We start from the raw sequence: 114491 nt of genomic DNA, 5'->3' as shown, positions 1-114491 counted from the left end.
ACGGCCGCGCCGAACGCCTCGGCATCAGTTGGGCGGCAGGCACCACCCAGGCCGCCATCGACGCGGCGGTCGCCCTGCTCGCCCGCGCCGGCATCGCCGCCAGCCCGCTGGCCGACGTCCCCGGCCTCGCCGTGCTGCGCACCGTGGCCATGCTCGCCAACGAAGGCGCCGACGCCCTGCTCCACGGGGTCGCCAGCGCCGCCGACATCGACCTGGCCATGTGCGCCGGGGTCAATTACCCGCGCGGCCCGCTGGCCTGGGCCGACGCCATCGGCCTGCCGCAGGTGCTGCGCACCCTGGACAACCTGCAGGCCGCCTATGGCGAGCCGCGCTACCGCCCCTCGCTGGCCCTGCGCCGCCGGGTGGCCGAAGGGAGGACGCTGCATGACCAACCGTGAAGCCCTGTCGCTGGCCGAAGCCTGCGCCAGCACCCTGTACGAACGCGACGCCGCCAGCCAGGCCATGGGCATGCGCCTGCTCTCGGTGGCGCCCGGCGCCGCGCGGGTCGGCATGAGCGTGCGCGCCGACATGCTGCAGGGCGTCGGCACCTGCCACGGCGGCCATCTGTTCGCCCTGGCCGACTCGGCCTTCGCCTTCGCCTGCAACACCTACAACGAAGTCACCGTGGCCATCGGCTGCAGCATCGACTACGTGGCCCCGGCGCACCTGGGGGACACCCTCACCGCCCAGGCCACCGAACAGAGCCGCAGCGGCCGCACCGGCAACTACGACGTGCGCATCGAGAACCAGAACGGGCAGCTGATCGCCCTGTTCCACGGCAAGTCCTACAAGGTGCGCGGCACCCTGCTCGACGAGGAATCCCTGCATGAATGACGCCCTGATCATCGACGCCGTACGCACGCCCATCGGGCGCTACGCCGGCGCCCTGTCCTCCGTTCGCGCCGACGACCTCGGCGCGGTGCCGATCCGCGCCCTGATGCAGCGTCACCCCGAGCTGGACTGGGGCGCCATCGACGACGTGATCTACGGCTGCGCCAACCAGGCCGGCGAAGACAACCGCAACGTCGCGCGCATGGCCGCCCTGCTCGCCGGCCTGCCGGTCACCGTGCCCGGCACCACCCTCAACCGCCTGTGCGGCTCGGGGCTGGACGCCATCGGCAGCGCCGCCCGCGCCCTGCGCTGCGGCGAGGCCGGGTTGATGCTGGCCGGCGGCGTGGAATCCATGTCCCGTGCGCCCTTCGTGATGGGCAAGTCCGAGCAGGCCTTCGGCCGCAGCGCGGAACTGTTCGACACCACCATCGGCTGGCGCTTCGTCAACGGTCTGATGAAGCGCCAGTACGGCATCGACTCCATGCCCGAGACGGCGGAGAACGTCGCCGAGCAGTTCGGCATCAGCCGCGCCGACCAGGACGCCTTCGCCCTGCGCAGCCAGCTCAAGGCCGTCGCCGCCCAGGCCAATGGCCGCCTGGCGAAGGAAATCGTTCCGGTGGAGATTGCCCAGCGCAAGGGGCCGTCGAAGTGGGTCGAACAGGACGAGCACCCGCGCGGCGACACCACCCTGGAGCAGCTGGCGCGCCTCGGCACGCCCTTCCGCGAGGGCGGCAGCGTCACCGCCGGCAACGCCTCCGGGGTCAACGACGGCGCCTGCGCCCTGCTGCTGGCCAGCACCGATGCCGCCCGCCGCTTCGGCCTGAAACCCCGCGCCCGCGTGGTCGCCATGGCCTGCGCCGGCGTCGAGCCGCGCATCATGGGCATCGGCCCGGTGCCGGCCACGCGCAAGGTGCTGGCGCTCGCCGGCCTGTCGCTCGCCGACATGGACGTGATCGAACTCAACGAGGCCTTCGCCGCCCAGGGCCTGGCCGTGCTCCGCGAGCTGGAGCTGGCCGACGACGACCCGCGGGTCAACCCCAATGGCGGCGCCATCGCCCTGGGCCACCCGCTGGGCATGAGCGGCGCGCGCCTGGTCACCACCGCGCTGCACGAACTGGAAGCCCGCGCCGGCCGCTACGCCCTCTGCACCATGTGCATCGGCGTCGGCCAGGGCATCGCCCTGATCATCGAAAAACTGTAACCGCCACACCGGACCGGGAAGGCCGGGAGTATCCTGCCTTCCTGCACTCAGGCGCCCAGCGCCACGCACAAGAACAATACGAGTGATGAAATGAACATGATCGCCAATGCCGCCTTGCTCGACCCGATGGAAACCGCCAGCGTCGACCAGCTCCGCCGCCACCAGCTGGAGCGCCTGCGCTGGAGCCTCGACCACGCCTACCGCAACGTGCCGCTGTACCGTCAGCGCTTCGACGAACTGGGCGTGCACCCCGAAGACCTGAAAAGCCACGACGACCTCGCCCGCTTCCCCTTCACCGGCAAGTCCGACCTGCGCGACAACTACCCCTACGGCATGTTCGCCGTGCCCCAGGAAGAGGTGGTGCGCATCCACGCCTCCAGCGGCACCACCGGCAAGCCCACCGTGGTCGGCTACACCCAGAACGACATCGACACCTGGGCCAACGTGGTGGCGCGCTCGATCCGCGCCGCCGGTGGCCGCAAGGGCGACAAGGTGCACGTCTCCTACGGCTACGGCCTGTTCACTGGCGGCCTCGGCGCGCACTACGGCGCCGAGCGCCTGGGCTGCACCGTGATCCCCATGTCCGGCGGCCAGACCGAGAAGCAGGTCCAGCTGATCCGCGACTTCCAGCCGGACATCATCATGGTCACCCCCTCCTACATGCTGAACCTGGCCGACGAGATCGAGCGCCAGGGCCTGGACCCGCACAAGCTGGCCCTGCGCCTGGGCATCTTCGGCGCCGAGCCCTGGACCGCCGAGCTGCGCCGCGCCATCGAGGAGCGCCTGGGCATCACCGCCCTGGACATCTACGGCCTCTCGGAAATCATGGGCCCGGGCGTGGCCATGGAATGCGCCGAAACCAAGGACGGCCCGACCATCTGGGAAGACCACTTCTACCCCGAGATCATCGACCCGGTGACCGGCCAGGTGCTGCCGGACGGGCAGATGGGAGAGCTGGTGTTCACCTCCCTGTCCAAGGAAGCGCTGCCGATGATCCGCTACCGCACCCGCGACCTCACCCGCCTGCTGCCGGGCACCGCGCGGCCCATGCGGCGCATCGACAAGATCACCGGGCGCAGCGACGACATGCTGATCATCCGGGGCGTCAACGTCTTCCCCACGCAGATCGAGGAGCAGGTGCTCAAAGTCCGCCAGCTGGCCGAAACCTACGAGATCCACCTCTCGCGCAACGGCAACCTCGACAGCATGGAAGTCCACGTCGAACCCCGCCACGGCCTGGAGCCCCTGGACGAGACCCAGGAACTGGCGCTGTGCAGCGAGCTGGGTCGCCACATCAAGACCTACATCGGCATCAGCTCGCGCATCGTGCTGCGCCCGGCGTACTCCCTGAAACGCTCCGAGGGCAAGGCCTGCCACGTCTACGACAACCGCGCCAAGGCGTGAGCCGCCCACGCTTTTAGAATGTGGAGGGGCACAGACAGTCCTCGGAGTTTGCGGCCGCCGCTCACTCCGGACGTAGGGTGTGCTGCGCGCACCTGGGCTCGCCGGAAGCACCCTGCGGCGGTGCGCACGGCACACCCTACGGCTCGAGCTCATCCTGTCGTGCCCTCAGTTCGAGTCGTCACAGGCAAAGCCGATGACACATGACCACGCCCTAAGGGCGTGACTGCTCACGTTCAAATGAAAAGCCCCGCCGAAGCGGGGCTTTTTGCCGTGCTGGAACCACTCAGACGGCGGTCGGCGGCTTGATCAGGCTTTCTGCGGGAATGCCGAACACCTCGTGCAGCTTCCAGATCATCGGCAAGGTGAGGGAGCGCTTGCCATTGAGCACTTCGTAGACCCGGTTCGGGCGCCCGATGGCGGGCACCAGGTCGGCGACGGTCAACCCCGACTGCTCCATGCGGAACTTGATGGCCTCCACCGGCCCGGGCAGGTCGACCGGGAAGTGACGCGCCTCGTACGCCTCGATCAAGGTGAGCATCACCTCGAAGAAGTCGCCTTCGGGCGTGTCCGGCTCAGGCTCGTTCTCGAACAGCGGCGCCACCAGCTCGAGCGCCGCGCGGTAGTCATCGTCAGTGCGAATCGGGCGGATGTTCATGATCCCGGGCCCATCTCCACAGTGTTGGCATCGATGGCGTCGTACTCCCTGTGAGTACCGACGAACTTGATATAGAGCGCACCGAAGCGGTAGGCAACCGCCACCACCAGCCGATAGTCATTGCCCTTGATACTGCCTCACAACCTGCAGCCGCCGCGCCGCTCGTCGGAACAGCCCGGGCATTCGCCCAGGAATTGTCTCAATCGCCAATCCTGAATCGACTACCGGATGAGACCGGCACGTGGACCGCCACGCGCCACCGACCAGGAGATCGCTCATGAGCTATGTAGATGGATTCGTCGTTCCCGTGCCCACCGCCAAGCGCGAGGCCTATATCGCCATCGCCCGCATCGCCGCCCAGGTGTTCAAGGACCATGGCGCCCTCAGCGTCGTCGAGTGCTGGGGCGATGACGTGCCGGAGGGCAAGGTGACCTCCTTCCCCATGGCGGTGAAACGCAAGGACGACGAGACGGTGGTGTTCTCGTGGATCACCTGGCCGTCCCGCCAGGCCCGCGACGAGGGCATGAAGAAATCCATGGAGGACCCGCGCCTGCACCCCGATCCCGAGAAGATGCCCTTCGACGGGCAGCGCATGATCTTCGGCGGTTTCGACGTGATAGTCGACGCCTGATGCCAGGTAGCCCGGGCTTCAGCCCGGGGACTTCTTCGCGAATGAATTCGCTCCCACAGGGAGTCGATGCGCAGCATCCACTGGACGAAGAAGTCGGAGCATCTAGAACGGTGGGCTGAAGCCCACCCTACGCCTGTAGCCCACCGGATCAGGGCTACGGCGCCGGGGATTGCAGCGCCACCAGCACGCCGTCGGCCCAGCGCAGGCGCGAGGCGAGGCGGCCGGAGTCCTCGCGGGCGGGCGCGGCCAGTTCAGTGGCGCCTTCCGCCAGGGCCTGGGCGTGCAGTTCTGCGACGCGCGGGGTGACCAGCAGCACCTCGATGGCTTCTAGACCCGCGCCCATCAGCCCTTCGCCTTCGTGGTCATTTCGAACATCCCCTGAATGATGGGTTCGAGTGGAATGTGAGGGCGCTCAGCCCCGCACAAGCCCGCGCAGCGAGCTCACCAGCCAGGCGACGGCCATCAGCTCCAGCGCCACCAGCACGCCCACCAGCTCACCGAGCTCGGCCGAGAACAGGGGCAGGCACAGCCCGCCATCGGCGCAGGCGAGGAACGGACGCAGCGCAGCCACCAGCGCCACCACACCCACCCCGCAAGCCAGCAACGCCAGAGCCAAGTGCCCGAACGCCTCCGACGAAGGCGCCGAGAACGACCACGGCCTCGGCCCACGCCAAGCCACCAACGCCGCGCCGGAACCCGGATTGAAACAGAAGGATGAACACCCGCGCCTGAACATGAAGGCCTCCAATGCCAATGGCAGGCCGGCAGTATGCAAAGGCGCGCAGCGCCGGTCTTTTAAGCTTTGGGGGGCAATTGTTAAAAAGAGTAAAGGGAACGAAACAACGTAGTCATTACCGAAATTTTGAATCTCTTTCCCCTTAGCTGGAAGCTTGAAGCCTGAAGCTGGAAGAAAAAGCCAACAAGCGCCCCAGCCCACGACTCTGGCTCTGGCTCTGGCTCTGGCTCTGGCTCTGGCTCTCAGCTTCCAGCTTCCAGCTTCCAGCTTCCAGCTCCTAGCTTGCCACTTGAAGCTTGCCACTTGCCGCTTTTCCAATCCGACACTTATTTTTTAATTTGATATTTGTTTTTGTATCATTTAAAACTAGCGCCATGGCCAAGCCACCCCACGAACCCGCATGGCTGGAGAACGGCATGTACGCACAATTGGTTGAGACCGGCGTGAAGCGCGTGAAGGCGCTGGAGGAGATGTCCCCGGAAGAGCGCGCCTTCCAGGAAAAGATCGATGCGGAAATCAAGATCGAGCCGAAGAACTGGATGCCGGACGCCTACCGGCAGACGCTGATCCGGCAGATTTCCCAACACGCGCATTCCGAGATCGTCGGCATGCTGCCGGAAGGCAACTGGGTGACCCGCGCGCCCACCCTGAAGCGCAAGCTGCAGCTGATGGCGAAGATCCAGGACGAGGCCGGCCACGGCCTGTACCTCTACAGCGCCATGGAAACCCTCGGCGCCTGCCGCGACGAGGAAGTCGCCAAGCTGCACAGCGGCCGCGCCAAGTACTCGAGCATCTTCAACTACCCGACCCTGAGCTGGGCCGACATGGGCGCGGTGGGCTGGCTGGTGGATGGCGCCGCCATCGTCAACCAGGTGGTGCTGCAGCGCACCTCCTACGGCCCCTACTCCCGCGCCATGATCCGTATCTGCAAGGAGGAGTCCTTCCACCAGCGCCAGGGCTACGAAATCCTCCTGCACATGATGCGCAACGGCACCCAGGCGCAGAAGGACATGGTCCAGGACGCCATCAACCGCCTGTGGTGGCCTTCGCTGATGATGTTCGGCCCCAGCGACGAACACTCCCCCAACAGCGCCCAGTCCATGGCCTGGAAGATCAAGCGCCAGGGCAACGACGAACTGCGCCAGCGCTTCATCGACCAGACCGTGCCGCAACTGGAGCTGCTCGGCTGCACCGCGCCGGACCCGCACCTGAAGTGGAACGAGGAACGCGGCCACTACGACTTCGGCGACATCCAGTGGGACGAGTTCTACGAGGTGCTCAAGGGCAACGGCCCCTGCAACCAGGAGCGCGTCGCCACCCGCCGCAAGGCCATCGAAGACGGTGCCTGGGTCCGCGAAGCCGCGGTGGCCCATGCCCGCAAACAACAACAGAAGCGCGACGCCGCCTGACCAAAACCCGATTCCGCCGCTGAGCTAGCGAGCTAGAGCAGAACGAGGCGGAAGCAGACGCGGGCGCGGAGTTTACGACTGTAAATGAGCAAGTCCGGGTCTGTTTCCAACGACGTTATGCCGACGCGCAGCAGCTCATACCTGATGAGCAGGAGAACACAATGAGTGAATGGACCCTTTACGAAGTCTTCGTGCGCAGCAAGCACGGCCTCAACCACAAGCATGTCGGCAGCGTGCACGCCGCCGACGCCGCCATGGCCATCGAGAACGCCCGTGAGCTGTACACCCGCCGCAACGAGGGCGTGAGCCTCTGGGTGGTGCCATCGGCGCTGATCACCGCTTCCTCCCCCGATGAGAAGGAACCGCTGTTCGACCCGGCCGAAGACAAGGTCTATCGCCACGCCAGCTTCTACGAGCTGCCGGCCGAAGTCGGCCACATGTGAGGCCGCTCGCCATGAATACCAAACACGACCTGATCGAATACCTGCTGCGCCTCGGCGACAGCGCCCTGGTGCAGGGCCAGCGCCTTTGCGAATGGTGCGGCAAGGCCCCGGCCCTGGAAGAGGAGCTGGCGTTGATGAACGTCGGCCTCGATCTGGTGGGCCAGGCCCGCAACTGGCTGGAATACGCCGCCGAGCTGCTGGACGACGGCCGCGACGCCGACCACCTGGCCTACCGCCGCGACGAACGTGCCTACCGCAACCTGCTGCTGGTGGAGCAACCCAACGGCGACTACGCGGTGACCATCACCAAGCAGTTCCTCTATGACGCCTGGCACTTCCAGGTGCTGCACGGCCTCAGCAGCTCCAGCGACGAACGCATCGCCGGCATCGCCGCCAAGGCACTGAAGGAAGTCACCTACCACCTGCGCCGCTCCACCGAATGGGTGCAGCGCCTGGGCGACGGCACCGAGGAAAGCCATCGGCGCATGCTGGCGGCCATCCGCGACACCTGGCGCTTCACCGTCGAACTGGTGAACGGCGACGAGGTGGAGCAACGCCTGGCCGCCGCTGGCATCGCTCCGGCGCCGGACGACGTCGCCGCTGCCTGGAAGGCCAAGGTCACCGACACCTTCGCCAGCGCCACCCTGCCGCTGCCGGAGCCGGCCAGCTACTTCTACCTTTCCGGCCGCCGTGGCCTGCACACCGAGCACCTCGGCCTGCTGCTGGCCGAGATGCAGTTCCTGCAAAGGGCCCATCCCGATGCGTCCTGGTGAGCTGATCGCCAGCGACCGTGGCGCCCGCCCCGGCGCACCCGCCGACCTGGCCCGCGCCTGGTCGGTGCTCGGCGAGGTGATGGACCCGGAAGTGCCGGTGGTCAGCGTGGTCGACCTCGGCATCGTCCGGGCCCTCGACTGGCGAGGCGGCCACCTTCACGTGGTGGTCACCCCCACCTATTCGGGTTGCCCGGCCACCGAGGTGATCGAGCGTGACATCGAGCAGGCGCTGGAAGGCGCCGGTTTCGCCGCGCCGAACCTGGAACGCCGCCTGGCGCCGGCCTGGACCACCGACTGGATCAGTGACGACGGCCGCGAGCGCCTGCGCGCCTATGGCATCGCCCCGCCCAGCGGCAGCACCAGCAAGCGCGCCCTGCTGGGCGAAGCCCCGGAAATCCGCTGCCCGCAGTGCGGCAGCGTGCATACCGAACAGTTGAGCGAATTCGGCTCCACGGCCTGCAAGGCCTTGCACCGTTGCAAGGAGTGCCTGGAGCCCTTCGATTACTTCAAGTGCATATAGGAGAGCGAACACAGGCCGTTGCCACTGGCGCCGGTTGTATTCGTCCTCCATGCGGTAAAGCCGAAGGAGAACAACAATGAGCAAATTCCATAGCCTGACCATCAAGGAAGTGCGCCCGGAAACCCGCGACGCGGTGTCCATCGCCTTCGACATCCCCGCGAGTCTCAGCGACAACTTCCGCTTCACCCAGGGCCAGCACCTGGTGGTGCGCACCCAGCTGGACGGCGAGGAAGTGCGCCGCTCCTACTCCATCTGCACCGGCGTCAATGACGGCGAGCTGCGCGTCGCGGTCAAGCGCGTGGCGGGCGGGCGCTTCTCCAGCTGGGCCAACGAACAGCTGAAGGCCGGCCACAGCCTCGACGTGATGCCGCCCTCCGGCCACTTCAACGTGCCGCTGGACCCGGTGCGCCACGGCCACTACCTGGCGGTCGCCGCCGGCAGCGGCATCACGCCGATCCTCTCCATCGTCAAGACCACCCTGGAGACCGAGCCCAACAGCCGCGTCACCCTGCTCTACGGCAACCGTTCCAGCGCCTCGGCACTGTTCCGCGAACAGCTGGAAGACCTGAAGAACCGCTACCTGCAGCGCCTCAACCTGATCTTCCTGTTCAGCCGCGAGCAGCAGGACGTGGACCTCTACAACGGTCGCATCGATGCCGACAAATGCGGCCAGCTGTTCCAGCGCTGGATCGACGTGCGCGCCCTGGACGCCGCCTTCATCTGCGGCCCCCAGGCGATGACCGAGACCGTGCGCGACCAGCTCCGCGCCAACGGCATGCCGGCCGAGCGCATCCACTTCGAGCTGTTCGCCGCCGCCGGCAGCGAGCACAAGCGCGAAGCCCGCGAGGCTGCCCACGAAACGAACGCTGCGCAAAGCCGGGTGACGGTGATCAGCGACGGCCGCGAAGTGAGCTTCGAGCTGGCCCGCAACAGCCAGAGCCTGCTCGACGCCGGCAACGCCCAGGGCCTGGAACTCCCCTACTCCTGCAAGGCCGGCGTCTGCTCCACCTGCAAGTGCCGGGTGGTCGAGGGGGAAGTGGAGATGGACAGCAACTTCGCCCTGGAGGACTACGAGGTGGCCGCCGGTTACGTGCTCTCGTGCCAGTCCTATCCGCTGACGGACAAAGTCGTCCTCGACTTCGACCAGCTCTGAGGATGGCCGTCATAGCGTCCCTGGCGTTGTTGGGCGGGCTCGCCGTACAGAAACGTACTGTCTTCGCCCACCCGCCTAGCCAGGAACGCTCTGCCAACCACCCTGGGTAGAAAGCTTCACTCGCTTCACCTGCGTGCCGCACCGTCTCGACAACCACAACAAGAGAGAGCAGCCATGACCCCGCAAGACCTCGATCGCATCCGGCAGCACCCGGATTTCATCCAGCTGGTCAAGCGCAAGCAGCGCCTGACCTGGTCCCTCACCGCCGCCATGCTGGTGATCTACTACGGCTTCGTGCTGCTGGTGGCCTTCGCCCCGGGCCTGCTGGGTCGTTCCCTCAGTGGCGGGGTCACCAGCGTCGGCATGCTGGTGGGCGTAGTCATCATCCTCCTGGCCTTCGGCCTCACCGGTATCTACGTGACGCGCACCAACCGCGTGCTCGACCCGCTGAACGACAAGCTCAAGCAGGAGTGCGCACCATGAAGGCCCTCCTCGCTCTCACCGCCTGCGCCACCCTGCTGGCCTCCGGCAGCGCCCTGGCCGCCGATGCCGGCGCGCGGCCGCTGAACTTGCCCGCCATCTACATGTTCCTGGCGTTCGTCGTGTTCACCCTCGGCATCACCCGCTGGGCCGCCCTGCGCACCCGCTCCACTGCCGACTTCTATACCGCCGGTGGCGGCCTCACCGGCTTTCAGAACGGCCTGGCGATCGCCGGCGACATGATCAGCGCGGCGTCCTTCCTCGGCATCTCGGCGATGATGTTCATGAACGGCTACGACGGCCTGCTCTACGCCCTGGGCGTGCTCGCCGGCTGGCCGATCATCCTCTTCCTGATCGCCGAGCGCCTGCGCAACCTGGGCCGCTTCACCTTCGCCGACGTGGTGTCCTACCGCCTCGACCAGAGCCCGATCCGCATCACCGCCGCCTTCGGCACCCTCACCGTGGCGCTGCTCTACCTGGTGGCGCAGATGGTCGGCGCCGGCAAGCTGATCGAGCTGCTGTTCGGCCTCAGCTACCTGCAGGCGGTGTTGCTGGTGGGCGTGCTGATGGTCTGCTACGTCACCTTCGGCGGCATGCTCGCCACCACCTGGGTGCAGATCATCAAGGCCGTGCTGCTGCTCTCGGGCACCAGCTTCATGGCCTTCATGGTGCTGCGCCACTTCGGCTTCAGCACCGAGGCGATGTTCGCCGCCGCGGCCTCGGTGCACGCCAAGGGCGCCGCGATCATGGCGCCGGGCGGGTTGCTGTCGAACCCCGTCGATGCCATCTCCCTCGGGCTCGGCATGATGTTCGGCACCGCCGGCCTGCCGCACATCCTCATGCGCTTCTTCACCGTCAGCGACGCCAAGGAAGCGCGCAAGAGCGTGTTCTACGCCACCGGCTTCATCGGCTATTTCTACCTGCTGCTGATAGTGGTGGGCTTCGGCTCCATCGTCATGGTTGGCACCAACCCGGAGTTCCGCGACGCCGCCGGCGCCATCATCGGCGGCGGCAACATGGTCGCCGTGCACCTGTCCCATGCGGTGGGCGGCAGCCTGTTCCTCGGCTTCATCTCCGCCGTGGCCTTCGCCACCATCCTTGCGGTGGTCGCCGGCCTGGCGCTCTCCGGTGCCTCGGCGGTGTCCCACGACCTGTACGCCTGCGTGATCCGCAAGGGCCAGGCCAGCGAGCGCGAGGAGATGCGCGTATCACGCCTCGCCACCCTGGGCATCGGCGTGCTGGCGGTGATCCTCGGCATCCTCTTCGAGTCGCAGAACATCGCCTTCCTTTCCGGTCTGGTGCTGGCCATCGCCGCCTCGGTCAACTTCCCGGTGCTGTTCCTCTCCATGTTCTGGAAGGGCCTGACCACCCGGGGCGCCGTCGCCGGCAGCCTGGCCGGCCTGGCGTCGGCCATCGCCCTGCTGGTGGCCAGCCCGGCGGTGTGGGTCAACGTGCTGCACCACGAGCAGGCGCTGTTCCCCTACGCCAACCCGGCGCTGTTCTCCATGACCCTGGCCTTCTCCAGCGCCTGGCTGTTCTCGGTCACCGACCGTTCCGAGCGCGCCACCCGGGAACGCGGCCGCTACCTGGCCCAGTTCATCCGCTCCATGACCGGCATCGGCGCGGCCGCCGCCAGCCGCCACTGACTCCTCGGCCGCCCCCAGCTCCCGAGCGGGGGCGGCCCCACCCCCTCGAACACCGCCTCAAGGAGAACCACCATGAGCAACGTCACCACCCTGCAGAGCCTTATCGCCGGCCGCTGGATCGGCCAGCACGGCGCCCAGACCCTGCGCAGCGCCATCGACGGCAGCGCGCTGTTCCGCACCCATGAAGAGCACCTGGATTTCGCCGAAGCCGTCGAGTTCGGCCGCCGTCGCGGCATTCCCGCGCTGATGGCGCTGGACTTCCAGCAGCGCGCCGCGCGCCTCAAGGCCCTGGGCCTCTACCTCAACGAGCGCAAGGAGCAGCTCTACGCCCTGTCGCGCCACAGCGGCGCCACCCGCGCCGACAGCTGGATCGACATCGAGGGCGGCAGCGGCACCCTGTTCGCCTATGCCGGCGTCGGCGCCCGTGAGCTGCCTTCCGGCAACGTGGTGCACGAAGGCCCGGCCATGCAACTGGGCAAGCAGGGCCTGTTCGCCGGTAGCCATATCCTGGTGCCGCGCGGCGGCGTCGCCGTGCACATCAACGCCTTCAACTTCCCCATCTGGGGGATGCTGGAGAAGTTCGCGCCGAGCTTCCTCGCCGGCATGCCCTGCATCGTCAAGCCGGCCACCGCCACCAGTTACCTCACCGAGGCCGCCGTGCGCCTGATGCACGAATCCGGCCTGCTCCCCGAGGGCAGCCTGCAACTGGTGATCGGCGGCACGGGCGATCTGCTCGACCGCCTCCAGGGCCAGGACGTGGTGACCTTCACCGGCTCCGCCGACACCGCCGCCAAGCTGCGGGTGAACGCCAACCTGGTGCGCAATTCCATCCCCTTCAACGCCGAGGCGGACTCGCTGAACTGCGCCATCCTCGCCCCGGAAATCACCCCGGACGACCCGGAGTTCGACCTCTTCGTCAAGGAAGTGGCCCGGGAGATGACGGTGAAGGCCGGGCAGAAGTGCACCGCCATCCGCCGCGCCATCGTGCCGGCAAAACACATCGATGCCGTGGCCGAGCGCCTGCGCGAGCGCCTGGCCAAGGTGGTGGTCGGCGACCCGGCCGTGGAAGGCGTGAAGATGGGCGCCCTGGCCTCCCATGCCCAGCAGGCAGACGTCGCCGCGCGGGTGGAAACTCTGCTGGCCGGCAGCGAGCTGCTGTTCGGTGCCCGCGACGGCTTCGCCCCGCAAGGTGAAGGCGTGGCCGAAGGGGCTTTCTTCGCCCCCACCCTGCTGCGCGCCCGCGACCCGCACGCCGAAGGCGGCGCCCACGACATCGAGGCCTTCGGCCCGGTGAGTACGCTGATGGCCTATGACGACATCGACGAAGCCATCGCCCTCGCCGCCCGTGGCAAGGGCAGCCTGGTGGCCAGCCTGGTGACCCGCGACCCGGCCGTCGCCGCTTACGTGGTACCGCGCGCCGCCGCCCTGCACGGCCGCCTGCACATTCTCGACCGCGAGTCCGCCGCCGAATCCACCGGCCACGGCTCGCCGCTGCCGGTGCTCAAGCACGGCGGCCCCGGCCGCGCCGGCGGTGGCGAGGAACTGGGCGGCCTGCGCGCCGTGAAGCACTACCTGCAACGCGCCGCCGTGCAGGGCTCGCCCACCATGCTCGCCGCCGTCACCGGCGAATACGTGCGCGGTGCCAAGGTGATCGAAACCGAGGTGCATCCGTTCCGCCGCTGGTTCGACGAGCTGCAGATCGGCGAATCCCTGCTCACCCACCGCCGCACCGTCACCGAAGCCGATATCGTCAACTTCGGCTGCCTCTCGGGCGACCACTTCTACATGCACTTCGACGAGCTGGCGGCCAAGGAATCCCAGTTCGGCAAGCGCATCGCCCACGGCTACTTCGTGCTCTCCGCTGCCGCCGGCCTGTTCGTCTCCCCGGCCCCCGGCCCGGTGCTGGCCAACTACGGCCTCGACACGCTGCGCTTCGTCAACCCGGTGGGCATCGGCGACACCATCCAGGCGCGCCTGACCTGCAAGCGCAAGATCGACCAGGGCAAGAAGAGCGCCAAGGGCGAGCCCCAGGGCGTGGTGGCCTGGGACGTGGAAGTCACCAACCAGGACGGCGAGCTGGTGGCCAGCTACGACATCCTCACCCTGGTGCTCAAGCGTCCTACCTGAGCCAGGTATCGCGCAGCACCTCCCCGCAACTCCAGGTAGCCCGGGCTTCAGCCCGGGCTCACCCCTCTGCCCTACACCCGAACGATTCCCACGCAATCTGGCATGCACAGCCAAACGGTTGGCAAGCAGGCACAAGGCTGGCGCGAGGGCGATCCGTACCATCGCCCCATGGGCCGATCCGCGTAGAGCCCCCACGCCAACACCAACAACAACGGGAATCCCACGCATGCAAACTCTCACCCGCGTCACGCCGCTGTTCCGGCTGTCCACCCTCGCTTTATTGGTGGCCTGCGCCTCCCAGGCCGGGGCCTACGAGCTCTACGCCGACGAAGACACCCATCTCAATGCCGACCTGGAAGCCGTGTTCGGCGTCTTCCACAGCCAGGAGAACTACGCCACCACCGGCACCAAGTCGAAAGGGTCCTCCAGCTGGCGCGAGGGCTACATCAAGTACGGCATCAGCGGCGACCAGGGCCTGGGCGGCGCCGGTACCGGCTATGGCGCATTCAACCTGCTCAGCTCCGCCACCTGGGGAGATGGCGACGCGGCGGGCTTCACCGATGGTGACGAGCGCACCACCAAGATCGAGGACGCCTATCTGGGCTGGCGCTCCGGCACCCTGTTCGAGGCCTTGGGCGAGGACGGCATCGACTTCTCCTTCGGCCGCCAGAACATCTCGGTGGGCGACGGCTTCCTGATCAACGGCGACGCCCTGAACCTGGGCAACGGCCTGGCCGACGGCGAGTTCGACCGTGGCGGCGCCTACTGGCTGGCGGCGCGCAAGGCCTTCGACCAGACCGCCGTGCTGCGCATCGGCGGCAAGGACGGCTGGCGCGGCGACCTGATGTGGCTGAAGTCCGACAACCGTTCCCAGGCCAAGCCCGAGCTGTTCGTCGGCACCCTGGAGCACGTGGCCGAGCAAGGCACCGTCGGCCTGACCTGGATCGACATCCGCGACGTCGACGAGGAATACGCCTCCCCCATCCAGCTCGACCGCGACGGCATGAAGACCTACAGCCTGCGCGCCCAGGGCAATGCCGGCGTAGAGAACCTGTTCCTCTCCGGTGAATACGCCTGGCAGGACAAGAAGACCGCCGACAACGAGGACGCCTGGTACCTGGAAGCCGGCTGGACCTTCGCCGATGCGCCCTGGAGCCCCAGCGTCAGCTACCGCTACAGCCGCTTCTCCGAGGCCTTCGACCCGCTGTTCTTCGGCTTCAACCGGGGCTACGGCACCTGGTTCCAGGGCGAGGTGGCGGCCAACTACGCCGGCCCCTTCAACAGCAACACCCGCGTCCACCACGTGGCGCTCAAGGCCACTCCGCTGGAGAACCTGAGCATCGGCGCGCTGTACTTCGACTTCGACACCCTCGACCGCGACCTGGGCAACTTCGACGGCCGCGAGCTGGACCTCTACGCCGAGTGGGCGGTCAACGACAACCTGGTGATCATGCCGGTGGTGGGTGTGTACGAGCCCAGCCGCAGCGCCGACAACGGCGGCACCCAGATCGGCAGCAACGACCGCAACCTCTACACCCAGCTGGTGTTCGCCAGCCACTTCTGAGCCTCCGGCGGCGGGCCTCCCGCCGCCCTTCCCCCGAGCACGCCATGCGTACACCTTCCCTGAGCATCCAGAGCCGGATCACCCTGCTCGCCAGCGCCTGCCTGATCCTGGTAGTAGCGTTGCTGGTGGGGCTTTCGCTGTACCAGACCCGGCTCAGCACCGAACGCGTCAAGGCCTCCAGCGGCCGCATGCTGGCTAGCGCCGCCGAAGCCCACATGCAGGCCCAGGCCCGCGTGCAGGCCCTGCAACTCCAGCGCACCTTCCTGCAGACCTACGAGTACGGCCAGGGCCTGTCGCGCTTCCTCCTCTACCTGCGGGCGCGGGGCGCCAGCGGTGAATTGCCGGCCGCCGAATTGCGCCAGCGCGTCGCCGAGCAGATGCGCACCAGCCTCCTCGCCAAGCCCGACCTGCTCGGGCTTTTCGTCATCTTCGAGCGCGACGCGCTGGACGGCGCCGACAGCCAGTTCGTCGGCCAGGACCAGGCCTTCGGCAACGACGCCGGGCGCTTCTCCCTGTACTGGGTGCAGGGCAAGCCGGGCGAGCTGCAACCGGTGGTGGGCCCGGAGCAGATCCTCACCGACACCTCCCCCGGCCCCAGCGGCAGCCCCTACAACGCCTTCTACACCTGCCCCCGCGACAGCCGCCGCGCCTGTGTGCTGGAGCCCTACTTCGACGAGGCCTCGGGCACCCGCCGGCTGGTCACCAGCATCGCCTTCCCGCTGATCGTGGACGGCAAGCTGATCGCCGTGGTCGGCCTCGACATCAGCCTCGATGCCCTGCAGCAGAGCAGCCTGGACAGCAGCCGCGAGCTGTTCGACGGCGCCGGCCGGGTCAGCATCATCAGCCAGGGCGGCGTGGTCGCCGGGCACAGCGCCGATGCCGCGCAACTGGGCAAGCGCCTCGACCAGGTGCTGCCCAACGGTGCCGAGCCGCTGCTCGCCACCCTGCGCCAGGGGCAGCCCATCACCCAGGCGGACGCCGAACGCATCCGCGTGCTGGAGCCGCTACCGCCGATCACCGGCGCCGCGCCCTGGGGCGTGCTGGTGGACGTGCCGCAGCAGGTGCTGCTGGCCCCGGCCGAAGCCTTGCAGAAGGAACTCGATGCCGAGCGTCTGGCCAGCTCCGCGCTGGAGTTCAGCCTCGGCAGCGGCGCCGCCCTGCTCGGCGTGCTGCTGATCTGGTTCGCCGCCTTCCGCATCACCCGCCCGCTGCAGAGCCTGACGCGCATGCTGGAAGACATCGCCGAGGGCGAAGGCGACCTCACCCGGCGCCTGGCCGTGCACTCCCGTGATGAACTGGGCAAGCTCGCCGCCGCCTTCAACCGCTTCGTCGAACGCATCCACGCCTCCCTGGGCGAGGTGGCCTCGGCCACGGGGCAGGTCAACGAAGTGGCCCGCCAGGTGCTGCACAGCTCCAACGCCTCACTGCGCAACTCCGACGAACAGGCCCAGCGCACCAGCAGCGTGGCAGCGGCCATCAACCAGTTGGGCGCGGCCGCCCAGGAGATCGCCCGCAACGCCGCCGACGCTTCGCAGCAGGCCTCCGACGCCCGGCTGCAGAGCGAGGACGGCCGCCAGGTGGTGGGCAAGACCCTGGATGCGATGAACGCGTTGTCGACCCGCATCCAGGCCTCCTGCGGCAACATCGAAAGCCTCAGCGGCAAGACGGTGGACATCGGCCAGATCCTCGACGTGATCAAGGGCATCTCCGAACAGACCAACCTGCTGGCGCTCAACGCCGCCATCGAGGCCGCCCGGGCTGGCGAGGCAGGCCGTGGCTTCGCAGTGGTCGCCGACGAGGTGCGCAGCCTGGCCCACCGCACCCAGGTGTCGGCGCAGGAAATCCAGCGCATGATCGAAGAGCTGCAAGCCGGCGCCCGCGAGGCGGTGGGCACCATGACCGAGAGCCAGCGCTACAGCCAGCAGAGCGTGGAGATTGCCCAGCGCGCCGGCGACAGCCTCTCCGGCGTCACCCGGCGCATCGGCGAGATCGACGGCATGAACCAGTCCGTGGCCACCGCCACCGAGGAACAGACCGCCGTGGTCGAAGCCCTGAACATGGACATCACCGAGATCAACACCCTCAACCAGCAAGGCGTGGAAAACCTCCAGAGCACCCTGCGCGCCTGCTCCGACCTGGAGCAGCAGGCCGAACGCCTGCGGCAGCTGGTGGGCAGCTTCCGCCTCTGAGCCGTCGGGTTGCACCCGACCTACAGGGCCTGCTTTTCGTGAGCGAATTCATTCGCGATGCGGCGTATCCCGGTGAAGCCAGCGCATCGGCTTCACGCCGCCCCGCACAACCCCGCAGGGCGGGTGAAACCCGCTTCGCCGGCACTACACTTTCCCCTGCCCGCTGTGCCTGTACGCAAGCCCCTGGCACGGCGGCACAATGGCTGGCACAGGCAGACAACGGGTTGGCAGACAGAGCAATTTCCCTGGCGCAGCCACGAGGCAGACTGGGACTGCAGAAATCTGTCAACGCACCGCGATCCGCCAGACCAATAATTCAGGGAGCCCCCCTAATGCGAATAAACAGGATCCTCGTCCACTCAGCGCTGAGCCTCGGCTTGTCGCTGGCGGGGCTGAACGCCCATGCGGACCTTCCCGCCGACACCATCGGCCAGGTGACCTTGCCCTTCCCGCCGGAGCCGCACCGCGCCTACATCGTCGACGTCGAGTTCGAGAACTTCGTCGCCGGTCGCGTGACGGTGGTGGACCCGGAGAAGAAGAAGATGCTCGGCATGGTCAGCACTGGCTTCGCCGCGCCCTCGACCCTGAGCCGTGACGGCAAGCGCCTGTACACCGCCGACCTGTTCTATTCGCGCGGCACCCGTGGCACCCGCACCGACGTGCTGACCGCCTGGGACACCTCCACCCTGTCGCCGTCCTGGGAAGTGCTGATCCCCACCAAGCGCGCCGAGATGCTCACCCAGCGCTACTCCCTGGGCACCAGCAGCGACGACCGTTTCGTCTACGTCTACAACTTCACTCCGTCCACCTCGGTCACCGTGGTCGACACCCAGGCCAAGGCGGTGACCGCCGAGATCGCCATCCCCGGGTGCGTGCTCAACTACCCGGTGGGCAAGCGCGCCTTCGCCTCGCTGTGCGGCGACGGCAAGCTGCAGGTGATCAAGCTCGACGACAACGGCAAGGAAGTGGCGCGCACCCAGACCGCCTTCTTCGACCCCAACGCCGAGAAGCTGGTGGAGCGCGGCATCGCCCTGGGCGACACCTACTACTTCACCACCACCACCGGCACCGTGCGCGGCGTGGACGTTTCCGGCGACAAGCCGAAATTCCTCGAGCCCTGGTCGCTGACCACCGAGGCCGAGCGCAAGGCCGGCTGGGCACCGGGTGGCTGGCAGCTGCTGGCCGTGGCGCCCAAGCTCAACCGCCTGTACGTGCTGATGCACGACGCCCACGAGCCGATGAAATGGGAAGACCCGAGCCCCTTCGTCTGGGTCTACGACCTGAAGACCGGCAAGAAGGTCGCCACCCTGGAAGCGCCCAACCCGATCTGGAGCCTGGCCGCCACCAACGACGACAAGCCGTTGCTGCTGGGCACCAACATCACCGGCGGGCTGGAAGTCTTCGACCTGGCCAGCGGCAAGCACACCGGCACCATGGAAAAGATCGCCAAGACGCCGATCCAGATCCTCAGCCACTAGGAGGTCCGCCATGTACAGCGACCCGATCTTCGTCATCGCCAGCGCCCTCGCCGTCGCGGTGATCCTGGCCAGCGCCGCGACCCACAAGTTGCGCGCGCCGGCCCGGTTCCGCGACCAGGTGGAGGCCTACCAGCTGTTGCCGAAGGTGCTGCTCAAGCCCTTCGCCCGGCTGCTGCCGCTGCTGGAGGTAGCCCTGGCCTTCGCCCTGCTGGTGCCCGCCAGCCGCAGCCTCGCCGCCCTCGGCGCGGCCCTGCTGCTGGCCGCCTATGCCGGCGCCATCGGCCTGAACCTGTGGCGCGGCCGTCGCGACATCGATTGCGGCTGCTCCGGCCCGGACCAGTCCCAGCCCATCCGCCCGCAGCTGCTGCTGCGCAACGCGGTGCTGGTGGCCCTGGCGCTGGTCGCCACCCTCACCCCCGGCGCCCGTGAACTGGGCGCCTTCGACGGCTTCGTGGTGATCGCCGCGGCCGCCGTCGCCCTGCTCATCTATGCCGCGGCCGATGGCCTGCTGGCCAACAGCCCCCGTCTGCTCAAACTCATTGGAAGGTGAAATATGGAAGGCCTGATCGTTTCCAACATCCTGCTCTGGTGCCTGCTGCTCGCCCTGGCCTTCGCCGTGATGGGCCTGGTGCGCCAGATCGGCGTGCTCCATGCCCGCCTGGCCCCGGCCGGCGCGCTGATGATGGACAAGGGCGTCGCCGTCGGTGACGCCGCACCCAAGGTGACCGCCGCCGACCGCAGCGGCCGCCCGGTGAACTTCGGCTACGCCGGCGAGAAGAGCCAGCTGCTGTTCTTCCTCTCACCCACCTGCCCCATCTGCAAATCGCTGCTGCCGGCCATCCGCTCCATCGCCAAGGAACAGGCCGACCGCCTGGAGGTGATCTACGTCAGCGATGGCGACATGGATGCCCAGGCCGCGCTGATCCGCGAGTTCAAGCTGGAAGACGCCACCTACGTGGTCGGCCCGGAAGTGGGCATGACCTACCAGATCGGCAAGCTCCCCTACGCCGCGCTGATCGACAAGGCCGGCACCCTGCGCGCCAAGGGCCTGGTCAATTCCCGCGAGCACCTGGACAGCCTGTTCGAGACCGAGCACCTGGGCAGCGCGACCCTGCAGCAGTACCTGCACGCTGGCCATGCCCATGGCCACTCGCACTCCGCACAACAATAAGGAAGGGAGACTTCCATGAAACTGCTCGATCTCCTGTTCGAACGCTCCGCCCGGCACGTTGCCGACACCACCTCGCGGCGCAAGCTGCTGGCCCGCTTCGGCTCGCTGATGGTGGCCGGCGCCGCGCTGCCGGTGCTGCTGCCCATCGACCGCACCGCCAAGGCCCTGGCCGCCGAGGCGCCCCAGGCCGGCGACCCGGGCGACCCCACCAGCTGCGACTACTGGCGCTACTGCTCCATCGACGGCTTTCTGTGCAGTTGCTGCGGCGGCACCGTCACCTCCTGCCCGCCGGGCACCGAGGTGTCCCAGGTGACCTGGATCGGCACCTGCCGCAACCCGGCGGACGGCAAGGACTACATCATTTCCTACAACGACTGCTGCGGTAAGCACAGCTGCGCCCAGTGCGCCTGTACCCGCAACGACAGCGAGGAGCCGGCCTACCGTCCCTTCAACAACAACGACGTGAACTGGTGCCTGGCCGCCAAGTCGCACATCTACCACTGCACCATCTCGGTGATCCGCGGCGTGGCGATATGAACGGAGGGGTTGTCATGCGAGCACTGTTCATCGCCGCGCTGGCCTGCGCCATGGCAGCCCCGCCGGCTTTCGCCCGGGCGATCCCCGACCCGCACCAGCGGGCCGCGCCCGGCAACGAGGCCGAGCAGAAGCCCATCTCCCAGGCGGGCTACAGCACCCCGGTGAACTACCAGCTGCAATGCGCCGGCTGCCACCTGGGCGACGGCACCGGTTCCAAGGCCAACGACACGCCCCGGATGAAGGGCTTCGTCGGCAACTTCCTCAAGGTCGAGGGTGGCCGCGAGTTCCTCGTGCGCGTGCCGGGCATGTCCCAGTCCGCGCTCAACGACGCGCAACTGGCCGACCTGCTCAACTGGCTGATGCGCGAGGACGGCATGGCCGGCAAGAGCATGCCCGCCCGCTACGAGCCCTACAGCACCGAGGAAGTCAGCCGCCTGCGCAAAGTCAGCATGCTCAACCTGCCCGGCACCCGCGCCGAGCTGATCGAGCGGATGCGCCAGCAGGGCATCCCCATCGAGGACGGCATGGACTACTGAGCGCCCCGCCCCCTTTCGAGCCCGCCTTCATGGCGGGCTTTTTATTGGGCTGCGGTGGCCCATTGTGGGAGCCGATGGAGTGCCTGCTCACTCGCAGCAAGGTGCCGGCGGGGAGTCTTTCGCGGCTGAAGCCGCTCCCACAGGGAAAGCCCGCAGCGAGGCCGGACATCGCTGTGTTGGGCCTCGCTGCGCTCAGCGCCAACCTACATGCCCTGCCTGATCGACGGAGCCGACCGTTGTGTAGGGTGGATGGCGCTCTTTCATCCACCAAGCGACCTTCCAGCCCACACGCATGCCACGCCTCGTGGGAGCGAATTCATTCGCGATGGATCATCCGGCCATTCGAAGCCAGGTGCCGGCTGAGAGTATTTCGCGGCTGAAGCCGCTCCCACAAGGGAAGCCCGCAGCGAGGCCGATGGGCGAATGAATTCGCCCCTACAAGGGTTTGTGCCTCATACCACCAGGCTGAGCCAGGCGGAGGCCAGGAGCAGCAGGGCCATGGCCTGGTTGAAGCGCTGCTGCGCGGCGGCGCTGCGCCACAGGCGGGCGCTGCCGAAGCCGAGCAGTGCCCAGACGCCCATGCAGGGGATGGAGACCAGCAGGAAGGCCAGGGACAGCGTCACCACCCGCGCGGCCTTGTCGGCGCCCTCCCCGGCGAATACGCCGACCACCGCCAGGGCCATCATCCACACCTTGGGGTTGACCAGTTGCAGGCCGATGGCGCCGGCCAGGCCGAGGCGCGCGCCGGGGTCGGCCGGGTCGTCCAGCGAGCGCGCCTCGCTGCGGAAGATCTGCCAGGCCAGCCAGCTCAGCCAGGCGATGCCGGCCCAGGCCATGGCCCGTTGCAGCACGGGGTGGCTGGCCAGCGCCTCGCCCAGGCCGAGCCCCACCAGCAGCACGATGGCTGCGGCGGCGAAACAGGCGCCGAGGACGATGGGCAGCGCGGCGCCCAGGCCGAAGCGCGAGGCGTTGCTGAGCACCAGGATATTGGTGGGCCCGGGGGTGATGGAGGCGACGAAGGCGAACAGCAGGAAAGGCAGCAACTGTTCCATGGTCAGCCCACGCAACGAGGGTGAAGAGAAAGGGAAACGGACATCGGCAAGGGCTCCTGTGAAGACGAGCCCCATGGTCACCGCCGCGCCCGGCTCAGTCTGGAAGCTTTGAGCAGCGCTTGCGGTAGTCCGCCGGGGTCAGCCGGTAGGCACGGCGGAACCAGCGCCCGAGGTGGCTCTGGTCGGCGAAGCCGAGGGCGCTGGCGACCTGCGCCGGCGTATCGCCCCGGGCCAGCAGGGTGCGGGCGCGGGCCAGGCGCAGCTGGATCAGGTAGGCGTGGGGCGCCAGGCCAAAGGCGGCCTTGAAGGCGCGGGTGAGGCGGAAGCGGTCGACACCGGTGGCGCGGGCCAGGTCGTCCAGGCCGATCTCCTCGTCCAGGTGCGCGTGCAGGTAATCCCGCGCGCGCAGCGCCACCTGGGGCAGACGTGGGTCCTGTTGCTGGCGCAGGCGCCAGTGCAGGTGCCCGGTCATCTTCGCCAGCAGGTGGTCGATGCCGGCCTGGCGCAGCATGCGCACCTCGTTGCCATGCAGGGCGTGGAAGGCCTGCAGGGTGGCATGGGCCAGCGTCGGGTCGTGGGCCAGGGTGTCGGCGAAGCTCGGCTGGCAGCCGGCCGGCGCGTCCTCGAACAGCGCGTGCATCTCGCGCGCCACCCACTGCGGGTCGAGGTAGAGCATGGAATAGGTGAAACCGTCTGCGGTGGGCGCGTGGCCGTCGTGGATCTCGCCCGGCTCCAGCAGGAACACCTGCCCCGGTGTGCTGACGTTGCGCCGGCGCCGGCAGTTGAACTGCTGCACGCCCTGCTCGGTGACGCCCACCAGGTAGCTGTCGTGCCAATGGGGGTCGTAGGCGTGGCCCTGGAAATGGGCGCGGATGGTCTCGATGCCCGTGTCACCGTCCTGCGCGAGATCGATCCAGTTGCGGTTTTCCAAGGGGCTCTCCAAAGGCCAGGGTGCAAGCCTGCACCGGGCGTGGGTGAAAGGCCATTATCCGTCGTCGGAAAAACGCGTCTGGAAGATTTGTGCAGAAACGGCCCCTGGCGGGGCCGCCCGTGGATCAGGACTTCTGGCTGTAGCTCTGGATCAGGTTGGCATAGGCCGGCAGGTGGCCGCCGAGGATGCCGCCGAAGCCTTCGATGTCATTGCGCCAGTCACGGTGCAGCTCGCAGCCGACGCTGAACCAGTTCATCAGCTGGGCGCCGGCCTGGCTCATGCGGTCCAGGGCGGCGTCGCGCACCACCGGGTTGAAGGTGCCGGAGGCGTCGGTGACGACGAACACATCGAAGCCCTCCTCCAGCGCCGACAGGGTGGGGAACGCCACGCAGACGTCGGTCACCACGCCGGCGATGATCAGTTGCTTGCGGCCGGTGGCCTTCACCGCGTCGACGAAGTCGGCGTTGTCCCAGGCGTTGATCTGGCCGGGGCGCGGGATGTAGGGCGCATCCGGGAACAGGGCCTTGAGCTCCGGCACGATGGGGCCGTTGGGGCCGTTCTCGAAGCTGGTGGTGAGGATGGTCGGCAGGTTGAAGAACTTGGCGATGTCGGCCAGGGCCAGCACGTTGTTCTTGAACTCGTCGGGGGTGAAGTCGCGCACCAGCGACAGCAGGCCGGCCTGGTGGTCGACCAGCAGAACGACGGCGTTGTCCTTGTCGAGGCGGTTATAGCGGTAAGCCATGGCATTGCTCCTTGCTTCGGTTGGGCGCCGGCCTGGTGGGCCGACGGAAAGGATTCGAGATGGTCAGAAGGCGAAACAGGAGCAGCCGAAGGCGCCCCAGAAGCCCTGGAAGTCGCTCACCGGCACGCTGGAAAGGCGCGCCCGCTCATGGCTGTGGGCATGCACGCCGCACGGGCCGACGCACTGGTGCACCTGGGCCACCAGCGGCGCGCTGGGGCGCCAGTGGCCGGGCACCTTGGCCACCGGCGACCAGTCCGGCAGCACCGGCACGGTCGGCGGCGCCAGGTCGTCGAACTCGGCGGCGGCGTGCACCACCTTGCCGTCCACCACCGTGAGCACGGATTCGATCCACTTGATGGCCTCTTCCTCGACGCTGAAGAAGTCCGCCGAGAGCGCCACCAGGTCGGCCAGCTGGCCCACCTTGATCTGGCCCTTCTTGCCCTGCTCCGAGGAGAACCAGGCGCTGCCGTGGGTGAACAGCTCCAGCGCGGTGGCGCGGCTCAGGCCCTGGGGGTACAGCTCCAGGCCGCCGACGGTGCGGCCGCTGACCAGCCAGTAGAGCGAGGTCCAGGGGTTGTAGCTGGACACGCGGGTGGCGTCGGTGCCGGCGCCCACCGGCACGCCCTCGGCGAGCATGCGCTGAATCGGCGGGGTCTTCTCGGCGGCCTTGGAGCCGTAGCGCTCGACGAAGTACTCGCCCTGGAAGGCCATGCGGTCCTGGATGGCGATGCCGCCGCCCAGGGCGCGCACGCGCTCGATGTTCTTAGGCGTGATGGTCTCGGCGTGGTCGAAGAACCAGGGCAGACCGTTGAAGGGGATGTCGCGGTTGACCTTCTCGAACACGTCGAGCATGCGCGAGATGGATTCGTCGTAGGTGGCGTGCAGGCGGAAGGGCCAGCGCTGCTCCACCAGGTGGCGCACCACCGGCTCCAGCTCCTGCTCCATGGTCTGCGGCAGGTCCGGGCGCGGTTCGAGGAAGTCCTCGAAGTCGGCGGCGGAGAACACCAGCATCTCGCCGGCGCCGTTGTGCCGCAGGAAGTCGTTGCCCTGGCCGTATTTCACCGAGCCGGTCCAGCGCTTGAAGTCTTCCAGCTCTTCCTTGGGCTTCTGGGTGAACAGGTTGTAGGCGATGCGCACGGTGAGCTGGTCGGCCTTGGCCAGCTGCTCGATCACCTGGTAGTCCTCGGGGTAGTTCTGGTAGCCGCCGCCGGCGTCGATGGCGCTGGTGATGCCCAGGCGGTTGAGCTCGCGCATGAACTGGCGGGTGGAGTTGACCTGGTAGTCCAGCGGCAGCTTCGGCCCCTTGCTCAGGGTCGAGTAGAGGATCATCGCGTTGGGGCGGGCCACCAGCATGCCGGTGGGCTCGCCACGGCTGTCGCGGACGATCTCGCCGCCCGGCGGGTTGGGCGTGTCCTTGGTGTAGCCGACCACCTTGAGCGCGGCGCGGTTGAGCAGCGCGCGGTCGTAGAGGTGGAGCAAGAACACCGGGGTGTCCGGCGCGGCCTTGTTCAGCTCCTCGAGGGTCGGCATGCGCTTCTCGGCGAACTGGAATTCGTTCCAGCCGCCGACCACGCGCACCCATTGCGGCGTAGGCGTGCGGTCGGCCTGCTCCTTGAGCATGCGCAGGGCATCGGCCAGGGACGGCACGCCCTCCCAGCGCAGCTCCAGGTTGTAGTTGAGGCCGCCACGGATGAGGTGCAGGTGCGAGTCGTTGAGGCCGGGGATGACGCTGCGCTTCTTCAGGTCGACGACGCGGGTGGCGTCGCCGCGGAGGGCCATGGCCTCGGCGTCGCTGCCGACGGCGATGAAGCGGCCGTCCTTGATGGCTACGGCGGTGGCGCTGGGGTTGTCACGGTCCACCGTGTGCAGGCGGCCGTTGAAGAGGATGAGGTCGGCTTTCATGTCGGTTCCCGAAGTGGCGGCGAAAGAGGCGCCGGGCATGCCGGCGAAAGGCAGGGCGGACCAGAGCGCGCCCGCTGCGCCCAGCAGGGAGCTGTTGGCGAGGAAGCGGCGGCGGCCCTGGTTGGTGTCGTCGTTGTCCATGGGGTTCTCCGGTCAGCGGGCGTTGAGCCAGCCGGCGAACAGCCGGGTGGCACGGGGCATGAAGAGGTACACCACCAGCAGCACGATGCTGGCGGTGATCACCAGGTTGCTGCCCAGGTAGCTGCCCAGCCAGGGCAGGCGCGCGAAGGCCGGCTGCCAGAGCAGCGGCACCAGCAGGCTCAGCGGCAGGATCACCAGGAAGGTGACGCAAGCCTGCTTCCAGCGCGGCGGCTGGGGCGCATCCGGTGCCTGCGGGGTGAACCAGAACTCGCGTTCGTCCTGCACCTCGATGCGGTCGCCATCGGCCAGCAGCGGCTCGGCTTCGGCGATCAGCGCGCGGCGCTCGGTGGAATCCAGCCAGTCCTGCAGCTGCCCGGTGCTGGCGAAGCGCAGCACGCAGGTGAACAGCGCCAGGCCGGCCTCGTGGCCGCGCATCACATCGATGCCCAGGTGGCCCGGGTAGCCCCGTGCAGTGGTGATGGTGCGGCGCAGCCAGGCTTCGTAAGCGGCCTCGCTGCCCGCGCGGATACGGTGGCGTACCAGCAGGGTGACGACTTCCCGCGTGAGTTCATCGGGCATGTCCAGCTCCTGTCCAGGGGTTGAGCGCCGGCGGGCGGCGCCGGGAAATTCAGCGTAGCAGCGCGGTTGCGCCGTACCCGTCGAAGCGCGACACGGGTCCTGTGAATGGGCCGGCGCCGGCGAGCCATTGCGGGTGCCAACAGCGAGTCCCGCAGCGTTGATCGACGACCATGGTGCCGCGCCGGGCCAGGGGTTACTTGTATGCATGTGCTGGCTTGGCGCCGATGTGCCCTTGCGATGGCCAAAGCGTCAATTCCGGCCCCTCCAGGGGCTTTCGAACGGCGCGTGCTGGGCCAGAATGCACCGCCGTGATCGCCCCTCTTGCGCCGGGCGCGTGCCAGCGAGATGCTTGCGCGCCCCGCCACCGCCACCGCCACCGCCACCGCCCCGAGGCCCCGCGAATGCCCGACCTGCTGCAGAACTACCCGCTGATCTTCGGCGTCGCCCTGGTGCTCCTCGACCTGGTCCTCTGGCGCCTGCTGCCGGCCAATCCGCCGGCCTGGCGGGTGCTGGCACGCCTGGGGCTGTTCCTCGCCTACAGCGCGCTGATCATCGGTGCCGGGCTCAGCCCGCTGCTGCCACCGCCCGGTGCCGACACCGCCCAGGCGCTCACTGCCACGGTGCTGGAGATCGTCTGGTGGCTGTACTGCGCACGCACACTCACCGTGGTGCTGGGCCTGCTGCTGATCTCGCGCAACGGCCACACCGGGCGCCTGCTGCAGGACGTGATGGGCGCGGTGATCTTCCTCGTGGCCATCGTCGCCGCCGCCGGCTATGTGATGCAGCTGCCGGTCAAGGGCCTGCTGGCCACCTCCGGCGCCATGGCGATCATCGTCGGCCTGGCGTTGCAGAGCACCCTGGCGGACGTGTTCTCCGGGATCATCCTCAACACCACCAAGCCCTACCAGCTGGATGACTGGATCTCCATCGACGGCACCGAGGGCAAGGTCATCGAGATCGACTGGCGCGCCACCCACCTGCTCACCGGCCAGGGCAGCACGGCGGTGATCCCCAACTCGGTGGCGGCCAAGGCGAAGATCATCAACAGCAGCCGCCCCAACGACGCCCACGGGGTGGCCATCAGCCTGGAAGTGCCGGCCAGCGTGCGCCCGCGCCGGGTGCTGGACGCCCTGGAGAAGACCCTGCAGGGCTGCAGCGCCCTGCTCAGCTCCCCTGCGCCGAAAGTCTCGATCAAGAGCGCCGGCGCTTCGGTCAATGTCTACGAGGCCAGCGGCTTCATCGGCCCGAAGACCAGCAAGGTGGAGGTGCGCAACCTGATGTTCGACCTCGCCCACCGCCACCTGGAAGCCAGCGGCGTGGTGTGGAAGGCCGACGCCCTGCCCCAGCCGCGCCAGCGCCTGCTGCTGGACGAGGTGAAGATCTTCCGTGCCCTGGGCAACGAGGAGAAGGACCTGATCGCCCAGGCCATGGAGGCCCGCGACTACCTGGCCGGCCAGGTGGTGCTCAACGTCGGCGAGGTGGCCGAACACCTGCTGGTGATCGGCACCGGCGTGGTCTCGGCGGCGGTGCCCGACGGCGACGCCTGGGTCGAGGCCGGGCGCATGGGCCCGGGCGAGATCATGGGCGAGGAAGGCATCATCGATGACACGCCCTCCCGGGCCCGCTTCACCGCCCTCACCTCCTGCCGCCTGTACCGCATCGACCGCGACAACATCCGCACCTGCCTGGAGCAGCGCAGCGAAATCCGCACCGCGCTCAACCGCCTGCATGCCTTCCGCGAGCAGGCCAGCCACTCCCTGCTGCTGCAAAAGCCCGCCGCCCTGCGCAAGGGTGGCTTCCTGCAGTGGTTGCGCAAGCCGTAGACCGGGCGCCTGGCATTCCCGGGCTGAAGCCCGGGCTACAAACTGAACCGCGAAATACCCACGTCGCCCGTAGGATGGGTAGAGCACAGCGAAACCCATCACGCGAAGTTGCAGGACGCCCCGCAAATCGCAACACGAATACCGGCCACGCGGGTTTCACCCGCCCTACGTTCTGCAGTGGTTGCGCAAGCCCTAGAGCGGATGCCTGGCATTCCCGGGCTGAAGCCCGGGCTACAAGCTGAACCGCGAAATGCCCACGTCGCCCGTAGGATGGGTAGAGCACAGCGAAACCCATCACGCGAAGTTGCAGGACGCCCTGCAAATCGCAACACGAATACCGGCCACGCGGGTTTCACCCGCCCTACGTTCCGCCCCTGTCGGCGCCGCGAATCACCTATGGATTCGCGCTCACCGTGCAAATTGATGGGTTTCGCGTAGCTCTACCCATCCTACGAATTAGCCAAGCTTTTCTACACTCCAGACAGGAACCCTTCCGACTGGAGGAGATGGCCATGCGCATCGGCGTGCCCAGGGAGATCAAGAACCACGAATACCGTGTGGGGCTGACCCCGCAATCGGTCGCGGAGCTGCACCGGCTCGGCCACGAGGTGTGGATCGAGACCCACGCCGGTGCCGGCATCGGCTTCAGCGACGCCGATTACCAGGAGGCCGGCGCGCATATCGCCGCCAGCGCCGACGAGCTCTTCTACACCGCGCAGTTGCTGGTGAAGGTCAAGGAGCCCCTGGCCACCGAACGTTCGCGCCTGCGCTCGGACCAGACGCTGTTCACCTACCTGCACCTGGCCCCCGACCGGCCGCAGACCGAGGAACTGATGGCCTCGGGCGCCACCTGTATCGCCTATGAAACGGTCACCGACCACCTCGGCCGCCTGCCCCTGCTGGCGCCGATGTCCGAAGTGGCCGGGCGCATGTCCATCCAGGCCGGCGCCAGCTGCCTGGAGAAGGCGCGTGGCGGGCGCGGCGTGCTGCTTGGCGGGGTGCCCGGAGTGGCCCCGGGCAAGGTGGTGGTGCTGGGCGCCGGGGTGGTCGGCAGCCATGCGGTGGCCATGGCCGTGGGGATGGGCGCCGACGTTACCGTGCTGGACCGCAGCGTCGATGCCCTGCGCCGCCTGGACACCCTCTACGGCAACCGCATCGTCACCCTCTGTTCCACCCACGCGGCCCTGCGCGAGCAGGTGCTGGGCGCCGACCTGGTGATAGGCGGCGTACTGGTGCCCGGTGCCGCCGCGCCGAAACTGATCACCGCCGAGATGGTGGCGCTGATGGCCGAAGGCGCGGTGCTGGTGGATGTCGCCATCGACCAGGGCGGCTGCGCGGAAACCTCCCACGCCACCACCCACGCGGCGCCCACCTACAAGATCGACGGCGTGGTGCACTACTGCGTGGCCAACATGCCCGGCGCCGTGGCGCGCACCGCCACCCTGGCACTGAACAACGCCACCCTGCCCTTCGTCATCGCCCTGGCCAACAAGGGCACGTACAAGGCCCTGGCGGACGACGCGCACCTGCGCAACGGCCTCAACGTCGCCCATGGCCGCCTGGCCATTGCCGGCGTCGCCGAAGCCCACAACCTGCCCTGGACGGCGCCGGCGGAGCTGCTGAAGGACCTGGCGAAGCACGCCTAGGCCGCGGACGGGTAGCACCCGGTTGCACCCGTCCGTCCGCGTTGTGCTGTAAATATGACCGAGGGGGATTCACCCGTCACAACCAAAATGACATCATGCGCGCCGCCCGGCGCCATGCCTTCCCGTGTCGGGCCGATCGGCGATGGAATGCCCGCAGATACAACGCCCGCAACCCGGGCTCATGTCCCTTAGCGCCACGGCGCCCGGACCCTTCTCCGCGTCCTGCGGAACCCTCACAGCGTCCAGCCAAGGCCCGCTTCGTGCGTCGGCCCGGCCCTGGCTGTGTTCGCGGCCAGACGGCGACCCCGTACTCCGCGCTGTAACGACTATCCCGCAGCCTGGCAAAACCCGGCTGTCGATAACAGGCACACCCGCTGCCAGAACACGTGGATACCCTTGCGATGCCCAAAAACCTGAAGTTCAGCCACAAGATCCTCCTGGCAGCGTCCCTGGTGATGATCACCGCCTTCGCCTGCTTCGTGCTGTTCAACGATTACCGCCAGCGCCAGACCCTGCGCACCGACGTGCACAACTCCCTGCAGGACCTCGGCGCCCTCACCACCAGCAACATCAAGAGCTGGCTCGAAGGCCGCATCCAGTTGCTCGAATCCCTCGGCCAGCAGGTCGCTGCCAATGGCACCGAGAAGGAACAACTGGCCCGCTCCATCGGCCTGCCGGTGTATGGCCAGCGCTTCCAGCTCAGCTACTTCGGGGGTGAAGACGGCCTGATGTTCTCGGTGCCGGCGGGCAATCGCCCGTCCGACTACGACCCGCGCCAGCGTGGCTGGTACAAGGCTGCCAGCGCCGCCCAGGGCACCATCCTCACCGAGCCCTATATCGCCGCCTCCTCGGGCAAGCTGGTGATCACCATCGCCACCCCGGTGCGCGTCGATGGCCGCTTCGTCGGCGTCGCCGGTGCCGACATGGACCTGGACAGCATCACCCGCCTGATCAACTCGCTGAACTTCAAGGGCAATGGCCATGCCTTCCTGGTCAGCGCCCAGGGCAAGGTGCTGCTGCACCCGCAGAACCAGTACATCCTCAAGAACCTCAGCGACCTCTACCCCGGCGCCGTCCCGGTGATCCGCCCGGGCGTTTCCGAAATCGACGTGGACGGCCGCACCCAGTTCATCTCCTTCACCCCCATCGAGGGCGTGCCGTCCACCGACTGGTACATCGCCCTGGTGCTGGACCAGGACGCCGCCTTCTCCATGCTCGGCGAGTTCCGCACCTCGGCCGTCATCGCCACCCTCATCGCGGTGGTCGTGACCTTCTTCCTGCTGGGCATGCTGATCCGCGTGCTGATGCAGCCGCTGCTGGTGATGGGCCGCGCCATGGGTGATATCGCCGAGGGCGAAGGCGACCTGACCCGCCGCCTGGACGTGCATTCCCAGGACGAGTTCGGCGAACTGGCCCAGGCCTTCAACCGCTTCGTGTCACGCATTCACGCGTCGATCCGCGAGGTGTCCTCGGCCACCATCCAGGTCAACGAAGTGGCCAAGCTGGTGGTCAACGCCTCCAACTCCTCGATGCACAACTCCGACGAGCAGGCCCAGCGCACCAACAGCGTCGCCGCCGCGATCAACGAGCTGGGCGCCGCCGCCCAGGAGATCGCCCGCAACGCCGCCGATGCCTCGCACCAGGCCTCCGACGCCCGCGAGCTGGCCGAGGAAGGCAAGCAGGTGGTGGGCAAGACGCTGACCGCCATGCACGAGCTGTCCACCAAGATCAGCGCGTCCAGCAACCAGATCGAAACCCTGGCCGGCAAGACGGTGAACATCGGCCAGATCCTCGACGTGATCAAAGGCATCTCCGAGCAGACCAACCTGCTGGCGCTCAACGCCGCCATCGAAGCCGCCCGTGCCGGTGAAGCCGGTCGTGGCTTCGCCGTAGTCGCCGACGAGGTGCGCAACCTGGCCCACCGTACCCAGGAGTCGGCGCAGGAAATCCACAAGATGATCGAAGAGCTGCAGGTCGGCTCCCGTGAAGCGGTGGGCACCATGACCGAGAGCCAGCGCTACAGCCAGCAGAGCGTGGAAATCGCCAACCTGGCCGGCGAGCGCCTCTCCAGCGTGACCCAGCGCATCGGCGAGATCGACGGCATGAACCAGTCCGTCGCCACCGCCACCGAGGAGCAGACCTCGGTGGTCGAAGCCCTGAACATGGACATCACCGAGATCAACACCCTCAACCAGGAAGGCGTGGAAAACCTCCAGGCCACCCTGCGCGCCTGCGCCGACCTGGAGCAACAGGCCGAACGCCTGAAGCACCTGGTAGGCAGCTTCCGCATCTGACACAGACGACGGATGAACGACGGCCCCGCACATGCGGGGCCGTTTGCATTCAGGGGTAACCACGTCGGGTTGCACCCGACCTACATCCGACGCTCAACCTGTGGGAGCGAATTCATTCGCGATGGGAGTAGCCGGCAGTACCGTCGGTGCAGTCCTGCAACCTCGCCTGGTGGAGGTAAAAAACGACCTCCACATCCCGGGATGCGTCTGTGCTGACTGGGAGTGACGGTTCGGTAGGGTGGACGACGCTTCACCCGTCCACCATTCGCAGCACGGCGCGGCACCGCTGGTGGAGGTAAAAAGCGACCTCCACCCGGCAAAGCTCCGTGGAGTGGGTGAAGCCCGCGCTTCCGGCAAGCGTGTCGGGTTGCACCCGACCTACATCCAATGCCCAACCCCGACCGGCGCCGCTCCGTGGGGCGGGTGAAACCCGCGTGCCGCTACTCGTCCCCCATCACCCGGGGCGGCATGCCGATCTGGCCGCCGTGGCGCTGGCCCCAGTCGTCGAGCACCTTCAGCGCGTCCACCAGCGAGGCGCCCAACGGGGTGATGCGGTATTCCACCCGGGGCGGCACCTGCTGGTAGTCGCGGCGCAGCACCAGGCCTTCCAGCTCCAGCTCGCGCAGCTGCAGCACCAGCATCTTCTCGCTGATGCCGCCGATCTGCCGACGCAGCTCGCCGAAGCGACGCGTCTGGTCGCCGAGGCTGTAGAGGATCTGCGCCTTCCATTTGCCGCCGATCACCTTCATGACGGCATCCAGGCCCGGATTGCCGTGTTTCTCGTAACTGCTCATAGGCTCAGCATCCTGCTGTCGAGGCCGTTTACTGCGCTGCGGGCATCAAGTGCGCCCGAATGCGGCACTGGGTGGGTGTCTGAGGACATCTTCTGATTCCTCCGCAAGAGTCTTCTGAAATCCTTTCTATTGGGCACTCTGCGTCGAAGGCCCACCCTGACCTTGATCAAGTCGCACGCACAAAAACACCGGTACTTACATTTCGGGTGGTAGGCGGGTGATGCCGTCAGTGGGAGCGAACTCATTGCGATCAAGGCCCGCACTCCGTAGGGCGGGTGAAACCCGCGTACTTGATCGGCACCGCCGTCGGGTTGCACCCGACCTACATTAAGACGATCACCGCAACGCGCTGTGAAACGGCCTCACCCCGCCAGCCGCTCCGCGAGGAAGTCGACGAACACCCGCACCTTCTGCTGCAGGTGGCGGTTGCTGGCGTAGAGGGCGTAGATGCTGCGCCGGGCCAGCTGCTGGTGCGGCAGCACCTGTTGCAGCTGGCCGCTGGCCAGGAGCGGCGCGGCGATGAAGGACGGCAGCGCACCGATGCCGGCACCGGCCACCAGCAGGTCGCCGAGCATCAGGCTGTTGTCCACCGAGAGCCGCGTGCGCAGCTCGACGCCGCGCCCCTTGGGGCCGTCCAGGCGCCAGCCGCCGGGGCTGTCGGCCAGGCGGTAGGCGAGGCAGTCGTGGCTGCAGAGGTCTTCGAGCCGCTGCGGCGTGCCGCGCGCGGCGAGGTAGCCCGGGGAGGCGCAGATCACCTGCTCCACCTCCCCCAGGCGCCGGGCGATCAGCGTGGAATCGGTCAGGCTGGAGCGGATGCGCAAGGAGACGTCGAAGCCTTCGGAGACCGGGTCCAGCAGGTGGTCGTCGAGGGTCAGCTCCACGTTCAGTTGCGGGTAGAGCGCCATGAAGTCCGCCAGCAGCGGCGACAGCACCTTGAGGCTGAACGACAGCGGCGCGTTCACCCGCAGGCGCCCGCTGACCTCGCCCGCACCCTGGGCGGTGGCGCTTTCCAGGGACTCCAGCTCGTCCAGCAGGCGGCAACATTCGGCGAAGTAGGCGCGCCCGGTGTCGGTGAGGCTCATGCGCCGCGTGGTGCGCAGCAGCAACAGGTTGCCCAGGCGCGCCTCCAGTTGGCGCACCTGCTTGCTCACCGCCGCGGTGGACTGGCCCAGGTCGAGGGCGGCCTTGCTGAAGCCGTCGAGCTCGACGACGCGGCGGAAGGTGCGCATGGCAACGAGCAGGTCCATATTTTCCCTTTGGTTGAATGTCTTTCAGCGGATGCGCAGATTATCTCGCCAGACTCAACAAATACCATCGCGGCACTCATCACCACCCAGGAGTTCCGCCATGCACCTGCCCCGCCCCCTTTCCCGCTTCGCCGCCCTGCCCCTGCTGCTGGCCCTGGCCCAGGGCGCCCTCGCCGCCGAGGAAGTCGGCAAGAGCCCCTGGGGCGAAAAGGACGAGATCGGCCGCCTCAACCTGATCACCCCCGAATCCCGCGCCGCCATCCTCGGCCGCCTAGCCGGCGGCAAGGCCTACGACCTGGCCGTGGAGTACTTCATCGGCATGCCCAGCTGGCAGGCCGCCGGCGACCCGCCCTACCAGATGTGGATGACCCACACGCCCCACGGCAACCTGCTGGCCGACCCGATGGGCGTGGGCGAGGCGATGAACCGCCACGTCAGCTACACCGGCTCGGCGGTGTCCATGTACGCCCACATGGGCACCCATATCGACGCGCTCAACCACTTCGGCCTGGAGGGCAAGATCTGGAACGGCTATGCCGCCGCCGACCACCTGGGCGACCGGGGCTGGAACGTGACCGGCGCCGAGAAGCTGCCCCCCATCGTCGCCCGTGGCGTGTTGATCGACGTGCCCGCCGCCAAGGGCGTGGAGATGCTGCCGGACAGCTACCGCGTCACCCGCCTGGACCTGCGCCAAGCCCTGAACAAGCAGGGCGTGCGCCTGGAGAAAGGCGACGTGGTGCTGATCCGCACCGGGCGCATGCGCGACTACGAGAACGCCCAGCGCTACATGACCAACCCGCCGGGCCTGAGCCTGGACGCGGCGAAGTTCCTCATCGAGGAAGGCGGCGCCATGGTGGTGGGCGCGGACAACCTGAGCTTCGAGACCTTCCCCACCGAGGTGCCGGAGAACTACATCCCGGTGCACACCTACCTGCTGGCCCAGCAGGGCGCACCCATCATGGAGCTGGTGGACCTGGAAGGCCTCTCGCGGGACAAGGTCTACGAGTTCGCCTTCATCGGCGCCTCGTTGAAGCTCCGCGGTGCCGATGCCGCGCCGATCCGCCCGGTGGCGCTGCCGATCAACTGAGGCTCTCGGCGAGCTTCCCGGGCTGAAGCCCGGGCTACGAAGAAGGATACGGCGGTTTCACAGCGAGCAAGAGGCTGTGTCACTATCGCGCCTCCTTCGCGGCGCCCCTCGTGGGCGCCGTCGCTCCGTCGGTACAAGGAACCTCGCGCGTGGAAACCTCGGTCTTTCTGGTGGTAATGGCGGCGGCCGCCCTGCATGCGGGCTGGAACGCGCTGCTGAAGATCGGCCTCGACCGCTTGCTCACCGCCACCCTGATCCAGATGGCCGCGGGCCTGGTCTCCCTCTGCGCCCTGCCCTTCGTGGCCTTCCCGGTGGCCGCCGCCTGGCCCTGGATCATCCTCTCCGCCGTGCTGCACATCGGCTACAACCACTTCCTCGCCCGCGCCTACCAGTACGGCGACCTCGGGCAGGTCTACCCCATCTCCCGGGGCAGCTCGCCGCTGATGGTGGCGCTGCTGTCCCTGGCCTTCCTCCACGACGGGCTCGGCCACGCCGAACTAGCCGGCCTGCTGACCCTGGTCACCGGCATCTGGCTGATGGCCTGGCGCGGCGGGCGTGCCGGGGTCGGGATCAATCGTTCGATGCTGTTCTGCTCGCTGATGACGGCGGCCTTCATCGCCGGCTACACCCTCTCCGACGCGGTGGGCGCACGCAGCAACGGCGATGCGCTGTCCTATGCCGCCTGGCTGTTCGCGGTGAATGGCTGGGTGATGACCGGGGTAATCGCGGTGCAGCGCGGGCCGCGGGTGTTCCTGCAACTGGGCCCGTACTGGAAGAGCGGCCTGGCGGGCGGCGCCATGTCGCTGCTGGCCTACAGCATCGTCATCTGGGCGATGACGCGGGCGCCGGTGGCGCTGGTCTCTGCCTTGCGCGAGACCAGCGTGGTGTTCGCGTTGCTGATCGGCTGGCTGTTCCTCAAGGAGCCCATGAAGCCGATCCGCTTGCTGGCGTGCGCAGTGATCGCCCTCGGCGTGGTGGTGATGAAGCTGGGCTGAGCCCCTCATGCGAGGGGCTTGACCCGGTAGCTGTGACGCAGGCTGCGCCCCAGGACGGGGTCGTGCAGTTCGACGCTGAACCCTTCTCCCGGCAGCGGCTCGCCAATGAAAGGCAAGGTGCCGCAGAACATTGCCGTGCCGGCCGGCAGGCTGGCATCGCCGGTGCGCCGGGCGATGAGCTCGCGGGGGTCCAGCAACGTCGCCACCAGCCCGGTCTGGGACAGCTCGTCCCGCCCCTCCACATGGCGCCAGCAACGCAGCAGCAACTGGTCCCAATGCCCCGCCACCTCGTGGAAGCGCCACAGCTCGCGCCCCACCGGCTTGAGGCAGAGCTGGCGGGAGACGGCTACGTCGTAGCCCTCCACGCGGCGGTCCGCATGGTCGGAACCGATGCCGACGTAGAGCGCGGTGCCGGTGGAGAACAGCACGCACTCCACCTCGGCGGAAGAGTCGTTGCCCGGCACCTGGAAGTCCTCATCGGTGCTCAGCAGGTCGGCAGACAGCTCGAAGAAGCGGGGCAACTCCTGCGGCGGCGGTGCACTCAGGGTACGGGCCTGGGCGCTGGCCTGGTCGGCGTCGCGCCCGGTCCAGCCGGCGACCACCAGGCTGCGCACGTCGAACGCGAGGGACTCCCCACCGGCCACGGTGAAGTGCAGTGTCATGGCTAACTCCTGTCGATTGCGGTGATGCGGTGTTTCCCGCGCGGGGTGATGCCGAATCGTCAGGGGTGCGATCCAGGCGGGCGGGAAGCGATGAAGCTCAGATGCTAGGGGCGGGACGTTGCGGGCACAGAGGGCGAAGTCCGTAACCCTTGAAGGATGGCACCACCACAGGTGTGGACGGAGCCTTATGGCAGCAGCGGGAGGGACAGGACCCGGCGACGCGGGCCCTGGAGGTGGCTCAGCTCAACCGCAGCTGACGCCCTTGATCAGGTTGGTGTCGTCGGTGTCGATGTTGAGGCGGCGGGAGTTGTATTCCAGGGTCATCACGCTGCCCGGCTTGAGTACGCGCACGTCGCTGGCACCGGCGGCGTTCTTGGCCTGCTCCACCAATTCGGGGGTGGCGGCCTTGCCGATCAGCGAGCGCACCGGGCCGGACGAGCAGCGGCCGTCTTCCGAAGGAGCGGCGGCCGGCAGGCTCTCGGTGGCAGCGGCGGCAGGTTTCTCCGCCGGCGCATCGGTGGAGCTGCAACCGGCCAGCAGAGCGCCTACGAGCGCCAGGCCAAGGGTGATGGAAGTGCGAGACATACTGCGATCCTCATACAAAGTGAAAACGAAGCTGAAATCGGTGGCTGGGAAGGCCCGGGCCGCGTGCATGGGACACGCACCGCCGGCTCGCCGTTCCCGACGCAGGCGCGCATTGTAGCGCGGCTCCGGCCCGCTGCCCGTTGCGCTGAACGGTGAAATCCTTGCGGCATGTCACTGCGCCGGCCTTATGCAGGCTTAGCACATCCGTGGCGGGGTACACGCGTCAGCCGAGCAGCGCGATGTTGTCGTCGATGCGCGCCTGGATCGTGCGCACGGTGTCACGGGTGATGCCCTGAGGGAACTGACCCTCGGCGCAGGCGGTGAAACCACTGGCCACGTCGCAGATCCGCGCGATGACATCGGCGGCGTCCCGCGCCGAGAGGTCCGCCTCGTCCACGGCGAGCTTGAGCAGGTGCTGGCGGGTGATGCGCAGCGCTTCGCCCATCACATCCATCTGGTGGTAGCCGCCCGGCCCTTCGCAGAAGGTCACGTCGTAGGCCGGGGCCAGGGTCCACTGGCCGCTGGAAGCCATGCGGTAGGCGAAGTTCTTCGGGTGGTCGTCGCGGTTGTTGAACACCACGTTGAACACCATCCGCTCGAAGGCGCGCGCCTTCTCCCGCACGTCGTTGCAGCAGAACTGGGTCGCCCGCAGGAAGCTGGTGTAATCCAATGCGCCGGCTGCGCGGAAGTCCGCGCCGGTGAAGGCGGCCAGGCTCTGCATGGGGACGCGCATGCCCTGCTGCCGATCGAATCGTCGGCTGGCGAACGCAGCCCGCCCATTGGGTAGCTGGAAGTATTCGGTGTCCGGGGTGTCGATCGCGCATTCGCGCAGGCAGTGCGCGTAGACCGCCTCGGTGGCGCACACCTCGGGGTGCTCCCAGGCCGCCGGGAACTTGATCAGCCAGGCATCCAGGCCAGGTGCCGTCGCGGTGCTGAAGCGGCCGGACGCAGGGTCGCGATAGAGCAGGACCTTGGGCCGTGCGCCGTGCGGCGAGCCGCCCATGAGCATCAACTGCTGCAGGAACTCCCCGCCCTCGCCGTCGAGCACCTCCTGGACCTCCGCCGCCAGCTGCTCGAGGGGAATCTCTTCGGCGGGCAGCGGCGGTTCCGCTGCCGCCGGCTCGAACGACATCGCCCCCATGGCATGCGCGCCTATGTAGGTCAGGCGCTCCAGGGGGCCGACATGGGCGGGGTTGAGCCCACGGCGCTTGAACAGGCGGTCCATCAGCAACATGCCCCAACCATCGGGCAGCGAGTCGTAGACCGGCCCCGGCAGCGACAGCTGGTGATCGGGGAAATCCCTGCGCAGCCGTGGGCCTTTCAAGGGCAGACGCAGGGACGACAGCTCCAGCCCCGAGTCCAGCGCCTCTTCGCTGTACTCGAAGGCAATCAACGGGCGGCCGGTGAGCGCGGTCGAGGAAACCAGCGAACCCCAGCGCCAATGCGCGCCCCAGCCGTCGTAGTAGACGTCGACCCGCTTAGACATCGCCGGCTTTCCTTTTCACCCGCTGACGCTGGGCGCCTTGTTCATAGCGGAGGATGTCATCCAGGCTTTCCAGTTGCGGCATGAACAACAGCTCCAGCTCCTCGAGACGCCCCAGGACCATGGCCACGCGAACCACGCTGTCGAACGCGACGCTGCGCCCGGCCTCCAGATTGGACAGGGTGCCAACGCCGATACCGGCACGGGCGGCCACCTCGGCCTGGGTCATCCCCTGGATCAGGCGCTCCTGGCGCAGACGCACGCAGAGCAGTTCGACCACTTCCGCCGGTTTAACCAGACCTAAATTCATCATATCGAGTGTTAAACCCAGAAATCGCCTTTAATACGCATAATTATAGAGTTATATGAAAATTCAGAAAGCCCTATAACTTCATAAAAACACGTCTTATTGAAAAATAGCGCCAATAATCTTCGAAATACTGAATTTAGCAATTAGCGCCTAGCGCATGCTGGGCGAGCACAGCGTGTGGCGGCCTGCCGCTCGGCCCTGGGTAACCAGCACGCCCTCCCATGCAAGGGCCTAGCCGTGCCGCGTCTTGCGGATGAACACCACCACCAGCAACGCCGCCAGCAGCTCCAGCCCGGCCACCCCATAGAGCCCGCCGGCCAGTGCGCCGGTGCGGTCCTTCACCCAGCCGATGAGGTAGGGCGCGGCGAAGCCGGCGAGGTTGCCGACCGAGTTGATCACCGCGATGCCGCCGGCCGCCGCGGTGCCGGTGAGGAACAGCGTGGGCAGCGACCAGAACACCGGGAAGGCAGCGAGGATGCCCACCGCTGCCAGGGCCAGCGCCAGCATCGCCGCCACGCCATGCCCCATGGATGCGGCGCAGGCCGCCAGCCCGACTGCAGCCAGGGCGGCGGCACCGGCGCAGTGCAGGCGCCGTTCGCCGCTGCGGTCGGAATGGATGCCGTTGAGCACCATCGCCACCGTGCCCACGGCGAAGGGCAAGGCGGCCAGCAGGCCGATATCCAGGCTGCGCTGCACGCCCAGGTCGCGGATCAGCGTCGGCACCCAGAAGGCGATGGTGGCATTGCCGCTCACCAGGCAGAAGTAGATGGCCGCGCACAGCCACACGTGGGGGTTGCAGAAGGCGTCGCGCAGGCTCGAAGCCTTGCCCGGCGCGGCGGCGTCCGCGGCCACCTCGGCGCTCACCAGGGCGCGCTGCGCGGCGCTCAGCCAGCGCACGTCCGCCGGGCGCTCGGGCAGGTAGCGCAACACCAGCAGGCCGGCGAGCACCGAGGGCACGCCTTCGACGATGAACAGCCATTGCCAGCCGGCCAGCCCGCCGACATCGGCCATGCCCGTCATGATCAGCCCCGCCAGCGGCCCACCTATCACCCCGGCCAGGGCGAAGCTGGTCATGAACAGGCCATTGACCCGGGCACGCCGTGCGGTGGGGAACCAGTAGGTGAGGTAAAGCACCACGCCGGGGAAGAAGCCCGCCTCGAACACCCCGAGCAAAAAGCGCAGCGCATAGAACTGCATCGGCGTGGTCACCAGGAACATGGCGGTGGAGATCAGCCCCAGCAAATGGTGATGCGCGCCAAGGTGCGCCGCGCGCCGATGCGTTCCAGCAGCAGGTTGCTCGGCACCTCGAAGAGGAAATAGCCGATGAAGAAGATGCCCGCGCCCAGGCCGTAGACGGCTTCACTGAAGCCCAGGTCGTCGAGCATGTGCAGCTTGGCGAAGCCGACGTTGACCCGGTCCAGCCAGGCGAGGATGAACAGCGCCACCAGGAAGGGCACCAGGCGCCAGGTGATGCTGCGGTAGGCCCGCTCGCGCAGGAGTGAACGGGCCGGATCGGAAATGGACATGCGATCGCTCCCGGGGCGGCCAGGCCGCCCGCAGAGGTGAAGGGTCAGCCCAGGCAGCGCTCCACCGCGGCCCCCAGTTGCAGGATGTTGGCGTCCTGCCCGCCGAGCCCGCACAGGCTCAGGGCGATGCCGGGGCGTTCCGGCAATGGGATGGACAGCGCGCAGCCGTCGAGGAAATTGATGACGGCGGGGTTGGCCAGCACCCGCGCGTTGATGCGCTGGAAGGCGTCGTCATCGGTGATCTCCGCCAGGCGCGGCGGCGCGATGGAAACCGTGGGCATCAGCCAGGCATCCGCGCCCAGCAGCACCTCCGCCGCGCGGGCCTTCAGCTCGGCGCGCTCCAGCAGCAGCTCCAGGTAGTCGCAGGCGCTCTGCCGGCTGCCGCGCTCGATGCGTACCGCTACGCGCGGGTCGTAGCGGGCGCTTTCGGCCAGCAGGCGCTCGCGGTGCCAATGCCAGGACTCGGCCGCCGCAAAGCCGCCACCGGCATTGATCTCCGGCAGGCGCAGCAGCTCGGGGAAGCGGAACTCGACGATCTCCGCGCCCTGCTCCGCCAGGCGCGCGATGGCCCAGTCGAAGGCCTGCGCCACCTCCGGCGCGAGGTCTTCCAAAACGTAGTCGGGGGTGACGAAGAAGCGCTGCCCCTGCAGCGGCAGGCCGGCATCGCGCCAGGGCTGCGCGCCGGTCAGCAGCGCGTCCACCTGGGCGCAGCAGGCCACCGTGGGCGCCAGCGGGCCGATGGAATCCAGGCTCTGCGACAGGGGCACCATGCCCTCGCCGGGCACCCGCCGCGCCGTGGGCTTGAAGCCGGTGATGCCGCAGAACGCCGCCGGGATGCGCACCGAGCCGCCGGTATCGGTGCCCAGCGCCACCACCGACATGCCCAGCGCCACGCTGACGGCGGCCCCGGAGCTGGAGCCCCCGGCGATCAGCCCCTCGCCCACGGGCGACAGGGGCGTGCCGAAGTGCGGGTTGAGGCCAAGGCCGGAATAGGCGAACTCGGTCATGTTGGTGCGCCCGAGCAGCACGGCGCCGGCCTCGCGCAGGCGCGCCACGGCGGGCGCATCCACCGTGGCCGGGGCCTGCCATTCCAGCACCCGCGAACCGGCGCGGGTCACCTGGCCGGCGATGTCGAACAGGTCCTTGATCGACACCGGCAGGCCATCGAGCGGCGACACCCGCCGCCCCAGGGCCAGGCGCTGGTCGGCAAACGCGGCGGCGGCACGGGCACCCTCCTCGTCCAGTTCCATGAAGGCATGGCCGCCGCCGGCGAAGTGCTCCTGGGCGCGCGCCAGCATGGTTTCGGTCAGCTCGCGGCTGCTGGTGTGCCCGTTGGACAGGCGCGCGGACCATTCCGCCAGGGTGACGAGGCCGTTCATGCCTCCACCTCCAGCACTTCCACTGTGTAGCGGTGGCTGAGGGTGCGCTCCAGCACCGGGTCGTGCAGTTCGACGCAGAAGGCCTCGCCCGGGGCGATGGGCAAGAGCGCCTCGAGGGTGCCGCAGAACATCACGCTGCCCTGGGGCAGGGTCATGCCGCCGTTGCGCCGCTCGATCAGGTCCAGTGGGTCGAGCATGCTGCCGGCCTCGCCCTCCTGGTACAGCTCGCGCTGGCCCTCGCGCTCGCGCCAGCAGCGCATCACCAGGCTGTCCCAATGCCCGGCCACTTCGTCGAAGGACCACAGCTGGCGGCTCACCGGCTTGGCGCAGAGCTGCTTGGACAGGGTGATGTCCACCGCCTCCACCTGGCGGTCGGTGTGGTCGGAACCGACGCCGACGTAGAGGCCGTCCCAGGCGGCGATCAGCACGCACTCCACCTCACCGGTGGAATGGTCGCGGGGCAGCTGGATGCTCTCGGCGGTGGTCAGCAGCGAAGCCGCCACCTGGTAGAAGCACGGCACCTCGGTGGGCGGGCGGATGCCCAGCGTCTCCAGCTCGGCGATGTGCCGGTCGACGGCCACCCGGTTGCGCCCGGTCCAGCCGGCGATCACCAGTTCCCGGGGTTCGAAGGCGAGGCGACGCTCGCCCGCGACGATGAAATCCAGTGCCATGGTCATTCTCCTTGCGTGCATGAAAAGGCGCCGGGGCCCGTTGCCCCGGTTTCAGATGCTCCTGCCGATGGTGCTGCGGAAGGCTTCGATGTGATCGCGCATGGCCCGCTGCCCTGCCGCCACATCCCGCGTGCGGAAGGCCTCGAGGATGCGACGGTGCTCCTGGTGCACCGCTTCCTGGTGCCCGGCCGTGGCCAGCGAGAGGAACCAGAAGCGCGCCTGGCGCTCGTGCAGGCTGCGCAGCAGATCGGCCAGCACGCGGTTGCGCGCGGCCGCCGAAATGGCCAGGTGGAATTGCAGGTCCAGGGCGGACAGCGCCGCCACGTCCCGCTCGACGATCAGCGCCGGCACGCGGGCCAGCAGCTCGTCCATGGCGGCGATTTCCGTCTGGCTGGCGCGCTCGATGGCCAGGCCCACGCAGAGCACCTCGTTGCACAGGCGCACCTCGATCATCTCCAGCACCTCGTCGATGGACAGCGGCGTCACCAGCACGCCCTTGCGCGGGATGATCGACACCAGCCCCTCGGCCTCCAGGCGTTGCAGCGCCTGGTGCACCGGCGTACGGCCCAGCCCCAGGCCGCTGGCCAGCGCGGCCTCGTTGAGCACCTCCCCGGGACGAAACTCGCAGCGGATGATCCGCGCCTTGATGGCCCCGTAGGCGGCGTCGCGCAGCGAGAGCGAGGCAGCTGGCGTCGGGGCGGAAGGGGCGATGTCGAAGGCGGTCATGGCGGGGCCCGGTGGCTTGAAGTGGCCGTGATCCTAGGCTGAAGTTTCAAAGGCTCGACAGGTGAGGCCGTCCGCTTCTGCTGCCGGCCGAAGCCCCACCGGGCAATGGGAAAACGAGCACGCCGGGGTTTGACCGCCCGCCCCCGCTACGGCCTAATGCGCGCCCCGCCAGGCTTTGCCGGAGATGGCCATGAGCACCGAACCCAATGTGCGCCCCAGCACGCTGCACCTGCCCCAGGGCCCCTGGATCACGGTGCTCGACTGCCTGTGCGCGCATTTCCCGGCCATCGACCGCGCCACCTGGCTCGACCGCATGGCCCGTGGCCGGGTCACCGATGGCGAAGGCCAGCCGGTGGACGCCACGCGCCCCTACCAGCAGGGACTGTGCATCCGCTACTACCGCGAAGTGGCGCAGGAGCGGGAGATCCCCTTCGAAGAACGCGTGCTCTACCAGGACGAGCGCCTGGTGGTGGCCGACAAGCCGCACTTCCTGCCGGTGATGCCCGCCGGCGAATACGTCGAGCAGACGCTGCAGGCGCGCCTCACCCGCCGCCTGGGCATCCCCGGGCTGGTGCCCTTGCATCGCATCGACCGACACACCGCCGGCCTGGTGCTGTTCTCCCGCGACCCGGGCAGCCGTGGCGCCTACCAGGCGCTGTTCCGCGAACGCCGTGTGCACAAGCGCTATGAGGCGGTGGCCGCGCCGCTGCCGCAGCTGGAGTTTCCCTGCACCCTGCGCACCCGCCTGGAAGCGGGCGAGCCCTTCTTCCGCATGCAGCAGGTGGCCGGCGAGCCCAACACCGAAACCCGCCTGGAGGTGATCGAGCGCGGCCCGCAGCTGTGGCGCTACGCCCTGCACCCGGTAACCGGCCGCAAGCACCAGCTGCGCGTGCACATGGCCGCCCTCGGCGCCGGCATCCTCAACGACGGCTTCTACCCCGACCTGCACGACACCAGCGCCCCCGACGACCACGCCCGCCCCCTGCAACTGCTGGCCCGCGAACTGGCCTTCATCGACCCCATCAGCGGCGAGGCGCTGCGCTTCGAAAGCCAGCTGCGCCTTATGGATATCGCTTAACCCCGACGGGCTCCGCTGCGTTGGGCGTTGGGCTTCGTACCTCAGCCCAACCTACCCCGTGGGAGCGAATTCATTCGCGAAAGACCCAGCGCCCCACCCACGCCACCGGCTTGCACCCTGTAGGGGCGAATTCATTCGCCCAGCGGTGCACCGCGCCGCCGTCCGGAGCCCCGACCGGGCTCCGATCGCGAATGAATTCGCTCCCACAATCCAGAGCGCTCCCCGCCCCTACCCCCCTGACCAACACGATCTTTTCTTGACCGATCATTCAGGCGCGAGGATATTGCGGCCGTCATCCAAAGCCGATGGACGCGCCGTGAAGCTCCACTACGCTTGCTGGGTTGATAGCCATCAATCGAGACAGAAGGAAATTTCATGAGCCAATACGACGTGGTTGTGATCGGCGGTGGCCCAGGCGGCTACAACGCTGCCATCCGGGCGGGCCAGCTGGGCCTGAAGGTGGCCTGTGTGGAGGGCCGCGAGACCCTGGGCGGCACCTGCCTCAACGTCGGCTGCATGCCGTCCAAGGCGTTACTGCACGCCTCCGAACTCTATGAAGCGGCCAGCGGCAAGGAATTCGAACTGCTCGGCATCGAGGTCAAACCCACGCTCAACCTCGGCCAGATGATGAAACAGAAGGCCGACAGCGTGAGCGCCCTGACCAAGGGCATCGAGTTCCTCTTCCGCAAGCACAAGGCCGAGTGGATCAAGGGCTGGGGGCGTATCGACGGCCCGGGTCGCGTCGCCGTGAAAGGCGCCGACGGCAAGGAGCAGGTGCTGGAGACCAAGCACATCGTCATCGCCACCGGCTCCGAGCCCACCCCGCTGCCGGGCGTGGAGATCGACAACAAGCGCATCCTCGACTCCACCGGCGCCCTGTCCCTGCCCGAGGTGCCCAAGCACCTGGTGGTGATCGGTGCCGGCGTGATCGGCCTGGAGCTGGGCTCCGTCTGGCGCCGCCTGGGTGCCGAGGTCACGGTGGTGGAATACCTCGACCGCATCTGCCCTGGGCTGGACGTGGAAACCGGCAAGACCCTGCAACGCGCCCTGGCCAAGCAGGGCATGAAGTTCAAGCTCGCCTCCAAGGTCACCAGCGCCAAGAGCGGCAAGAACGGCGTCGAACTCAGCGTCGAGCCGGCTGCCGGCGGCGCGGCGGAAAGCATCCAGGCCGACTACGTGCTGGTGGCCATCGGCCGTCGCCCCTACACCCAGGGCCTGGGCCTGGAAACCGTGGGCCTGAGCGTCGACAAGCGCGGCATGCTCGCCAACGAAAAGCACCAGAGCACCACGCCCAATGTCTGGGTGATCGGCGACGTCACCTCCGGCCCGATGCTCGCGCACAAGGCCGAAGACGAAGCCATCGTCTGCATCGAGCGCATCGCCGGGCACAAGGCCGAGGTGAATTACGAGGTGATCCCCAACGTCATCTACACCCGCCCGGAAGTGGCCACCGTGGGCAAGACCGAGGAGCAGCTGAAGGCCGAGGGCCGCGCCTACAAGGTGGGCAAGTTCCCCTTCACCGCCAACAGCCGCGCCAAGATCAACCACGAGACCGAAGGCTTCGCCAAGGTATTGGCGGACGAGCGCACCGACGAAGTGCTGGGCGTGCACCTGGTCGGCCCCAGCGTCAGCGAGATGATCGCCGAGTACTGCGTGGCGATGGAGTTCTCCGCCTCCAGTGAAGACATCGCGCTGATCTGCCACCCGCACCCGACGCGCTCCGAAGCGCTGCGCCAGGCGGCCATGGATGTCAGCGGCTGGGCGATGCAAAGCTGACGGCGTGATGCCCATGAAAAAGGCGCCTACCCGGCGCCTTTTTCGTTTGCTTGAGACCTGGCCAGGAGTCATTGCTCCTCAGAGCCCGGCAGGACGAACTCGTGTCGCAGGGTGTGCCGTGCGCACCTCCGCACGGTGCCTCCGGTAGGCTCCCAGGTGCGCGCAGCACACCCTACTTCCACACCCCGAAGTCTGGCCAAGCCCCCTTGCCAAGAGGAAAGGTCGTGACCATTCGAATTGAAGCCCCAGAGGATGAACGCGTGCCGTAGGGTGTGCGCGCCTCAAAGGTCGGATCGGCACGGAGCATTTCGGCGCTCGCCGGACAGGCCGAGCGCGGGATCGGTGCGCGCAGCACACCCTACAAGAGCCCATCGGCGCGCGGGCTCGGCTCCCTGCACGGAGCCCGGCTGTTTATAGAAGCTGATGCTTGTGCAGCAGCCGGTAGAAGGTCGGCCGCGAGATGCCCAGCACCCGCGCCGCCAGGCTGAGGTTGTTGCCGTAGCGCGCCAGCGCATCGCACAGCGCCTGGTATTCCGCCCGCCGCTTGTAGTCGTCCAGGGTGCCGATCAGCACGCTGTCCATCGGCACGCTGTGCAGGCCCAGTTCCCCTGCCTCGATCTGCTCCCCCTCCGCCAGCGCATAGCCGCGCCGCACCCGGCTGGCCAGCTCGCGCACATTGCCCGGCCAGTGGTGGCGGACCATCGCCGTCAGCGCCTCTTCGCTGAACTGCCGCGGCTTGTGCCCGGACTCCAGGCTGTAGAGGTCGGCGAAGTAATTGGCCAGCAGCGCGATGTCGCCCTGGCGCCGGCGCAGGGGCGTGAGGCGCACCTGATGCGCCGCCAGCAGTTGGTAAAGCTCGGGGAGGAAGCGCCCCTGCTCGGCCATCAGCTCGATGTCGCGGTCGGAAGCCACCAGCAGGCGCACGTCCAGGCTTCGCGCCGGCCCTTGGGGCTGAGGCAGCTTGCGGGTGCGCAGGCAGTGCATCAGCGTGCGCTGCACCTCCAGGGGCAACTCGCCCACTGCATCGAGGAACAGGCTGCCACCGTTCGCCGCCTGCAGGCGCCCATTGGGGCCGAACAGCGCGGCGCTGCAACCGGCCTCGTCCAGCAGCCCGCAATTGAAGGCCACGAAGGGGCCGCCCACGCGCCGCGAGTAACGGTGCAGCGTGCGCGCCACCAGCTCCTTGCCGGTGCCGCTCTCACCGAGGATCAGCACCGGCTTGTCCAGCGGGCCGAACTTGGTCAGTTGCTTGCGCAAGTCACGCAGCGGCCGGCTCTGCCCCAGCAGCTCGTGCTCGGCGCCCTGGCGGCTGCCCAACCCGCGCAACCGGGCGATGCCGAACGCGCGGCCGAGCAGCCCCTGCAGCCGGGTGGAATCCACCGGGATTTCCAGGGTGTCGAAGAACCACTCGCCGGCGAAATCCTCCACCCGCTCCTGGGGCGCGATATCGGGCCCCAGCAGGCCGATCCACTCGGTGCCGCTGCTGCTGATCAGGGTCTTGATGCGTTCGGGGTTATCCAGGTGCTCATGGCGCAGGCATAAAAGGCCTACGTCATAACCGCCCGCCTGGGCCTGTCGTGATTCGCGGCTTTCCACAGTCCAACCGCTCGCCTGCAAGCGCGGCAATAGCTGTCGGCACTCCTCACAAGGGTCGATCATCAGCACGCGGCGGGTACTAGGAGTGATGGTGTCCAACATGTCCCATCCTTGGCGCCAATTTTTTGAATAATTCTTTAAAAACAAGGGTTTGGCGCGCCTGACTGTAACGCTAGCAATATCTTTGACGGGGTATGGAACCATTTCTTATAGGAAAGATCGCGAAAAGTTCTTAAAGCCGCGGCGCCGTCAGATGGCGCGGGTCTATGCCGAAAAGGCCGTGGGAAATGGGATTGCAAAAACATGACGCAACCGACAAAACACCCCAATCTGAGGACATTGGTAATAGCACCTTGCCAATATTCCTATTGATTGGCATAACGTAGGATTTTCCACACTGGTTACAAGGATGTATCTGATGCGAATCCTGCGTCGCACCCTGGTGCTTCTGCTCGTGCTCGTCCTCGTGGGCCTGGCGGTCGTCCTCTATTACGTCGCCAACCCCAACCTGCCCACCTACAAAGCCCCCGAGCAGCTGCACTACCTCGACCAGTGGGACGAACAGGCGCGTCAGACCTACTACTACACCCCCAGGGCACCACGGTTAAGGGCCTGCGCTACGACTGGTTCACCGCCCTCGAGCTGCCCTTCTCCAGCGACAAGTTCGCCCGCCCGGAATACCTCGGCCGCTTCGGCTTCCTCGTCGACCCCAAGCAGAAACCCACCGAGCTGAACCCCGGCAACCTGCCCGTGGGTTTCGCCAGGCATGAGGACGACGACACCGGCCAGCAGTACCTCGACATCAGCTGCGCCGCCTGCCACACCGGCGAGCTGCACTACAAGGGCCAGGCCGTGCGCATCGACGGCGGCGCCGCCCTGCACTCCCTCGCTTCCACCGTGCCCACCCTCAAGGGCGGCGGCTTCGGCCAGGCGCTGGGCATGAGCATGGCCTTCACCTACTACAACCCGCTCAAGTTCAACCGCTTCGCCAAGACGGTACTCGGCGAGGAATACCCCAAGGGCAAGGACGAACTGCGCAGCGACTTCAAGGATGTGCTCGACCGCCTGCTCGGCACCGCCTGGAACGACACCCACCGCGGCCTCTACCCCACCGAGGAAGGCTTTGGCCGTACCGACGCCTTCGGCCGCATCGCCAACAGCGTGTTCGGCGACGCCATCGACCCGGCCAACTACCGCATCGCCAACGCCCCGGTGAGCTACCCGCAGCTGTGGGACATCTGGAAGTTCGACTGGGTGCAGTGGAACGGCTCCGCCATGCAGCCCATGGCACGCAACATCGGCGAATCCCTCGGCGTGGGCGCCAGCCTCACCCTGCACCAGGAAAACGGCCAGCCGGTGCCGCTGGACCAGCGCTACGCCTCCAGCGTGCGCGTGCGCGACCTGCACACCCTGGAAGAAACCCTCAAGACCCTGAAGCCGCCGACCTGGCCGGAAGAGGTCTTCGGCAAGATCGACCTGCCCCGCGCCAGCCAGGGCCGCGCCCTGTTCGCCGAGAACTGCGCCTACTGCCACGCCCCCAACCCGCAACCGGTGGACAAGCGCCTCGCTCCCGACCGCGACCCGGAATGGAAGATGCGCATGGTCGCCACCGACAAGATCGGCACCGACCCCACCACCGCCGACAACATCGCCGACCACCGCTTCGACATCACCAAGCTCAGCTGGACCAAGGAACAGCTCTCCAAGCTCGACGTCGAACTGTTCAGCAAACCGCCGCTGAAAGACCTCGACTTCAGCAAGATCTCCAGCGCCAAGGGCCTGGCCTACCTCACCGCCTTCGTCGAAGACCGCGCCTACCAGGAAGCCGGCATCAGCGGCGAGGAACGCAAGCAGATGGACGGCTACGGCCTGAAGATCGGCGTGCGCGAACTGCGCGCCTACAAGGCCCGCCCGCTGGACGGCATCTGGGCCACCCCGCCCTTCCTGCACAACGGCTCGGTGCCTACGATCTTCCAGCTGCTCTCCCCCGTGCCCGAACGCGCCAAGGAGTTCTACGTCGGCAACTTCGAGTACGACCCGCAGTTCGCCGGCTTCCAGCACGACAAGTTCCCGGGCGGCTTCCTGTTCAAGACCTCGGTCACCGGCAACGGCAACCAGGGCCATGAATTCCGCGACGGCTGCCGCCAGAACGGCGTGATCGGCCGCGCCCTCTCGCCGGACGAACGCCTCGCGCTGATCGAATACCTCAAAGTCATGGGCAACCAGCCCCTGGAGGAAAAGCTCAGCCCCGTCGCGCCCAAACCCTGGACGCCCGGCCCCGCCTGCGAAGGCTGATAGACCGCTGTAAAACCCCTCCCCGCCACGGGAGGGCCTGGGAACGAACAACAAGGACTCAAGCTCCCATGCTCAAGCGCTTCTGGCTCTGGCTCGGCCGCCTCCTCGGCAAGCTCCTCCTCATCCTCCTGGTCGTCGGCCTGCTCGGCTGGGGCATCGGCTCGCTCTACTACGGCTGGAAGTTCTCCGGCCCCGTCTCCGCCGACGAACAGATCCCGCCGAACGAAGCCAGCGACGCCAAGGCGATCATGGAATCAGCCGTGCGCGTGGTCGAACAGCACCGCGACAACACCCGCGTCATGCGCGACGCCCACGCCAAGGCCCACGGCTGCGTGAAGGCCGAAGTCACGGTCGCCCAGGACCTGGCCAGCGACCTGCGCGCCGGCGTGCTCGCCGAACCGGGCAAGACCTGGCAAGCCTGGATGCGCCTCTCCAACGGCAACGCCTACCCGCAGTTCGACAGCGCCCGCGACGCCCGCGGCATGGCCATCAAGCTGCTCGACGTGCCCGGCCAGAAGCTCATGAACGCCCCGGACCACGCCACCGAGCAGGACTTCGTGATGTTCAACCACGACGTCTTCTTCATCCGCGACGTGGCCGAATACCGCAGCAACTTCGAAGCCCAGGCCAACGGCCAGAAGGTCGGCGCCTTCTTCCCCAGCCTCGACCCGCGCACCTGGGAAATCCGCCACATGCTGATCGCCCTGCAAACCCTCGCGCCGGCGCCGGCCAGCCCCACCGACACCGTCTACAGCTCCGTCTCGCCGTACAAGCTCGGCCAGGCCAACATCAAGTACCGCGTCATCCCCGACCCGCAATCCTGCCCCCAGTACACGCTGCCCAAGCAGAACACCGACCTGCCCAACTTCCTGCGCAACGCCCTGTACCAGCAACTCTCGCTGGACCGCGTACCGGCCTGCTTCGCCCTCCAGGTGCAGGTGCAGAACCCGCAGTACTACATGCCCATCGAAGACACCAGCGTGGCCTGGAGCGAGAAGGTCTCCCCCTTCAAGACCGTCGCCACCATCAAGGTGCCCGCGCAGGACTTCGATAGCCGCGAGCAGAACGAATTCTGCGACAACCTCTCCTTCAACCCCTGGCACGCCCTCCCCGAACACCGCCCCATCGGCGGCATCAACCGCCTGCGCAAGGTGGTGTACGAAACGGTGAGCGTGTACCGGCATGAACGGAATGGCGTGCCGCAGCCGCAGGCAACCTCATCTGGTGAATAAAAATCTACGCTCAGTCGTTGATAGTCATTAGTGCCGACAACGGTTAAAAATCCAAATATATAAGACGCATATATGCCCGACAACAACACCTGGCATCAATATAATGAACACTGTGATACTGGAGTAATTTTCGTACACGGTTTCTTTTCAAGCACCAATAGCTGCTGGATGAACCCTAAGAATAAAATCTTTTGGCCTGACATATTAAAAACAGACAGCCGCATACCTGAAATATCCATCTTTCTAGGCGGATACTTCACAGATGTCGACTCAGGAAGCTACGGAATAAGAGAGTGCGCCAACGAATTATTTGACTCTTTGCGCCGCAAATCATCATGCGGGAAGCGCGCACCAATAGAGCTAGATAAAATTATATTTGTATGCCATAGCCTTGGCGGCATTGTCGTACGGTACATGTTAGAAAGCTATAGAGAGTATTTTGCAGGCCACAAAATAGGATTAGCGCTATTAGCATCACCTTCAATCGGCTCCGATTATGCTGACCGACTTTCAAAGCTAGCTTCTTTTTACAAAAACCGAACAGGCAAACAATTAAAAAAGAATAGTGAGATATTGAGCGATCTCGATGGGCGCTTTAAAAGCTTCTTAGAAAAGCGAGAACTTAATAGCTTTTTTGGAGCCGAGGCCGTTGAGCACGTTGGATTCTTTCATATGCGCTGGCTGCCCGGATTCGAACCAATTGTTCTGCACAGCTCTGCCTCTAGATACTTCCCAAACACAAAAATCATACCAAAGACGAATCACTCAACAATCGTCAAGCCAACCAGCATAAATCACGGCAGCCATATATTTCTCGTAGACTTTCTGAATAACATTTTCTTCCCCAAAGCCGGCTTTCCTGAACACTCAACACCTCCCACTCCTAAAAACGACGAGCTGACGAAACACGGCCCATTATTCGATATTTACGACATAAACTGCGAGCCGTTCTATTTGACTCGCGACATAGACAATGAAATATCTCTCAACCTCTCACTGACTAGCTTTTGGTTATTTGGCCCCTCGGGATCTGGCAAAACATCGATGATCAAACGCCTACTTGCCAAAGACGCAGGAGAGTCGATTGAGATGTGTTTTTCCCAATGTTTGACAGGGGATTTCAGACAAGCTTTCCTGACAGAAATGATTGAAACAATACACATTTCCAACAATGATTACGAGAAAATTCCGGAACGAACATTTAACAACTTAGTTCGAATGATCTCGGAATCCATAAACGCACAGAAATCCCTTTACATTTATATTGATGAAGTTCCAAGCACTTCAAACGAAGCATCAGCAGAAACCCAACTTTCGCTATTAATCGAAGATCTTCTTACCTCTGTAAAACAGTTATCACAAGCAAATAATTTTCGATTCATTATCTCATCCCTAGGAAAGCCAGACTTCAAAAACTGCCGAAATTTATCAAAACTCAACAACTACCTCAGGGTTATTGAGTGCCGCACTTGGTCCGAAAGCGAACTTCAAAGTCTTACAAGACTAATTACTGACAATCTTGAATCGCTACACCCGGAAGACCTCCCCGAAAACCTTGCTCAACTAGCACATGGCTCACCACGCTTCTTGAAAACCTTTTTAAGAACAAAGCTACTGAAACCAAATATGAGCAATGAAGATCTGCTAACGATGTCAGCACATGGCCTCCAGCTCTAAGGGCGCACAATAATGCAAAAAAAAATCAAACCATATGCAATTGTGCCAAAAGAGCTCTACGTCACTCGAGAAGCAGATAGGCAACTGCGGCAGATAGTTGAAGACATGGGGCGCCCAGGATATGTTCTTGTATCTAGGCAAATGGGAAAAACAAACCTTCTACTTAACGCAAAGAGAGATTTTGACTCGAACGATAACTGCTTTTGCTATTTAGACGTCTCAAACTCTTTCTCAGACCTCCGCTCCTTTTTCCGCAACATCATCGACATAATACTAATAAGCAAAACACCACTACTAAATAGCACTAAAGAGCGAATCCAAGCATCAAGATCGAAATCCGAAGATCTACAGCCACACAAAGAACACGAGCTAGAGCTAAGAGAAGTATTAAACACTCTACCTGGAAAACTAATTATTTGCCTGGACGAAATTGACGCCTTAACCAAAGTCAACTACTCAGACAATGTATTCTCCCTAATTAGAAGCATCTATTTTTCCGGGAGAACTAATTTCCCACAATTCGAAAGACTAACTTATATTCTTTCTGGCGTAGCAGACCCGGCAGACCTAATAAAAAACAAGGCTATATCCCCCTTCAATATAGGGGAAAAAATTTACCTCAACGACTTCACTCTACTAGAGACCAAGCGCTTTCTTGATCAATGCTCCCTCCCTCTAAATGACGACATAATTGAAAGGGTTTACCACTGGACTTCTGGAAGCCCTAGAGCAACGTGGGATATATGTTCTGCAATTGAAAGTGACTTAGCTGACAACCCGCGCCCGAATATAGATTCTATAGATTCGCACGTACGAACTCTGTACCTTACTAATTTTGACCTACCCCCTTTCGACCATATAAGAGCAAGAGTCGAAATTGATCGAGAAATTAGAAGTGCCGTCATGACCATACATTACGGGAAAAGCGCTTCACTATCTGACAAAATAAAAGACAAACTCTATCTCGCGGGCATTAGCACCCCCAAGAAGAAAGATGGCTCCGTTGCTTTCAAAAACAAAATAATGAGTGAGTCTCTATCTGAGAAATGGATAACGGATATAGAACGCCAAACCTTAACCTTGGAAGAACGGGCGGCCAATAAACTCCACTCCAATGAGTACCAAGAAGCCATCTCTCTTTATCAAGAGTTATTAGCTGAATCTGAAAAACCCGATAGCATCATCACTGCAAAACTCAACATTGGCTTTTGCTTCACTCAACTCGAAGACTTTAAATCTGCACTTGAGGTATTTGAAAGCTGCGAGCTAGGAGACAATCCAAACCAATCGTTGATAGACTTCAAATCTTACTGGAGCGGCATATGCCTCCTATTTTCAGACAGAGTTAATGAGTCGATTGCTCAGTTTAGAAAAATCGCCTATCCAGTAGACGAGAAATATCACAGCAGTTTTTATTCCGAAGCCTGCATCAACCTTGCCAGCGCCTTAATGTCAACGAAGGAAAGGCTCTCCGATCTTGAGGATCACTCGGAAATTCCAGAGCTAATTCTGAAAGCAATTAGCGCAGAGGACGAACTTCAAAAGAGTGGAAAACCCACTCTCGCAAGAAACATTCTCTATACAGCCAACTACCAACTAAGTAGATATTACGGCGAACTCGGAAACATCGACCTCGGCATAGCCCACATTGAGGAAGCGCTCGCAATAGCATCAGAAAATGTAAAATGCACACTAACCCTAGCCAGAGCGAATCTAGAACCAAACCTAGAAGCCAAAAACGAACTATATAAGAAGTGCAGCAGTTTATATATATCGTCTCGCCTAGCACTATCAAAAAACGAACTACTGAATTCATTATATTTCAGCGAAAATGAATGCGCCGACCTTATAGCAAATCTAGTGCTCGCAAATGAAAGCACAGAGGCGAGCCGGCTTTTGTCGTATATTGACAGCGGAGAGCCAAGACAGCCTGTTAATGCCTGGAACCTAATACTAAAAGTCTTGCTCGAATTAATATCAAGAGAGCAATTTATATTTATCCCATTGATCACAAAACTCGCCCTCCCGTATACAAACCAAGCACCAGAAGAAGAACTAAAAAATCTTTTATCACTAAGTTTGCTACTCGAAGTAGACGAAGAACCAAACTCAGTAACAGCGGCTTACCAAGAGCTCTTAAGCCAAGACAGCTATGTACTTTCGGGCGTAGATTTCAGGCCAATATTTCAAATAATCTCAATCCCCTTGGCCGGAGAAGACTATGAAAAATGTCACAGCATCTTAGATCACGCAGATCGCGCATTTAAGCGCTCACTACAAAACAACATCCTAGACGAAGACACCGCTAAATTTGGCGCTCTTGTTTTAATCTACCTGCGAGTTAGATCCGGGGCTTTTTACGAGAAAAATTATCCGATAGACGAAAGTCTTATAAAATTCCTCCCAGTCATCTTAGAGGCAAATAAATTCTCCCTCCCTTACTTCCCTGATGACTTCGGTGACTTTTTTGATAGCGAACTGAGAAAACTTGTTCATGAGGACTTCTATCGCAGATACGAAACTCCACCCTCAACTCAATTAATTGCATCAAAGAAGATTGGTAGAAACGCCATAGTTAGAGTCAAGTACGCAGATGGGAAAATTGAATCCGGTAAATTTAAAAAATTCCTAGCGCAAATTGAAAGTGGTGAATGTGAGCTGATACCAGACTAACAAACATCCTCTTGCCCTCTCCGCCCCACCTCCCTATCCTTCGCCGGTCGCGGTAAATCCCGCGACCGGGTTTGACAGCCCGTTCCGATAGGCGCGATTGCGCCGCTAGGTGCATGCGAAAAACGGCGGACGTTTTTTGCAGGCACGTGCTCGCATGCAGTTTTAACTGCACTGCTTTATGGCAGATCGCGTGGGGAGACCCTCGGGTCTGCCGGGTCCTATCGCCGGTCTGTCAACCCTGCGCGGTCTGCCACCCTTCGTTTGACAGCGGATGGCGGCAGCTCCTGAACCAACTGATAGGAGCTACACCATGCACGAAGCACTCACCCCGCTCTTCTTCCACCGCAACACCTATCCCCTGCGCGCCGTGATGATCGACAACCAACCCTGGTTCGTCGCCGTGGATTTCGCGCGGATGATCGGTGCGCTGCGCCCCTATCGCCTGCCCCAGCGCATGGACCCGAACCAGAAGCGCTGGGTGCTGCTGGAGTACGCCACCGGGTTGCGCGAGGAGGTGGAGGTGATCAGCGATGCCGGGGCCTACAAGGCGCTGTACCGCTTCCGCCACCCGGAGCACCGCTGCATCGGCCAGTGGCTGAGCGAGGTGGTGCTGCCCACCCTGCACGACCGCCACCGCAACGCCGAGGCGGCGCCGCAACGGGCCCTGATGCATTGGGCCAACCAGCAAGTGGGCGTGCTCAAGTGGCAAGGCGATATCTGGATCGCGCGTCGCGACCTGCCGGTGTTTCTGGCCATCCATGACGAGCCGGAACTGCGCGACCTGCCGAGCTGGAAGGGCTTGCAGCTCCTGTAGGTTGGGCTGAGGAACGAAGCCCAACGTGGCGGGGGTCGTGGGTTGCGCCCTGCCCCCGCCTGTCGTGAATGAATTAGGGTCTGCGCAAGCGCGATGCTGCGCATCGCCGGGCGACTGAAGTGGCCCCTACATCCCGCATACGCAGCCTGGGCTTCAGCTTCACCGGAAGCACCGAGTGGAGGTGCGCGCGGCACACCCTACGGCACGTGGCCATCCTGTCGGGATCAAGTGAACTACCCTCGTGATAACCCGCACCGCAGCAAACGGCACAAGGTGATCGGATAGGCACAAACGAGGACGACGGAATGGAATCCATCAACAACTGGCAGAAACTCGACTACATCAGCAAAGCCATCGCCGCCGTGTTCATTCCTATTGCGATCGCAGTCCTGGCTAATGTCGTTGCCAACGCGAACAAGCAGCGGGACGCGGAAGTGAAGTTCGTGGAGCTGGCCGTCACCATCCTGAACGAGGACCCACGCGACAAAACAGACCCAGAGGCGAACAAGAAGATTAGAGGCTGGGCGGTGAAGATACTCGACGCGTATTCGGGGGTCACCATGTCGCAGGATGCAGCGGAGGCGTTCATTACGACCGCCCTTCCCACCACTTCCTCCAGCCCGGCGGATACCTGGGGAGTGATCCTGGGCGGAGATACGTCCCTGGATAACGCGCAGAAAACCGTCGGGACAATCAAACAGCGTGTCGGGCTGGATGCCCAGATATTTCGCCGGGCCGGCTCGTTCCGCAGCGTGAAGGTCTACCTCGACAACAACGAGGCCAAGCAGGCGTTGGCTCAAGCCAAGACGCTCAATCCCACTGCTTACCTGGTCAACATGGCGAAGTGGTGCCCTACGAGCACGCTCCAAGGTGCTTATTACGAGTGCCAGCTTCCCTGAGGCATGGTCTTGGAGGTTGGGCTGAGGGACAAAGCCCAACGTGGCGGGGGGCGTGGTTGCACCCTGCCCCCGCCTATCGCGAATGAATTCGCTCCCACGAAGGCGCGATGCCGGGCATCGATGGGCGGCTGAAGTCGCCCCTACACCCTGCGTGCGATCACGTGCGTAGCCCGGGCTCCAGCTTCGCCGGGAGCACCGAGCGGAGGTGCGCACGGCACACCCCACGGCAGGTGTTTGTCCTGTCAGCGCTCGGTTCGAACCCTGACGGCCTATCGCGAATAGGTGCGATGCAGGCGGGCAATCAGATCCAGACGTCGTTCTGCGCGGTGCGTTCGCCGCCTTCCTCGCCGGTGTTGAGCACACCACGGGGCTCGATGAGCATCATCTTCACCTCGCCTTCGGCGTAGGGCTTGTGCTCGACGCCCTTGGGCACGACATAGAGTTCGCCCGGCCCGAGCAGGACGGCACCGTCGCGCAAATCGATGCGCAGCTGGCCTTCGAGCACCAGGAAGGCTTCGTCTGTGTCGGCGTGGGAATGCCAGATGAAGTCGTCCTCGATGCGCACGACCTTGAATTGGTAGTCGTTCATTTCGGCGACGACCTTGGGGTTCCACTGCTCGCTGAACAGCGAGGTCTTCTGCAACAGGTTGATGCTCTGGTGGTTGGGCTGAACGGCCATGGTGCGGCTCCGGGTTGGGGGTTGAGCCGCGAGAGTAGCGAGGCCCGCCGTAGCGCTCTTGTACGATCCTGCAAGCTTCAGCGGCCGTGCATGCGCAGCCAGCGCGCCGGGGGCAGGCCGTAGCACTGGGTGAAGTGGCGGGTCATGTGGCTCTGGTCGAAGAAGCCGGCGGCCAGGGCCGCATCGGCCAGGCTGAAGCCGTCCAGCAGCATGCGCCGGCAGCGGTCGAGGCGGCGCAGGGTGAGGTAGCGGTAGGGGCTGGTGCCGTAGAGCGCGCGGAAATCGCGGGACAGGCTCCAGCGTTCGCGGCCGCTGGCGCGCTCCAGTTCGTCGAGGGTGACGTTGCTGCCGAGGTGGCTGTGGATGTAGTCCCGGGCGCGCTCGACCGAGGCGAAGTCGAAGGCCCGCCGCCCTCGCCGCCTGCCACCTACCGCCTGCAGCGCCTGGGCCAGGTCGAAAATGGCGTCCTGTTCCTCCAATGCCTGCAGCGGGCGGTCCATGGCCTGCATGAAGGTTTCGGTGGCGCGGTGCAGACGCAGGTCATCGGAGAGGCCGCCCGGCACGAAGGGCAGCGGCCGGCCTCCAAGCACCTGCTGGATCAGCACCGGCTCGACGTAGATCATCCGGTAGTGGAAGCCGGCCTCGGTGCCGGCCATGCCGTCGTGGAGCTCGTCGGGGTGCAGCACCAGGGTGCCGCCGGGCAGGCTGTGGCGCAGGCTCTTCTGGTAGCTGAAGCTCTGCACCCCGGACAGGGTGCGGCCGATGGCGTAGGTGTCGTGGCGGTGTGGGTCGTAACCGTGGCCGCCGAAGTAGGCCTCGATGCGTTCGATCCGCGCCGGGTGGTCGCTGCGCCGCACCCAGTCGCGCGTGCCGGGCTCGGTCATCAGGCGCGCTTCCTGGCCTTGGCGGGGCGCGAGGCGTTGAGCGCGACGATCAGGCGGGGGACGTCGTCGGCGCCCTCTTCCACCTTGCGGCGGTCATTGCTCATGGGGTTGTCTCCATTGGGTCGCGGGTTTGTGCCAGGGGCTGATTGAATACTAGCCAACCTCAGCGCGCCATAGGTTGCAGCAGGCATGCCCTCACCTCCTGGCCTCGGTGTGGGCCCACGGAGGGCGATCGACTGGGGTGGATCGCGCTTCATCGGTCCACCATTCGGGCTCGCCGGACACGTCGCTGGTGGATGAAAAAAGCGCCATCCACCCTACGCGGCCGTGAGTGCGAACTCGCCTGGAGGCGGCCGTGTTGCTGGTTCGGAGGCCTCGCGTTCGTGGGGGTTCCGGTGCATGGGGGCGATTGGCGAGCGTAGGGTGGACCGCGCTTAATCGGTCCACCATTCGGGCTCGCCGGACACGTCGCTGGTGGATGAAAAAAGCGCCATCCACCCTACGCGGCCGTGAGTGCGAACTCGCCTGGAGGCGGCCGTGTTGCTGGTTCGGAGGCCTCGCGTTCGTGGGGGTTCCGGTGCATGAGGGCAATGGGCGGGCGTGGGGTGGGCCACGCTTCATCGGTCCACCCTCTCGGCTCGTCGGTCACTTCGCTGGTGGATGAAAAGAGCGTCATCCACCCTACGCGGCCATAAGTTCGAGCTCGCCAGGGGGCGGCCGTGTTGCCGGTTCGGAGGCCTCGCGTTCGCGGGGGGTCCGGTGCATGGGGGCGATTGACCAGGCGTAGGGTGGAGCGCGCTTCATCGGTCCACCTTCCGGGCTCGCCGGTCACTCCGCTGGTGGATGAGAAGAGCATCATCCACGCAGCGCCAATGGAAGCGCCCTGTCCACCCAGGTGCGAGGGTGTCGCCGGGCCGGACCTTCGGGCGGGCCAGGCGCTGCCGGCTATTGAGCGAAAGCCGGCGATTGGCCATTATCCCGCCATGCCCGAAACCCGCTTGCTCTGCCGCGTCGCGAGGCGGCTCCGATAGGGAAATCCCATGAACAGAACCTTATGCCTCAGCGTCCTGGCACTTCTGCTGGCCGGCTGCGAGAGCACCGACAACGCCGCCCTGCGCCAACAGCAGCAGGACTACGAAGCCGCCCGCACCTACAAGGCCGCCATCGCACCGACGGTGGCCAGGCTGTCGCAGGCGTATGCAAGCCGCTACCCGAAGCTGATCCTCAAGGCCTATGACGACATCGTGCTGGTGGCCGGCGAAGTCGACAGCGCCCAGGCCCAGCAGGCGGTGTTCGCCGAGGTGTCGGCGATCCCCCATGCGGAGGTCTACACCTTCACCCTGGTCCGGCAGGACGGCTCCAGCGCCCAGCTGGCCAAGGATGCCGGGCTCAAGCAGCAGGTCAGCCAACTGCTCGCCGCCAGCTACCTCGATGTCTATGTGGTGGACGGCCGCCTGGGCGTGGTCGGCCAGGTGCCGGCTTCCAGTTACGAAACCCTGCGGGCCTCGCTGGCCGCCATCCCTTCCCGGGTGCCCGGCATCCAGCCCGACCCGCACCTGGTCATCAGCCTGAAGGGCGACCTGAGCACCTTCACCGCCGAGTCCTACAAGGACATGGGCGACTGGGCTCCCGCCAATGCCAAGGTGGCGCCTCGGGTCAGGCCCACCAGCCTCTCCGGTGCGGTCACCAGCACCGCCCTGGCGCCCATCATGCCCGCCGTCACAGCGAGCGCCGCACCTGCAGCCCCTAGCTACGCCTCGACGCCTGCTGCAGCGCCCGCCACCTCGCAAGGCAGTGAGTCGGGCATGGACACGGTGAAGATGGTCGGCGCCCTCGCCGGCGTCGCCCTGGGCAGCAAGGTGGCCTACGACACCGGCAACGCCGCGCAGGGCCAGCAGGTGATGCAGGCCGCCTTCAATGCAGCGGGCATCGACACCAGCAGTGCTTCTGGCAGCGCAGGCGCCTACTCGGGCGGCTCGATGGCGGGCGCCGGCACCCAGGGCGGCCCCAGCCCGCGCGTGGTGGCGGCCCAGCAGAAGACCTTCAGCTTCGCTGGCAACTGCCCCGCCGATGCGAGCGGCGTGCTGCCGGAGCTGAGCCACCCGGAGATACGAGGCAATGCTGGCGAACTGCAGAAACCCATCGTCGACATGGCCAGGTCAGCGGGTGGTTTCGACCAGGCGATCAGCCTGACCAGCGCCCAGAAGGACGAATACATCCGCGCCGCCACCGAAGCAGCCCAACAGGCATCGGACACCTGGGGCGGCGACAGCCCGCTGTATGACGTGAAGACCTGCCCGCAATCGGAAGGTATCTATTGCAGCGGCGTACAGGCCATGTGGCTGTACAGCGACATGGCCATTTACACGCAGTACGTGAAGGACGCGCTGGTGTGCCACAAGGCGCGCGGAACCAAGCTCTAGGGCTGGGAGCTCCGCGGGGCCAGGCTTACGGGGTCAACGACAGCGGTACGCCCCAGAGCGGGTCTTCCTTGCCCTGCTGGCGCAGCGGGGTGAGCTGCAGGGGCACGAGCCGGGACAGCATCTCCTGGTGCCTGTCGCTCAGGTAGCGCGGGGAGATGACGGAGGTGGCGAAATCCATGGGTGCCGGCCAGGTGTAGACGGTGAAGTTCTGCAGCGGGCACTCGATCTTCGTCGGGTCGGTCGCCCGGCACTTGGCCCGCTGGTACTGGGCGCTGGGGCTCTTCAGGTGCATGCGCGGAGCCAGCACCAGCTGCCCGCCCTGGACGGTGAAGCTGGCGAGGGCCTTGTCCGCCGGCAGGCGCGCCTGGACCTTGATCGACGGGACGTCGCGGGAGTCGGTCTGCTGGTAGTAGCCGGCCCCGCGCCCTGGGTGGTCTGGCTGTACTGCTGCTCGCCCCAGGCCACGCAGGCGCCGCTGGCCACGTGCACGGCGGTGCAGACCTTCTCGCTCTTCAGCTCGCTGCCGTAGGTGGCGTCCTTCCACACCTCTTCGCGGTAGTACTCGCGGTACATCTCGGTGGACAGGTACGCGGTGCCGTTGGGGCCTTTACCCGAGCCGACCGAGCCGACCGGGCCGCTGCGGGCGCCGACCTCGTCGAGCACCCCGCGGATCTGGTAGTCGTCGCCCCCGGTGAGCAGGTACTTGCCGGGCGGCAGGATGTGCACCTCGAAGGCCGTGAACAGGTTGCTGGGCTTGGGGTCGCGCTGCAGCTCGTTGGTCTTGAAGCGGCGGCCGAAGGTGATGTTCGGGTCGCTCTCGTTCTGCCAGATCACCGTGGGCGTCCACTGGGTCATGGTCAGCGCGTCGTTCAGCGTCTTGTGCGGCATCACGTCGGCCACCAGCACCACGGCCATGTTCGCCTTGAGCGCCGCGTCCACCTTGTCCAGCAGGGGCCCGTTGCTCGGGTCGTCCATGCCGTAGCCGCTGGTGTAGGGCTCGGGCACGCAACCGGCGAGGGAGAAGGCAAGCAGCAAGACGGAAGGCAGGGCAAGAAGCGGGCGAGGCAGTCGCATGCATCGATCCTTGATAGAGGCTGGAGCGGGTCCTGGACCGGTCATTTTCCATCGACACGGTATGGGGGCGAAATAGTGCAGATGAGCTAGATCAGCGCCCGCGAGGGGCTTAGAACATCTCGTCCAGCTGTTCGAAGAACAGGCGCCTGGCCGGCTGGTCGGGGATGCCCAGTTGGCGGATGAAGCGCTCGGCCGCATCCGGCGACAGCTCCTCGGCGAGGTTGCGGTGGGCGAAGGCGATATCCAGCCAGCGGTCGGCCAGGCCACCGCGCCCCAGGTCGATGAAGTGCAGGCGCTCCCGGGCATCGAGGAAGAGGTTGGCGTCGCACAGGTCGCCGTGGCTGAAGGCAAGGTCTTCGACCGGCACGCTGGCGTGGAGGTGGGCGATCAACGCCTCGGGCGTCGGCAGGTCGGGCCAGGTTTCCGGGTCCCAGTCGTCGGCGATCAGCCCCTGGCCCACCAGGTACTCCAGCTCGCGCAGGCGCACGGAGGCTGACGAGTCGAAGGGGCAGCCCTCCACCGGCACCGCCTGCAACTGGCGCAGGGCCTCACCGAAGGCCTGGTGCACGGTGGGCGCCTCCGCCATCAGCTCGGAGAGCGGCTGGCCGGGCACGGCGCGGGTGATCATGAACTCGTGCCCGTCGCCGGCGGCGCAGGCCACCACTTCGGGCACATGGAGCTTGCCGTCGAGCCACTGCAGGACGCTGGCCTCGCGCAGCACGCTGTAGGTGGTGGGCGCATAGACGGCGGCGCTCAGCTTGAGGAAGAAACGGTCGTTGCCCCGGCTGAAGGCGTGGACTTCGCACGGGGACTCACCGACGCAATCCCGCGTCAGGGGCGCGCCGTCGATGAAGCGCGCGATGGAAGAAGGAAGCACGAATGGCATGGAGCCCGCCTGTCGTTGATGGAAAGCGCGCAACGATAGCGCAGCCGCCGGGCACAGGAGGCGCGGAAATTGTGACAGGCCTTGAATGCGCAGCCCCGGCCCAGAGCCGGCGCGCCGCACTCAGTGCCCCACTGCGGCGGGCTCGCTGCCCTCCTCCTTGCCCAGCGAGAGGAACACCACCACCGCCAGGCCGGCCAGCAGCGTGGCGGCGGAGAGCAGCACCGCGCCGTGGGCTGCACTGAAGGCTTCGCGGCCGGCCTGGGCCAGCGGCGCGGCCAGGGTGGCGTCGAGGCGCTCGGCGGCGACCAGGGTGTCCGACAGCGAGCGGATCGCCTGGTCCTTCACCGCCTCGGGCACGCCGCCCGGCAGGTGGATGGCGGCGCCATAGACGCTGGAGAGCAGTACGCCGAAGGCGGTGATGCCCAGCCCGGTGCCCATCTCGTAGCCGGTGGCCTCCAGCGCACCGGCGGCGCCCGCCTTGCTGACCGGCGCGGCGCCCATGATGGCGATGGAGGATGCGGTGAGGCCGATGCTCAGGGCCAGGCCCAGTAACACCAGCAGGCCGATCACGACCAGCCCGGCCTCGCGGAAGTCGCTGAACCCCAGCCCGGCGAGGCTGATGGCCGAGCACAGCAAGGCGGTGGTCGCCACCCGGCGCAGGCCGACCAGGGACGCCAGGTAGCCCGCCAGCGGCCCGCCGACGCCGGCGGCGATCATCAGCGGCAGCAGGAACAGCCCGGCTTGCAGTGGCGTGCGGCCAAGCACCAGTTGCAGTTCCTGGGCGATGGTGAGTTCGGTGCCGGCCAGGGCGCCGGACACCACCAGCGCCATGATCAGCCCGGAGCGGATGGCCGGCCGCGCGAACAGGCTCAGGTCGAGCATGGGTTCGGCGCTGGTGAGCTGGCGGCGCACGAAGTCGGCCAGCAACAGGACACCCACCAGCAACGTGACGCCGCTGACCCAGGACGGCCCACCCGGCTTGAGGCCGGATTTGAGCGCATGGACGCTGGCGATGATGCCGGCGATCAACAGCAGCGCCTGGCCGATCTTCCAGCCACCGCTGCCACTGCCGGAATCACGAGGCACCAGTACATAGGCCAGGGGCCAGATAAGCAGCATCACCGGCAGGTTGATGAGGAACACCGAGCCCCACCAGTAATGCTCCAGCAGCGCGCCACCCACCAGCGGGCCGAGCGCCGCGCCGGCGGAGGCCACCGTGCCCCACAGGCCCAGGGCGATGCCGCGTTCCTTGGGCGACTCGAAGGCGCGGCGGATGATCGCCAGGGTGCAGGGCAAGGCCATGGCGGCGCCCACCGCCATGCCCGCGCGGGCGGCGATCAGGGCGCCGGCCGTGGGCGCATAGGCCGCCACGCAGGACATGCCGACGAACACCAGCAGGCCGGTGAGCAGCATGGGCCGGCTGCCGATGCGATCCGCCAGGGTGCCCATGGGCACCAGCAGGCCGGCCATGATCAGCGGGTAGATATCGATGATCCACAGCACCTGCTCGCCGCTGGCCCCCAGGGACAGGGTCAGCGACGGCACGGCGATGTGCAGCACCGTCATGTCGATGACGATGGGCAGGTACGCCAGGACCACCACCAGCAGGATCAGCCAGCGGTTGCCCGGAGGGTGGCTCGAACTCATCGACTCTCCACGCTGGGGTCGGCACCGCTCCAGCCGCCACCCAGGGCGCGGAACAGGTCGACCAGGGCGAGCTGCCGCTGGGTGCTGGTTTCGATCAGCGTGGAGTCGTTGACGAAGCTGCTGCGCTGGGCATCCAGGTAGCGCAGGTGGCTGTCGACACCGCCTTCGTAGCGGGCCTTGGCCAGCTTGAGGGTCTCGTTGCTGGTGTTGGCCAGGGCGCGGCGGGCCGCTTCCTCGCGGCGCAGCGTGTCGGTGGCGGCCAGGGCGTCGGCCACTTCGCGGAAGGCCGTCTGGATGCTGCCTTCATAGGCGGCCACGGCGGCGTCCTTGCGCACTTCGGCGAGGTCGAGGTTGGCGCTGTTGCGGCCGGCATCGAAGATCGGCAGCGACAGGGTCGGCATGAAGCTCCAGGAGCGCGAGCCGCCATCGAACAGGCCGGACACTTCGGCGCTGGAACTGCCGTAGCTGCCGGTGAGGCTGATGCGCGGGAAGAACGCCGCGCGCGCCGCACCGATATCGGCGTTGCGCGATTTCAGCCGATGCTCGGCGGCGAGGATGTCCGGGCGCCGTTCCAGCAACGCCGAGGGCGCACCGGGGGCGATGTCCTGGATCAGCAGCAGCTCGTCACGCGGGGCCTCGGGCAGTGCCTTGGCGGCGTCCGGCGTGCCGATCAGCAGCACCAGGGCGTTGAGCGCCTGCTGCTTCTGCCGCTGGTTGGCTTCCAGCTCGGCACGGGCTTGCTCCACCAGGCCGAGGGCTTCCTGGTGATCCAGCGCGGTGGCGGCACCGGCGGCGCGGCGCTGGGCGGTCAGGTCGAGGGAGTCCTCGCGGCTTTCCAGGGTCTGCCGGGTCAGGGCCAGGCGGCGCTGGGCGCCGTCATAGGTGAGGTAAGCCTGGGTGACTTCGGCGACCAGGGCGATGCGTGCGCTGCGGCCCGCTTCCTCGGTGGCCAGGTACTGCTCCAGGGCGGAGTCGGTGAGGCTTTTGACCCGGCCGAACAGGTCGAGCTCGTACTCCGGCAGGCTCACGCCCACCTGGTAGCTGCTGGTGACGGTGGAGGTGCCGGTGCTGGAGAGGCCCCCGGCACTCGCTGGCGATTACCCGAGGCACTGGCGGAAAGCCCCGGCACCCGGTCGGCGCGCTGGATGCGGTACTGGGCGCGGGCCTGCTCGATGTCGAGCAGGGTCTGGCGCAGGGAGCGGTTGTTGGCCAGCGCCTCCCCCACCAGCCGACGCAGGTCGGCGTCGACGATGAAGGTGCGCCAGTCCAGCTCGCTGGCGGCCTGGTCCTGTTTGGCGGCTGGGCCGCTCCAGTGCGCGGCCACCGGCGCTTCGGGGCGCTCGTAGGTGGGGGCCATGGAGCAGCCGCCCAGGGTCAGGGCGATCAGCAGGGCCGATGCGGTCAAGGCGTGTCTGTGCATGGTGCTCAGGCCTCCGTGGATTGTTGAGCAGGTGCGGAGCGACGCTTCAGCAGCGACAGCACCCAGACGAAGCAGATGGGCACGAAGATCACCCCCAGTACGGTGGCGCTGAGCATGCCGCCGATCACGCCGGTGCCGAGGGCGCGCTGGCTGGCCGCACCGGCGCCGCTGGCCAGGGCCAGGGGCACCACGCCGAGGATGAAGGCCATGGAGGTCATGATGATCGGGCGGAAGCGCAGGCGCGCGGCTTCGATGGCCGCCTCGCGCAGGCCGCGACCCTGCTCCATCAGCTCCTTGGCGAACTCGACGATGAGGATGGCGTTCTTCGCCGCCAGGCCGATGATGGTGATCAGCCCAACCTTGAAGTAGACGTCGTTGGGCATGCCGACCGAGGTCACCGCGAGCACCGCGCCGAGGGCGCCGATGGGCACGATGAGCATCACCGACAGCGGGATCGCCCAGCTCTCGTAGAGCGCCACCAGCAGCAGGAACACGACCAGGATGGCCAGGGCGAACAGTTGCACCGCCTGGCCGCTGGCGACCTTCTCCTGGTAGGAGAGGCCCGTCCACTCGTAACCGATGCCGGCCGGGGACTGGCTCACCAGGCGCTGGATCTCGGCCATGGCTTCACCGGTGCTGACGCCAGGTGCGGCGTCGCCGGCGATGCGGATGGTCGGGTAGCCGTTGTAGCGCACCAGTTGCACCGGGCCTTCTTCCCAGTGGGTGGTGACGAAGGCGGAGAGCGGCACCTGCTCGCCCTTGGCGTTGCTGACGTAGAGCTTGAGCACGCTTTCCGGCGTCATCCGCTCGCCCTGCTCGGCCTGCACCACCACGCGTTGCTGGCGGCCGGCGTTGGAGAAGTCGTTGATCACCGAGGAGCCGAACGCGGTGGACAGCGCGCTGCCGATGGTTTCGAAGCTCACGCCCAGGGTGCGGGCCTTCTCGCGGTCGATCTCCAGGCGCAGCTGGGGCGCTTCGGCCAGGCCTTCCATCATCGCGTAGAGGATCTTCGGGTTGCCGTTGGCCTGGCCCAGCAACTGGTCGCGGGCGGCCAGCAGGGCTTCACGGCCGAGGCCGCCACGGTCCTGCAGGCGCAGGGAGAAGCCACCGGAGTTGCCGAGCCCGTCGATGGGCGGCGGAGTGACCGCCATGATCGTGCCGTCGCTGACACCGGCGAGGCTCTGGTTGGTCAGCATGGCTTCGGCACCGGCCGATTGCTCGTCGCTGCGCACGGACCAGTCCTTCAGGGTCGGGAAGGCCAGCGCGGCGTTCTCGCCCATGCCGGAGAAGCTGAAGCCCATCACCAGGAAGGTGTTCTCCACCGCCTCGCGGGAGCCCAGGTACTGCTCCAACTGCTGGCCGGTGACGTCGGTGCGCGCACGGGTGGCGCCCGGCGGCAGCTGCACGTCGACGATCATGTAGCCCTGGTCTTCCACCGGTACGAAGGATTCCGGCAGGCGCAGGTAGAAGTAGCCAAGCACCGCCACCAGGCCGGCGTACACCAGCATGAAGCGCCCGGCACGTTTCACCAGGCCGCCGTTGAGGCGGGTGTAGCCCTGGGTGAGGCCGGTGAAACCACGGTTGAAGGCGCCGAAGAAGCCGCGCTTCTCATGGTGCCCCTTGGGGATCGGCTTGAGCAGCGTGGCGCACAGGGCCGGAGTGAAGGTCAGGGCGAGGAAGCCGGAGAACAGGATCGACACTGCCAGCGACAGGGAGAACTGCTGGTAGATCACACCCACGGAACCGGCCATGAAGGCCAGCGGCAGGAACACCGCCGACAGCACCATGGTGATGCCGACGATGGCGCCGGACACCTGGCCCATCGCCTTGACCGTGGCGTCGCGCGGGGACAGCCCCTCCTCGGCCATGATCCGCTCGACGTTCTCCACCACCACGATGGCGTCGTCCACCAGGATGCCGATGGCCAGCACCATGCCGAACATGGTCATCATGTTCACCGAGAAGCCCAGCAGGTACATGGCCGTGAACGTGCCCAGCAGGCACACCGGCACGACGATGGCCGGGATCAGGGTGTAGCGCACGTTCTGCAGGAACAGGAACATCACCAGGAACACCAGCACCATGGCTTCCAGCAGGGTGTGGATCACCTTCTCGATGGCCACGCCGACGAAGCGCGAGGTGTCGTAGGGCACCGAATACTCCACGTCGTCGGGGAAGTTCACCGACAGCTCGGCCAGGCGCTGCTTGATCGCCTCGGCGGTCTGGATGGCGTTGGCGCCCGGGGACAGCTGGATGGCGCCCGCGACCGAGGGTTTGCCATTGAGGCGCGAGGAGAAGTTGTAGCTCTCGCTGCCCACTTCCAGGCGGGCGACGTCGGCCAGCTTCACCGAGGAGCCGTCCTGGTTGGCGCGCAGCACGATGCGACCGAACTCGGCCGGGTCGTCCAGGGTGCCCTTCACCGCCAGGGTGGCGGTCAGTTCCTGCTCGGTGCTGCCCGGCGAGCTGCCAAAGGCACCGGCCGGGACCTGCACGTTCTGCCCACGGATGGCGTTGCTCACGTCGTCCAGGGAGAGGCCGTAGCCCACCAGCTTCTGCGGGTCGATCCAGACGCGCATGGCCGCTTCGGAGGAGAAGAACTGCAGCTTGCCGACACCGGCCACCCGACGCAGCTCGTTGTTGATGTTGCGCGCGGCGTAGTCGCCGAGGACGGTGGTGTCGCTGCGCTGGGCGCCTTCCTTGAAGTTGAGGGCGTAGATGAGCAGGAAGCCGGCGCTGGTCTGCTCCACTTCCACGCCTTGGGTGAGCACGGCCTGGGGCAGGCGCGACTCGGCCTTCTTCAGGCGGTTCTGCACGTCCACCTGGGCCAGTTCCGGATTGGTACCCGGCTGGAAGGTGACCACCACTTCGGCGGTGCCGTTGGAGTTACTGGTGGATTCGAAGTAGAGCAGGCTCTTGGCGCCGTTGAGCTCTTCCTCGATCACGCTGGTGACCGAATCCACCAGCACCTGCGCCGAGGCACCCGGGTAGGTGGCGGTGACGGTGATCTGCGGTGGCGCGACGTTGGGGTACTGCGCCACCGGCAACAACGGGATGACCAGCAGGCCGGCCAGGGAGATGAACAGCGCCACCACCCACGCGAAGTTGGGACGCTTGATGAAGAACAGAGACATGGATGATTCCTCGCGACTATCCCGGCCTTACTGGCGGGACGCCTGTTGCTCCTGGGTGGGGCGCGGCTCGACCTTGGTGCCCGGCTGCAGGCCGGTGAGGCCGCCGACGATCACGCGATCACCACTGGCCAGGCCCTGGCTGATCTGCCAGCGCGAACCCTGCATGGCGCCGGTGTGCACGGGGCGCGCCTCGACACGCTCGTCAGCCCCCACCACCAGCACCAGGGCGGAGCCATCGGGCGAGCGCTGCACGGCGCGCTGGGGCACCAGGATGGCCTGGGCATCACTGCCCTGGGGCGCGCTTACGCGCACATACATGCCCGGCAGCAGCATGCCATCCGGGTTGGCGAACTTGCCGCGCAGGGACACCTGGCCGGTGCCCGGGTCCACCGAAACGTCGGTGAACAGCAGCTCGCCCTGACGCTGGTAGTCGGTGCCGTCGATACGGATGCTCAGCGCCTGGCTGTCACCGGCGGAAAGCTGGCCGCCCTTGAGCGCCTCACGCAGGCGCAGGGCATCGGCCACCGGCTGGGTGAAGTCGGCGTAGACCGGGTCGAGTTGCTGGATGCGCGCCATCAGGGTGGTTTCGCCCTGCCCCACCAGCGCGCCTTCGGTCACCAGCGCACGGCCGATGCGACCGGAGATGGGGGCCTTCACCGAGGCGTAGCCCAGGTTGAGGCGCGCGGTTTCCAGGTCTGCCTGGGCCGAACGCACGGCCGCCTTGGCGCTGCGCAGGTCGGCGGTGGCGGTGTCGAAGTCCTGCTGGCTGACCGCTTCGATCTTCACCAGGGGCTCGTAGCGCTTGACCCGCGCCTGGGCTTCGAAAAGCGACGCTTCTGCGCGGGCCAGCTCGCCTTCGGCACGGGACACCGTGGCTTTCAGCGGCGCCGGGTCGATCTGGAACAGCAGCTCGCCGGCCTTGACGTCGGCGCCTTCCTCGAAGCGCTTCTGCACCACGATGCCCGCGACCCGGGCCCGCACCTCGGCCACGCGCACGGGCTCGATGCGCCCGGGCAGCTCGGTGGTAAGCACCAGCGGCTCGGTGGTCACTGCCACCACGTCCACAGGCCTGGCCTGCTCGGCCGCCGCCTCCGGCTCGCCGGACGCCCCGCAACCCGCGAGCGCCATGGCCACCACCCATGCACTGATTGTTCCTGCTGCACGCAACCTGCCCATGTAATTCACCCGGACGACTTGACTGGAAAGGCGCGCATGATCTTATCTAGATCGAAATGAGTCAATATTGTCTCATATGAATCTTTTGTTATTAATCATGTCCTCCACCGTTGAAGCCGGAGGTTTTTTCTGCACAATGCGCGCAATCCGAAAATCAAGACGGGATCCATCCATGTCGCTGACAGCTCAAGACGAACGACTTCTCAAGGCGCTGGCCGTCGCGTTCGTCGAGCGTCCACGTGCCACCTTGAAGGAACTGGCGGAAGCGGCCGGGGTCAGCAAGGCCACGCTGCACCGCTTCTGCGGCACGCGGGACAACCTGGTGGACATGCTCATCACCCACGGCGAGACGGTGATCAACCAGATTCTCTCGGCCGGCGACCTGCAGCAGGCCGAACTGCTGCAGGTGCTGCGCAGGCTGATCGCCGAACACCTGATGCACCGCGAGCTGCTGGTGTTCCTGATGTTCCAGTACAAGCCCGACACCCTCGACCCGAATGCCGAGGACGCCCGCTGGCAGACCTACTGCGACGCCCTGGACAAGTTCTTCCTGCGCGGCCAGCAGGAAGGCGTGTTCCGCATCGACATCAGCGCGGCGCTGTTCTCCGAACTCTTCCTGTCGCTGATCTTCGGCATCGTCGACGCCGAACGCCGCGGCCGCGCCGCAAGCTCCAGCTCCGCCGCCCTGCTCGAGCTGTTCTTCCTGCATGGCGCCGCGGCGCCGACCCGAGCCTGATGCCCCTGGCATTCCCGGGCTGAAGCCCGGGCTACGCACTAGGGGGTGGCGGCTTTCGTAGGATGCGTCGGGCGGCGTTCCGCGAGCGAAGCGAAACCCATGCGGTGGCAGAAACCCTTGGGCGCCAGGAAAGCACCGTGCTTACGCGTTTGCTTCAAAACCAAAGCAGCTAACGCAGACATAGGCAATTCATTCGCCAAGCGACGCATAGCGCCGCCAGCTTCGCGAGCAGAGCCCGCTCCTACAGACGTGCCAAGCGGAAGGATCTTGGCAAGGTCCGGCCCCGCCTGTTGGACTTCGTACCTCAGCCCAACCTACGGGTAGCCCCAGGAGCGAGGGCCGTGGGAGCGGATTCATCCGCGATGCAGCCACAACGAAAAACGCCGCCTCCCCGTTGTCGGGAAGGCGGCGTTTTCACAAGGGCGCAGCGGCAGTCAGCGCAGGCCGTCGACCATGGCGGCGGCGACGCTGATCACGTCCTGGCCGAGCTTCATGGAGCGCTTGCCGTCCCAGGCGGTTTCCCGGTTGGGGTTGTCGTCGTGGTCCTTGAACGGCATCTCGATGGTGAACGACAGGCAATCGAACTCCATGCCCACGGCGTTGCAGGCCAGTGTGGTGTTGGCCTTGCCGGGCTCGTCCTTCGGGTAGCCGTAGCGGGTCTGGAAATCGGCGCCGATATCCACCAGGCGGTTGCGGAACTCGTCTTCCAGGCGTTCCAGGCGCTTGCTGTAGCCGGGGTTGCCTTCGCAGCCGGCGGTGAACACATGGGGGATTTCCTCGTCGCCGTGGATGTCGAGGAACAGGTCGACACCCACCTTGCGCATCTGCTGCTGGACGAAGAACACCTCGGGGCTCTCGGCCTCGCTGGCCGACTGCCAGGCGCGGTTGAGGTCCTTGCCGGCTGCGTTGGTGCGCAGGTGGCCACGGAAGGCGCCATCGGGGTTCATGTTCGGCACCAGGTAGAGGTCGGCCTTGGCCAGCAGCTCTTCCAGCTCGGCATCGGCCTTGCCCTTGAGGCGCTCGATGATGCCCTCCATGAACCACTCGGCCATGTGCTCGCCGGGGTGCTGCTGGGCGATGATCCAGACCTTGCGCTGGGCCGCCGGGTTGCGGCTGACGCGCAACAGTTGGATGTCGCGGCCCTCGATGCTCTTGCCGGTGGCGAACAGCTCGGCGCCGGCATTGGCCAGGGCGTCGGCGATCAGGCGATCGTGGCGCTCGCGGCTGTAGGGCTCGAAGTAGGCGAACCAGATCTGCCCTTCACGGGGCTGCAGGCCGAAGTGCAGGCCCTTCTCGTCGAAGTGGCTGGGCACGCGGAACCAGTTGACGTGGTCGTAGGAGGCGGCGGCGTTGTAGCCGGTCCAGGCATGGGCATAGGCGGACTGCCCGGCGTTCACCAGGCTGAAGTCGTGACGCTGGCCGGGGGTGAGGCCCTCGACCTTGAAGTGGAACCACTGGAAGTGATGGCTCTTGAGGTCCGGGCGCATCGCCAACAGTACGTGCTGGGGGTTGCTGGCGTCCTTTACCTCGATATTGCCGCTATCGAAGTCCGAGCTGATTTTCATGGCTACCTCAAAGGCTGTGGATCAGGGTTGCGCGCAAGGATGGCAGGTCGGACATCCCTGGGAAACGCGCCAAGCGACAAAGAGTTGCGCAGATGGGGCTCAACGCGCCTCGAGTTGCGCCAGGCGCTCTTCGAGTTCGGCGACGCGGGCTTCCAGCTGCTCGATGCGTGCATCGCTGCCGGCACGGCTTTCACTGCGCTCCGGGGCGCTCTGGCGCGCGGCCAGCAGCTCTTCCAGGTCGCCCTTCTCGCCCAGCAGGTGCATGTAGCGGTCTTCGCGCTGGCCAGCCTGGCGCGGAATCAGCGTAACCAGCCCGCGGGCGACGAGGCGTTCGAGGTTGTGCTGCACCTGCTCGACATCGTCGAACTCATGCATGCGGCTGCTGCGGGTGAGCAGCTCGTTGAGGGTCTGCGGGCCGCGCAGCAGCAACAGGCCGAGCAGGATCAGCTGGCCATGCACCAGCTCCAGGGTCTTCTCGGCACGTTGCTCCCAGCGGTCGGCGCGGCTGCCCATGACCAGGCGCGCCAAACTGCGCCCTTCGAGGCTGCGCATGCCCTGCCCCACCTGGCCGGCGGTCAGGTTCATCACCGGTTCGCGGCTGGTCTTCTGGTTGCTGGCCAGCACCAGGGCATTGAGGGTCAGCGGGTAGGACTCCGGCGTGGTGGCCTGCTTCTCGATGAGGCTGCCGAGCAGGCGGACCTCGACGGCGGAAAGGGGCTCGTTGCTGAAGGGGGTTTCGATCTCGCTGGACATGTCGCCATCCGATGGTGGGAAAGGGCCATAGCCTAGCCTGAGTGACCGCCCCTTTACACCGCGACGAGATGGCGGCGGGCCCATCACACGCGTTGTTTTCCTCGAACACTCGATACGCCAGGAAGCCGAACAATCCGCTTGAACAGGCCAATCAATCGAATTAATTGATTATTGTCATTTAACGAAAAAGACTTTTACAGCGCATTTCAGCACCCTAAAAACACACCACAAATATATCTAACTCATTGTTTTTAAATATAATAAACACAACTATCGACGGCATCGATGTTGACCATTAGCCGTATCCACTTTTTTATCGATTTTCCATCCGTAACATTGGCCTCGTGTTCACTTTCAACCCCACTTGAAACCACGAGGCACCCAAAATGAAAAAGCAAATCCTTGCCAGCCTGTTCATCGCTTCCCTGTCCGCTACCGCGTTCGCCCTGCCCCAGGACGCCGCACAGCCCCAGCAGACCCTTGCCAGCGGCGCTGAGCGCACCATCAACCGCCTGGCCGAAGATGGCTCCGCCCGTACCCCTGCTTTCCGTGTTGCCGAAGACGGCTCCGCTCGCACTCCTGGCTTCCGCGTCGCTGAAGACGGTTCCGATCGCACTCCCGGCTTCCGCGTTGCTGAAGACGGCTCCGATCGCACCCCGGGCTTCCGCGTTGCCGAAGATGGCTCCGACCGCACTCCCGGCTTCCGTGTTGCTGAAGACGGTTCCGACCGCACCCCTGGCTTCCGTGTTGCCGAAGACGGCTCCGACCGCACTCCCGGCTTCCGCGTTGCCGAAGATGGCTCCGACCGCACTCCCGGCTTCCGCGTTGCCGAAGATGGCTCCGACCGCACTCCGGGCTTCCGCGTTGCTGAAGACGGTTCCGATCGCACTCCTGGCTTCCGTGTTGCCGAAGACGGCTCCGACCGCACCCCGGGCTTCCGCGTCTCCTGATCAGGCCGTTGCACAGCTTGCAACCCGACCCAGGAACCACGCGCGAGGTCTGAGCGATGTACCCAGCCCGTAAATGCTGAAGGCGCCCATAAGGCGCCTTCAGTGCATCTACCCTTCCCTCTTTCTCTATCCCGCGTTCATTCCTGCCCGACGCCTTCCGGCGATTGCAGTGGGCGCAGCGGAATCGGCTGCGACATGACAATGGATGTGCGCGTCTCGCCGAAGTGATTGATGCTGCCGACGAATCGCTCCAGGTGGCGGATATTGCGCGTCACCACCCGCAGCACGAACGAGTCCTGCCCCGTGACGTGGAGGCATTCCAGCACCTCGGGCATCTGCTGCAACAAGGCGACCAGCCGCGCCTTGTCCGGCTGGGGCGTGGTCATGCCGATCAGCGCCATCACCTCGTAGCCCGCCTGCTCGGCGGAGACGCAGGCGCGATAGCCCTCGATCACCCCGGCTTCCTCCAGCCGCTTGAGGCGCTCCGAGGTGGCCGGCAAGGACAGCGCCACCCGGTTGGCCAGCTCGGTGAGGGAAATCCGCCCCTCGGCCTGCACGGCCTGGAGGATTTTCCAGGATTTGGCATCAAGCTCCATGATTAAGGTCCTCACGGGTAAATACGAGAGCATTTCAGGCAAAGCACGATAACTACCGTAGCTTCTGCATTCAAAGCCGCTTCAGTGGCACGCAAAATAATGCCATCCCGCCACCTGCCCGGTACCGCCCGATGGACTTAGCGCTGTTCTTCAAATCCGCCTTGATCGGCCTCTCCATCGCCGCGCCGGTGGGGCCCGTCGGCCTGCTCTGCATCCAGCGCAGCCTGCTTCATGGGGCGCGCATCGGCTTTCTCAGCGGCCTCGGCGCTGCATTGGCCGACGCCTGCTTCGGTGCCCTGGGCGCCTTCGGGGTGCAGGCGCTGATCCAGGGCTTCGTGGCGCTGGCCACGCCCTTGGCATTGCTGGGTGCGGGTTACCTGGCGTGGATGGGCATCCGCCTGTTGCGCACCGCGCCTACTCGGCAAGCCGCCAGCCTGGCGGAGCCCGGCAGTGGCTGGCGGGCGCTGTCCTCGGTCTTCGCGCTGACCCTGACCAACCCCATGACCATCCTCGCCTTCGTCGCGGTCTTCGCTGGCCTGGGCGCCGGCGCCGCGCCCGGCACGGCGAACGCGCTGTTGATGGTCGCCGGGGTGTTCTGCGGTTCGGCGCTGTGGTGGCTGGCCCTGGCGCTGGGCGTCGCCGCCGTGCGCCACCGCCTGGACGGGCGCCTGCTACGGCGCATCGACCAGGTGGCGGGGCTGTTCCTGCTGGGCTTCGCCGCCTGGCAACTGGCGCGTGCGCTGGGGCACTGAAGGCGTTCCCACGTAGGTCGGGTGCAACCCGGCACGTTCATGCACAACGCCACGCGGGTTTCACCCGCCCTACGGTTATGCGCGCCTGTATGACCACAACACAAGGTGGGCTCCCATGGGGCCCGGAGCATTGGGCTGGGGCATTGCGTAGCCCGGGCTTCAGCCCGGGAGCGGAGTCGCCAGCCCCCCGTAGGCCGGGTGCAACCCGACACGTTCATGCACACAACCACGCGGGTTTCCCCCGCTCTACGGTCGCGCCCAAATGACCGCGGCACAGGGTGGGCTGCTGGCGCTTAGGCCATCTGCGTGATGGTGCGGCGGAAGCGCGTCAGGGCCGCGAGGAAGAAGGCACTGCCGATGCCGATGATGGCGAGGAACTGCGGCCAGACGATCTCCAGCCCCGCGCCGCGATAGAGGATGCCCTGGGCCAGGGCGACGAAATGGGTGGTGGGCGCCGCCAGCATGATCTGCTGCACCAGCTCGGGCATGCTCTCCCGCGGCGTGGTGCCGCCGGAAAGAATCTGCAGCGGCATCAGCACGAGGATGGTCAGCAACCCCAGTTGCGGCATGGAGCGCGCGACCGTGCCAAGGAAGATGCCCATGGAGGTGGTGGCGAACAGGTGCAGCGCCGCTGCCACCAGGAATAGCCCGAGGGAGCCCTCGATGGGCACCGCCAGCCAACCGCGCACCACGAACACCAGGCTCAGCGCCGCGGCCACCAGCACCACCGTGCCCATGGACCAGACCTTGGCCAGCATGATTTCGAAGGCCGACAGCGGCATCACCAGCAGGTGTTCCACCGTGCCGTGCTCGCGTTCGCGGATCAGCGCCGCGCCGGTGAGGATGATCGACAGCATGGTGATCTGGTTGATCACCTCCATCACGCCGCCGAACCAGGCCTGGGTCAGGTTGGGGTTGAACAGCGTGCGCACCGCCAGCTCCGCCGGCATGGCGCTCGCGCCCCGGTAACGGGCGACGAATTCGTTGACCTCGGTGTTGACGATGTTCTGGATGTACCCCGCCCCGCTGAAGGCCTGGCCCATCTGCGTGGCGTCGACGTTGAGCTGCACCGCCGGGTTGCGCCCGGCGAGCACGTCGCGCTGGAAGTCCGGCGGGATGTCCAGGGTGAAGGTGTAGAGCCCGGTGTCCATGCCCCGGTCCATACGCCCCTGGTCAATGAGTTCCGGGGTGCGGAAGTACGGCGGCTGGAAGGCATTGACCAACCGCGTGGAGAGCTGCGAGCGGTCCTCGTCGACCACGGCGATGGGCGCGTGGTGCAGGGTTTCCGGAATGCCGGTGGCGGAGCTGTACACCCCCAGGCTGAAGGCCCAGAGGATCAGCACCAGCATCGCGTAGTCGCGCTGCAGGCTGCGGAACTCCTTGAGCCCCAGGTGGAAGATATTGGCCAGGCTGCGCATGGGTCAGGCCTCCTGCTTCTTCAGCGAGAGCACGCTGAACAGGGTGAGCAAGGGAATGGTCAGCAGCAGCGGGACGAAGTAGAAGGCCAGGTCGGAGAACCCCAGCGCCTTGGAGAACACGCCCCGGCTGATGATCAGGAAATGGGTGGCGGGATAGGCCTGGCCGATCGCCGCCGCCGCCCCTTCCAGGGACGACACCGGGTGCACCAGCCCGGAGAACTGGATGGCCGGCACCATGGTGGCGATGGCCACGCCGAACACGGCGGCGATCTGACTGCGCATGAAGGTGGAGAGGAACAGGCCGAGTCCGGTGGCGGCCGTGACGTAGCACAGCGCCGCCAGCACCAGGGTGGCGAAGCTGCCCTTGAGCGGCACGCCGAACACGAACACCGCCAGGGCCACCATCAACAGGAAGCTGACCATGCCCATGGCCACGTACGGCAGCTGCTTGCCCAACAGGAACTCCAGCCGCGTGACCGGCGTGACATAGAGGTTGGTGATCGAACCCAGCTCCTTCTCGCGCACCACGCCGAGGGCGGTGAGCATCGCCGGGATCATGATCAGCAACAGCGGGATCACCGCCGGCACCATGGCCTTGAGGCTCTCCACATCGGGGTTGTAGCGGTAGCGCACCTCGACGCTGGCGGCAGCCTGGGCGCCGCCCTCCGGGGATTGCCGGGCCAGCTCGGCGAGGTAGCCCAGGTGCATGCCCTGGACATAACCGGCCACGGTGTTGGCGCGGGTGGGCATGGAGCCGTCGATCCACACACCCACGGCGGGGCTGGCGCCGCGCTTGAGGTCGCGGCCGTAGCCCGGCGGAATCTCGATGGCCAGGCTCAGCTCGCCGCTGCGCATGCGCCGGTCCAGCTCGGCGTAGTCGTGGATGGGCGCCCGCTCGATGAAGTAGCGCGAACCGGACAGGTTCAAGGTGTAGGCCTGGCTGGTGGTGGTCTGGTCGCGGTCGAGCACCGCATAGGAAAGGTCCTCCACATCCATGCTGATGCCGTAGCCGATGATGAACATCAGCAGCACGGTGCCCAGCAGCGCCAAGGTCAGACGGATCGGGTCGCGGCGCAGCTCCATGGCTTCGCGCCGCGCATAGCTGAACAGCCGCTGCGGGCTGAAGCGCTGGTCACGCGGGGCTTCGGCCTTGGCGGTGACGCTCGGCGCGCTGGCGGGTGCCGAGGCGGTGCCGGCAGCCTCTTCCAGGTAGGCGATGAAGGTGGCTTCCAGGCTCGGCAGGCCGCGCTCGGCCACCAGCGCCGCCGGGGTGTCGCTGGCCAGCACGCGGCCGGCGTGCATCAGCGAGATGCGGTCGCAGCGCTCGGCCTCGTTCATGAAGTGGGTGGAGATGAAGATGGTCACGCCATCGTTGCGCGACAGGTCGATCATCAACTCCCAGAAGCCGTCGCGGGCCACCGGGTCGACGCCTGAGGTGGGTTCATCGAGGATGAGGATCTCCGGCTGGTGGATCACCGCCACCGCCAGTGACAGGCGCTGGCGGATGCCCAACGGCAGCGCATCGGGCAACTCGTCGGCCACGCCGGCCAGGTCGAAGCGCTGGAGCATCTCCGCCACCCGCGCCTCGATGCGCTCGGCCGGCAGGTGGAACAGCTGCGCATGCAGCACCAGGTTCTGCCGCACGCTCAGCTCGCGGTACAGGGAGAACGCCTGGGACATGTAGCCCACCCGCCGCCGCGTGGCCATGTCGCCGGCATCCACCGGCTGGCCGAACAGCGCGCAACTGCCTTCGCTGGCGGGCAGCAGGCCGGTGAGCATCTTCATGGTGGTGGACTTGCCGCAACCATTGGAGCCGAGGAAGCCGAAGATCTCCCCGCGCTCGATGCGGAAGCTGACGCGGTCCACGGCGACGAAATCGCCGAAGCGGCAGGTCAGCCCGTCCGCCTCGATGGCCACCGCGCGTTCGCCGGCGGGCAGTGGCGGGATGACCAGGCGACGGTGGTCGCGGCGCTTCTCTTCCGGCAACAGGGCGATGAAGGCCGCTTCCAGGCTGTCGGTGCCGGTCTGCTGGCGGATCTCGGCCGGGCTGCCGGTGGCCAGCACGCGCCCGGCGTCCATCGCCACCAGGCTGTCGAAGCGTTCGGCCTCTTCCATATAGGCGGTGGCCACCAGCACGCTCATGCCGGGGCGGCCCTGGCGGATGCGGCCGATCAGCTCCCAGAACTGGTTGCGCGACAGCGGGTCGACGCCGGTGGTGGGCTCGTCGAGGATCAGCAAATCCGGGTCGTGGATCAGCGCGCAGCACAGGCCGAGCTTCTGCTTCATGCCACCGGAGAGCTTGCCCGCCGGGCGCTCGCGGAAGGGGTCGAGGCCGGTGCTGCGCAGCAGGTCGTCGATGCGCCGCTCCCGTTCCGCGCGGTCGTGGCCGAACAGGCGGCCGAAGAAGTCGACGTTCTCGAACACCGTCAGCGTCGGGTAGAGGTTCTTGCCCAGGCCCTGGGGCATGTAGGCGACGCGCTGGCAGATGGCGCGGCGATGGCGGGCGGAGCGCATGTCGCCGCCCAGCACCTCGATCTCGCCCTGCTGCATCTTCCGCGCCCCGGCCAGCAAGGCCAGCAGGCTGGATTTGCCGACGCCGTCCGGGCCGATCAGCCCGACCATGCGGTTGGCCGGGATCGCCAGGTCGACCTCGCGCAGGGCGAAGGTCTCGCCGTAGCCCAGGCTGACCCCGGCCAGGCGCGCGACGCTGCCGTTTGAGGCGTCCATCAGGGCACCTTGACCTGCAGTTGCTGCGGCCATTCCTGCTCAGCGTCCAGGCGCAGGTAGGCCATGCCGGGCACGCCGGTCTTCACTGCGGTCATGTGTTGTTTGAGCAGCGCCGGGTCGATGCGCGCCTTGACGCGGAACATCAGCTTCTCGCGCTCGCTGGCGGTTTCCACGGTCTTCGGGGTGAACTGGGCGACGCTGGCCACGTAGGAAATCTTGGCGGGGATCACGTACTGCGGCACCGCATCGATGATCAGCCGCACCTCGTCGCCCAGGTGCACGCGGCCGGCCTGGCCGGCGGGCAGGAAGAAGGTCATGTAGACGTCACCCAGGTCCACCAGGTTGAGCAGCTTGCCACCGGCCGGCAGCACCTCGCCCGGTTGCGCCACGCGGTACTGCACGCGGCCGGCGCGGGGCGCCTTGAGCAGGCTGTCGTCGATGTCCGCCTGCAGGCGGGCGACGCTGGCGTTGGCCGCCTCGATGGCCGACTGCGCCTCGATCACCTGGGACTTGGCCGCCTCGATGCCGGCCTGTGCGGAAATCACCTGGGAGCGCGAGGCCGCCAGCGCCGCCTGGGCGCTCTGCATCACTGCACGGTCATCGTCCAGTTGCTGCTGGGGCATGGCATTGCGCTTGACCAGGGTTTCGGTGCGAGCGAAGCGCTTCTGGGTCGCCACCAACTCCGCCTCGCGCTGGCTGACCACCGCCTTGGCCGTGGCCTGCTCGCTTTCGCGCTGGGCCACCAGGGCCTGGGCGGTCAACCGGGCGTTCTCGGCCTGGCGCACCTGAGCCTGGGCCTGGGCCAGCTGCGCCTTCAGCACCTGGGTGTCCATCTGCGCCACGGGCTGGCCGGGGGTGAGGAAGTCGCCCTCGTCGACCATGATCTCGGCCACGCGGCCGGCCAGCTTGGTGGCCACATCCACTTCGGTGGCTTCGATGCGACCGTTGCCGCTGGCGAAGCCCTCGCCGAGGCCGGCGGGCCGCAACACCCACCAGGCACCGGCGGCGACCGCCACGGCGGCCAGCACCGCCACCGCCCAGGTCAGTTTCTGCTTGCTTGGCTGCTTCATCTTGGTGTCCCGAATGGCTGGATTTCGATGGAAGAAATCATCCGCCAATCGGCAATGAGTCACTTTGACTCATGTCAGGTCAGGCCTTTTCAGGGCCCTTTTCGGCCGCCTTGGGAACCCGGAAATCCACCGGGCCGAAGCCACGGCAGGCGCAATCGAGTTGATGTATGATTGCGCGCCTCAATCACGGCCAACCACAAGCGAACCGGCGCCCAGGCGCCCCCGGACCGACCATGAACACCAACGAACCCATCAGCCCCGAGCAACAGCCCCAAGCCGAAGGCAGCACCGAGGCTGCGCCCCCCGCCAAGGCCGTGAAGAAACAGAACGTGCCCTGGTACCAGACCCTCAAGGGCCACGACCGCGGCCAGCGCCCCGGCGCGGCACCGCGCGGCTCGCGCCGCTCCATGGGCAAGCGCTGATCCGGCGCCCGGGCACAAAAAAAGCCAGCTGATGCTGGCTTTTTTGTGGGCGCTCGGCGGGGTTACTGGCTGTTCTTCACCAGGCTCATGCGCTTCTCGGTGAACACGCAGATGACGCCCGCGTTGTTGTACATCACCTCGTGATTGAAGTTGCAGTAGGCCGCGGCAACGCTCAGCGGCAGTTGCTCGTTGTTCCACTGGGTGGGTTTGAACCAGGACAGCTCGCCTTCCTTGCACTCGCGCGCCTCGGCGTCGGAGCTATAGGTGCAGAGGGACGATTGATCGACCTCGCCCTTGAAGCAACCGGCGAGGGGAAGGAAGCAGAGACCTGCCAACAGAAGTTTGGTGTGCACGCGCATGACAGCTCCGGGAATCGGCATGTGAGGGGGAATCCGTGCCGATTTGAACCAGCGCAGCGGCGCGGGTTCCCTGGAGCCGGCAAAGATTTCCCGCCCCGCGACGCCACTCACACGCCGCCCGCCATCCGTAGGAGCGAGCTCTGCTCGCGAAGCGCTGTGCTCGCGTGCCGCAGCCCTCGTCACCCTTGCCCCGGCAGAACCCCACTGAACGCGCGCATGCCCAGGCTTTGGTGGAAACGCAGCAGGTAGCCGTCCGGGTCCTGCAGCAGGAAGTTGCACTCGCCGTGCTCCTGTTCGTCCTGGCGGTACCAGCGCTCCAGCGCCCCACGCCGCAAGGGCACGCCGGCCGCCTCGATGCGCGCGATCAGGGCGAGCGCATCGGCACAGCGGATGGACAGGTTGAGCCCACGACCGAACGGCGCCTCCAGCGGTTCGACGCGCCATTCCGAAGCCTCGCCGTCATCCTCTTCCAGCATCAGTTGGGCCTCACCCAGGCGCAGGTAGGCGAAGCGATGCTCGGGCCGCTGGTAGGCGATCTCGAAGCCCAGCACGCGGCAGTAGAAATCCAGGCTGTGGGCGAAATCACGCACCAGCAGCTCCGGCACCAGGGCATTGAAATGCATGGGTTCCCCCCTCCATCGCCCGCCCTCCGTGGGCGGGGCGCGCCACCTTAGCGCAGCTTCCAGTGGCACCGAAAGTGGCTGGCACGGGTCTATAGTCCTTGCACCTTTCCCACCCATACCGGAGCCCCTCAATGGATACGACCCCGCACAACCTCGCCACCCTGTTCGAGCAGCTCGGCCTGGAGTCCGACCACCGCCAGATCGAAGCCTTCATCGCCGACCACCCCCTCGCCGACGGCCAGAAAATCCAGGACGCGCCCTTCTGGAACGAGGCGCAGAGCGCCTTCCTGCGCAACGCCCTGGTCCAGGACGCCGACTGGGCGGTGGAAGTGGATGAGCTGGCGGTGCGTTTGTCGAAGTGAGCCGGCGAACAGCCAGAGCAGCACGTGGCTCAGATGTAGGGTGTGCTGCGCGCACCTGGGACTCGCCGGAAGCACCGAGCGGAGGTGCACACGGCACACCCTGCGGCACGCGTTTGTCCTGATGGGTTCGGAACTCCGGCCCTCACCAGCAGCGCCGATAGCTCGGCAATACTCCTAGGACGCGATGCCTGAAGACCGAATGAAAAACGGCCCCATGGGGGCCGTTTCGTTTTGCTGCGCAGGTACACCCGCCCGATCAGAAGTCCTGCACGGTCGGGCGCAGCACCACTTCGCTGATGTCCACCTCGGCCGGCTGCTCCACCGCGTAGGCAATGGCGCGGGCGACGGATTCGGCGGGGATCGCCAGCTTGTAGAACTCGCCCAGGGCCTGGCGGCTTTCTTCGTGGGAGCTGCCCAGCTTCAATTCCGAATCCACTGCGCCGGGGGAGATGACGGTGACGCGGATGTCGCCGCCCACTTCATGGCGCAGGCCGTCGCTGATGGCGCGCACGGCGAACTTGGTGCCGCTGTACACGGTGCCGCCCGGGCTGAACACCTTGTGGCCGGCCACCGAAGCGACGTTGATGAACTGGCCGCTGCGCTGCTGCTGGAACCCCGGCAGCGCCGCTGCGATGCCGTAGAGCACGCCCTTGATGTTGATGTCGATCATGCGGTCCCACTCCTCCACCGGGGTTTCGGCGAGCGGCGCGATGGCCATCAGGCCGGCGTTGTTAACCAGCACGTCGATGCGGCCGAAGGCGTCGATGCCGCCCTGGACCAGGGCGCGGACCTGGGCCGCATCGGTGACGTCGGTGGCGAAGGCCACGGCCTTGCCGCCGGCGGCGGTGATTTCGCTGACCAGCGCGTCGAGACGGTCGACGCGGCGGGCGCCGAGCACCACCGAGGCGCCCAGGGCGGCCAGGTGGCGGGCGGTGGCTTCGCCGAGGCCGCTGCTGGCGCCGGTGATGACGATGACTTTGCCGTTGATATTGGTGCTCATGTCGGGTTCCTCAGGTTGGCTGCCGGCAGGAGGTGTTCCTGCTGTTGGGGGCCAGTATGGGAAGCCGATGACGACCAGGGAATGGAAGTATTAGGATTGCGGAATTCCACGAATCGGAACAATCCAAAGGTCATCCGCCATGCTCAATCGAATGGAGATGCTGCGCATCTTCTGCATCGCCGCCGAGTCCGCCAGCTTCCGCGAGGCAGCCACGCGCCTGAGCGCTTCCCCGCAGACCGTGACCCGGGCCATCAAGGAGCTGGAGCAACTGGTGGGCGAGCCGCTGTTCCACCGCAGCACGCGGCAGGTGCAGATCACCGCCTATGGCGAGCAGCTGGCGACCCAGGCGCGGGAGACCCTGGGCAGCTTCGACCAGCTGTTCCAACGCCACGCCCGCCGGGGCCAGGACGGCATGGCCGGGCGCGTGGGCATCACCGCGCCCCGCTCCATCGGCCGCCGCTACGTGCTGCCGCTGCTGGCGGAACTGCAACGCGAGCACCCGGAAATCGTCCTGGACATGCGCCTGTCGGACCAGATGACCGACTCCGTCGACGAGCAGATCGACATCGGCGTGCGCATGGGCTTCATCCGTGACCGCCGCTACATCGCCCGCGCCACGGCGCGCGTGCCGCTCTATGTGGTGGGGTCGCCGGAGTTGCTGGAACGCGTCGGCGCGCCCGAGGACATCGAGGCGCTGAACCGTGTGCCGACCACCGCGCTGATCGATGGCAACACCGGGCGCCTGTGGCCCTGGACCTTCGCCGAGGGCCGGCAGATGCAGCCGCAGCGCGCCGCCTTCACCACCGACGACCAGGAATGCGAATGCGCAGCGGTGCTGGCCGGCACCGGCTTCGGCCAGCTGCCCAGCTACCTGGTGACGCCGCATATCCGCAGCGGCCAACTGGTGAGAGTGCTCAACGACAACGAGTCGCCGGCCTGGGAGATGTTCGCCTATCGCCCCCAGCGCGGCCCGGTATCACCCCGGGTGCGCCTGGTGTTCGATCGGCTGGTGGAGCGGCTTTCCGATCCGGCCTGGGTTCCGCTGGAGCCCTGAATTCCCGATAAGCCGTGAGCGGGACGTCGCGGGTTGCACCCGCCCTACGAGTCGAACTTCGGCCCCCGTAGGATGGTGTAGAGCGCAGCGAAACCCATCGATCCGAGCCCGGAACACCGCGATCATCGGCGACCCCATCAATGCCGCTGTTCGGGGATCACTCGGCGATATCGATGACGACCTTGCCGAAGGCGGTGCCCTGCTCCACCGCATCGTGGGCGTCGTGGGCGGTCGCCAGGGTGAAATGACGCGGGTCGAGCACCGGCTTGAGCTTGCCGGCTTCCACCAGGCGCGTGGCGTCGGCGAGGACTTCGCCGTGGTGGGCACGGCCTTCGCCGGTAAGCATGGGCAGCAGCACGAAGATGCCGTTCAGGGTCGCCGCACGCAGGGACGACGGCGCCAGGCTGTGGGTGCCGAACGCCGCGCAGCTGACCACGTGACCACGGATGCGCACCGATTCCAGGGCGTCGTCGAGGGAACTGCCGCCCACGGTGTCGTAGACCACATCGAAGCCCTTGCCACCGGTGAAGGCCGCCACGTAATCGGCCGCCTTGGTGGTGTGGTAGTCGATGGGCGTGGCACCCAGGCCACGCACCATCTCGTGCTTGGCCGGCGAGGCGGTGGCGAACACCTCGGCGCCGAACGCCTTGGCGATCTGCACGGCGATATGGCCGACGCCGCCAGAGCCACCGGTCACCAGTACCGTCTGCCCGGAATGCAGGCGTGCACTGTCCACCAGGCCTTCCCAGGCGGTGAGGAACACCAGCGGCAGCGCCGCGGCTTCACGCATGCTCAGGTTCTTCGGTTTCAGCGCCAGCAGGCGCCAGTCCGCCGCGACGAACTCCGCCAGGGTGCCCTGCAGGCCGCGCACGCCGCCGACCAGGCCGTAGACCTCGTCACCGGCCTTGAAGCGCGTAACGCCCGCGCCCACCGCCTCCACCACGCCCGCCAGTTCGGTGCCCAGCACCGCCGGCAGCACCGGGTCGGCGTAGGGCGCACGGCCGGTACGGATCTTGTAGTCGATGGGGTTCACCCCGCTGGCCTTGATGCGCACCAGCACCTGGCCTTCGCCGGCGACCGGGCGGGCGATCTCCTGCTGGGTGAAGCGGCCGCTCTGGTAATCCTCGAGCACGAGGGCGCGCATGGTGACGGGGTTCGACATGGGATTCACTCCTTGGCAATCAGCTTCGCCGGGGCCTGGCCCGGCATCCGGCGCCCACTATAGAGCCGCCGCGAGGGCGAGGAAACAGGGACGCTGCCGCACCAGGGCGTCAGCGCAACGGCAAGCATCGACACCACTGATACTGACCATCAGCCCCTTTCAATTCTCCGATTGCCAGCGGACCGGCAAGATTCGCTCATCGGCCTTGTGCCCCATGAACCGAGACGACCGCCATGACCGCTCACTCGAAATTCGTCGACAGCAGCTACCTGGTCACCCATGTGACCCTGGATGAGTTCCATCTGCACTTCGAGACCGAAGTCGCCATCTGCCAGGAAGACGGCACCTTCGAGATGCTCCAGGCCCCGACGCCCATCGCCGAGCGCCGCGCCCTGCGCCAGTTGATCCGCAACCAGGCCGCCTGATAACAGCGGCCCGGTCGCGCCGCCTCAGGCCTTGACCTGGGCGGGGAACGGCAGGGTCCGCAGGCGTACGCCAACCGCCGCGTGCAGGGCATTGGCCAGCGCCGGTGCCAGGGGCGGAACGCCAGGCTCACCCACGCCCGTGGGTTGTTCGGTGGACGGCAGGATGTGCACCTCCACCACCGGCATCTCGTTCATCCGCAACACCTGGAAGTCGTGGAAGTTGGACTGCTCCACGGCGCCATCCTTCAGCGTCACCGCACTGTGCAGCGCCGCCGCCAGGCCGAAGCCGATGCCGCCCTCCATCTGCGCGCGGATCACGTCGGGGTTGATCGGCACGCCGCAATCCACCGCGCAGACCACGCGATCCACCTTGTAGGCACCGTCGGCCTTCACCGTCACTTCCACCACCTGGGCCACGTAACTGCCGAAGGATTCGTGCACGGCGATACCACGGCCGCGCTTCTCACCTTCACCGCCAGCCTTGAGCGGCTGCTTCCAGCCGGCCTTGCTCGCCACCAGTTCCAGCACGCCCCGGTGGCGCGGGTGTTTCTCCAGCAGTGCATGGCGGTAGTCATAGGGGTCCTTGCCGGCGGTGGTGGCGGCTTCGTCGATCAGCACCTCGGCGGCGAAGCCGGTGTGGGTGTGGCCCACCGAGCGCCACCATTGCACAGGCACCAGGATGTCGTCGGGGGTGGCCAGTTCCACCTGCAGGTTGGGCACGGCGTAGGAGAGGTTCGCAAGCCCTTCCACCGAGGTGTTGTCGATGCCGTCCTTGATCAGGAAGGCCTCCATGCCGGTGCCCTTGATGATGGATTGGCCGACGATACGGTGGTGCCAGGCCAGCAGCTTGCCCTCGGCATCCAGCGCCAGGCGCGCACGGTGCAGGTAGGCCGGGCGGTAGTAGCCGCCACGGGTGTCGTCCTCGCGGGTCCAGACCAGCTTCACCGGCGCCTTGATGCCCTGGTCCCGTGCGGCCTTGGCCACCGCCACCGCTTCCAGCGGGTAGTCCGACACCGGATTGGCGCGGCGGCCGAAGCTGCCGCCGGCGTAGAGCTGGGTGATGGCGACCTTGTCCACCGGAATGCCCAGGTACTTGGCCACGGCCACCTGGTCGCCGGTCTGCCACTGCTCGCCGTTCCAGATTTCGCAGGCGCCGTCGCCGAGCTTGACCAGGCAGTTCATCGGCTCCATCGCCGCGTGGGCCAGGTAGGGGAATTCGAACTCCGCCTCGATCAGCTTCGCCGGCTTGGCCAGCGCGGCGTCCACGTCGCCGCTGCGCGCGGCCATCAGCCCGGGCTTCCCGGCGCTCTCGCGGTACTTGGCGAAGATCTCGGCGCTGCCCAGCTTGAAGGCCTTGCTCTCGTCCCATTCGATGACCAGCGCATCGCGGCCCTGGCGCGCGGCCCAGGTGTTCTTCGCCAGCACGGCGACCCCGGCGCGGCCATGGGGCAGGTCACGGAATTCGACCACGGCCACCACGTTGGCGATGGCCTTGGCCTTGCTCGCGTCCACCTTCCCGGGCACGCCACCGAAGCGCGGCGGGTAGGCGACCACGGCCACCAGCATGTCCGGCAGCTTGAAGTCCTGGGTGAATACGGCGGTGCCGTTGGTCTTGTCGTGGCTGTCCTTGCGCTTGGCGGTCAGCTGGCCGATGAGCTTGAAGTCCTTCGGCTGCTTGAGCTTCACCTCGGTGGGTACCGACTCCTGTGCGGCCGCCTCGGCCAGGTCGCCGAAGCCCGCCTTGTTGCCGGAGGCGGCATGGGCCACCACGCCCTCGCTGACGGTGATGGCCTCGGCCGGCACCTTCCATTGCTTCGCGGCGGCGGCCACCAGCATGGCCCGGGCGCTGGCCCCGGCCTTGCGCATCTGCTCGAAGGAGTTGGCCATGGCACTGCTGCCACCGGTGCCCTGCAGGGTGCCGAAGGCCAGGTTGTTGTAGACGGCGGCGTTGGCCGGCGCGCCCTCGACCACCACGCGGTTCCAGTCGGCGTCCAACTCCTCGGCCACCAGGGTGGCGAGGCCGGTGTAGGCGCCCTGGCCCATTTCCACGTGCTTGGCGACCACGGTCACGGTGCCGTCGCGGGCGATGCGCACGAAGGCGTTGGGTTCGAAGCGCGCGTCGGCGGCGAACATCTCGGCGGCGTCCAGCAGCGGCGCGAAGAGCACGCCCAGGGCCAGCCCGCCGCTGCCCTGGAGGAAGGTGCGGCGGCTGATGTTGAGGATGCCGTTGCCCGGCGCGGTCTGGGTTTCGATCTTGCCCATGTCGGTGCTCCTCAGGCCAGTTGGCCGGCTGCTTCGTGGATGGCCGCGCGGATGCGCACGTAGGTGGCGCAGCGGCAGATATTGCCGCTCATGGCCGCATCGATATCGGCGTCGCTGGGCTTGCGGTTGCCCGCCAGCAGCGCGGTGGCCGCCATGATCTGCCCCGACTGGCAGTAGCCGCACTGGACCACGTCGAGCTTGCGCCAGGCCTCCTGCACCACCTTGCCCACCGCGTCATCGCCCACCGCCTCGATGGTGGTGATCTTCTTGCCCACCAGCATCGACACCGGGGTGATGCAGGCCCGCGTCGGCTGCCCGTCCACGTGCACGGTGCAGGCCCCGCACAGGGCCATGCCGCAGCCGTACTTGGTGCCGGTCATCTCGGCGACGTCGCGCAATGCCCAGAGCAACGGCATATCGGGGGCGATATCGAGTTCCTTGTCTTGGCCATTCAGGTTCAGGGTGATCATCTGCTTCTCCACCTCTACGGGTATGGATTCATGGCTCACCGGCCACGGGAGGGCCGGTTCAGGGCACGGTTGTTTCAGGGTAGAAGCTCCCTGGCTGTCCCAGCGCCGTTGCGGCGGCGGGACGACCAGCGGAGCGGTATCAGGCGCTCTGGCGCAGGCGCGCGATGTCGCGCTGCGGCGGCTCGCCGAACAGACGGCTGTATTCGCGGCTGAATTGCGAGGGGCTCTCGTAGCCCACACGGCTGCCGGCGGTGGCGGCGTCCAGCGCCTCGGCGAGCATCAGCCGGCGCGCCTCCTGCAGGCGCAGCTGCTTCTGGAACTGCAGAGGGCTCATGGCGGTGACCGACTTGAAGTGGTGGTGCAGCGCCGAGGTGCTCATGTTCACCTCGCCGGCCAGGGAGCCGATCTGCAGCGGCCGGTGGTAGTTGTTCTTCAGCCAGCTCACGGCCTTGGCGATGCGCTGGGTGTGGCTGCCGACGCAGGCGATCTGGCGCAGCTGCGCGCTGCGCTCGCCCAGCAGCAGGCGGTAGAGGATCTCGCGCTCCACCAGGGGCGCCAGCACGGCGATGTCGTCGGGGGTATCGAGCAGGCTCACCAGGCGGATCACCGCGTCCTGCAGGGGCTCGTCCAGGCTGCACACCGAGATGCCGCGCGCGGAGCTGGTCACCGCCGGCGGCCTGTCCATTTCCAGCAACAGCTCGCTGATGCGCGCCGGGTCCAGGTCCAGGCGCATGCTGAGGAAGGGCACTTCGGGGGTGGCGTCCAGCACCTGGCCGATCACCGGCAGGTCGAGGGACACGATCAGGTACTGGGACTGGCCGTAGATGTAGGTCTCATCATTGAGCATCGCCTGCTTGCAGCCCTGCACGACGATGCCCAGGGCGGGCTCGTAGAGGCAGTGGATGGGCTCGGTGGCAGCGGTGGCGCGGAACAGTGACAGGCGTGGGATAGGCGTGTGATTGACGCCCTCCTCCCGGGCGAATCGTTCAATCAGGCGCGCGAGCCTGGCTTGCGGCCCCAGGGGTGCGCTGCGCCCCTGTTCTTCGAGGGTTGCGGGTGTGGTCATGGTTTCAGCCCCTCCGGATCAGGCGACAACTCTACTTGCGCGCGCGGGGCGCGTCTTGGGCGGGAAACCACTTAGGCAGGATCAGGCAAGAATCCTGCAGAATCCTGCTACCGAAACGGCGACCCGTGATCACACACTGGCGCCCCTTCGAGCCTGGCCGACTCCGTGCATCGATGAACGCCGTTGCGACGATCGGCACCCAGCCGGCGAAAACGAAAACCGGCGCACATGGCGCCGGATTCGGTGAAGCCCATTGCAACGGCGGGTCAGTCGGCGACGTGAATCACCACGCGGCCACCGGCCGGGCAGGTTTCCATGTAGCGGCTCGCTTCGACGAAGTCGGCGAACTCGAAGACCCGGTCGATGACCGGCTTGAGCAAGCGGTCGCCGGTCATCTGGTTGATATGCGCGAGCGCTCGCTGCACGGCAGCGTCATCACGCTCCAGGCCGGTTTCCGGGTCACCGGTGAAATCCATCACGCAATGGCGGAAGAACTGCAGGTGCTTCTTGAAGGCAGCGCAGGCCGGGAAGGCTGCATCGTTGCCACCGTTGATGCCATAGAGGATCAGCTTGCCGCGCGGGGACGCGACGTCGCCCAGCAGCTTCATCTGCGGACCGGCGCATTGGTCCAGCACCACTTCCACGCCCTTGCCGGCGGTGAAGCGCTCGACTTCCAGGACCAGGTCCTGCTCCTCGGTGACGATGACCTTGTCGGCGCCCAGCTCCTTAAGGAACGGGCGGCTCTCCGGGTAGCTGGTGGAGGCGATGACGATCGCGCCCAGCGCCTTGGCCAGCTGCACCGACTGCGGCGCCAGGCAATGGCCGGCCTCGGTGATCAGCACATGCTGGCCGGGCTTGACCTTGGCCAGTTCCACCAGGGCGAAGTAGCCCAGCAGCAGCGGCGTGTAGTGCACGGCGGCTTCGATCGGGGTCAGCACCTCGGGATAGCGGGTCAGGGCACGGCGCGGCATCAATACGATGTCGCCCCAGGCCGGATAGGTATTCGGGGTGGCGGACGGGAAGCTGGCCACGGCCATGCCGGGCTGCAGGTCATCGACACCTTCGCCAACGGCCTCTACCACGCCGGCCAGCTCGAAGCCGAGCCCGGCAGGCAGACGGGCCTGTTCGGAAGCCAGATTCTGCCGCCAGAGCACGTCTTTCCAACTGACGCCCAGCGCCTGGGTGCGCACCAGAACTTCGCCGAACCCCGGTTTCGGGTGGGCAGCTCTTCCAGCTTGAGCACATCGGCCTCGCCGAATTGATGAAAACGGATCATGCGGGACATCACACACCTCGCCTGTGACTCTGTCATGGCCATGGACTCTATCCGGGCTTTATCCCTAAAACCACCCGCGCGCATCAATAGTTGTCATAAACACGGATGATGTGAGCCTTGACGACCGCGCTGCAGAGCCTCATTTTTCACACACTTATTTCGGAAGTAGCCCTGCATGAACAGGAACGACCTACGTAGAGTTGACCTCAATCTACTGATCGTGTTCGAGACGCTCATGCATGAGCGCAGCGTGACACGGGCGGCGGAGAAGCTCTTCCTCGGCCAGCCCGCCATCAGTGCCGCCCTGGCGCGGCTGCGTACCCTTTTCGACGACCCGCTGTTCGTGCGCACCGGCCGCAGCATGGAGCCTTCGGCGCGAGCGGTGGAAATCTTCGCCCTGCTCTCCCCGGCGCTGGACTCCATCTCCACCGCCGTGAGCCGTGCCGCCGACTTCGACCCGGCCACCAGCAACGCGGTATTCCGCATCGGCCTGTCCGATGACGTCGAGTTCGGCCTGCTGCCCGCCCTGCTCCGCCGCCTGCGCGCCGAGGCACCCGGCGTGGTGCTGGTGGTGCGCCGTACCAACTACCTGCTGATGCCCAACCTGCTGGCGTCCGGGGAAATCTCCGTGGGCGTCAGCTACACCGACGAGCTGCCGGCCAACGCCAAGCGCAAGACCATCCGCCGCTCCAAGTCCAAGCTGCTGCGTGCCGATGCGATACCCGGCGCGCTGAGCCTGGAGGATTACTGCGAACGCCCCCACGCCCTGGTGTCCTACGCGGGCGACCTCTCCGGCTTCGTTGACGAGGAGCTGGAGAAACTCGGCCGCAAGCGCCGCGTGGTGCTGGCCGTGCCCCAGTTCAACGGCCTTGGCGCGCTGCTCGCCGGCACCGACATCGTCGCCGTGGTGCCCGACTACACCGCCGCCGCCCTCACCGCCGCCGGTGGCCTGCGCGCGGAAGACCCGCCCTACGGCGGCCGTGCCTTCGAACTGTCCATGGCCTGGCGCGGCGCCCAGGACAACGACCCGGCAGAACGCTGGCTGCGCTCGCGCATCCAGATGTACTGCGGCGACCCGGATAGCCTCGAATAGCGTGTAGGCCGGGTGAAACCCGACGCCCCCAGCCACTCCCACCGCGGGTTTCACCCGCCCTACGGCGATGCTACGCACCGCTTGGCGACTGAAGTCGCCCCTACAGGGAGCGGCGCTCCGTCGCAACGTTCGGGTCTTGTTGGGAGCACGACTGCAGGGTGGATGACGCTTTTTTCATCCACCAGGCCTGTGGGTAGGGTGGGCATCAGCCCACCGAGTACTCACGGCATAGAAGCCAGCCATGGCATTGATGGGACCGGTTTCAACCGCGAAAGGCATCGCGAATGAATTCGCTCCTACGGGTACGCGCCAGCCCGAATCGATGAAAAGCAACAGCCATTCGCTTCTATCGATAGAACCGCCCCGATTCGCCGTTGCAAGCAATCCCGTGAATGCCCGAAAACCATGCAACGATCCGCCGAAAGCCCCATTCCAGGGCGGTTTCACAGGGCAAGCCACCTACTATCAATGGAAAAAAGTGATTTATCACTGACGGTGATATTTATCTTCGTGGCGTTCGATTCGTCCGCGAACGAGCCAGCCAGCAGACTCCGCCCCATCTACAAATCCAAATGGCGGAGCTACACATGGAACAGTCCACTCAATCCACCTGGCGTACCGGCCTCACCCTCGCATCCCTGCTGGTGCTGGTGGCGTGCGGTAAGGCCCCGGAAGCCACGCTTGCACCCGCTGCCGCCAAGGTCAGCGTGGCCGAGGTGCTGCAACAGCCGATCAACGAATGGGACGAATTCACCGGCCGCCTCGAAGCGCCTGAATCCGTCGAGATCCGTCCGCGCGTCTCCGGTTACATCGATCACGTGTCCTTCCGCGAAGGCAGCCTGATCAAGAAAGGCGACCTGCTGTTCCAGATCGACCCGCGCCCCTTCCAGGCCGAAGTGAAACGCCTCGAAGCCCAGCTGCAACAGGCCCGCGCCAGCCAGACCCGCGCCCTCAACGAGGCCCGTCGCGGTGACCGCCTGCGCCAGAGCAACGCCATCTCCGCCGAGCTGGCCGATGCCCGCAGCAGCGCCGCCCAGGAAGCCCAGGCCGCTGTCGCCGCCACCCAGGCCGAGCTGGACAACGCCAAGCTCAACCTCAGCTTCACCCGCGTCACCTCGCCCATCGATGGCCGCGTCAGCCGTGCCGAAATCACCGAAGGCAACCTGGTCAACGCTGGCCAGTCGCTGCTCACCTCCGTGGTCTCCACCGACAAGGTCTACGCCTACTTCGATGCCGATGAGCGCGTCTTCCTCAAGTACGTCGAACTGGCCCGCAAGGCCGGCGGCGACGCCCGTGGCGCCAGCCCCGTGTACCTGGGCCTGACCAGCGAGACCGGCAACCCGCACCTGGGCCAGCTGGACTTCCTCGACAACCAGGTCAACCCGCGCACCGGCACCATCCGTGGCCGCGCCGTGTTCGACAACAAGGACGGCCGCTTCACCCCCGGCCTCTATGCCCGCATCAAGCTGGTCGGCAGCGACACCTACCCCGCCGCGCTGATCAAGGACGATGCCATCGGCACCGACCTGGGCAAGAAGTTCGTCCTGGTCCTGGGCGAGAACAACACCGTGGCCTACCGCTCCATCGAGCTCGGCCCGAAGGTCCAGGGCCTGCGCATCATCCGCACCGGCCTGGCCAAGGGCGAGAAGATCGTGGTCAACGGCCTGCAGCACACCATGCCCGGCGCCACCGTCGACCCGCAGTCCGTGCCCATGGCCGACGAGAACACCCTCGCCGAGCTGGCCCGCCTGCGCCAAAGCGTGGAAGGCCGTGACGCACCGCGTGTCGCCGAACAGAACGCCAAACCTGCCGTCGCTCCGCGCGGTTGAGGTAGTACGACATGAATTTTTCCCAGTTCTTCATCCTGCGGCCGATCTTCGCCGCCGTGCTGTCGCTGCTGATCCTGATCGGCGGCGCCATCTCGCTGTTCCAGTTGCCCATCAGCGAATACCCCGAAGTGGTTCCGCCCACCGTGGTCGTACGCGCCAACTTCCCCGGCGCCAACCCCAAGGTGATCGGTGAGACCGTGGCCTCGCCCCTGGAGCAGGCCATCGTCGGTGTGGAAGGCATGCTCTACATGTCGTCCCAGTCCACCAACGACGGCAAGCTGACCCTGACCATCACCTTCGCCCTGGGTACCGACCTGGACAACGCCCAGGTGCAGGTGCAGAACCGCGTCACCCGGACCATGCCCACCCTGCCCACCGAAGTGCAGCGGCTCGGCGTGACCGTGGACAAGGCCTCCCCGGACCTGACCATGGTGGTGCACCTGACCTCGCCGGATAACCGCTACGACATGCTCTACCTGTCCAACTACGCCGCGCTCAACGTGAAAGACGAGCTGGCGCGCCTGGACGGTGTGGGCGACGTGCAGCTGTTCGGCATGGGTAACTACTCCCTGCGCGTCTGGCTGGACCCGAACAAGGTGGCCTCGCGCAACCTCACCGCCACAGACGTGGTCAACGCCATCCGCGAGCAGAACCGCCAGGTGGCGGCCGGTGCCCTGGGTGCGCCGCCGTCCGATGCGGGCAACAGCTTCCAGCTCTCGATCAACACCCAGGGCCGCCTGGTGACCGAGGAAGAGTTCGAGAACATCATCATCCGTGCCGGCGACGACGGCGAGATCACCCGCCTGCGAGACGTGGCACGCATCGAGCTGGGCTCCAGCCAGTACGCCCTGCGCTCGTTGCTGAACAACCAGCCGGCCGTGGCCATCCCGGTGTTCCAGCGCCCCGGCTCCAACGCCATCGAGATCTCCGACTCCGTGCGGGGCCGCATGGCCGAACTGAAGAAGAGCTTCCCCCAGGGCATGGACTACGAAATCGTCTATGACCCGACCATCTTCGTGCGCGGCTCCATCGAGGCGGTGGTCCACACCCTGCTCGAAGCCATCGTGCTCGTGGTCCTGGTGGTGATCCTGTTCCTGCAGACCTGGCGCGCCTCGATCATCCCGCTGGTGGCCGTACCGGTCTCGCTGATCGGCACCTTCGCGGTCATGCACCTGTTCGGCTTCTCCCTCAACGCCCTGTCGCTGTTCGGCCTGGTGCTGGCCATCGGCATCGTGGTGGACGACGCCATCGTGGTGGTGGAAAACGTCGAGCGAAACATCGGCCTCGGCAAGTCACCGGTGGACGCCACCCGCCAGGCCATGAAGGAAGTGACCGGCCCCATCGTCGCCACCGCCCTCGTGCTGTGCGCCGTGTTCGTGCCCACCGCCTTCATCTCCGGCCTCACCGGGCAGTTCTACCAGCAGTTCGCGCTGACCATCGCCATCTCCACCGTGATCTCGGCCTTCAACTCGCTGACCCTGTCCCCGGCGCTGGCCGCCGTGCTGCTGAAGGACCACCACGCACCCAAGGACCGCTTCTCGCGCATCCTCGACAAGCTCTTCGGTGGCTGGCTGTTCGGCCCGTTCAACCGCGTCTTCGAGCGTGCCGGCAACGGCTACGTCGGCACCGTACGCCGCGTGCTGCGTGGCAGCTCGGTGGCCCTGCTGGTCTACGGCGGCATCCTGGTGCTCGGCTACCTGGGCTTCTCCAGCACCCCGGCCGGCTTCGTGCCGCAACAGGACAAGCAATACCTGGTGGCCTTCGCCCAACTGCCCGACGCCGCGACCCTGGATCGTACCGAAGCGGTGATCAAGCGCATGTCCGAGATCGCCTCCAAGCACCCGGGCGTGGAAAACACCGTGGCCTTCCCCGGCCTGTCCATCAACGGCTTCACCAACAGCCCCAACAGCGGCATCGTGTTCACCCCGCTCAAGCCCTTCGATGAGCGCAAGGACCCGTCCATGTCCGCCGGTGCCATCGCCGCCGAGCTGAACAAGGAATTCGCCGGTATCCAGGACGCCTACATCGCCATCTTCCCGCCGCCGCCCGTACAAGGCCTCGGCACCATCGGCGGCTTCCGCCTGCAGGTGGAGGATCGCGGCAACCTGGGCTACGAGGAGCTGTACAAGCAGACCCAGAACATCATCAACAAGGCGCGCCAGCTCCCCGAGCTGAACCCCATGTCGGTGTTCACCAGCTACCAGGTCAACGTCCCGCAGGTGGATGCCAACATCGACCGCGAAAAGGCCAAGACCCACGGCGTCGCCATCAGCGACATCTTCGACACCATGCAGGTCTACCTCGGCTCGCTGTATGCGAACGACTTCAACCGCTTCGGCCGTACCTATCAGGTCAACGTCCAGGCCGACCAGCCGTTCCGCCTCGAACCCGAGCAGATCGGCCAGCTGAAGGTGCGCAACAACCGTGGCGAGATGATCCCGCTGTCCACCTTCGTCAAGGTCGACAACGCCTCCGGCCCGGACCGCGTGATGCACTACAACGGCTTCATCACCGCCGAGATCAACGGTGCCGCCGCCCCGGGCTACAGCTCCGGCCAGGCCGAGGAAGCGATCGCCAAGCTGCTCAAGGAAGAACTGCCCAACGGCATGACCTACGAATGGACGGACCTGACCTACCAGCAGATCCTCGCCGGCAACACCGCGATCTTCATCTTCCCGCTCTGCGTGCTGCTGGCCTTCCTGGTGCTGGCCGCCCAGTACGAAAGCTGGAGCCTGCCGCTGGCGGTGATCCTGATCGTGCCGACCGTGCTGTTCTCGGCCATCGTCGGGGTGATGCTCGCCGGTAGCGACAACAACATCTTCACCCAGATCGGTTTGATCGTCCTGGTGGGCCTGGCATGCAAGAACGCCATCCTCATCGTCGAATTCGCCAAGGAGAAACAGGAAGAAGGCCTCGACCGCCTGGCCGCGGTACTGGAAGCCTGCCGCCTGCGTCTGCGCCCGATCCTGATGACCTCCATCGCCTTCATCATGGGCGTGGTACCCCTGGTGCTCTCCTCCGGCGCCGGCGCCGAAATGCGCCACGCCATGGGTGTAGCGGTGTTCAGCGGGATGATCGGCGTGACCTTCTTCGGCCTGCTGCTGACCCCGGTGTTCTATGTGCTGATCCGCGGCTTCGTCGAGAAAGGCGAAGCCCGCAAGGCGGCCAAGGCCCAGAAACTCAAGGAACTGCACGCATGATCAACAAGGCTTTCGCCCCTGCCCTGCTGGCCCTCGCTTTGAGCGCCTGCGCCGTGGGCCCGGACTACAAGGCCCCCGACAGCGAGCCCGCGCGGCTCGCTGCCGCGGACGCCGGCCACTACGACCGCGCCCGCTTCGAAACCCTCTGGTGGCAACAGTTCGACGACCCGACCCTGAACCAGTTGGTGCAGCAGTCCCTCGAACAGAACCGCGAGCTGCGCGTGGCCTTCGCCCGCCTGCGCGCCGCTCGTGCCATCCGTGACGACGTCGGCAACGACCAGCTGCCGACCATCACCAGCCGCGCCAGTGCCGAAGTCGGCAAGGGCCAGCAGCCCGGCCAGACCGAACAGCGCGTCAACGCCGAGCGCTACGACCTGGGCCTGGACATGGCCTGGGAGCTGGACCTGTTCGGCCGCATCCAGCGCCAGATCGAAGCCAGCGACGCCGAAATCGGCGTCGCCCAAGCCGAGCTGCAACAGCTGCAGGTCAGCCTGATCGCCGAGCTGGTGGACGCCTACGGCAACCTGCGTGGCGCCCAGCTGCGTGAACGCATCGCCCGCGAAAACCTGAAGAACCAGCAGGAGTCCCGCGGCCTCACCGAGCAACTGCGTGACGCCGGCGTCGGCAACGAGTTGGACGTGCTGCGCGCCGACGGCCGCCTGGCCGCCACCGAAGCCACCCTGCCGCAACTGCAAGCCCTCGAAGTGCGCTCACGCAACCGCATCGCCACCCTGCTCGGCCAGCGCCCGGAACAGCTGAGCGTCGATCTTTCGGCCAAGCCGCTGCCGGTGATCGCCAAGGAGCTGCCCATCGGCGACCCCGCCGAGCTGCTGCGCCGCCGCCCCGACGTCGCCGCCGCCGAACGCCAGCTGGCCGCCGCCACCGCCAATGTCGGCGTGGCCACCGCGGACCTGTTCCCCCGCGTCAGCCTCTCCGGCTTCCTCGGCTTCACCGCCGGGCGCGGCTCGCAGATCGGCTCCTCCGCCGCCCGTGCCTGGGGCGTGGCGCCGACCATCAGTTGGGCCGCCTTCGACCTCGGCAGCGTGCGGGCCCGCCTGCGCGGCGCCGAAGCCGAAGCCGACGGCGCCCTGGCCGGTTACGAGCAGCAGGTGCTGCTGGCCCTGGAAGAGTCCGAGAACGCCTTCAGCGACTACGCCAAGCGCCAGCAACGGCTGATCTCCCTGGTCCGCCAGTCGGAGGCCACCCGCGCCGCCGCCGAACAGGCCGCCGTACGCTACCGCGAAGGCACCGTGGACTTCCTCGTGCTGCTAGACGCCGAACGCGAACGCCTGGCCGCCGAAGACGCCCAGGCCCAGGCCGAGGTGGAGCTCTACAGCGGCATCGTCGCCATCTACAAGGCCCTCGGCGGCGGCTGGCAGCCCCAGGCCTGAAACCTCTCCTCCTGGCTCGGCCGCCCCCGGCCGACCTCTCGCCCCGCGACGGTGCCCCTGTCGCGGGGCTTTTTTTGCCTGACGAAATCCAGCCGGCGCGCTGCCCCATCGTGGGAGCGAATTCATTCGCGATGGAGCATCCGACCACTCGCGGCCCAGTGCCGGCGGCAGGTCTTTCGCGGCTGAAGCCGCTCCCACTGGGATTGCCGCAGCGAGGCCATGCATCGCTGCGTTGGGCCTCGCTGCGCTCGGCACCAACCTACGCAACGTGCCACCGTAGGTCGGGTGCAACCCGACGCCTGCGGTGCAAGACTTTCGCGGGTTTCACCCGCCCTACGAAGCTGAACGCTGTGTAGGGTGGATGACGCTCTTTTCATCCACCAGGCGATGCATCAACCCCACACCACAGCCCGCCTGGGAGGGGCGAATTCATTCGCCCAGCGGTGCGCAGCACCGCCAACCCCTCACCGCAACGGCGAGAAGCGCGCCGGCAGGCACGCGGTGGAGTGCATGTCGCGCAGCTGCGGGCCGGAGTTTTCCGGCGGCCACACGCCATCGGCCACCGCGCGAGTGCGCACGTCGAGGCGCTGCTCCAGGCTGGCGTAGGGCCAGATGTGCAGGTAGCGCGGAGTGCGGCCATCGGTAGCGTAGAAGGCTGCGTAGACCTGGGAATAGCCCTCGCCGGTGCGCGGGCCGACGGCCTTCTTCCAGCCTTCCAGGGTCGGCGCCAGGCCGGAGGGGATCAGGTCGTACACCCGCAGTTCGTAGAAGGGCCCATGGGCGCCCGGCGCCAGGGGTTCGAGGAAGGGGAACAGCGTGTAGTTCTCCACCTTCATGTCGGTCATGAAGCATTCGATGCCGAAGGCGTCCCGCGCCAGCAAGTAGCGCTCGCGCTCGGCCTGGCGGGCCTGCTCGTCGGTGAAGCCGCGCAGCACGATGACCTGGTTCAACGGGCCGATCTCCGAGGCCCAGCAGCCCATCAGTGTGCAGCCGGGGCCGCTGCTGGCCAGGGTTTCTTCCAGGCGCGCCAGGGCGTCGGCCGTGGTGCGCACGCGCAGGGTGAAGGTGATCAATTCGAACAGGCGCATCGTTACCTCGTGGTCCGTGGTTCATCTAGATACGGCGGCGGGCACTGTGCCCGCCACCCTGCAACCGGGGCCGCGAGGGGCGCGTTCACGCCTGCCTCAAGGCCCCGTTGAAACGCGGGGCGAGCCCCATCAGGTCGAGCTTGCGGGTGAATTCGCCGAGGCGGCGCAGCTTGTAGGCCTCCACGTCCACGCCCGCGTAGTCATAGAAGCCTTGCCCCTCACGCAAACCGTTGCGGCCCTCGTGCATGTTGTCGGCGATCACCTGGGGCGAGGCGAAACGCGGGTCGATGGCCCCGGCCAGGTAGCGCGAGGCGTAATAGAGGATGTCGCCGCCGCCCCAGTCGATGAACTCCAGCAGGCCCAGTACCGAGAAGCGCAGGCCGAAGCCGACGCGGATCGCCGTGTCGATGTCCTCGGCGCTGGCCACGCCCTCCTCCACCATGCGCGCGGCCTCGTTCATCGCCAGGGCCTGGATGCGCGGCACGATGTAGCCCGCCGCCGGGGCGCAGAGCACCGGCACCTTGCCCACCTGGCGCAGCAGCGCCAGCAGGCGCTCGACCACCTCGCCGCGGGTGGTTTCGCTGCGGCTCACCTCCACCAGCGGGATCAGGTAGGCCGGGTTGAGCCAGTGGGCGTTGACGAAACGCCCGGGGTGGCTGACCAGCCCGGCCAGCTCGGTGACCAGGAAGGTGGAGGTGGTCGAGGCGATGATGCAGTCGCCGCTGCAATGCAGGCTCAGCCAGGCGAAGCACTCGCGCTTCACCTCCAGCACCTCTGGTACCGCCTCGAACACCAGCTCGGCGCAGGCCAGGTCGGCCAGCGCCTGCTCGCGGTCGCACAGGCGCACCCGGCCCAATGCTTCGTCCGCCTGCCCGGGTTCGAGCACGCCGAGGCGTACCAGGGTCTGCAGCTCGCCGGCGAGGCTGGCGCGCACCTTGTCGAAGTACACCCGCTGCTGCTCGGCATCACGGGCCTTGATGTCGATGAGGGTCACCGGCAGCCCGGCGTGCATGAAGGCCAGGGCGATGCCTTCGCCCATGCGCCCGGCGCCGACCACGGCGATGCGCGCGGCCATCAGTGGATGCCCTCGCGCAGCAGCTCGACCATTTCGGCGCGGCTCAACCCGGCCAGGCCGAGGCGCTCCAGGGTGCGGCCCTCGGCATAGAGATCGAAACCGGCCACCGCCGAGGCGATGCTCAGCAGGCCCTGGGCGACGGGCATGGGCACGCCGGCCCAGCGCCCCACCGAAACCAGGAAGGACAGCCCCAGGCGGGTGTCCTCGAGCATGTAGCGGTGGCGCTGCAGGTCGATGTCCTCGCGCCAGTCGCCGCTGTCGGTGAGCTTGCCGTGGGCACCGCGGCCGTACATCCACTCATCGCCCTCGGTGGTGTTGTAGTGGTCGGCCAGGGGGAAATGCGGCGCCGGGTAGCCCAGCGCCTCGCGCAGGGCCATGCGCTCGGCGTCCAGCGCGGTGGTGACGCGGCGGATGGCCGGCTGGGTGCCTTCGTTGTGGATGTCCCAGGTCTCGAAGTGCTCCAGGGGGCCGGCGTTCATCATGATCAGCGGCGGGTGAATGATCGGCCCGGCGTTCATCAGCGCGCCGCTGAGGCCGTCCTCGATGGGTTCGACACTCGGGTAGGCCTGGCGCAGCAGGGCGAAAGCCGGCTCGGCCAGGCGGCAGGGGAACACGCCGGTGGGCAGGCGTGTGGCATAGCCGCTGATCACCACGTTGGCCGCACCGTGCTTGCGGGCCAGGTAGGGCAAGGTGCCGGTCTCGGCGAAGGCCACCTCGGCGTCGTTGCCGGCCTCGTGCATGGCCTTGGCGAACAGGTAGCTGCCGAAGGTGCCTGGCGGCAGGAACAGCACCTGGCCGTCGCGCAGCAGCGGCGCCATTTCCCGCGCCAGGCTCTCATGGGTGGTGGATGGCAGCGGCACCACCAGCAGCTCGGCGAAGGCCAAGGCTTCGGCCAGGTCGTCGCTCAGGCTGAGGCTGGCGCCCTCGCCGCCCACGGCCACCTGGCGGGTGCCGCGGTAGTCCTTGACGGTCAGGCTGCCGATGGCCGCCAGCTCCTTGAGCGCCGCGCCGTCACGGCGCCACAGGCACACGCGGTGCCCCTTCTCCGCCAGCTCGATGGCTGCCGCGTAGCAACCGTGTCCACCGCCGATAACGCTGATATTCATGGGCCAAGCTCCTCGTTCAAGAGCCTCGATCCTAGGGGCCCGACCCGCACCCGGCTGCGCGGAATGCGCAACGAGGATTCGGAATGTGCAAGGGATTGGTGCCGGCTCGGCAATCGATCCCGTAGGGGCCAATTCATTCGCCCAAGGGCCGCGCAGCGGCCCGCATGCCCCCTCCCCACCCAAGCCGTATATCGCCGCACGCCACAACACCGCTGGTGGATGAAAAGAGCGTCATCCACCCTACGGCCCGGTGATCGTCGTTGATCGGAAAAGACACGGTGCTGCGGCGCTTTGTGGAAGCGGCTTCAGCCGAGAAAGGCCCATCGCCGGCACAAAAAAACCACGCCGGCATGACCACCGGCGTGGTTGAAAACAGCGGGGAAAATCGGGTGATTCCCCGCCGGGACTACGGGCCTCAGGCTTCCAGGGCGCGGACGCGGTCGCGGCGCTCTTCTTCCTTGGGCTTGACGGCGGCTTGCAGCTGGAAGTCGAAGTCGATCTCGGCGAAGCGGCCTTCGATGCCCCGGGCGTCGGCGGCAGCGGCGTCCTCGATGAAGCGCACCTCGGCCACCAGGCCTTCGCGGGTGGCGTAGGCGAAGTCGTCCCACAGGTACTGGTCGCCCGAGAGGTTGATCTGGGTGGTCAGGTGGCGATGGCCGGGGGCGGAGATGAAGAAGTGGATGTGCGCCGGGCGGTTGCCGTGGCGGCCCAGGCTGTTGAGCAGCTCCTGGGTGGGGCCGTCCGGCGGGCAGCCGTAGCCGGAAGGCACGATGCTGCGGGCGCGGTAGCGGCCTTCGCTGTCGGTGATGATGCGCCGACGCAGGTTGAACTCGGACTGGGTGCTGTCGAAGTAGGAATAGGTGCCGTTGGTGTTGGCGTGCCAGACGTCGACCGTCGCGCCGGCCAGCGGCTTGCCGTCGGTGTCCAGCACCTGGCCCTGGAGGAACATCACGGTGCCCGGGTCGGTGCCGTCGTCCATGCGTGCCTCGCCCTCGGACAGCGGCGCACCGGCCACGTAGAGCGGGCCCTCGATGGTGCGCGGGGTACCGCCGCTGAAGCCGGCGGCTTCGTCCTGGGCATCCAGCAGCAGGTCGAGGTAGTGCTCGACGCCCAGGCCGGCGACCAGCAGGCCGGCCTCCTGGCGGCTGCCCAGGCGGTTGAGGTAATCCACTGCCTTCCAGAATTCCTCGGTGGTCACGTCCAGGTCCTCGATGATCTTCACGGTGTCGAGGAGGATGCGGTTCACCAGTGCCTTCATGCGCGGGCTGCCCTGGTCGTTGGTGAAGCCGCTGGCTTCCTTGAAGAACTGCTGGACGCTATCGGTCTGGGAGAGTTTGACAGTCATGGTTGGAACCTCATCTTGTAGTTATTGGCCGGGCTTAGCTGGGACGGTGCGGCGATCAGCGATCGTCCTGGTGGATCGACGAAGGGTGGCGGCAGAGCCCGTCGACCTCGATCTCCATGTACGGGAACAGCGGCAGCTGCATCAGCGTGTCGTGCAGCTCTTCGACGCTGGCCAGGTCGAACACGCTGTAGTTGGCGTAGTGGCCGGCGATGCGCCACAGGTGGCGCCACTTGCCCTCGCGCTGCAGGCGCTGGGCCAGTTCCTTCTCGTCGGCCTTGAGCTTGGCGGCTTTGTCCGGGTCCATGTCGAGCGGCAGCTTCACGGTCATCTTCACGTGGAACAGCATGGAAGCATCTCCTTCTTCAGGCGAGGGTTCAGGTACGGCGGAAGCGCGCCAGGCGCTCCTCGTCGAGGGTCAGGCCGAGGCCGGGCAGGCGCGGCACGTGCAGCTGGAAGTCCTGGTAGCGCGGCGGCTCGGTGACGATCTCCTCGGTCAGCAGCAGCGGGCCGAACAGTTCGGTGTCCCAGGCCAGTTCGGCCAGGGTGATGAAGGCGTGGGCGGAGGCCAGGGTGCCGACGCTGCCTTCGAGCATGGTGCCGCCGTAGAGGCCGATGCCGGCCGCCTCGGCGATGGCGGCGGTGCGCAGTACGGCGCGCGGGCCACCGTTCTTGGCGATCTTCAGGGCGAACACCGGGGCGGCGCCTTCGCGGGCGAGGTTGAAGGCGTCCTCGACGCATTCGATGGACTCGTCCGCCATGATCGGCGCCGGGCTGCGCAGGGCGAGGCGCGCCTGGCCGGCGCGGTTGTTGCGCGAGATGGGCTGCTCGATCAGGTCGATGCCGTTGTCGCCCAATACCTGGCAGGCACGCAGGGCGACGGCTTCATCCCAGTACTGGTTGACGTCGACACGCACGCTGGCGAGATCGCCCAGGGCCTTCTTGATGGCGATGACGTGGCGCAGGTCCTGGTTCACTTCGTTGGCGCCGATCTTCAGCTTGAAGATGCGATGGCGGCGCACCTCCAGCATGTGCTCGCCCTCGGCGATGTCGCGGGCGGTGTCGCCGCTGGCCAGGGTCCAGGCCACTTCCAGGCTGTCGCGCACACGGCCACCGAGCAGCTCGCTCACCGGCAGGCCCAGGCGCTTGCCCTGGGCGTCCAGCAGCGCGGTTTCCACCGCCGAGCGGGCGAAGGTGTTGCCCTTCACCACGCGGTCGATGCGCTGCATGGCGGCGTTGATGTTGCTGGCGTCCTGGCCGATCAGCAGCGGCGCGAAGTAGCGGTCGAGGTTGGTCTTGATGCTCTCGGGGCTTTCGTAGCCGTAGGCCAGGCCACCGATGGTGGTGGCTTCGCCGATGCCCTCGATGCCGTCGGCGCAGCGGATGCGCAGGATCACCAGGGTCTGGTTCTGCATGGTGTGCATCGCCAGCTTGTGCGGGCGGATGGTCGGCAGGTCGACGATGATCGCTTCGAGGGACTCGATCGCGGTAGAAATCATTTCAATACCCATCAGGTTCTGTTTTCACTGTTTCGCAGCGTAAATCTGCAAATCCCAGGCTTCCAATATTGAGTTTGTCTGGCACGATACCCACTAGGTATCAAACCAGGCACAGAGAGATTCCCATGGAGCTTCGCCACCTGCGCTACTTCCAGGCCCTTGCCGAAACCCTCAACTTCACCCGCGCCGCCGAGCGCCTGCACATCGCCCAGCCGCCCTTGAGCCGGCAGATCCAGCAGCTCGAGGAAGAGCTCGGCGTCACCCTGCTGGAGCGTGGCCGGCCCCTGCGCCTGACCGAGGCGGGGCGCTTCTTCCACGAGCACTCCAGCGCCCTGCTGGAGCAGTTGGCTAAGGTCTGCGACAACACCCGGCGCATCGGTCAGGGCGAGAAGACCTGGCTGGGCATCGGCTTCGCCCCCTCGACCCTCTACGGCGTGCTGCCGGAGCTGATCCGCCGCCTGCGCAGCGACGCCGAGCTGGAGCTCGGGCTCAACGAAATGACCACCCTGCAGCAGGTGGAGGCGCTCAAGGCCGGGCGCATCGACATCGGCTTCGGCCGCATCCATATCGAGGATCCGGCCATCCACCAGCAGGTGCTGACCCTGGATCCATTGGTCGCCGCCCTCCCCGCCGGCCACCCGCTGCTGGCCGCCCCGGCGAGCCTGGAGGCCCTGGCCCGCGAGCCCTTCGTGCTCTACCCGGGCAACCCGCGCCCGAGCTACGCCGACCATGTGCTCGCGCTGTTCGCCACCCACGGATTGCAAATCCGTGTCGTGCAGTGGACCAACGAACTGCAGACCGCCATCGGCCTGGTTGCCGCCGGCATCGGCATCACCCTGGTGCCCGCCTCGGTGCAGCTGCAGCACCGCGACGACATCGGCTACACCCGCCTGCTGGAAAGCAACGCCACCTCGCCGATCATCATCAGCCGCCGCGTGGGTGACACCTCCCCGGCACTGGGGGACTGCCTGGCGCTGATCGGGGAGCTGGTGGCGCAGGACGCCTGAACGCACAGGCGCATCGCAATAAAAAAGGCCCGCAAAGGAGTGGCCGGGCCGAGGTGAAAACAAAGGGATTGGTACAGGACGCGGGCTCATCGCCCGCACGGTCCGTAGGAGCGAGCTCTGCTCGCGAAGCGCCTTCAAGGGGCTCATCACCCATGCTGTCCTGGGGCCGCTCCGCGACCCTTGGCGAATGAATTCGCCCCTACAGGTTTGATCCGGCCCGGCAGTGTGCTTCCAGCTTTTGCAGGAAGCGACAACGCCGGGCCGGCCCTTCATACCCTGCGGCTCAGAACTTGAAGGTGTAGGTGGTGATCAGGCGGTTCTCCTTGTAGTCCGCCCCCGAGGCCGCGCCGTTGCCGTAGCGGGTCTTGACGTCGATGTTGCGCCACTCGAAGCCGACCCCCTTGAGCGGGCCGCTCTGCACCACGTAGCTGAGGAAGATGTTGCGCTCGCTCTCGACGTTCTCATCCAGGGCGTTGTTGCCGCGATCGATGCCGGTGCCGCGCAGGTAGCGGGTCATCAGCTTGAGGCCCGGCGCGCCATAGCTGGCGAAGTCCAGGTCGTAGCGCAGCTGCCAGGAGCTTTCGTTGGGCTTGACGAAGGCGACGGTGGACCAGTTCACCAGGTACGGCTGCGGGGCGTAGCCGTTGAGCGTGGGGAAGGTGCTGTCGCCGAGCATGCGCTGGTAGCCGACGCCGATGGCGTGGGCGCCCTTGCGCAGGGTGGTCATGGCGCCGTAGGAGCGGTTGTCGATCTCGCCGTAGAGCGCCTTGCCGTCTTCCTTGTTGTCGAAGTAGCGCAGGTCGGTCTTCAGGCCGAAGCCGTCGCCCAGGTCGGCGTTGTAGGTCAGGCCGCCGTAGTGCTGCTCGTAGATGTCCTCCAACTGGCCGTAGAAGTAGGTGGCCGAGAGCGCCGGGCTGAAGGCGTAGGTGGCGCCGCCGAAGTTGAGGCCGTCGCTGCGGCGTTTGATGTCCGGGCCGTTGAACAGGTACATCTTCTCCCGGTCGGAGGATTCGCGCCCGCTGATCTCGGTGAAGCGCCCGCCGGTGAGGGTGAGCTTGTCGATCTCGCGGGACTCGACCAGGAAGCCGTGGTAGGTGGTGACCAATTGCCGCGAGTCATCCATGAAGGCCACCGGCAGCATCGGCCGGTGCTCGCCGATCTTCAGCTCGGTCTTGGAGTACTTGACCTTGGCGGTCAGCGCGGCGCGACCGTAGTCACGCACCTGCTCGCCCTTGCTGTCGTCGTAGGGAATGATGCTGTCCGGGCCACGGCCACCACCGCCATCCAGGCGATAGGCATATTGCGCGGAAAGATCGAGGCCGAACTGGATGGGGCCTTCGGTGTAACCGGAAATGGCGCGGAAGTCGAAACCCTGGGTCCAACTGCCAATACGCGACTTCGGTGCATCGCTCTGTTTGTAATCACGGTCGATATAGAAGTTGCGCAAGCCGAGGCTCACTTGCCGATCATCGAGAAAGTCCGCCTGGGCGGTAATCGGCGCGAGCGCACCCATCAGGCTCGCGGCAGCAACGCCGCGGGCCAGCCAGCTTTTCTGAAACATGGGATGTTCCTTTAATACATGTGCAAGGCACTAGAGTGGGAGCAGATTAATTGGCAAATCAGCAAACGCAGGCAGTTAATCCGCAGTGTTGTTTTTATGACCACTTACTGCAAAAAGGCGAAACAGACCCATTACCCGAACATCAGTAACGGGCACCCTCCTTTATTGTTATGTGTTTCATACAGCAGACTTTGCGCGGGAATCACTCGCAAAGTTTCCGGCGATAAACACCGAAACTTTCTACACCGGGACGTTGCTCTTCCCCGGCCTTGAAGCGTTATCAGCAGGCTGCCTTGGAGGCATCGCCGAGGCGGTGATAGGCGCGGTTGAAATACACCAGGCCTTCCTGGTTCTCGCCGTGGCGGATGCCCAGCACCTCGCAGTAGAAAATGGTGTGCGAGCCCACTTCATGGGCCTGGGCGATGCGGCAATCGAAGCTCACCAGGGCCTCGTCCAGCAGCGGCGCCCCGCTTTCCAGGGTGTGCCAGCTGGCGGCGGCGAAGCGCTGGTCGGAGTCCAGCTCGCGGTTGGCGAACACCGCCGAGATGTCCTTCAGCTCGGCGGTCAGCACGTTCACGCCGAGCACGCCGTTGCTCTTGAAATGCACGTTGGAATACGAGGAGCGGTTCATGCACACCAGCAGCGTCGGCGGCTGGTCGGTGACGCTGCACACCGCCGAGGCGGTGAAGCCGAAACGCCCGGCAGTGCCATTGGTGGTGATGACCGAAACGGCGCCGCCCAGCAGCGCCATCGCGTTACGAAATCCCGTGGTATCGACCATGGTAGTGCCCTCCGGTGTTCAGATATCCAGGACCAGCTTCGAGCTCTTGGCGCGCGAGCAACAGACCAGGATCTGGTCGTTGGCGGCCTTCTCGTCGTCGGTCAGGTAGACGTCGCGGTGATCCGGCTCGCCCTCCAGCACATCGCACAGGCAGGTGCCGCAGACGCCCTGCTCGCAGGAAATCTCGATCTTGATGCCCACGCCCGCCAGCGCGTCGAGGATGCTCTGGCCCTCGGCCACCTGCACCGTCTTGCCACTGCGCGCGGCCACCACTTCGAAGCCCGCGCCGCTGGCGTCGACCTCGACCTGGAAGTACTCGCGGTGGATGTTGGCCTCGGCGTAGCCGGCGTTGCGCGCTTCGCCTATCACCCAGTCCATGAAGCCGGCCGGGCCGCAGACATAGACGTGCACATCCGCCTGGGGCGCGCCCAGCACGCGGGGCAGGTCGAGCTTCTGTGCCGGCTCGTCGTCGAAATGGGTGCTGACGTGACCGGCGAAGGGCGCGGCGGCCAGCTCGTCGAGGAAGGCGGTGCGGCCGCGCGAACGGCCGCAGTAGTGCAGCTCGAAGTCGCTGCCGGCGGCCTGCAGTGCATGGGCCATGGCGATCATCGGGGTGATGCCGATGCCGCCGCCGATGAGGATCGAACGCTTCGCATCGGTGGCCAGGGGGAACAGGTTGCGCGGCGCGCTGATCTGCACCTCGGTCCCTTCCAGCAGGCTGTCGTGCACGCCCAGGGAGCCCCCGCGCGAGGCCGGGTCCTTGAGCACGCCGAGGCGGTAGAGGCTGGAGTCGGCCGGATCACTGCACAGCGAATACTGGCGCACCAGGCCGGGGGCGACGTGGATGTCCACGTGGGCGCCGGCTTCGAAGGCGGGAAGCGTCGCGCCGCCGACCGGCAGCAGATCGAGGACGACGACGCCGTCGCCCTGCAACTGGCGCTTGTGCACCACGACCTTGAGGAGTTGTTCTGTCATCTCGGGTTCACCCGCATTGCACGTCATGGAAAGAAGGCGGCCGTTCAGCGGCCGTCGCATCGTTGTTCGGTGTCGCTCAGCGCATGTACAGGCCGCCGTTCACATCCCAGGTGGCGCCGGTGGTGAAATAGGCTTCCGGCCGCGTCAGCTGCACGATCAGGTCGCCGAGGAAATCCGCATCGCCCAGGCGCTTGACCGGGATGTTGGCCAGCAGCCCCTCCATGCGCTCCGGCGGAATCGCCGCGCGCACCGCCGGGGACTCGATGGGCCCCGGGGCGATGGCGTTGACGGTGACGCCGCTGGCCGCCAGCTCCTTGGCGAAGACCTTGGTCAGGGTGACGATTGCACCCTTGGACGCCGCGTAATGCGCGCCAGTGGCAGTGCCGCCGTTCTGCCCGGCCAGGGACGCCAGGTTGACGATGCGCCCGTAGCCGGCCGCCGCCATGTGCGTGCCGAACACCTGGCAACCGACGAACACGCTGCGGGTGTTGAGGCTCAGCACCCGGTCGAATTCCTCGGGGCTGATCTGCATCACAGGCGTGGTCAGGGTCATGGCGGCGTTGTTGACCACCGCATGCAGCGCACCGAAGCGCTCCAGGGTCGCCGCCAGGGCGGCCTCGAAGTCGGCCTTGCTGGCCACGTCCAGTTTCAGTGCCAGGCTGCGCGCACCGCTCGGATCGAGACGGTCGGCGGCGGCCTGGGCACGCTCCAGCGACAGGTCGGTGATCACCACCGAATGGCCGGCGGCGAACAGCCGGCCGGCGATGGCGAAGCCCAGGCCCTGGGCGGCGCCGGTGACGAGTGCGATTTGGGTCATGACCGGCTCCCCAGGGTCTGTTCATGAGCTCGCGAGCTAGAGCGAGACAAGGAAGCAATGGCTGAGAGAGCGGAATTTACGTGCTGTAAATGAGCATCTCGAAGCCATTGATGACGCCGTATCGCCGACGCGCAGCAGCTCATGGGCAGACCCTCACAGGATGTAGCCGATACCGGCGAGGGTATCGGTGGAGTTGATGAGTTGGATCAGCTTGCGCTGGATGCGGAAGCCCTCGCCTTCGCGCTGGAGCTCGAAGGTGATGTCGGCGGTGTAGTGCTTGAGCACGTCCTTGCGGAATTCCCGCAGGTTCTGCGCGCAGCGCACGGTGACCACGCCACCCTCCTCGCCCAGCACGCGGAAGCGCGACAGGGCACGCACGGTGCGGGCGCGCGGGCTGGTGGAGATGGATTCACCGCCGATCAGGCGCTTCACCCGCAACTGACGCATGTGGTGGTCGTCGTAGGCGTAGTTGAGGGTGTTCTCGAAATCGGTCTCGTTGGGGTCGATCGGGATGATGTAGGTGCCCTTATCGGCCCAGAGGTCCAGCCAGGCGTCGAACTCGCCGTGGTCGAGCATGTCCGCTTCCTGCCAGATGAAGGCGCTGACGTGGTTGAGCAATTCAAGGTTCATGATCGGTCTCTCAAGTAGTGCGTCGAGCAGCGTAGGAGCGAGCTCTGCTCGCGAAGCTTCTGTGGCACCTATGTTCGCGAGCAGAGCTCGCTCCTACAGGCATGTGCCATCCGGGTTGGATATCGATCCGCCCTAGGCCGACATCATCTTTTTCCACTGCTGGTAGGCCGCGCGCATGCCGGTCTCGGCGCTCACGTCACTGACCCGCCCGTCCTCGCTGGGCTTCTCGCCCGGCAGGCCGCGGTTGAGCATGATCCACAGGTCGCTGCCGGCCTGGGCGCCCTTCTGCACGCGCTCCCAGGCTTCGGAGTCGTCCGGGGTGCCGAAGCCCATGGGGCCCTGGAAGTGCTCGTGCAGGCGCAGGCGGTAGCGGTTGGCCACGGCCGGGCCGCCGTCCATGGTGATCACCGCGTGGTGGATCTCGGTCTCGTTCACCGAGATCGGCTGCAGCACGCGGAAGAAGGCCATGGAGCAGGCGACGTTGGGGAACAGGTTGAGGTTGAAGCCCGAGCCACCAACGGCGCGGACGATGCGGCGCACCTGCTGCTCGTCGATGCCTTCGCCGCGCAGTTCCTCGGCCAGGGCCTCGAAGCGCTCGGGGATGGGCTTGTCCAGATCGGCTTCGAGGTCGATCAGGTCGGGGATCATCACCATCACACTGTGGCCGTTGCCCAGGTCTTCGACATAGCCCGGGCCTTTGACGAAGTCGAAGAGCTCCAGGGTCTGTTCGTCCACCGAGGACAGGAACGACTTGTGCACCAGCGGGAAGTGGTAGGCGTCGGTGGTGTTCTCCAGCTGGATCTTCCAGTTGCCGGGGAAGCGGAAGCGGTGCTCGCCGGAGACCTTCACGCCGTAGCCGGCGCCCTGCTTCATGAACAGGTCGATCCATTTCTTCGCCGGGCCGAGGAAGTCCACCAGCGGCTCGATGTCGTCCTTGAAGGTGGCGAAAATCATGCCGTTGTACTGCTCGACGCGCAGGCTCACCAGGGGCAGCTCGCCCTTGTCCAGGCAGTCGGCGTAGCTCTCCGGGTGCGGCACGCCGCGCAGGCTGCCGTCCAGGCCGTAGCTCCAGCCGTGGTAGGGGCAGACGAAGCTGTTGGCCTTGCCCTTCTTGTGCTCGCAGACGGTGGCGCCACGGTGGCGGCAGCGGTTGAGCAGCACGTGCACGTCCTTCTTGCGGTCGCGCACCACGATCACCGGCTGCTTGCCGATGTAGGTGCTCTTGTAGCTGCCGTTGTCGGGGATCTCGCTGGCGTGGGCGACCCAGATCCAGGTGCTGTAGAACACCTTCTCCAGCTCGTCGTCGAAGATGCGCCCATCGGTGTAGAGCGAGGTGTGCACGCGGTCGTGCTGCACCAGGTCGGCCGGGGTGGCGGCCAGGTTCACGGTTTCGATCAGGTTGGTCACGATCACTCCTCGTCGGCGCTGGGTGCCGACTTGATTTTTCTCGCCGTGCCGGCAAGTCGGAGCTTCCGGTCGGCGCGATCTTTGTAGGGTGGGTTTCAGCCCACGTCTGGCCTTTCTGTGGTGGGCTGAAGCCCACCCTACGTTTGTTGGTTCTTGCCCGGCACCGGCAGGTGCGCGGCGCTGTTCCAGGTATCCACCGGGCGGCTGAACAGGTTCTCGGTCTGGAAGTGCGCCATGCGCCAGGCGCCCTCCTCCTCGCGGAACTCCACCGTCAGGCGCGCCGCGTTGAGGTGCGAGGCGCCGCTGGCGAAGGTGGAGGTCTGCAACATCACCCAGCTGCCGATCGCTACGCCGCCCTCCACGCGGATCAGTTCCGAACAGAGGAAGTGCACGTTGAGGGCGAAGTGCGCGGGCTCGACCATGTAAGTGGCGAACATGGCGACGATGGCCTCGCGCCCGCGGTAGCCGCCGAAGCTCCTGGCGTACTTGGCGCCCTTGCCCTCCCACAGCGCATCGTGGGTGAACAGCCCGGCCAGCTCGTCGAGCGGGGTGCGGGCGTCCAGCGCGTCGCACAGCACCATGTAGCGGTTCATGCAGGCGCGTATGGCGTTCTCGCTTTCCAGTTGGTGCAGGCGCGCCTCGAGCGCTTCGGTCGACATGGCGGTCACGCGCGCTGGATGATCAGTTCGCGGCCGGTGCGGGCCTCGACCTTGCAGTAGCGCCACAGCTTGTAGGGGCCGGTGCCCACGGCGGTGGTGCGGAACAGGTTGCAGGCGGCGTGCACCGTTTCGATGTCCGGCACGTCGGCCAGCAGGTAGGTGGTCCAGGGGTAGCCGGTGGACGGGCCGACCATGCTCTGGTCGTCGTCCATGTTGCCGAACACGGTCACGCCGGGCAGGTCGTGGATGCCGTTCCACATGGCGCTGAACGCGGCCCAGACTTCCAGCTGCTCTTCGCGCGGGGCGTCGAAGAAGTTCTGGTTGATTCCCATGCAGAACAACACACGCAGGGCTTTTTTCTCGCTCATCACAATCACCGATCAGTCAGTTGGAATTCACAGGTAGCCGGGCAGCGGCTTGTTGCCGAAGAAGATCGCGCCGGCGTTCTGGTAGGTCATGTCACCCATGAAGGCGTGCTGGGTGATCACCAGGGTGTCGTTGACGAAGCGCGACAGCGGGTTGTCGCGGTACACGCCGCTCATGCCGGAAAGCATCTGCGCGCTG

Annotated in this window: 97 protein-coding genes and 9 pseudogenes (2 of these 106 running past the window's edge); 49 read left to right on the top strand and 57 right to left on the bottom strand. The window is 66.3% G+C overall.

The window, feature by feature from the left end; translation table 11 throughout:
• The 4 genes from paaH to paaK form a co-directional block, all read left to right on the top strand.
• A protein-coding gene (gene paaH / locus PSm6_RS25005; protein ID WP_265168521.1) for a 3-hydroxyacyl-CoA dehydrogenase PaaH crosses the window boundary here: on the top strand, window positions 1-398 show its 3' end. 1126 nt of this gene lie to the left of the window's left edge; the window shows 398 of its 1524 coding nt (coding positions 1127-1524); its start codon lies beyond the left edge, outside the window; the stop codon is at window positions 396-398.
• Window positions 385-834, top strand: a complete 450-nt coding sequence (gene paaI / locus PSm6_RS25000) for a hydroxyphenylacetyl-CoA thioesterase PaaI (protein ID WP_021217229.1) — start codon at window positions 385-387, stop codon at window positions 832-834. The genes paaH and paaI overlap by 14 nt, the downstream gene beginning before the upstream one ends.
• Window positions 827-2032, top strand: coding sequence for a 3-oxoadipyl-CoA thiolase (gene pcaF, locus PSm6_RS24995; RefSeq protein WP_021217230.1), 1206 nt, complete (start codon window positions 827-829; stop codon window positions 2030-2032). Before paaI ends, pcaF begins: the two co-directional genes overlap by 8 nt.
• A gap of 90 nt (window positions 2033-2122) precedes the next feature.
• Entirely contained in the window at window positions 2123-3436 is a 1314-nt protein-coding gene (gene paaK / locus PSm6_RS24990) for a phenylacetate--CoA ligase PaaK (protein WP_021217231.1), read from the top strand.
• A 283-nt stretch (window positions 3437-3719) separates the two neighbouring features.
• Here the strand turns inward: paaK and PSm6_RS24985 are convergent, their stop codons facing one another.
• The gene (locus tag PSm6_RS24985; protein ID WP_021217232.1) at window positions 3720-4091 is read right to left on the bottom strand and encodes a helix-turn-helix domain-containing protein; all 372 of its coding nucleotides are present in this window, start codon (window positions 4089-4091) and stop codon (window positions 3720-3722) included.
• A pseudogene (locus tag PSm6_RS24980) lies at window positions 4088-4225 on the bottom strand (type II toxin-antitoxin system HigB family toxin); the annotation flags it as partial. The pseudogene PSm6_RS24980 and the gene PSm6_RS24985, both read right to left, overlap by 4 nt.
• Before the next feature lie 143 nt (window positions 4226-4368).
• On the opposite strand from PSm6_RS24980, the gene PSm6_RS24975 reads away from it, so the two are divergent.
• Complete coding sequence (locus PSm6_RS24975) at window positions 4369-4722, top strand: DUF1428 domain-containing protein (RefSeq protein WP_021217234.1); 354 nt, start codon at window positions 4369-4371, stop codon at window positions 4720-4722.
• Window positions 4723-4876: 154 nt separating this feature from the next.
• Here PSm6_RS24975 and PSm6_RS24970 read toward each other — a convergent pair whose 3' ends face one another.
• Together PSm6_RS24970 and PSm6_RS24965 are read right to left on the bottom strand one after the other, a co-directional pair.
• Window positions 4877-5065 carry a hypothetical protein gene (locus PSm6_RS24970; RefSeq protein ID WP_021217235.1) on the bottom strand — a complete coding sequence of 63 codons (189 nt, stop codon included), beginning with the start codon at window positions 5063-5065 and terminating at the stop codon, window positions 4877-4879.
• 69 nt (window positions 5066-5134) lie between these two features.
• Entirely contained in the window at window positions 5135-5338 is a 204-nt protein-coding gene (locus PSm6_RS24965; protein ID WP_169708331.1) for a hypothetical protein, read from the bottom strand.
• A 536-nt stretch (window positions 5339-5874) separates the two neighbouring features.
• On the opposite strand from PSm6_RS24965, the gene paaA reads away from it, so the two are divergent.
• The 16 genes and pseudogenes from paaA to PSm6_RS24890 all read left to right on the top strand — a co-directional run bounded on the left by paaA (window position 5875) and on the right by PSm6_RS24890 (window position 21484).
• Entirely contained in the window at window positions 5875-6867 is a 993-nt protein-coding gene (gene paaA / locus PSm6_RS24960; protein ID WP_043246348.1) for a 1,2-phenylacetyl-CoA epoxidase subunit PaaA, read from the top strand.
• Between the two features lie 161 nt (window positions 6868-7028).
• Window positions 7029-7310, top strand: coding sequence for a 1,2-phenylacetyl-CoA epoxidase subunit PaaB (gene paaB, locus PSm6_RS24955; RefSeq protein ID WP_021217238.1), 282 nt, complete (start codon window positions 7029-7031; stop codon window positions 7308-7310).
• 11 nt (window positions 7311-7321) lie between these two features.
• On the top strand, window positions 7322-8083 hold the full coding sequence (gene paaC / locus PSm6_RS24950) for a 1,2-phenylacetyl-CoA epoxidase subunit PaaC (protein ID WP_265168520.1): 762 nt from the start codon (window positions 7322-7324) through the stop codon (window positions 8081-8083).
• The gene (gene paaD, locus PSm6_RS24945) at window positions 8070-8603 is read left to right on the top strand and encodes a 1,2-phenylacetyl-CoA epoxidase subunit PaaD (RefSeq protein WP_021217240.1); all 534 of its coding nucleotides are present in this window, start codon (window positions 8070-8072) and stop codon (window positions 8601-8603) included. The genes paaC and paaD overlap by 14 nt, the downstream gene beginning before the upstream one ends.
• A 76-nt stretch (window positions 8604-8679) precedes the next feature.
• Window positions 8680-9756 carry a 1,2-phenylacetyl-CoA epoxidase subunit PaaE gene (gene paaE / locus PSm6_RS24940; protein WP_021217241.1) on the top strand — a complete coding sequence of 359 codons (1077 nt, stop codon included), beginning with the start codon at window positions 8680-8682 and terminating at the stop codon, window positions 9754-9756.
• A gap of 174 nt (window positions 9757-9930) precedes the next feature.
• Window positions 9931-10239 (top strand): DUF485 domain-containing protein, encoded by a 309-nt coding sequence (locus tag PSm6_RS24935; protein WP_021217242.1) that lies wholly within the window; start codon window positions 9931-9933, stop codon window positions 10237-10239.
• Window positions 10236-11882, top strand: coding sequence for a cation acetate symporter (locus PSm6_RS24930; protein ID WP_021217243.1), 1647 nt, complete (start codon window positions 10236-10238; stop codon window positions 11880-11882). Before PSm6_RS24935 ends, PSm6_RS24930 begins: the two co-directional genes overlap by 4 nt.
• A gap of 72 nt (window positions 11883-11954) precedes the next feature.
• Window positions 11955-14009, top strand: a complete 2055-nt coding sequence (paaZ, locus tag PSm6_RS24925; protein ID WP_043246338.1) for a phenylacetic acid degradation bifunctional protein PaaZ — start codon at window positions 11955-11957, stop codon at window positions 14007-14009.
• A gap of 226 nt (window positions 14010-14235) precedes the next feature.
• Window positions 14236-15573, top strand: coding sequence for an alginate export family protein (locus PSm6_RS24920; RefSeq protein WP_265168519.1), 1338 nt, complete (start codon window positions 14236-14238; stop codon window positions 15571-15573).
• 44 nt (window positions 15574-15617) lie between these two features.
• Window positions 15618-16907 (top strand): annotated as a pseudogene (locus PSm6_RS30660) (methyl-accepting chemotaxis protein); the annotation flags it as partial.
• A gap of 24 nt (window positions 16908-16931) precedes the next feature.
• The gene (locus PSm6_RS30655; protein WP_371877156.1) at window positions 16932-17762 is read left to right on the top strand and encodes a methyl-accepting chemotaxis protein; all 831 of its coding nucleotides are present in this window, start codon (window positions 16932-16934) and stop codon (window positions 17760-17762) included.
• A 332-nt stretch (window positions 17763-18094) separates the two neighbouring features.
• Window positions 18095-19240, top strand: a complete 1146-nt coding sequence (locus PSm6_RS24910) for an amine dehydrogenase large subunit (protein ID WP_031286963.1) — start codon at window positions 18095-18097, stop codon at window positions 19238-19240.
• 10 nt (window positions 19241-19250) lie between these two features.
• The gene (locus PSm6_RS24905; RefSeq protein WP_021217248.1) at window positions 19251-19790 is read left to right on the top strand and encodes a MauE/DoxX family redox-associated membrane protein; all 540 of its coding nucleotides are present in this window, start codon (window positions 19251-19253) and stop codon (window positions 19788-19790) included.
• A 3-nt stretch (window positions 19791-19793) separates the two neighbouring features.
• Window positions 19794-20411: a methylamine dehydrogenase accessory protein MauD gene (gene mauD, locus PSm6_RS24900; protein WP_021217249.1), complete on the top strand. Its 618-nt coding sequence runs from the start codon at window positions 19794-19796 to the stop codon at window positions 20409-20411.
• 15 nt (window positions 20412-20426) lie between these two features.
• Window positions 20427-20948 carry a methylamine dehydrogenase light chain gene (locus tag PSm6_RS24895; protein WP_021217250.1) on the top strand — a complete coding sequence of 174 codons (522 nt, stop codon included), beginning with the start codon at window positions 20427-20429 and terminating at the stop codon, window positions 20946-20948.
• A gap of 14 nt (window positions 20949-20962) precedes the next feature.
• Window positions 20963-21484, top strand: a complete 522-nt coding sequence (locus PSm6_RS24890) for a cytochrome c family protein (protein WP_265168517.1) — start codon at window positions 20963-20965, stop codon at window positions 21482-21484.
• 452 nt (window positions 21485-21936) lie between these two features.
• Here the strand turns inward: PSm6_RS24890 and PSm6_RS24885 are convergent, their stop codons facing one another.
• From PSm6_RS24885 to PSm6_RS24865, 5 genes are all read right to left on the bottom strand, one after another.
• Window positions 21937-22536: a LysE family translocator gene (locus PSm6_RS24885; protein WP_265168516.1), complete on the bottom strand. Its 600-nt coding sequence runs from the start codon at window positions 22534-22536 to the stop codon at window positions 21937-21939.
• Window positions 22537-22630: 94 nt separating this feature from the next.
• On the bottom strand, window positions 22631-23467 hold the full coding sequence (locus tag PSm6_RS24880; protein WP_265168515.1) for an AraC family transcriptional regulator: 837 nt from the start codon (window positions 23465-23467) through the stop codon (window positions 22631-22633).
• A gap of 124 nt (window positions 23468-23591) precedes the next feature.
• The gene (gene ycaC / locus PSm6_RS24875) at window positions 23592-24209 is read right to left on the bottom strand and encodes an isochorismate family cysteine hydrolase YcaC (protein ID WP_021217254.1); all 618 of its coding nucleotides are present in this window, start codon (window positions 24207-24209) and stop codon (window positions 23592-23594) included.
• A 63-nt stretch (window positions 24210-24272) separates the two neighbouring features.
• A complete protein-coding gene (locus PSm6_RS24870; RefSeq protein ID WP_265170569.1) occupies window positions 24273-26111 on the bottom strand; it encodes an amidohydrolase in 1839 nt (612 codons plus the stop codon).
• Between the two features lie 153 nt (window positions 26112-26264).
• Complete coding sequence (locus PSm6_RS24865) at window positions 26265-26831, bottom strand: antibiotic biosynthesis monooxygenase (protein WP_021217256.1); 567 nt, start codon at window positions 26829-26831, stop codon at window positions 26265-26267.
• A 401-nt stretch (window positions 26832-27232) separates the two neighbouring features.
• Between PSm6_RS24865 and PSm6_RS24860 the strand changes: the two genes are divergently transcribed.
• The 4 genes and pseudogenes from PSm6_RS24860 to PSm6_RS30645 all read left to right on the top strand — a co-directional run bounded on the left by PSm6_RS24860 (window position 27233) and on the right by PSm6_RS30645 (window position 32594).
• Window positions 27233-28654 (top strand): mechanosensitive ion channel domain-containing protein, encoded by a 1422-nt coding sequence (locus tag PSm6_RS24860; protein WP_265168514.1) that lies wholly within the window; start codon window positions 27233-27235, stop codon window positions 28652-28654.
• A gap of 512 nt (window positions 28655-29166) precedes the next feature.
• Window positions 29167-30300: an alanine dehydrogenase gene (ald, locus tag PSm6_RS24855; RefSeq protein WP_265168513.1), complete on the top strand. Its 1134-nt coding sequence runs from the start codon at window positions 29167-29169 to the stop codon at window positions 30298-30300.
• Window positions 30301-30701: 401 nt separating this feature from the next.
• Window positions 30702-31736 (top strand): annotated as a pseudogene (locus tag PSm6_RS30650) (HAMP domain-containing protein); the annotation flags it as partial.
• A 93-nt stretch (window positions 31737-31829) separates the two neighbouring features.
• Entirely contained in the window at window positions 31830-32594 is a 765-nt protein-coding gene (locus PSm6_RS30645; RefSeq protein ID WP_371877155.1) for a methyl-accepting chemotaxis protein, read from the top strand.
• A gap of 440 nt (window positions 32595-33034) precedes the next feature.
• On the opposite strand, the gene PSm6_RS24845 is transcribed toward PSm6_RS30645, so the two are convergent.
• Window positions 33035-33388, bottom strand: a complete 354-nt coding sequence (locus PSm6_RS24845; protein ID WP_265168511.1) for a winged helix-turn-helix transcriptional regulator — start codon at window positions 33386-33388, stop codon at window positions 33035-33037.
• A gap of 362 nt (window positions 33389-33750) precedes the next feature.
• Window positions 33751-34635, bottom strand: coding sequence for a LysR family transcriptional regulator (locus PSm6_RS24840; protein WP_265168510.1), 885 nt, complete (start codon window positions 34633-34635; stop codon window positions 33751-33753).
• Between the two features lie 100 nt (window positions 34636-34735).
• Between PSm6_RS24840 and PSm6_RS24835 the strand changes: the two genes are divergently transcribed.
• Window positions 34736-35722, top strand: coding sequence for a cyclase family protein (locus tag PSm6_RS24835; protein ID WP_265168509.1), 987 nt, complete (start codon window positions 34736-34738; stop codon window positions 35720-35722).
• 149 nt (window positions 35723-35871) lie between these two features.
• Complete coding sequence (locus PSm6_RS24830) at window positions 35872-36717, top strand: EamA family transporter (RefSeq protein ID WP_265168508.1); 846 nt, start codon at window positions 35872-35874, stop codon at window positions 36715-36717.
• Between the two features lie 5 nt (window positions 36718-36722).
• Here PSm6_RS24830 and PSm6_RS24825 read toward each other — a convergent pair whose 3' ends face one another.
• The 8 genes and pseudogenes from PSm6_RS24825 to PSm6_RS24790 all read right to left on the bottom strand — a co-directional run bounded on the left by PSm6_RS24825 (window position 36723) and on the right by PSm6_RS24790 (window position 44059).
• Window positions 36723-37379 carry a DUF2848 family protein gene (locus PSm6_RS24825; RefSeq protein WP_021217264.1) on the bottom strand — a complete coding sequence of 219 codons (657 nt, stop codon included), beginning with the start codon at window positions 37377-37379 and terminating at the stop codon, window positions 36723-36725.
• Between the two features lie 243 nt (window positions 37380-37622).
• Window positions 37623-37964, bottom strand: a complete 342-nt coding sequence (locus PSm6_RS24820) for an I78 family peptidase inhibitor (RefSeq protein ID WP_021217265.1) — start codon at window positions 37962-37964, stop codon at window positions 37623-37625.
• A gap of 223 nt (window positions 37965-38187) precedes the next feature.
• Window positions 38188-39450, bottom strand: coding sequence for a type II toxin-antitoxin system HipA family toxin (locus tag PSm6_RS24815; RefSeq protein ID WP_043245396.1), 1263 nt, complete (start codon window positions 39448-39450; stop codon window positions 38188-38190).
• Window positions 39443-39760, bottom strand: coding sequence for a helix-turn-helix domain-containing protein (locus PSm6_RS24810; RefSeq protein ID WP_265168507.1), 318 nt, complete (start codon window positions 39758-39760; stop codon window positions 39443-39445). The genes PSm6_RS24815 and PSm6_RS24810 overlap by 8 nt, the downstream gene beginning before the upstream one ends.
• Before the next feature lie 228 nt (window positions 39761-39988).
• Window positions 39989-41283, bottom strand: a pseudogene (locus tag PSm6_RS24805) (MFS transporter).
• Between the two features lie 44 nt (window positions 41284-41327).
• Complete coding sequence (locus PSm6_RS24800) at window positions 41328-42662, bottom strand: amidase (RefSeq protein ID WP_043245398.1); 1335 nt, start codon at window positions 42660-42662, stop codon at window positions 41328-41330.
• The gene (locus tag PSm6_RS24795; protein WP_021217270.1) at window positions 42659-43333 is read right to left on the bottom strand and encodes a DUF2848 domain-containing protein; all 675 of its coding nucleotides are present in this window, start codon (window positions 43331-43333) and stop codon (window positions 42659-42661) included. The genes PSm6_RS24800 and PSm6_RS24795 overlap by 4 nt, the downstream gene beginning before the upstream one ends.
• A gap of 51 nt (window positions 43334-43384) precedes the next feature.
• Window positions 43385-44059, bottom strand: coding sequence for a GntR family transcriptional regulator (locus PSm6_RS24790; RefSeq protein WP_043245401.1), 675 nt, complete (start codon window positions 44057-44059; stop codon window positions 43385-43387).
• 190 nt (window positions 44060-44249) lie between these two features.
• Here PSm6_RS24790 and PSm6_RS24785 point away from each other — a divergent pair, with 190 nt between their 5' ends.
• Entirely contained in the window at window positions 44250-45137 is an 888-nt protein-coding gene (locus PSm6_RS24785) for a pseudouridine synthase (RefSeq protein ID WP_043245403.1), read from the top strand.
• Between the two features lie 375 nt (window positions 45138-45512).
• Entirely contained in the window at window positions 45513-46913 is a 1401-nt protein-coding gene (lpdA, locus tag PSm6_RS24780) for a dihydrolipoyl dehydrogenase (protein WP_043245404.1), read from the top strand.
• Between the two features lie 411 nt (window positions 46914-47324).
• On the opposite strand, the gene PSm6_RS24775 is transcribed toward lpdA, so the two are convergent.
• The gene (locus tag PSm6_RS24775; protein ID WP_031286968.1) at window positions 47325-48611 is read right to left on the bottom strand and encodes a sigma-54-dependent transcriptional regulator; all 1287 of its coding nucleotides are present in this window, start codon (window positions 48609-48611) and stop codon (window positions 47325-47327) included.
• Between the two features lie 316 nt (window positions 48612-48927).
• Here PSm6_RS24775 and PSm6_RS24770 point away from each other — a divergent pair.
• The 6 genes and pseudogenes from PSm6_RS24770 to PSm6_RS24745 all read left to right on the top strand — a co-directional run bounded on the left by PSm6_RS24770 (window position 48928) and on the right by PSm6_RS24745 (window position 58099).
• Window positions 48928-50804 (top strand): annotated as a pseudogene (locus PSm6_RS24770) (di-heme-cytochrome C peroxidase).
• Window positions 50805-50872: 68 nt separating this feature from the next.
• Window positions 50873-52036, top strand: a complete 1164-nt coding sequence (locus PSm6_RS24765; protein WP_265168506.1) for a catalase family protein — start codon at window positions 50873-50875, stop codon at window positions 52034-52036.
• A gap of 72 nt (window positions 52037-52108) precedes the next feature.
• Window positions 52109-53713, top strand: a complete 1605-nt coding sequence (locus tag PSm6_RS24760; protein WP_265168505.1) for an AAA family ATPase — start codon at window positions 52109-52111, stop codon at window positions 53711-53713.
• 12 nt (window positions 53714-53725) lie between these two features.
• Complete coding sequence (locus PSm6_RS24755; protein WP_265168504.1) at window positions 53726-56386, top strand: AAA-like domain-containing protein; 2661 nt, start codon at window positions 53726-53728, stop codon at window positions 56384-56386.
• Window positions 56387-56696: 310 nt separating this feature from the next.
• Window positions 56697-57200 (top strand): BRO-N domain-containing protein, encoded by a 504-nt coding sequence (locus PSm6_RS24750; protein ID WP_265168503.1) that lies wholly within the window; start codon window positions 56697-56699, stop codon window positions 57198-57200.
• A gap of 305 nt (window positions 57201-57505) precedes the next feature.
• The gene (locus tag PSm6_RS24745; protein ID WP_265168502.1) at window positions 57506-58099 is read left to right on the top strand and encodes a hypothetical protein; all 594 of its coding nucleotides are present in this window, start codon (window positions 57506-57508) and stop codon (window positions 58097-58099) included.
• A gap of 301 nt (window positions 58100-58400) precedes the next feature.
• Here the strand turns inward: PSm6_RS24745 and PSm6_RS24740 are convergent, their stop codons facing one another.
• Both PSm6_RS24740 and PSm6_RS24735 read right to left on the bottom strand, forming a co-directional pair.
• The gene (locus PSm6_RS24740) at window positions 58401-58778 is read right to left on the bottom strand and encodes a cupin domain-containing protein (protein WP_265168501.1); all 378 of its coding nucleotides are present in this window, start codon (window positions 58776-58778) and stop codon (window positions 58401-58403) included.
• A gap of 77 nt (window positions 58779-58855) precedes the next feature.
• On the bottom strand, window positions 58856-59662 hold the full coding sequence (locus tag PSm6_RS24735) for an AraC family transcriptional regulator (RefSeq protein WP_265168500.1): 807 nt from the start codon (window positions 59660-59662) through the stop codon (window positions 58856-58858).
• A gap of 1040 nt (window positions 59663-60702) precedes the next feature.
• Here PSm6_RS24735 and PSm6_RS24730 point away from each other — a divergent pair.
• The gene (locus PSm6_RS24730; RefSeq protein WP_265168499.1) at window positions 60703-62085 is read left to right on the top strand and encodes a hypothetical protein; all 1383 of its coding nucleotides are present in this window, start codon (window positions 60703-60705) and stop codon (window positions 62083-62085) included.
• Window positions 62086-62110: 25 nt separating this feature from the next.
• On the opposite strand, the pseudogene PSm6_RS24725 reads toward PSm6_RS24730, so the two are convergent.
• The 6 genes and pseudogenes from PSm6_RS24725 to PSm6_RS24700 form a co-directional block, all read right to left on the bottom strand.
• Window positions 62111-63159: pseudogene (locus tag PSm6_RS24725) on the bottom strand (hypothetical protein).
• Window positions 63160-63268: 109 nt separating this feature from the next.
• Window positions 63269-64045, bottom strand: coding sequence for an APH(3') family aminoglycoside O-phosphotransferase (locus PSm6_RS24720; RefSeq protein WP_021217284.1), 777 nt, complete (start codon window positions 64043-64045; stop codon window positions 63269-63271).
• A gap of 120 nt (window positions 64046-64165) precedes the next feature.
• Window positions 64166-65692 carry an MFS transporter gene (locus tag PSm6_RS24715; RefSeq protein ID WP_021217285.1) on the bottom strand — a complete coding sequence of 509 codons (1527 nt, stop codon included), beginning with the start codon at window positions 65690-65692 and terminating at the stop codon, window positions 64166-64168.
• A pseudogene (locus tag PSm6_RS24710) lies at window positions 65689-67112 on the bottom strand (efflux transporter outer membrane subunit). The gene PSm6_RS24715 and the pseudogene PSm6_RS24710 overlap by 4 nt, the downstream one beginning before the upstream one ends.
• Window positions 67113-67117: 5 nt before the next feature.
• The gene (locus PSm6_RS24705; protein ID WP_265168498.1) at window positions 67118-70243 is read right to left on the bottom strand and encodes a multidrug efflux RND transporter permease subunit; all 3126 of its coding nucleotides are present in this window, start codon (window positions 70241-70243) and stop codon (window positions 67118-67120) included.
• A gap of 27 nt (window positions 70244-70270) precedes the next feature.
• Window positions 70271-71419, bottom strand: coding sequence for a MexC family multidrug efflux RND transporter periplasmic adaptor subunit (locus PSm6_RS24700; protein WP_031286971.1), 1149 nt, complete (start codon window positions 71417-71419; stop codon window positions 70271-70273).
• A gap of 172 nt (window positions 71420-71591) precedes the next feature.
• Here PSm6_RS24700 and PSm6_RS24695 point away from each other — a divergent pair, with 172 nt between their 5' ends.
• Window positions 71592-72155 (top strand): TetR/AcrR family transcriptional regulator, encoded by a 564-nt coding sequence (locus tag PSm6_RS24695; protein WP_265168497.1) that lies wholly within the window; start codon window positions 71592-71594, stop codon window positions 72153-72155.
• Window positions 72156-72589: 434 nt separating this feature from the next.
• Here the strand turns inward: PSm6_RS24695 and PSm6_RS24690 are convergent, their stop codons facing one another.
• Both PSm6_RS24690 and PSm6_RS24685 read right to left on the bottom strand, forming a co-directional pair.
• On the bottom strand, window positions 72590-73720 hold the full coding sequence (locus PSm6_RS24690) for a M14 family metallopeptidase (protein ID WP_043244783.1): 1131 nt from the start codon (window positions 73718-73720) through the stop codon (window positions 72590-72592).
• A 99-nt stretch (window positions 73721-73819) separates the two neighbouring features.
• Entirely contained in the window at window positions 73820-74473 is a 654-nt protein-coding gene (locus PSm6_RS24685) for a YceH family protein (protein WP_021217291.1), read from the bottom strand.
• Between the two features lie 386 nt (window positions 74474-74859).
• Between PSm6_RS24685 and PSm6_RS24680 the strand changes: the two genes are divergently transcribed.
• Window positions 74860-75423 carry a hypothetical protein gene (locus PSm6_RS24680; RefSeq protein ID WP_043244782.1) on the top strand — a complete coding sequence of 188 codons (564 nt, stop codon included), beginning with the start codon at window positions 74860-74862 and terminating at the stop codon, window positions 75421-75423.
• Window positions 75424-75560: 137 nt separating this feature from the next.
• Here PSm6_RS24680 and PSm6_RS24675 read toward each other — a convergent pair whose 3' ends face one another.
• Entirely contained in the window at window positions 75561-76019 is a 459-nt protein-coding gene (locus PSm6_RS24675; protein ID WP_043244780.1) for an Lrp/AsnC family transcriptional regulator, read from the bottom strand.
• Window positions 76020-76150: 131 nt separating this feature from the next.
• Between PSm6_RS24675 and PSm6_RS24670 the strand changes: the two genes are divergently transcribed.
• On the top strand, window positions 76151-76771 hold the full coding sequence (locus PSm6_RS24670; RefSeq protein WP_043244779.1) for a LysE family translocator: 621 nt from the start codon (window positions 76151-76153) through the stop codon (window positions 76769-76771).
• A gap of 293 nt (window positions 76772-77064) precedes the next feature.
• Here the strand turns inward: PSm6_RS24670 and PSm6_RS24665 are convergent, their stop codons facing one another.
• Genes PSm6_RS24665 through PSm6_RS24655 form a run of 3 tightly spaced genes read right to left on the bottom strand, consistent with a single transcriptional unit; the run spans window position 77065 to window position 81986 of the window.
• Window positions 77065-78189, bottom strand: a complete 1125-nt coding sequence (locus PSm6_RS24665) for an ABC transporter permease (protein ID WP_043244777.1) — start codon at window positions 78187-78189, stop codon at window positions 77065-77067.
• Between the two features lie 3 nt (window positions 78190-78192).
• Window positions 78193-80916 carry a ribosome-associated ATPase/putative transporter RbbA gene (gene rbbA / locus PSm6_RS24660; RefSeq protein WP_021217296.1) on the bottom strand — a complete coding sequence of 908 codons (2724 nt, stop codon included), beginning with the start codon at window positions 80914-80916 and terminating at the stop codon, window positions 78193-78195.
• Window positions 80916-81986, bottom strand: a complete 1071-nt coding sequence (locus PSm6_RS24655; RefSeq protein WP_021217297.1) for an HlyD family secretion protein — start codon at window positions 81984-81986, stop codon at window positions 80916-80918. Before PSm6_RS24655 ends, rbbA begins: the two co-directional genes overlap by 1 nt.
• A 233-nt stretch (window positions 81987-82219) precedes the next feature.
• On the opposite strand from PSm6_RS24655, the gene PSm6_RS24650 reads away from it, so the two are divergent.
• Window positions 82220-82408 carry a hypothetical protein gene (locus PSm6_RS24650; protein WP_021217298.1) on the top strand — a complete coding sequence of 63 codons (189 nt, stop codon included), beginning with the start codon at window positions 82220-82222 and terminating at the stop codon, window positions 82406-82408.
• Window positions 82409-82470: 62 nt separating this feature from the next.
• Here PSm6_RS24650 and PSm6_RS24645 read toward each other — a convergent pair whose 3' ends face one another.
• Both PSm6_RS24645 and PSm6_RS24640 read right to left on the bottom strand, forming a co-directional pair.
• Window positions 82471-82767, bottom strand: coding sequence for a hypothetical protein (locus PSm6_RS24645; protein WP_265168496.1), 297 nt, complete (start codon window positions 82765-82767; stop codon window positions 82471-82473).
• 179 nt (window positions 82768-82946) lie between these two features.
• Window positions 82947-83390 carry a bleomycin resistance protein gene (locus PSm6_RS24640; RefSeq protein ID WP_021217300.1) on the bottom strand — a complete coding sequence of 148 codons (444 nt, stop codon included), beginning with the start codon at window positions 83388-83390 and terminating at the stop codon, window positions 82947-82949.
• 131 nt (window positions 83391-83521) lie between these two features.
• Here PSm6_RS24640 and PSm6_RS24635 point away from each other — a divergent pair, with 131 nt between their 5' ends.
• On the top strand, window positions 83522-83752 hold the full coding sequence (locus PSm6_RS24635; RefSeq protein WP_021217301.1) for a DUF2789 domain-containing protein: 231 nt from the start codon (window positions 83522-83524) through the stop codon (window positions 83750-83752).
• A gap of 256 nt (window positions 83753-84008) precedes the next feature.
• Here PSm6_RS24635 and PSm6_RS24630 read toward each other — a convergent pair whose 3' ends face one another.
• The gene (locus tag PSm6_RS24630; RefSeq protein WP_265168495.1) at window positions 84009-84752 is read right to left on the bottom strand and encodes an SDR family oxidoreductase; all 744 of its coding nucleotides are present in this window, start codon (window positions 84750-84752) and stop codon (window positions 84009-84011) included.
• 139 nt (window positions 84753-84891) lie between these two features.
• Between PSm6_RS24630 and PSm6_RS24625 the strand changes: the two genes are divergently transcribed.
• Entirely contained in the window at window positions 84892-85806 is a 915-nt protein-coding gene (locus PSm6_RS24625) for a LysR family transcriptional regulator (RefSeq protein WP_031286973.1), read from the top strand.
• 157 nt (window positions 85807-85963) lie between these two features.
• Here the strand turns inward: PSm6_RS24625 and PSm6_RS24620 are convergent, their stop codons facing one another.
• Window positions 85964-86968: a zinc-dependent alcohol dehydrogenase family protein gene (locus PSm6_RS24620; RefSeq protein WP_021217304.1), complete on the bottom strand. Its 1005-nt coding sequence runs from the start codon at window positions 86966-86968 to the stop codon at window positions 85964-85966.
• Window positions 86969-87201: 233 nt separating this feature from the next.
• Here PSm6_RS24620 and ptrC point away from each other — a divergent pair, with 233 nt between their 5' ends.
• Window positions 87202-87393: a type III secretion system co-regulatory protein PtrC gene (ptrC, locus tag PSm6_RS24615; protein ID WP_021217305.1), complete on the top strand. Its 192-nt coding sequence runs from the start codon at window positions 87202-87204 to the stop codon at window positions 87391-87393.
• A 24-nt stretch (window positions 87394-87417) separates the two neighbouring features.
• Here ptrC and PSm6_RS24610 read toward each other — a convergent pair whose 3' ends face one another.
• From PSm6_RS24610 to PSm6_RS24595, 4 genes and pseudogenes are all read right to left on the bottom strand, one after another.
• Window positions 87418-89655 carry a xanthine dehydrogenase family protein molybdopterin-binding subunit gene (locus PSm6_RS24610; protein ID WP_021217306.1) on the bottom strand — a complete coding sequence of 746 codons (2238 nt, stop codon included), beginning with the start codon at window positions 89653-89655 and terminating at the stop codon, window positions 87418-87420.
• A gap of 11 nt (window positions 89656-89666) precedes the next feature.
• Window positions 89667-90125 carry a (2Fe-2S)-binding protein gene (locus tag PSm6_RS24605; protein WP_043244769.1) on the bottom strand — a complete coding sequence of 153 codons (459 nt, stop codon included), beginning with the start codon at window positions 90123-90125 and terminating at the stop codon, window positions 89667-89669.
• A 139-nt stretch (window positions 90126-90264) separates the two neighbouring features.
• Entirely contained in the window at window positions 90265-91191 is a 927-nt protein-coding gene (locus PSm6_RS24600; RefSeq protein WP_021217308.1) for an AraC family transcriptional regulator, read from the bottom strand.
• Window positions 91192-91457: 266 nt separating this feature from the next.
• Window positions 91458-92476, bottom strand: a pseudogene (locus PSm6_RS24595) (zinc-dependent alcohol dehydrogenase family protein).
• 166 nt (window positions 92477-92642) lie between these two features.
• Here PSm6_RS24595 and PSm6_RS24590 point away from each other — a divergent pair.
• The 5 genes from PSm6_RS24590 (at window position 92643) to PSm6_RS24570 (ending at window position 99980) form a co-directional block, all read left to right on the top strand.
• A complete protein-coding gene (locus PSm6_RS24590; RefSeq protein WP_265168494.1) occupies window positions 92643-93560 on the top strand; it encodes a LysR family transcriptional regulator in 918 nt (305 codons plus the stop codon).
• Between the two features lie 241 nt (window positions 93561-93801).
• The gene (locus tag PSm6_RS24585) at window positions 93802-94053 is read left to right on the top strand and encodes a hypothetical protein (RefSeq protein WP_265168493.1); all 252 of its coding nucleotides are present in this window, start codon (window positions 93802-93804) and stop codon (window positions 94051-94053) included.
• A 94-nt stretch (window positions 94054-94147) separates the two neighbouring features.
• Window positions 94148-95389, top strand: coding sequence for a multidrug efflux RND transporter periplasmic adaptor subunit MexE (mexE, locus tag PSm6_RS24580; protein WP_021217311.1), 1242 nt, complete (start codon window positions 94148-94150; stop codon window positions 95387-95389).
• An 11-nt stretch (window positions 95390-95400) separates the two neighbouring features.
• Window positions 95401-98589: an efflux RND transporter permease subunit gene (locus tag PSm6_RS24575; protein ID WP_263403987.1), complete on the top strand. Its 3189-nt coding sequence runs from the start codon at window positions 95401-95403 to the stop codon at window positions 98587-98589.
• Complete coding sequence (locus PSm6_RS24570) at window positions 98586-99980, top strand: efflux transporter outer membrane subunit (RefSeq protein ID WP_265168492.1); 1395 nt, start codon at window positions 98586-98588, stop codon at window positions 99978-99980. Before PSm6_RS24575 ends, PSm6_RS24570 begins: the two co-directional genes overlap by 4 nt.
• A 464-nt stretch (window positions 99981-100444) precedes the next feature.
• Here the strand turns inward: PSm6_RS24570 and PSm6_RS24565 are convergent, their stop codons facing one another.
• The 6 genes from PSm6_RS24565 to PSm6_RS24540 form a co-directional block, all read right to left on the bottom strand.
• Window positions 100445-101068 carry an NIPSNAP family protein gene (locus tag PSm6_RS24565; RefSeq protein ID WP_021217314.1) on the bottom strand — a complete coding sequence of 208 codons (624 nt, stop codon included), beginning with the start codon at window positions 101066-101068 and terminating at the stop codon, window positions 100445-100447.
• 85 nt (window positions 101069-101153) lie between these two features.
• Window positions 101154-102143 carry a 3-hydroxybutyryl-CoA dehydrogenase gene (locus PSm6_RS24560; protein WP_021217315.1) on the bottom strand — a complete coding sequence of 330 codons (990 nt, stop codon included), beginning with the start codon at window positions 102141-102143 and terminating at the stop codon, window positions 101154-101156.
• Window positions 102143-103249 carry an NAD/NADP-dependent octopine/nopaline dehydrogenase family protein gene (locus PSm6_RS24555; RefSeq protein ID WP_021217316.1) on the bottom strand — a complete coding sequence of 369 codons (1107 nt, stop codon included), beginning with the start codon at window positions 103247-103249 and terminating at the stop codon, window positions 102143-102145. The genes PSm6_RS24560 and PSm6_RS24555 overlap by 1 nt, the downstream gene beginning before the upstream one ends.
• A 415-nt stretch (window positions 103250-103664) precedes the next feature.
• Entirely contained in the window at window positions 103665-104594 is a 930-nt protein-coding gene (catA, locus tag PSm6_RS24550) for a catechol 1,2-dioxygenase (RefSeq protein WP_265168491.1), read from the bottom strand.
• Between the two features lie 55 nt (window positions 104595-104649).
• Complete coding sequence (gene catC / locus PSm6_RS24545) at window positions 104650-104940, bottom strand: muconolactone Delta-isomerase (RefSeq protein WP_021217318.1); 291 nt, start codon at window positions 104938-104940, stop codon at window positions 104650-104652.
• A 28-nt stretch (window positions 104941-104968) separates the two neighbouring features.
• Window positions 104969-106090, bottom strand: a complete 1122-nt coding sequence (locus PSm6_RS24540) for a muconate cycloisomerase family protein (RefSeq protein ID WP_043244755.1) — start codon at window positions 106088-106090, stop codon at window positions 104969-104971.
• Window positions 106091-106215: 125 nt separating this feature from the next.
• On the opposite strand from PSm6_RS24540, the gene PSm6_RS24535 reads away from it, so the two are divergent.
• Complete coding sequence (locus tag PSm6_RS24535) at window positions 106216-107097, top strand: LysR family transcriptional regulator (RefSeq protein ID WP_265168490.1); 882 nt, start codon at window positions 106216-106218, stop codon at window positions 107095-107097.
• Window positions 107098-107380: 283 nt separating this feature from the next.
• Here the strand turns inward: PSm6_RS24535 and PSm6_RS24530 are convergent, their stop codons facing one another.
• The 9 genes and pseudogenes from PSm6_RS24530 to PSm6_RS24490 form a co-directional block, all read right to left on the bottom strand.
• Window positions 107381-108658, bottom strand: a complete 1278-nt coding sequence (locus PSm6_RS24530; protein WP_021217321.1) for an OprD family porin — start codon at window positions 108656-108658, stop codon at window positions 107381-107383.
• A gap of 280 nt (window positions 108659-108938) precedes the next feature.
• Window positions 108939-109439 (bottom strand): flavin reductase, encoded by a 501-nt coding sequence (locus PSm6_RS24525; protein ID WP_031286976.1) that lies wholly within the window; start codon window positions 109437-109439, stop codon window positions 108939-108941.
• A gap of 18 nt (window positions 109440-109457) precedes the next feature.
• Entirely contained in the window at window positions 109458-110414 is a 957-nt protein-coding gene (locus PSm6_RS24520; protein ID WP_265168489.1) for a PDR/VanB family oxidoreductase, read from the bottom strand.
• A gap of 76 nt (window positions 110415-110490) precedes the next feature.
• A complete protein-coding gene (locus PSm6_RS24515) occupies window positions 110491-111231 on the bottom strand; it encodes an SDR family NAD(P)-dependent oxidoreductase (RefSeq protein ID WP_043244751.1) in 741 nt (246 codons plus the stop codon).
• Window positions 111232-111384: 153 nt separating this feature from the next.
• A complete protein-coding gene (locus PSm6_RS24510) occupies window positions 111385-111861 on the bottom strand; it encodes an aromatic-ring-hydroxylating dioxygenase subunit beta (RefSeq protein WP_043244749.1) in 477 nt (158 codons plus the stop codon).
• Between the two features lie 132 nt (window positions 111862-111993).
• Window positions 111994-113268: an aromatic ring-hydroxylating oxygenase subunit alpha gene (locus PSm6_RS24505; RefSeq protein WP_021217326.1), complete on the bottom strand. Its 1275-nt coding sequence runs from the start codon at window positions 113266-113268 to the stop codon at window positions 111994-111996.
• 137 nt (window positions 113269-113405) lie between these two features.
• On the bottom strand, window positions 113406-113927 hold the full coding sequence (locus tag PSm6_RS24500) for a nuclear transport factor 2 family protein (protein ID WP_265168488.1): 522 nt from the start codon (window positions 113925-113927) through the stop codon (window positions 113406-113408).
• Window positions 113928-113932: 5 nt separating this feature from the next.
• Window positions 113933-114295 (bottom strand): hypothetical protein, encoded by a 363-nt coding sequence (locus PSm6_RS24495; protein WP_021217328.1) that lies wholly within the window; start codon window positions 114293-114295, stop codon window positions 113933-113935.
• 27 nt (window positions 114296-114322) lie between these two features.
• Window positions 114323-114491, bottom strand: a pseudogene (locus PSm6_RS24490) (acyl-CoA dehydrogenase family protein) (it continues 1003 nt past the right edge of the window).

The sequence above is a fragment of the Pseudomonas solani genome, from assembly GCF_026072635.1.
GTDB lineage: Bacteria > Pseudomonadota > Gammaproteobacteria > Pseudomonadales > Pseudomonadaceae > Metapseudomonas > Metapseudomonas solani.
Note: the sequence above shows the minus strand (reverse complement) of the source record. Positions and strands in the feature narration are given on the sequence as shown.

Coding starts and splice junctions, on each gene's coding strand:
- paaI (WP_021217229.1), top strand. CDS start 385: ATGACCAACCGTGAAGCCCTGTCGCTGGCCGAAGCCTGCGCCAGCACC.
- pcaF (WP_021217230.1), top strand. CDS start 827: ATGAATGACGCCCTGATCATCGACGCCGTACGCACGCCCATCGGGCGC.
- paaK (WP_021217231.1), top strand. CDS start 2,123: ATGAACATGATCGCCAATGCCGCCTTGCTCGACCCGATGGAAACCGCC.
- PSm6_RS24985 (WP_021217232.1), bottom strand. CDS start 4,091: ATGAACATCCGCCCGATTCGCACTGACGATGACTACCGCGCGGCGCTC.
- PSm6_RS24975 (WP_021217234.1), top strand. CDS start 4,369: ATGAGCTATGTAGATGGATTCGTCGTTCCCGTGCCCACCGCCAAGCGC.
- PSm6_RS24970 (WP_021217235.1), bottom strand. CDS start 5,065: ATGGGCGCGGGTCTAGAAGCCATCGAGGTGCTGCTGGTCACCCCGCGC.
- paaA (WP_043246348.1), top strand. CDS start 5,875: ATGTACGCACAATTGGTTGAGACCGGCGTGAAGCGCGTGAAGGCGCTG.
- paaB (WP_021217238.1), top strand. CDS start 7,029: ATGAGTGAATGGACCCTTTACGAAGTCTTCGTGCGCAGCAAGCACGGC.
- paaC (WP_265168520.1), top strand. CDS start 7,322: ATGAATACCAAACACGACCTGATCGAATACCTGCTGCGCCTCGGCGAC.
- paaD (WP_021217240.1), top strand. CDS start 8,070: ATGCGTCCTGGTGAGCTGATCGCCAGCGACCGTGGCGCCCGCCCCGGC.
- paaE (WP_021217241.1), top strand. CDS start 8,680: ATGAGCAAATTCCATAGCCTGACCATCAAGGAAGTGCGCCCGGAAACC.
- PSm6_RS24935 (WP_021217242.1), top strand. CDS start 9,931: ATGACCCCGCAAGACCTCGATCGCATCCGGCAGCACCCGGATTTCATC.
- PSm6_RS24930 (WP_021217243.1), top strand. CDS start 10,236: ATGAAGGCCCTCCTCGCTCTCACCGCCTGCGCCACCCTGCTGGCCTCC.
- paaZ (WP_043246338.1), top strand. CDS start 11,955: ATGAGCAACGTCACCACCCTGCAGAGCCTTATCGCCGGCCGCTGGATC.
- PSm6_RS24920 (WP_265168519.1), top strand. CDS start 14,236: ATGCAAACTCTCACCCGCGTCACGCCGCTGTTCCGGCTGTCCACCCTC.
- PSm6_RS24910 (WP_031286963.1), top strand. CDS start 18,095: ATGCGAATAAACAGGATCCTCGTCCACTCAGCGCTGAGCCTCGGCTTG.
- PSm6_RS24905 (WP_021217248.1), top strand. CDS start 19,251: ATGTACAGCGACCCGATCTTCGTCATCGCCAGCGCCCTCGCCGTCGCG.
- mauD (WP_021217249.1), top strand. CDS start 19,794: ATGGAAGGCCTGATCGTTTCCAACATCCTGCTCTGGTGCCTGCTGCTC.
- PSm6_RS24895 (WP_021217250.1), top strand. CDS start 20,427: ATGAAACTGCTCGATCTCCTGTTCGAACGCTCCGCCCGGCACGTTGCC.
- PSm6_RS24890 (WP_265168517.1), top strand. CDS start 20,963: ATGCGAGCACTGTTCATCGCCGCGCTGGCCTGCGCCATGGCAGCCCCG.
- PSm6_RS24885 (WP_265168516.1), bottom strand. CDS start 22,536: ATGGAACAGTTGCTGCCTTTCCTGCTGTTCGCCTTCGTCGCCTCCATC.
- ycaC (WP_021217254.1), bottom strand. CDS start 24,209: ATGGCTTACCGCTATAACCGCCTCGACAAGGACAACGCCGTCGTTCTG.
- PSm6_RS24870 (WP_265170569.1), bottom strand. CDS start 26,111: ATGAAAGCCGACCTCATCCTCTTCAACGGCCGCCTGCACACGGTGGAC.
- PSm6_RS24865 (WP_021217256.1), bottom strand. CDS start 26,831: ATGCCCGATGAACTCACGCGGGAAGTCGTCACCCTGCTGGTACGCCAC.
- PSm6_RS24860 (WP_265168514.1), top strand. CDS start 27,233: ATGCCCGACCTGCTGCAGAACTACCCGCTGATCTTCGGCGTCGCCCTG.
- ald (WP_265168513.1), top strand. CDS start 29,167: ATGCGCATCGGCGTGCCCAGGGAGATCAAGAACCACGAATACCGTGTG.
- PSm6_RS30645 (WP_371877155.1), top strand. CDS start 31,830: ATGCACAACTCCGACGAGCAGGCCCAGCGCACCAACAGCGTCGCCGCC.
- PSm6_RS24845 (WP_265168511.1), bottom strand. CDS start 33,388: ATGAGCAGTTACGAGAAACACGGCAATCCGGGCCTGGATGCCGTCATG.
- PSm6_RS24840 (WP_265168510.1), bottom strand. CDS start 34,635: ATGGACCTGCTCGTTGCCATGCGCACCTTCCGCCGCGTCGTCGAGCTC.
- PSm6_RS24835 (WP_265168509.1), top strand. CDS start 34,736: ATGCACCTGCCCCGCCCCCTTTCCCGCTTCGCCGCCCTGCCCCTGCTG.
- PSm6_RS24825 (WP_021217264.1), bottom strand. CDS start 37,379: ATGACACTGCACTTCACCGTGGCCGGTGGGGAGTCCCTCGCGTTCGAC.
- PSm6_RS24820 (WP_021217265.1), bottom strand. CDS start 37,964: ATGTCTCGCACTTCCATCACCCTTGGCCTGGCGCTCGTAGGCGCTCTG.
- PSm6_RS24815 (WP_043245396.1), bottom strand. CDS start 39,450: ATGTCTAAGCGGGTCGACGTCTACTACGACGGCTGGGGCGCGCATTGG.
- PSm6_RS24810 (WP_265168507.1), bottom strand. CDS start 39,760: ATGATGAATTTAGGTCTGGTTAAACCGGCGGAAGTGGTCGAACTGCTC.
- PSm6_RS24800 (WP_043245398.1), bottom strand. CDS start 42,662: ATGAACGGCCTCGTCACCCTGGCGGAATGGTCCGCGCGCCTGTCCAAC.
- PSm6_RS24795 (WP_021217270.1), bottom strand. CDS start 43,333: ATGGCACTGGATTTCATCGTCGCGGGCGAGCGTCGCCTCGCCTTCGAA.
- PSm6_RS24790 (WP_043245401.1), bottom strand. CDS start 44,059: ATGACCGCCTTCGACATCGCCCCTTCCGCCCCGACGCCAGCTGCCTCG.
- PSm6_RS24785 (WP_043245403.1), top strand. CDS start 44,250: ATGAGCACCGAACCCAATGTGCGCCCCAGCACGCTGCACCTGCCCCAG.
- lpdA (WP_043245404.1), top strand. CDS start 45,513: ATGAGCCAATACGACGTGGTTGTGATCGGCGGTGGCCCAGGCGGCTAC.
- PSm6_RS24775 (WP_031286968.1), bottom strand. CDS start 48,611: ATGTTGGACACCATCACTCCTAGTACCCGCCGCGTGCTGATGATCGAC.
- PSm6_RS24765 (WP_265168506.1), top strand. CDS start 50,873: ATGCTCAAGCGCTTCTGGCTCTGGCTCGGCCGCCTCCTCGGCAAGCTC.
- PSm6_RS24760 (WP_265168505.1), top strand. CDS start 52,109: ATGCCCGACAACAACACCTGGCATCAATATAATGAACACTGTGATACT.
- PSm6_RS24755 (WP_265168504.1), top strand. CDS start 53,726: ATGCAAAAAAAAATCAAACCATATGCAATTGTGCCAAAAGAGCTCTAC.
- PSm6_RS24750 (WP_265168503.1), top strand. CDS start 56,697: ATGCACGAAGCACTCACCCCGCTCTTCTTCCACCGCAACACCTATCCC.
- PSm6_RS24745 (WP_265168502.1), top strand. CDS start 57,506: ATGGAATCCATCAACAACTGGCAGAAACTCGACTACATCAGCAAAGCC.
- PSm6_RS24740 (WP_265168501.1), bottom strand. CDS start 58,778: ATGGCCGTTCAGCCCAACCACCAGAGCATCAACCTGTTGCAGAAGACC.
- PSm6_RS24735 (WP_265168500.1), bottom strand. CDS start 59,662: ATGACCGAGCCCGGCACGCGCGACTGGGTGCGGCGCAGCGACCACCCG.
- PSm6_RS24730 (WP_265168499.1), top strand. CDS start 60,703: ATGAACAGAACCTTATGCCTCAGCGTCCTGGCACTTCTGCTGGCCGGC.
- PSm6_RS24720 (WP_021217284.1), bottom strand. CDS start 64,045: ATGCCATTCGTGCTTCCTTCTTCCATCGCGCGCTTCATCGACGGCGCG.
- PSm6_RS24715 (WP_021217285.1), bottom strand. CDS start 65,692: ATGAGTTCGAGCCACCCTCCGGGCAACCGCTGGCTGATCCTGCTGGTG.
- PSm6_RS24705 (WP_265168498.1), bottom strand. CDS start 70,243: ATGTCTCTGTTCTTCATCAAGCGTCCCAACTTCGCGTGGGTGGTGGCG.
- PSm6_RS24700 (WP_031286971.1), bottom strand. CDS start 71,419: ATGGGCAGGTTGCGTGCAGCAGGAACAATCAGTGCATGGGTGGTGGCC.
- PSm6_RS24695 (WP_265168497.1), top strand. CDS start 71,592: ATGTCGCTGACAGCTCAAGACGAACGACTTCTCAAGGCGCTGGCCGTC.
- PSm6_RS24690 (WP_043244783.1), bottom strand. CDS start 73,720: ATGAAAATCAGCTCGGACTTCGATAGCGGCAATATCGAGGTAAAGGAC.
- PSm6_RS24685 (WP_021217291.1), bottom strand. CDS start 74,473: ATGTCCAGCGAGATCGAAACCCCCTTCAGCAACGAGCCCCTTTCCGCC.
- PSm6_RS24680 (WP_043244782.1), top strand. CDS start 74,860: ATGAAAAAGCAAATCCTTGCCAGCCTGTTCATCGCTTCCCTGTCCGCT.
- PSm6_RS24675 (WP_043244780.1), bottom strand. CDS start 76,019: ATGGAGCTTGATGCCAAATCCTGGAAAATCCTCCAGGCCGTGCAGGCC.
- PSm6_RS24670 (WP_043244779.1), top strand. CDS start 76,151: ATGGACTTAGCGCTGTTCTTCAAATCCGCCTTGATCGGCCTCTCCATC.
- PSm6_RS24665 (WP_043244777.1), bottom strand. CDS start 78,189: ATGCGCAGCCTGGCCAATATCTTCCACCTGGGGCTCAAGGAGTTCCGC.
- rbbA (WP_021217296.1), bottom strand. CDS start 80,916: ATGGACGCCTCAAACGGCAGCGTCGCGCGCCTGGCCGGGGTCAGCCTG.
- PSm6_RS24655 (WP_021217297.1), bottom strand. CDS start 81,986: ATGAAGCAGCCAAGCAAGCAGAAACTGACCTGGGCGGTGGCGGTGCTG.
- PSm6_RS24650 (WP_021217298.1), top strand. CDS start 82,220: ATGAACACCAACGAACCCATCAGCCCCGAGCAACAGCCCCAAGCCGAA.
- PSm6_RS24645 (WP_265168496.1), bottom strand. CDS start 82,767: ATGCGCGTGCACACCAAACTTCTGTTGGCAGGTCTCTGCTTCCTTCCC.
- PSm6_RS24640 (WP_021217300.1), bottom strand. CDS start 83,390: ATGCATTTCAATGCCCTGGTGCCGGAGCTGCTGGTGCGTGATTTCGCC.
- PSm6_RS24635 (WP_021217301.1), top strand. CDS start 83,522: ATGGATACGACCCCGCACAACCTCGCCACCCTGTTCGAGCAGCTCGGC.
- PSm6_RS24630 (WP_265168495.1), bottom strand. CDS start 84,752: ATGAGCACCAATATCAACGGCAAAGTCATCGTCATCACCGGCGCCAGC.
- PSm6_RS24625 (WP_031286973.1), top strand. CDS start 84,892: ATGCTCAATCGAATGGAGATGCTGCGCATCTTCTGCATCGCCGCCGAG.
- PSm6_RS24620 (WP_021217304.1), bottom strand. CDS start 86,968: ATGTCGAACCCCGTCACCATGCGCGCCCTCGTGCTCGAGGATTACCAG.
- ptrC (WP_021217305.1), top strand. CDS start 87,202: ATGACCGCTCACTCGAAATTCGTCGACAGCAGCTACCTGGTCACCCAT.
- PSm6_RS24610 (WP_021217306.1), bottom strand. CDS start 89,655: ATGGGCAAGATCGAAACCCAGACCGCGCCGGGCAACGGCATCCTCAAC.
- PSm6_RS24605 (WP_043244769.1), bottom strand. CDS start 90,125: ATGATCACCCTGAACCTGAATGGCCAAGACAAGGAACTCGATATCGCC.
- PSm6_RS24600 (WP_021217308.1), bottom strand. CDS start 91,191: ATGACCACACCCGCAACCCTCGAAGAACAGGGGCGCAGCGCACCCCTG.
- PSm6_RS24590 (WP_265168494.1), top strand. CDS start 92,643: ATGAACAGGAACGACCTACGTAGAGTTGACCTCAATCTACTGATCGTG.
- PSm6_RS24585 (WP_265168493.1), top strand. CDS start 93,802: ATGGCATTGATGGGACCGGTTTCAACCGCGAAAGGCATCGCGAATGAA.
- mexE (WP_021217311.1), top strand. CDS start 94,148: ATGGAACAGTCCACTCAATCCACCTGGCGTACCGGCCTCACCCTCGCA.
- PSm6_RS24575 (WP_263403987.1), top strand. CDS start 95,401: ATGAATTTTTCCCAGTTCTTCATCCTGCGGCCGATCTTCGCCGCCGTG.
- PSm6_RS24570 (WP_265168492.1), top strand. CDS start 98,586: ATGATCAACAAGGCTTTCGCCCCTGCCCTGCTGGCCCTCGCTTTGAGC.
- PSm6_RS24565 (WP_021217314.1), bottom strand. CDS start 101,068: ATGCGCCTGTTCGAATTGATCACCTTCACCCTGCGCGTGCGCACCACG.
- PSm6_RS24560 (WP_021217315.1), bottom strand. CDS start 102,143: ATGGCCGCGCGCATCGCCGTGGTCGGCGCCGGGCGCATGGGCGAAGGC.
- PSm6_RS24555 (WP_021217316.1), bottom strand. CDS start 103,249: ATGAATATCAGCGTTATCGGCGGTGGACACGGTTGCTACGCGGCAGCC.
- catA (WP_265168491.1), bottom strand. CDS start 104,594: ATGACTGTCAAACTCTCCCAGACCGATAGCGTCCAGCAGTTCTTCAAG.
- catC (WP_021217318.1), bottom strand. CDS start 104,940: ATGCTGTTCCACGTGAAGATGACCGTGAAGCTGCCGCTCGACATGGAC.
- PSm6_RS24540 (WP_043244755.1), bottom strand. CDS start 106,090: ATGATTTCTACCGCGATCGAGTCCCTCGAAGCGATCATCGTCGACCTG.
- PSm6_RS24535 (WP_265168490.1), top strand. CDS start 106,216: ATGGAGCTTCGCCACCTGCGCTACTTCCAGGCCCTTGCCGAAACCCTC.
- PSm6_RS24530 (WP_021217321.1), bottom strand. CDS start 108,658: ATGTTTCAGAAAAGCTGGCTGGCCCGCGGCGTTGCTGCCGCGAGCCTG.
- PSm6_RS24525 (WP_031286976.1), bottom strand. CDS start 109,439: ATGGTCGATACCACGGGATTTCGTAACGCGATGGCGCTGCTGGGCGGC.
- PSm6_RS24520 (WP_265168489.1), bottom strand. CDS start 110,414: ATGACAGAACAACTCCTCAAGGTCGTGGTGCACAAGCGCCAGTTGCAG.
- PSm6_RS24515 (WP_043244751.1), bottom strand. CDS start 111,231: ATGACCCAAATCGCACTCGTCACCGGCGCCGCCCAGGGCCTGGGCTTC.
- PSm6_RS24510 (WP_043244749.1), bottom strand. CDS start 111,861: ATGAACCTTGAATTGCTCAACCACGTCAGCGCCTTCATCTGGCAGGAA.
- PSm6_RS24500 (WP_265168488.1), bottom strand. CDS start 113,927: ATGTCGACCGAAGCGCTCGAGGCGCGCCTGCACCAACTGGAAAGCGAG.
- PSm6_RS24495 (WP_021217328.1), bottom strand. CDS start 114,295: ATGAGCGAGAAAAAAGCCCTGCGTGTGTTGTTCTGCATGGGAATCAAC.